Raw genomic sequence first — 111737 nt, forward strand, 5'->3', positions numbered from 1 at the left:
CCGGTAGACGACCGGGTTGATAGGCCGGAGGTGGAAGCACGGTAACGTGTGGAGCTGACCGGTACTAATAGGCCGAGGACTTGACCACAAAGCATCATGCTTTGGTGTGTGCTGCGCTCTGTTACTCTTCGCCGGGTCCAGAGCTGCGCCACACTGAAGATCTTGCTCGCGTCCACTAGGCAATTCTGAGACAGCAAGCAGTGCTTGTGTGTTTCAGAGGGTTACGGCGGTTATGGCGGGAAGGAAACACCCGGTTACATTCCGAACCCGGAAGTTAAGCTTCCCAGCGCCGATGGTACTGCACTCGGGAGGGTGTGGGAGAGTAGGTCACCGCCGGACAATCTTTGATGGGGGTCCATGCGGGTCTGGCATTCGTGCCGGGCCTGTGTGGGCCCCTTTCGCATGCCCGGAATCGACTGGGCTCAGGTCTGGTCCCTGCTCGGGACGGACATCTGGGTACGGGTATGCGTCGGCGTGTGCCGGTGGCCTGGTTATGTGCCTGCTGCCTTCAGGACGGTGCCAGGTCGGCAGGTCGTGAATCTGCATGTGCCAGCTCGCATGTCGTGACCTCACGCGGGTGCGGACCAGGTGGTGTCCTCAAGTCGGCGGACCAGCGTGGTCTCTTCAAGCCGTCCGTGTGCCTGAGATGCACGAAGCCGGCCGCTACGGCATGCGGCGTGGGGCTGGGCGCCGTACCGGCCAAGCTCGTGCGCTCATGTTCTTCCGGTCCGGTCCGGTGCTGCTGGGGTTTTGTGTGAGATGGCGGGGGCTCGGGGCTGTGTTGTGACCGACGGGCGGTCGGGTGTCACGCTCTGAGGTCAAGTAAGTTCGGTGAGTTGATGGAAATCGACACCGTGGCGGACGAGGAGACGGCACACTGATGTTCGGCGGCCATCGCGGGGTTCCCCTTCAGTCCAGGTCATGCACTCGAAGGATCGTGCGGTGGCCGTCTTCGTGTCTCCGGACAGCCGAGACCGTCAGCGTTCGGCCGCTTCCTGGGCTTGGAGGAGAGGCTCGATGCGGTAGGGGATCTGCGTGGAGAGAGCGATCGTGCTGTCCGTGCGTTGTACCGCCGGTGAGGCGAGCACGGCGGCGATGATCTCTTGAAGGTGCTCCGTGCTCCTCGCCACCACTCGGCAGAGCAGGTCGTGCTGCCCGCTTGTTCCGTGCACCTCCAGGATCTGCGGCACGCTGCGCAACGCATGGACGGCCTCCGTCAGCCGGCCCTGCGCGATCTGCAGCCAGACGAACGCCAGGATCGGGTATCCCGCCAGAGCGGGTGACACTGTGGGGCCGAAGTCTTCGATGACGCCCCGCGCCATCAGCTTCTCCACCCGCGCCTGTACGGTGCCCCGGGCGACGCCCAGGAGGCGTGCGGTCTCGGTGAGGCCGATACGGGGATGGGCCCGCATGGTCACCAGCAGCCTGGCATCCAGCTCGTCCACGGAAGCCTCCTCGACGGCTGTGCGATTCGTCCAGTTGATGCACGTTCGGCCGTGCGGTACTTAGCGTATCGACCAGTCAGATGCAGCGCTCTTGCCAGACTTTCGTGGAGTTGCTGTCATCTGGTGCATGTTCGAGGAAGCGCAGTATTTCGCCCCGGTCGCGGAGCAGGATGACGGTTCGGTCGTGGTCGAGCTGGCGTCCTCCCATCCCGGCTTCGCCGACCCGGTGTACCGGGCCAGGCGCAATGCCATCGCGCAGCTGGCTGTGAACCACCGCAAGGGCACGCCGATCCCCGCCGCCGAGTACACCGAGCAGGAGCACGGCATCTGGGCGCTGGTCACCAGGGAGCTGGCGGTCAAGCACGCCAAGTACGCCACCGCCGAGTACCTCGAAGGGGCGGAGCGGCTCGGCCTGCCCGACGATCGGATCCCGCAGCTCGAGGAGGTCAGCGGGCTGCTGTCGCCGCTGACCGGGTTCCGCTACCTGCCGGCTGCCGGGCTCGTCCCGTTGCGTGACTTCTACGGCGTACTCGCGGACGGGTACTTCCACTCCACCCAGTACATCCGCCACCATTCCGTGCCGTTCTACACGCCGGAGCCGGACATCATCCACGAGGTCATCGGGCACGCCAACGCGCTGGCTCACGACCGGTACGCGGCCCTCTACCGGCTCGCCGGCGCCGCGGCTCGGCGGGTGGAGGGCGAGGAGGCGTTGGAGTTCGTGTCGAAGGTGTTCTGGTTCACGCTGGAGTTCGGCGTGATGAGTGAGGGGCCGGAGCTCAAGGCGTACGGGGCGGGCATCCTGTCCTCGTACGGGGAGATCGAGGAGTTCCGCGGCATGGACATCCGGCCGCTGGACCTTCGGGTGATGGGCACGACGCAGTACGACATCACGAAATATCAGGATGTTCTGTTCCGGGCGGACTCGCTCCAGCACCTGGAGGACGTCGTGGGCGGATTCTGGGAGACCTGCGACGACGATTCGATCGCCGGGTTGCTGGCCGGGGAGCGGGGTTAGGGGCACGACGACGGGCCGGCGGTTGTGACGGGGGCAAGGGTGTGGTGGCCATCGCGGGAGATCCTGCGATGGCCATCGTGCCGTATGGCGCGGTCCGACGAGGGCTTGGTCGCCCCCAGTCGTGAAGTGCCCCCAGCCGTGAAGTTCGGTGTGGGCCTGGAGGTGTCGGCGGAGGGTCGCGCTTGGGGATGAGCGGGATGGCGGCCGGCCCTGCGGTTTGCGCGGCGGTGGGTGTTTTCGGTGGTGTGTGGTGGTGGCTAGCGACGGGGCGTGGTTTGTCGGGATAATCTGGTAATGATCGTCGGCAGGGTGGCGCGCCGGGTCGCGGTGCTCGCCCTTCTGGTGGCGCCGCTGGCTGTGCCCGCGCCGCCGGCCCTTGTGCCGCCCCTTCCCGCCCTCGCCGCCGCCGACAGGCTTGACGGCAGACCCGACGGCACACCCGAGAGCGAGTTCGTGGGCATGTCTGCGGACGAGCTCGACAGCGGCGCCACGGCCCGGACCGCGCGTGAGGGCCAGAGAAGAAGCGAGAGCGCAGGGTTCAGAGGCACCGGTGGTGAGGTCGAACGTGCCGGCACTGTCCCCCTGCGCGACGCCCGCGAGGCCGCGACCAAGCCTTCGCGGCGGGAGAAGGTCGTGCCCGTTCCCGCCAAGAGCGTGACGCGGCGGCTCGACCGTTACCTCGCCGCTCGTCCCGGGCCCGTGACCGCCATGGTGCGGGACCTCACCGACGGCCGCCTGTACCGCTACCACCGTGGCGAGCGCCTGATCACCGCCAGCTCCGCCAAGGTGCAGATCCTCATGGCGCTCCTCCTTCGTACCCCGTGGCGCGAGCTGCCCAAGGCCGTGCGCCGCGACGCCGATCTGATGATCCGCTACAGCGACAACCACGCGGCCGACCGGCTCTGGGTGCGGATCGGCGGTCCGGACGGGTTCACCAGGGCGGGGCGCAGGCTGGGGCTGCGTCACACCGTGGGTGTGCCGGGCAAGTGCGTGGATCTGTACTGCTGGGGCATCACGCCCACCTCGGCCGAGGACCAGGTGCGGCTGGTGCGGGCTCTGGTGTCGGACCGGAGCCCGTTGCCCGCGAAGGATCGGCAGCAGGTGCTGCGGTTGATGGGGCGGGTGGTCGCCGGGCAGAACTGGGGGATCAGCGCCGCCGCCTGCGAGGGTGACCGCGTGGCTCTGAAGAACGGCTGGCTGAAGCGGGTCTCCACCAAGCGTTGGGCCGTGGTCACGGTCGGGCTGATCCGCGGGCACGGCAAGGGCGCCGTGGGCCACGATTATGCGGTCGCGGTGCTCAGTGAGGGCGCCGCCGAGGTGGGGCACGGCATCACGACGGTCGAGGGTGTGGCCACGCGGGTCATGCAGGCGTTCCGAACCTGCCGGGCCTGACAACTGCCCCGAACCTGCCCCTCCTGCGCACCTGTCCGGCGTGACCACCTACGGGAGACCACTGCCAGTCGCGGCCGGCGGGTGGCGCTTCTGGGCATGACGCGGCGAGCACCCCGGGCCAAGGGGATCGCCGCCGGCTCCACCGCAACTCGCCCCACACCGCCGCCGCCCCCAGCCCCTCAGGCGCTCCGACCCCGTCGACGGTCAATCACGTCAGGAAGGTGAGCCCGGGGTGACGAGGCGGTAGCCGACCCCGCGTACCGTCTGGATGAGCTGGTCGTCGTCGTCGCCGAGGCGGGCGCGCAGTCGCTTGACGTGGACCGCGATCGTGTTCGTGGACGTGCCGGCCCCCGCATGCCACACGTGCCTCATGATCTGCTCCCGCGTCACCGTGCGGTCGGCGTTGCGCATCAGGTACAGCAGCAGCTCGAACTCCCGCAGCGGCAGGTGGACGACCCGCCCGTCCACGCGTACCCGGTAGGCCCGTACGTCGAGCTCGACCGCCCCGGCGGCGAGCACGTCGCGCTGTTCGGGGGAGGCGGCGTGGATGAACGGCAGCAGCTCGGGCACCCGGTACGGCCGGGCGACGCAGGCGGCGGCCCCGGCGGCGAGCGCCTGGAGGGCCTGGTCGGCGTTGCCCTCTCCGACCCCGAGCAGGACGGGCACGGCCCGGGCGACCCGGACCGCGCGCACGAAGTCGACGGCGTTGATGACCGGCAGCGTGGCGGACACGAGCACCACGTCCGGCTGGAGCGCCCCGGCCTGCAGGAGGCCCTGGGCGCCGTCGGGCGCGCCTGTGACGGCCACGCCCTCGCGTTCGAGGGCGTCGGCGAGCTCTCCGACGACCTCCTCGTCGGGGTCGGCGATGAGCAGTACGGGCCTGGTCCGTGTGTCCCTGTGCACCGTGGATGCCGCCTGCTGGTGGGTCATCAGCCGAAGCGCCCGGTGATGTAGTCCTCGGTCGCCTTCTGCGAGGGGTTGGTGAACATCCGGGAAGTTTCGTCCATTTCCACCACCTTGCCCGGCTTGCCCTGCTCGGACAGGTTGAAGAAGGCCGTCCGGTCGCTGACCCGGGCCGCCTGCTGCATGTTGTGGGTGACGATGACGATCGTGTACTGGTCCTTGAGCTTGACCATGAGGTCCTCGATCGCCAGCGTGGAGATCGGGTCGAGCGCTGAGCACGGCTCGTCCATCAGCAGCACCTGCGGCTTGACCGCGATCGCGCGGGCGATGCACAGCCGCTGCTGCTGTCCGCCCGACAGGCCCGCGCCGGGCTTGTTGAGCCGGTCCTTGACCTCGTTCCAGAGGTTGGCGCCCTTGAGCGACTCCTCGACGACGCCGTCGGTCTCCGACTTGGAGACGCGGCCGTTGAGCCGCAGGCCCGCCGCCACGTTCTCGTAGATGGACATCGTGGGGAACGGGTTCGGACGCTGGAAGACCATGCCGATCAGCCTGCGCACCGACACCGGCTCGACGGAGGTCGCGTAGAGGTCCTCGCCGTCGAGCAGCACCTTGCCCTCCACCCGCGCGCCGGGGATGACCTCGTGCATGCGGTTGAGCGTGCGCAGGAACGTCGACTTGCCGCACCCTGACGGGCCGATGAACGCCGTGATCGAGCGCGGCTCGATCGTCATCGAGACGTCTTCGATGGCCTTGTGCGACCCGTAGTACGCGTCGAGACCGGAGACCTGGATCTGCTTGGACATTGCGCTGATACCCCCTATCGGCCCCTGGCGGGAGAGCGCCACCAGGCGATGAGGCGCGCCACCAGATTGAGCAGCATGACGATCAGGATGAGCGTGAGGGCTCCGGTCCAGGCCCGGTCGATGGCGGTGTCGTTCGGACGTGCCGCCTGGTCGAAGACATAGAGGGGGAGCCCCATCTGCGGCCCGTTGAACGGGTCGTTGTTGATGGAGTCGGTGAAGAACACGGTCAGCAGCAGCGGCGCCGTCTCGCCGGCGACGCGGGCGACGGCCAGCATGACGCCCGTGACGATGCCGGTGAACGCGGTCGGCAGCACGACCTTCACGATCGTGCGCCACTTGGCCACGCCCAGCGCGTACGAGGCCTCGCGCAGGTCGTTCGGCACGAGGCGGAGCATCTCCTCGGCCGACCTGACCACCGTCGGCATCATGAGGATCGACAGGGCGAGCGCCCCGGCCAGGCCGGAGAACGGCATGCCGAGGAACAGGACCCAGAACGCCAGGATGAACAGGCCGGTGACGACGGACGGGACGCCGGTCATGACGTCCACGAAGAAGCTGATGGCCCGGCTCAGCCGGCCGCCGTTGCCGTACTCGGTGAGGTAGATCGCCGTGAGCAGGCCGATCGGCACCGAGATGGCGGAGGCGAGCAGCACCTGCTCCAGCGTGCCGATGATCGCGTGGTACGCGCCGCCGCCGGCGTCGCGCGCGCCGATGTTGCGCATGGAGTGGGTGAGGAACTCCATGTCGAACCGGGCCAGGCCCTTGCTGATCACCAGCCAGAGCACCGAGACGAGCGGCACGACGGCCAGGGCGAACGCCAGATAGACCAGCCCCTGCGCCAGGCGGTCCTTGACGCGGCGGCCGGTCGAGATGTGCTGGACGGTGGTCATGCGCCGCTCCTCGCGTATTCCTTGCGGCGGTTGATGATCATGCGGGCGGCCGTGTTGACGAGCAGCGTGATGACGAACAGCACCAGGCCGGAGGCGATCAACGCGCCGCGGCCGATCGGGGTGGCCTCGCCGAAGCCGTTGGCGATGTTGGCCGCGATGCTGTTGCCGTGCGGGGTGAGGATCTCGAACGTGATGTCGAACGTGGCGGGGAAGATGAGCGCGACCGCGATCGTCTCGCCCATGGCCCGGCCGAGGCCGAGCATCGAGGCGCTGACCACGCCGGGGCGGCCGAACGGCAGGACCGCCATCCGGATCATCTCCCAGCGGGTGGCCCCGAGGGCCAGCGCGGCCTCCTCGTTCATCTTCGGGGTCTGGAGGAAGACTTCGCGGGAGATCGCGGCGATGATCGGCAGGATCATGATGGCCAGCACGACACCGCCGGCCAGCATGGTCTTGCCGCCGATCGCGCCCTCGCCGGAGAACAGCGGGAACCAGCCGAGGTGCGCGTTCAGCCACTCCGAAGGCGTCTTGAGCAGCGGCACCAGGAACGTCACGCCCCACAGGCCGTAGACGACGCTGGGGACGGCGGCGAGCAGGTCGACCAGGTAGCCGAGCGGCCCGGCCAGGCGGCGGGGGGCGTAGTGGGAGATGAACAGCGCCACGCCCATGGCCACCGGGGTGGCGATGACCAGCGCGATGGCGGAGCTGAGGACGGTGCCGAAGGCCAGGGCGGCGATGCCGAAGACCTGGCTGCCGTTCGGTTCCCAGGTCAGGTCGGTGAAGAAGCCGCCCTTGTTGGCCCGCAGCGCGGGAACCGCCTCGCTGATGAGGAACACGGCGATGGCGGCCATGATCCCGAGCAGGAGGATGCCCGCGCCGGTGGCTGCGTAGCGGAAGGGCGTCTCACCGTGGCTGCGCCGCGAGGCGGGCCGGCCCGTGGCCGGCCCGCCCCCGCGGGTACGGACGTCAGTCGTCATCGGCGATCAGGAGATGGCCTCGACGGCGGAACGGACCTTGGTCAGCAGCTCGCCCGACAGGGGAGCGTAACCGAGGTCCTTCAGCGCGGTCTGGCCCTCGTCGCTGGCGGTGTAGGTGAGGAAGGACTTGACCAGCTTGGCCTCCTCGGGGGCCAGGCCCTTCTCACAGGTGATCTCGTACGTCACGAGGACGATGGGGTAGGCGCCCGCCGTCTTGGTGCCGTAGTCGATCTTCAGCTTGAGGTCGTTGCCGGTGCCCTCGACGGTGGCGGTCTCGACGGTCTTGGCCGCGCTCTCGGCGGTCAGCTCGACGAACTCGCCCGTGCCGTTGGCGACCTTGGCCTTCTGGAGCTGGGAGTTCTCGGCGAAGGACAGCTCGACGTAGCTGATGGCGCCCTCGGTGCCCTTGACCGAGGAGGCGATGCCGTCGGAGCCCTTGGCACCCTGGCCCTTGGCCTCGGCGGGCCAGGCCTTGGCCGGCTCGTACGGCCACTCGGCGGTGGCCTTGAGGAACTTGGTGAAGTTGTCGCTGGTGCCGGACTCGTCGGCCCGGTGGAAGGCCTGGATCGGGGTGGCGGGCAGCTTCGCCTGCGGGTTGTCGGCCTTGATGGCCGCGTCGTCCCACTTGGTGATCTTGCCGCTGAAGATGGCGCCGATCGTCTTGGGAGAAAGCTGCAGGCCGTCCACGCCCGGGAGGTTGTAGACGACGGCGACCGGGCCGGTGACCATCGGGATGTTGATGGCCTTGCCGGTCTTGCAGCGGGCGTCGGCCTGCGCCGGCTCGCCCTTGTCCTCCTTGAGGGCCGAGTCGGAACCCGCGAAGGCGACCGTGCCCTGGATGAACGCCTGCACGCCCGCGCCCGAGCCGCTCGGCTGGTAGTTCACGCTGACGCCGGAGTTCTTGGACTGGAAGTCCTTCTTCCACTGGTCGATCGCGTTGGCCTGGGCCGAGGAACCGGCGGCGTTGATGGTGCCGCTCAGCCCGCCTTCGGCGGCGCCGGTGGCCGCGGCGGAGCTCGTGCCCGCGTTGCTGCCCGAGCTGTTGTTGTCTGTGCCGCACGCAGCGAGCGAGAGCGCGCCGACTACGGCGACGGCGGCGAGCCGGCCTGCATACTTCACGGTTGGGTTCCTCCCACTTGGTCCTTAGTCGCCCTTGAAGTTATGCAGGCAAAGTGACTCGGAACCCCTGACGAGGGTGAACGTTCGGTGAACGGGCCCGGTCGCCCTCATGATGGGGTTTATGACGTATCGCGTATGCCTCGTGTGCATGGGGAACATCTGCCGGTCACCCATGGCGGAGGTCGTCCTCCGTCGCGTGCTGGAGGACCATGGGCTGGCCCGGCGGGTGACCGTGGAGAGCGCGGGCACGGGCGGCTGGCACGCCGGCGACCCGATGGACGACCGCGCCCTGCGCACGCTGTCCGACCACGGGTACGACGGCGCGGCGCACCGCGCCCGGCAGTTCACCCGCGACTGGTTCGACCGCTACGACCTGGTCCTCGCCATGGACCGCGACAACCTGGCCGTCCTGCGCGGGATGGCGCCGGACGGCGTCGAGGTGAGCCTGTTCCGCTCGTTCGACCCGGCGGCGCCCGAGGGGGCCGAGGTGCCCGACCCGTACTACGGCGGCCCCGAGGGTTTCGAGGAGGTGCTGGAGCTCGTCGAGGCGGCGGCCGAGGGCGTGGCGAAGCACATCACCGATGAGATCGGCTGAGGACCTCGGCGCCTCGCACGGCTGGCGGCTGCGGCGGGGCGTACTGGACGACGGGCGGCAGGTCTTCGCCAAGGAGGGGGCCGCCTCGCCGGTGTTCGCCTCGGAGGCGGCGGGACTGCGGTGGCTGGGCGATGTGATCGCCGTCCCCGAGGTCGTCGAGGTGGCCGAGGACCGGCTGGTGCTGTCGTGGGTGGACACGGAACCGCCCGCCCCGGCCGCCGCCGAGCGGTTCGGACGGGAGCTCGCGCGCATGCACGCCGCCGGGGCGCCCGCCTTCGGCGCGCCCTGGCCGGGCTTCATCGCGGACCTGCCGATGGACAACTCGCCCGCCGACGACTGGCCGTCGTTCTACGCCACCCGCCGCGTGCTGCCCTTCGTACGGCGGGCCGGCCTGCCCGCGGAGGACGTACGGCTGATCGAGCAGGCCGTGGAGCGCTTCCCGCAGGCAGCCGGGCCGCCGGAGCCGCCGGCCCGCATCCACGGCGACCTGTGGAGCGGCAACGTGCTGTGGTCCGGCGGCACCGGGGTGCTCGTCGACCCGGCGGCGCACGGCGGGCACAGGGAGACGGACCTGGCCATGCTGGCGCTGTTCGGCGTGCCGTACGAGGACCGGATCCTCGCGGCGTACCAGGAGGAGAGCCCGCTGGCGGACGGCTGGCGGGATCGGGTGCCGCTGCACCAGCTCCACCCGCTGCTGGTCCACGTGGTCCTGTTCGGGGGGTCGTACCGGGACAGCCTCATGCGAGCGGTGGCCCGAGTGGCGGCCCTCGGCCGGTGAACGGTCAGGTGCGCGGCTCGCGGCCCTCGTTCAGGCGCTTGAGGACCTCGTCGTGCAGGAGGCCGTTGGTGCAGACCATGCTGCCGCCCTCCAGGCTCGCCACGCCCTCGACGTCGGTCCAGACGCCGCCGGCCTCCTCGACGATCACCGTGAGGGCCGCCATGTCCCAGGGCGACAGCTCCGGCTCGGCCGAGATGTCGACCGAGCCCTCGGCGACCATCATGTGCGACCAGAAGTCGCCGTAGGCGCGGGTGCGCCAGCAGGCGCGGCCGAGGTCGAGGAACGGGCCGAGGCGGCCGGTCTCCTCCCAGCCGCCGAAGCTGGAGTAGGAGAACGACGCGTCGCCCAGGTCGGCGACCTGCGAGACCTGCATGCGGGTGGCCCTGGCCAGGCTCTTGCCGGTCCACGCGCCGCCCTCGGTGGCGGCCCACCAACGGCGGCCGAGCGCCGGGGCCGACACCAGGCCGACGACGACCTTGCCGTACTCCATCAGCGCGATCAGCGTCGCCCACACGGGCACGCCGCGTACGTAGTTCTTCGTGCCGTCGATGGGATCGACGATCCAGGACCGGGCGCCCCAGCCGGTCCGGCCGAACTCCTCGCCCACGACCGCGTCGCGCGGGCGCGCGCGGCGCAGCGTGCCGCGGATGATCTCCTCGACCGCCCGGTCCGCGTCGCTGACCGGGGTGAGGTCCGGCTTGGTCTCGACCTTGAGGTCCACGGCCTTGAACCGGCGCATGGTCAGGTCGTCCGCGGCGTCCGCCATGACGTGCGCCAGACGCAGATCGTCGTTGTAACCCTGCACGGTCAGCCACGCTACCGTGCCGGGCGGCCCGCGCATCAGGGGCCCGCCTCGCCTTTCCCGACGCCGGTGGCGACGGGGGCTTGACGCTCGCGCAGCCGGGGAGGAGCCGCCGCCGAGGTCAGGAGGCCGGTTGGTCGTCCGGGGCGCCGTCGCGGCTGGACAGCAGGCGGCGCAGCGACTCCAGCCGGACCGGGTCGGCGTGCCCCGCCGCCACCCACGCGTCCAGGGCACACCCCTCGCCCAGGTGGGTACAGCCCTTGGGGCAGCCGACCGTGCCCTCCACCAGGTCAGGGAAGCCCGCGAGCACCGTCTCGACCGACACGTGGGCCAGGCCGAAGCTGCGCACCCCGGGCGTGTCGATGATCCAGCCGCCCTCCGGCAGCTCCAGGGCCACGGCCGACGTCGAGGTGTGGCGTCCCCGGCCGGTCACCGCGTTGACCTGGGACACCGCCCGGTTGGCGTCGGGCACGAGCGCGTTGACCAGCGTCGACTTGCCCACCCCCGAGTGGCCTACGAGCACGCTGATGCGGCCCGCCAGGTGCTCGCGCAGCTCGTCCAGCGAGCCGCCCTTGCGCACCACGACGTGCGGCACGCCGAGCGGCTGGTAGAGGCCGACCAGGTCGTCGGGCGGCGCGAGGTCGGACTTGGTGAGGCACAGCAGCGGGTCGATCTCGGCGTCGAACGCGGCGACCAGGATCCGGTCGATCATGCGGGGCCGCGGCGGCGGGTCGGCCAGCGCGGTGACGATGACGAGCTGGTCGGCGTTGGCCACGACCGGCCGCTCGATGCCGTCGGTGTCGTCGGTGTCGTCGGCCGAGCGCCGCAGCATCGAGGTGCGCGGCTCCACCCGGACGACCCGGGCCAGCGCGTCGGGCCGGCCGGACACGTCGCCGACCAGCGCCACCCGGTCGCCCACCACGATGCCCTTGCGGCCCAGCTCCCGGGCCTTCATCGCGACGACCAGGTGGGAGCGCGGGCGCCCGGCGCGCTTGGCGGCCGAGCCCTTGGGCCGCTCCGCCTCCACCAGCGTGGTGTAGCGGCCCCGGTCGACCGCCACCACGAACCCCTCGACGGCGTCCTCGTGCGCAGGCCGGATGCGGGTCCGCGGCCGCGAGCCCTTGCCCGGCCTGACCCTTACGTCGTCCTCGTCGTACTCCCGCTTCCTCAGCGGTCTTCACCCCTGTGATCGCTCTGATACGGCCTCAGCACCCCGGACGGCTCCGTCCGCCTCGGCGCCTGCACCTGCTCCGTCGGCCCCGGTGCCTGCACCTGCTCCGTCCGCCTCGGCGCCTGCACCTGCTCCGTCAGCTTCGGCGCCCGCGCCTGCTCCTTCCACCGCGGCGGCCGCGCTTGCTTCGTCGGCCCCGGCGGCCGCGACGGCTTGGGGGCGCTCATCGCCTGCCCAGCATCGACGCCCACATGTCCGTGAACTCCGGGAGGGTCTTACCCGTCGTCGCGATGTTCTCCACCTCGACACCCGGGACGGCGAGCCCGATCACCGCGCCGGCGGTGGCCATGCGGTGGTCGTCGTAGCTGTGGAAGACGCCGCCGCGCAGCGGGCGCGGACGAATGACCAGGCCGTCGTCGGTCTCCTCGACGTCGCCGCCCAGCCGGTTGATCTCGGTGGCGAGCGCCACGAGCCGGTCGGTCTCGTGGCCCCGCAGATGGGCGACGCCGCGCACGCGGCTCGGGGAGGAGGCCAGCGCGGCCAGGGCGGCGATCGTGGGCGTCAGCTCGCCCACCTCGCGCAGGTTGGCGTCGATGCCGTCGATCCGGCCCGATCCGGTGACCGTCAGATCGCCGTCCTCGCTCAGGCGGACGGTGGCGCCCATGCCGGTGAGCAGGCCGCGCAGCGCGTCGCCCGGCTGGGTCGTGCGGGCCGGCCAGCCGGAGATCGTGACCGTGCCGCCGGTGACCATGGCCGCCGCCAGGAACGGCGCCGCGTTGGACAGGTCGGGCTCGACCGTCAGGTCACGCGGCGTGATGGGGCCGGGCTCCACGCGCCACACGTCGCGCTCGGAGTCGTCGACCCGCACGCCCACCTCGCGCAGCATCTGGACGGTCATGTCGATGTGCGGCTGCGACGGCACCGGCGGGCCGGCGTGGCGGATCGTCACGCCCTTCTCGAAGCGCGCCGCCGTGAGCAGCAGCCCCGAGACGAACTGGGAGGAGGCCGACGCGTCGATCGTCACCTCGCCGCCCGCGATGGGCCCGCTGACGGTGAACGGCAGCGCGTCGCCCTCCACGCGGGCGCCCAGGGCGCGCAGCGCGTCGAGGATCGGGCCCATGGGACGCTTGCGGGCGTGCGGGTCACCGTCGAACGAGACGGGGCCGTCGGCCAGCGCGGCCACCGGCGGGACGAACCGCATGACCGTGCCGGCCAGGCCGGCGTCGACGTGCGCGCCGCCGCGCACCGGGCCGGGCGTCACCCGCCAGTCGACCGAGGCCGAGGTCTCGGCCACCGGCTCCAGCGTCGCGCCGAGGGCGCGCAGGGCCGTGGCCATGAGGTCGGCGTCGCGGCTGCGCAGCGCCCGGCGCACGGTGCCCGGCCCGTCGGCGAGGGCGGCGAGCACGAGGGCGCGGTTGGTGACCGACTTGGAGCCGGGCAGCTCGACGGACGCGGTCACGGGGCCGGTGGCGGCGGGAGCGGGCCAGTGCTGAGCGGGCATGGGCCAAGACTATCGGGCCAGGGCCGGACCGACCGTCGTCCCCGTCGAGACCCTGTGGACGAACGCCGCCCGACGGATCGGCCTGTGGACGAACGCCGGTCGCCGCGTGTGGACACGCGGGCGGAGGCCGTACGTGGCAATGTGGGGGCATGTGCGGTAGATACGCGTCGGCGCGCAAGAAGCACGAGCTGCTGGAGGAGTTCCAGGTCGAGCTCGACGGCGATCCCGAGCAGGAGCTGGGCCCCGACTACAACGTCGCGCCCACCAAGAACGTCTACGCCGTGCTGAGCCGGGTGCCCAAGGAGGCCGAGCGGGCGGTGCGGCAGCTCAGGGTCGTGCGATGGGGCCTGGTGCCCGCCTGGGCCAAGGACCCGTCCATCGGCTCGCGCATGATCAACGCCCGGGCCGAGACCCTGGCGGAGAAGCCGTCGTTCCGGCAGGCGTTCGCCAAGCGCAGGTGCCTGCTGCCCGCAGACGGCTACTTCGAGTGGATGCCGGTCGAGGGCGACGACGGCAAGAAGCGCAAGCAGCCGTACTTCATCCGTCCCGACGACGGCGGGCTGCTCGCGATGGCAGGTCTGTACGAGTTCTGGAAGGACCCCTCGCGCGAGGACGACGACCCCCTCAAGTGGCTCGTCACCTGCACGGTCATCACCACGGACGCCGAGGACGAGCTCGGCCGCATCCACGACAGGATGCCCATGATGGTCGAGCCCGACCGCTGGGCCGAGTGGCTCGACCCCAAGCTCACCGACACGGAGACCGTCTCCGGGCTGCTGGTGCCCGCCACCCCGGGCCGGCTCGCCGCGGTCCCCGTCTCCACCGCCGTCAACAACGTCCGCAACAACGGCCCGGAGCTCGTCGAACCGCTCCCTCCCGAAGAGGCGCCCGCGCTCTTCTGAAGGTGTAAAAGGACGGCCAAGTGGGCATTCGGTGAGGAAAGCGGTGCATTCGCTTACGAGGAGTCACCGCCACCACATTGCCCCCCATGCGCCGCGCGGGACAACCGGGGAGTCCCGCCGCGGGTTGCCGTCATTCACCCGGAGGTGCGGATCCGTGGAGGACACGTCCGCTCGCCAGAGGCTGCAGAAGATGCTCGCCGACCTCGACCGCTCGATCGGGGTATTACGGGGAGACCCCGCCGCCGTCAACGACCGCTCGCCGGCCGACGCCGGGTCCGACCTCAGCGACGCCGACCGCGCCCAGGCCATGCTGACCGTCGCGACGACGCAGCGGCGGGCCGTGCTGGACGCGCTCAAGCGCCTCGACGACGGCACCTACGGCAGGTGCGTCGACTGTGCCAAGCCGGTGCCGGAGGGCCGCCTGGAGGCCCGCCCCGAGGCGGCCCGGTGCGTGCAGTGCCAGGGCAAGCGGGAACGCCGTCGCTGACGAGCGGCGCACACAGACCGGCACAGGCAGCCAGCACAGACAGGCACAGGCCGCACAGACCGGTGCCGGGTGTCAGGGCTTGCGGGCGCTGGCCACCAGGTGGATGCCGACCGTGTCGTCGTCGTCGAAATGCGTCTCCAGCTCCGTGCGCACCAGCCAGTTCATCGCCCTGGTGCCGGAGCCGAGGACGTGGTCGACCGTCGAGGGCGACAACACCGTGCGCGGGCGCACCCACTCGACCTCCAGGCCCGCGCCCATCAGCAGCTCGCGCAGCTGGGAGCCGCTGAAGCAGCGCGTGATGCTGCCGTCGGGCCAGGGCACCAGCATGACCTCGCCGGTCTGGCGCAGGTGCTGCCACTGCCCCTGCTCGGCCAGGATCGCCATGCCGAGCACCAGCGAGTCGACGCAGACCAGCGCGCGCCCGCCCGGCTTCAGCACCCGTGTCACGTCGCTCATCGCCGACTCGGCCATCAGCTCGATCGACATGGCCCGCTCCTCGGCGACCACCGCGTCGACGCTCGCGTCGGGCAGGAACGACAGGTCGTCGGCGCGGACCTGGCGCACCTCGCCGCCGTCATGGCCGGGGGAGTCGGCCTCGCGCAGCCACGGCGGGCCGTCCACGGGCCGCAGCCTGGACTGGGCGTCGGCCACGCGCCGGAAGTCGAGCACCTCGACCACGCGGTGCCCCGCCCTCGACAGCTGGCCGGACCAGCGTCCACGCCCGCCGGACAGGTCGAGCACCACGGAAGGCTCGGCGGGTAGCCACCGGCTCAACTGCTCGGCCACGACGGCACGGTAGAAGGTCCAGTACGGTCCGAGCGTCCCTGAGCCGTTCAGTTCCTCGGCCGGAATGGGCAGCACACGCGACTCCTGGGTTCCGGAAAATGGCTACCAGCCGGTACGTATGGTTTTCCCCGCACCGGGTCGTTCGTCACCTTCCATCTTGCGGGAACAGACGCGGGCACGGGCGTGTTGCGACGAGCATGCTCGCTGTTGTCGATGGACGCGACCGTCTCGGCGCTCGTTGGCTCGTACCTCGCTCTCTCCCGCCGAGCTCTGCCTCGCTGGGCCCTGCCACTCGGAAGGTGGACCCGATCCCCGGTGACCGGGCGCCACTTGACGAGCGGGTATTCTCCCCTGAGTACGGTGTCCCGGCACAACCGGCCACCGGTGATCTTAGGGGGGTGGGCCTGGTGCCCGCGACAGGCGCGGAGACTCTCGAACAGCGGAGCGAGCGGTTCGAGCGCGAAGCGATGCCCTATCTCGAGCAGCTCTACTCCGCGGCGCTCCGGATGACCCGCAACCCGTCCGACGCCGAGGACCTGCTCCAGGAGACCTTCGCCAAGGCGTTCGCGTCCTTCCACCAGTTCCAGGAGGGCACGAACCTCAAGGCCTGGCTGTACCGGATCCTGACGAACACCTTCATCAACAGCTACCGCAAGAAGCAGCGCGAGCCGAAGCAGTCGGGCACCGAGGAGATCGAGGACTGGCAGCTGGCCCGCGCGGAGTCGCACTCGTCGAGCGGTCTGAAGTCCGCCGAGGTGGAGGCGCTGGAGCACCTGCCCGACGGCGACATCAAGGAGGCGCTCGCGGCGCTTCCCGAGGAGTTCAGGATCGCCGTCTACCTCGCCGACGTCGAGGGCTTTCCGTACAAGGAGATCGCCGACATCATGGGCACTCCGATCGGCACCGTCATGTCGCGGCTCCACCGCGGCCGCAGGCAGCTGCGGACGCACCTGGAGGACTACGCCCGCGAGCGCGGCCTCGTCCCCGCGGAGGGTTCCAAATGAGCTGTGGAAACCCGCACGAGACCGACTGTCGTGAGGTGCTCGACAAGGTCTACGCCTACCTCGACGGCGAGCTCGCCGAGGGCGACTGCGTCGACATCCGGGTGCACCTCGACGAGTGCGGGCCGTGCCTGCAGGAGTACGACCTCGACAAGGTCGTCAAGCAGCTCGTCGCCAAGCACTGCGGGTGCGACCCGCTGCCCGGCGACCTCCGGTCCAAGGTGCTGGCGCGCATCGCACAGGTGAGAGCCGACCTGTCCGACTAGGATTCCCCCATGCGCGTGCTCGTCACCGGGGGTGCCGGCTTCATCGGATCCAACCTCGTCGACCGGTTGCTGGCCGACGGCCACGAGGTCGTCGCCGTGGACGACCTGTCGTCCGGTGACCGCGACAACCTCGCGGGCGCCCTGGGCGGTGACCGGTTCCGGCTCCACGTTCTCGACGTGCGCGATCCCGCGCTGGCCGAGCTGACCGCCGAGGCCAGGCCCGAGGTGGTCTGCCACCTGGCCGCGCAGATCAGTGTGCGCCGCAGCGTGGCCGACCCCGTCCACGACGCCATGGTCAACGTCGTCGGCACCGCGTCGGTGCTCGCCGCCGCCCACGCGGGCGGCGCGCGCAAGGTGGTCTTCGCCTCCTCCGTCGCCGTCTACGGCCGTCCCGGCACGATCCCGGTGCCCGGCGACGCGCCGGCCGACCCGCGCTCGCCGTACGCGGCCTCCAAGCTCAGCGGCGAGACCTACCTCGCCACCTTCCGCGCCCTGCACGGCATCGAGTACACGACCCTCGTGCTGTCCAACGTGTACGGCCCGCGCCAGTCGCCCGAGGGCGAGGCCGGGGTGGTCGCCATCTTCACCGACGGCCTGCTCAGCGGCGTCCCCACGGTCGTCTACGGCGACGGCACGCAGACCCGCGACTACGTGTACGTCGACGACGTGGTCGACGGGTTCGTCCGGGCGTGCGGCCAGGCCGGCGACGGCCGCCGGTTCAACCTCGGCACCGGCATCCAGACGACCGACCGCAGGCTCCACGCCCTGATCGCCGACGCCGCGGGCCGCCCCGACAAGCCGGGGTTCGCGCCGCCCCGCCAGGGCGACCTGCCCGCCATGGCGGTCGATCCCGTGCCCGCCTACGACGGCCTCGGCTGGGAGCCGCGCACCGACCTCGCCACCGGGCTGAAGAACACGGTCGAGTGGGCCAGGAGTCGCCGGGGGTAGCCGGTTGATTACGCTTTGCTTGCGATTCGTGACTCGGCGGGTGCGGTGACCCCGTCTTCTGTACCGTGAGCCCCAGGACCTCAAGGGGGAGGACGCGGATGTCGAAGCCATGGATTGCCCGCCTGATCACGGGCATCTCGTTGATCGCACCGGTGGCGCTGCTGATCGCGGGCGGGGGCCTTTTCCCGCCCGGGGTCTCGTGGACCTGATCCGGCCGTGAGGGGCCGCTATGCGTGATCTGTCGTGGCCTGCGAGGGTCTACCTCGTCGCCGTCATCGCCGTCGCGGCAGGGGTCATCGCCCACAGCCTGACCGTCATCGGGCAGTCGATGACCCCCGGGCACCTGGGAGCCGAGGGGCTGGGCACGCTGCTCGTGCTCGCGCTGCTGTTCCTCGTGTGCGAGTCGATGCCGACGCTGCTCAACGTGGAGCAGTTCGCGGTGTCGGTCAGCTTCTCGGCGGCGCTGGCGGCCGTGGTGCTGATCGGGCCCGACGGCACGGCGCTCGTGGGGTTCACCGCGGTGTTCAGCGTGCGCCCCGGGCTGCCGCTGGTCAAGCGGCTCTTCAACGGCGCGCAGTTCGCCATCTGCGGTCACGCGGCCGGCTGGGTGTACGAGCGGCTGGGGGGCCGGATCGGGGTGCCGGAGGTGCACGCCTTCGACGACCTGATCGGCCCCTACATGGCGGCCACGGCCGTCTTCGTGCCGCTGAACATCGTGCTCACGCTCACGATGATCCGCCTGGCGACCGGAGTGCGGGCCATGGAGGTCCCGATGCGGGGCCTGGCCCAGTTCCTGCTGTCGTACCTCGGCTACGCCACGTTCGGACTGCTCGTGGCGGGGCTGTGGGCCACCGTGCAGTCGATCTCGGCGGTGCTGGTGCTGCTGCCGCTGTTCGTCGCGCGCTGGGCGTTCGGCCAGTACCACGCGCAGCAGCGCTCGTACGACGCCACCATCGCGGCCCTGTGCCAGGCCGTGGAGACCAAGGACTACTACACCCGGGGACACTGCACCCGCGTGTCGGCCGCGTCCAGCATGATCGCCCAGGAGATCGGCATGGGGCAGGAGCGGCTGCGGGCCATCCGCTACGCGGGCATGCTGCACGACGTGGGCAAGCTGGGCGTGCCCACCAAGGTGCTGCAGAAGGAGGGGCCGCTGACCGAGGAGGAGTTCGCCGCGATCCAGCTCCACCCGATGCGCGGGCTGGAGATCGTGCGCGGCATCGACTTCCTCGACGAGGCGTACGCCGGGATCATGCACCATCACGAGCGCCATGACGGCAGGGGCTACCCGATGGGGCTGGCCGGCGACGAGATCCCGGAGTTCGCCCGGATCATCGCGGTGGCCGACGCGTTCGACTCGATGACCTCCGACCGCTCCTACCGGGGCGCGCGGCCGGTCGAGGTGGCCGTGCAGGAGCTGCGCAAGAACTCCGGCACCCAGTTCGACCCCGTCATGGTCACCGCCTTCGTCAAGGCGCTCGAGGACCGGCCGTGGGAGCCGCCCCGCCGGGTCGAGCCGCCGCCCCCCGAGGCCGACGAGGCGCCGGTCAAGGACCACGACGACCCCACGATGCCCATCGAAGTGGTGAGCGGGCCTTGAGCCGGGCCTTCCAGGGCCTGGACTCCGGTCAGCTCCTGCTGATCTGCGCGGCCGGGCTGGTCGCCGTCGCCGGGGTCGCGCACACGGCCGCGACCGGGCTCGACCATCCCGAGATCGCGGTCGGTTTCGGCGCGCTCATCGCGGTGGGGGAGCTGGCCCGGCTCACGATGCCGGGCAACAGGGAGGTCGCGCCGATCGGGGCCGCCGCCGCCCTGGGCTACACGCTGCTGCTCGACCTGAGCCAGGACCAGCTCCGCCACTCGGCGCTCCAGGTCGTGGCGGTGATCGCCGTCGGGATGATCGCCGGCGCGCTGCCGCACCTCGCGGTCGGCCGCCCGCCGCGGCTCGACGCGATGGCCCGGCGGCTGCTCACCGGCGCGCTGCTCGCCTTCGCGTTCCGGCCGCTGGCCGACCCGCTGTTCAAGCTCACCCAGGGGCCCGCCCCGACGTGGTGGCCGGCGCTGGCCGTGATGGTCGTGCTCATCGCCGTCACCCTGCTCGTGGACGTGCTGATCGCCGCGCTGCTGCGGGCCGAGCAGGTGCGCACCGCCTTCCGCGTGGCGGTGCGCGACGAGCTGAACATGGCGTTCCCGCTGGGCGCCGCCGTGGCCGCCTCCGGCGTGCTGCTCGCCCTGGCCACGCACAGCATGGACCTCGTCGCCCTGCTGGTGTTCGCCGCGCCGCTGCTGGTCACGCAGGTGGCCTTCCGCAAGTACGCGGGCATCCGCGCCACCTACCTGCAGACCGTACGGGCGCTGTCGCGCGTCACCGAGGTCGGCGGGTACGTCGAGCCGGGCCACTCGCGCCGGGTGAGCCGCCTGGCCGTGGCCATCGGCCGGGAGCTGGGGATGGCCGAGCCGGAGCTGCTGGAGCTGGAGTACGCCGCGCTCATGCACGACATCGGCCAGCTCTCGCTGCGCGACCCCATCCCGGGCGGTGCGACCGTGCTCGCCGACCCTGAGCAGGCGCGCCGCATCGCGGAGCTGGGCGCCGAGGTCATCAAGCAGACGGGCGTGCTGGACCGGGTGGCCGACGTGGTGCGCCGCCAGTGCGACTCCATCGGCGACGACCCGCCGCTGTCCAGCCGCATCATCAAGGTGGCCAACGCCTACGACGACCTGGTGGGCGGCTCCACCGACCGTGACCGGGCGGGGGCGGCGCTCGAACGCATCCGCCTGGCGGCCGGCTCGGCCTACGACCCGGCCGCCATCGAGGCGCTGTCGCGCGTCATCGACCGCCTGGCCGCCGTCCACCGCCTCTGAGACGTTCCAGCCGCCCCGGGAGGCGGTCGATCGCCGGCTTCACCGTCGAGGGGCGGGCGCGCATGCCATCCTTGGATTCCGTTTGGAAGAGGGGAGTCCCGGTGGCTGAGGTACGCGCCGAGATGGTGGCGAACGTGTGGCAGGTCGTCGTCAGCGAGGGCGACACGGTGTCCGACGGCGACACCCTGGTCATCCTCGAGTCGATGAAGATGGAGATCCCGGTCATCAGCGAGGACGACGGCGTGGTGACGCAGCTCAAGGTGAACGAGGGCGACGTGATCCAGGAGGGCGACCTGATCGCCGTCATCGAGTAGTCGCGCGCTCGACGAACCGGGCCCGGTCCACCACCACGCGCTCGATCGTGCCGCGGCCGACCACCGTGGTCCTGTCGTGCGCCTCGAAGGCGAAGACCAGCCGCTTGCCGTCGACCTCGGTGAGCTCGGCGGTGAACTGGACGTGGGTGCCCCGCGGGCTCGCCGCCAGGTGCTCCAGCTCGACCCGGGTGCCGACCGTGGTCTGGCCGGGCTCCAGGTGGGGACGCACGGCCTGGACGGTGGCCATCTCGGCGAAGGCGAGCAGCCGGGGCGTGGCGAGCACCGGGACGTCGCCGCTGCCGACCTTCTGCGCCGTATCCTCACGCTCGACCATGATGAGCAGCTGGGAGCGGAGACCGGGAGCGAGCGTCATGACGTCAGCGTACTGTGATCACTGTGGCGGGCCCGCGCGCGAGGGTGATCACGCGCGATGCGCCGCCGCGCGCGAGCTGGAGCCCCCGCGTTACTGCGGAACCTGCCGCCGCCGGCTGGTGGTGCAGGTGAGGCCGACCGGATGGACGGCCCGGTGCTCCGAACACGGCATGCTGATCTCATGAATCCCCGGACAAGTACGGCCGCCAGGCCGCAGGATAGGGTTTGTACGGCTTGTGTCATTTAAGTGGCGTGTGGGATTTCTGAGTCGTACACTCTCGGAATTCCGTGACCTCTGTGTTATCTCACCGCGACACAAGTCCGCTTTGTTGGAGAGCCCCGGGGTGGGAGAGGTCGCAGAGACAGAGGGGTACGGGGGAAGTCATGGTGGCCCAAGGGACGACGCTGGCGGGGCGGTATCGCCTGGATACCCGCATCGGCGCCGGCGGCATGGGCGAGGTGTGGCGGGGCGAGGACGTCGTGCTGGCCCGCACCGTCGCCGTCAAGGTGCTGCTCCCCGGCCGCATGGACGATCCAGGCTTCGTCGCCCGCTTCCAGGGGGAGGCGCGGGCGATGGCCACGATCAACCACTCGGGCGTGGTCGACGTCTACGACTACGGCGTCAGTGGCGACACCGTCTACCTCGTGATGAAGTTCGTGGACGGCGAGCCCCTCGACCGGCTGCTGGCCCGGCTGGGCCGGATACCGCCCCAGGCCGCGATGGAGCTCATCGCGCAGGCCGCGGCCGCCCTGCAGGCCGTGCACGAGCAGGGCATCGTGCACCGCGACGTCAAGCCCGGCAACCTGCTCGTGCAGCGCGACGGCACGCTGGTGCTCACCGACTTCGGCATCGCCCGCTCCGACCTCGCCAACCGCCTCACCGACGCGGGCATGGTGCTCGGCACCGCCGCCTACTGCGCTCCTGAGCAGGCCGAGGGCGCCCCTGTGACACCGGCCGTCGACATCTACGCGCTCGGCGTGGTCGCCTACGAGTGCCTGGCCGGGCAGCGCCCGTTCGACGGTGACAGCGCGGTCACCATCGCGCTCAAGCACATCCGCGAGGCGCCGCCCCAGCTGCCCGCCGACATCCCGCCGGCGGTACGGGCGCTGGTGGAACGTGCCCTGTCCAAGGACCCGGCCCGGCGTTTCCCGTCGGCCAAGGCCATGAGCGAGACGGCCCGCCAGATCGCGGCCGGGCAGACGCCCCTGTCCGCCCCGATGCCGCACGCCACCGGGGCCACGATGGCCGCGCCGGGCCAGCCGGGCGCGCCCGCGAACGGCGGTCACCTCACCGGGGCCCACCCCCATGACGCGTACCAGACGGGCGCCCACCAGGGCGGCCACCAGACGGCGCAGCAGGGGGGCTACCAGACCGGAGCCCACCAGCAGAGCGGCTACCAGACCGGGGCTCACCAGACAGGCCATCAGACGGGCCCGCAGGCCGGCTACCAGACGGGCGCGCACCAGGCCGAGGGATACCCGCAGACGGGCTCACACCAGGCGGCCGGCGGCCGGCCGGGCGACGGTCAGCGGACGGGCGCCTTCCCGGCCTCCGAGGACGCCACGACCATGGCCGGACCGAGGCAGGGAGGCAGGCGCGGCGGCAAGGGTCCGCGCAGGGGCGGCCTGATCGCGGGCATAGCGGCCGCGGTGGTGCTCGGCGTGGGCGCCGGCGCGGTCGCCCTGACGGGGATCGAAACCGAGGACCCCCCGGTCCCCACGGTCACCACGACCGACGCCGGCTCCGACACCTCCGAGACGCCCAAGCCGCCCAAGACCAAGTCCAGGAGCCCCAAGCCCACGCACACGACCGAGCAGCCCGTCGCGAGGCCCACCGAGACCGAGGAGGAGCCCGCGACCGAGAAGCCCACCCGGGAGCCCAGCAAGTCGCCGTCGCCCACGCCGTCGGTCACGAAGTCGCCCTCGGCCACGCCCACCCCGACGGTGCCCAAGGTGCGGGTGCCGGCCGTGGTGGAGATGCCCTATCTCCAGGCGAGGACGGCCATCCAGAACGCCGGGTTGGTCGTCAAATACGACGACCAGACCCGGGGCGCGGTGCCGCTGGCGTGCCTCAGGGTCGGCGAGTCGATCCCGGAGGCCGGCACGACGCTTCCCGCGAAGAAGGCCGTCACGCTGGTCCTCATCGAGGGCGGCACCTGCCCCACCGGCAGCGCCACGCCAACCGCCACCGGGGCGCCGTTGAAGCAGTAGCGGGCCTCACACCCCGGTCGTGCTGCGCGGGTAGGCGATCTGCGGGTCGGTGGCGATGTTCACCATGTACGGCACGCCGGAGTCGAACGCGCGGCGCAGCGCGGGCCCGATCTCCGAGGGCCTGGTGACCAGCTCGCCGCCGCCGCCGAGCGCCGTGACCACCTGGTCGTAGCGGCAGTTCGGCTGGAGCTCGGCCGCCACGTCGTAGCCGTACAGCATCTGCATGGGGTGCTTCTCCAGGCCCCAGATGCCGTTGTTGCCGCAGATCATGACGACGGGCAGGCGGTGGCGCACGAGCGTGTCGACGTCCATGAGCGAGAAGCCGGCCGCGCCGTCGCCCAGCAGCAGCACCACCTGGGAGGAGGGCCGGGCCAGGCGGGCCGCGATGGCGTAGCCGAGGCCGGTGCCGAGGCACCCGTAGGGGCCGGGGTCGAGCCAGTTGCCGGGGCGGCGCGGCTCGACGTACTTGCCGGCGTAGGAGACGAAGTCGCCGCCGTCGCCGATGACCACGGCGTCGTCGGCCAGCACCTTGTTCAGCTCGCCGTAGATCCGCATCGGGTGGATGGGGTCGGAGTCGGCCGCGAGCAGGTCGGCGTCGCCGGCGACGGCCGCGGCCGACGCCTCGGCGAGACGGGACACCCAGGCGGCGTGGCGGTCGGGCTTGACCCCGGCCTCGCCGCAGGCGGCCGTGAGGCCCCAGAAGACCACGGACAGGTCTCCGGCGGCCGAGGCGGCCGGCTGCATGTGGGTGGCGAGCTGCGACGGCGCGTCGGCGATGTGGACGACCTTGGCCAGCGGGGCGTCCTCCTTGCCGCCGAACCAGCCGTAGCCCAGGCGGAAGTCGAGCGGCGTGCCGACGACCACGACGAGGTCGGCCTGGCCGAAGGCGAGACCGCGGGCGCGGGTGGCGAGCAGCTCGTGCCCGGCGGGCAGGACGCCGCGGCCCTGCCCGTTGGGGATGACCGGCAGCCGCCAGGTCTCTGCGAAGTCGCGGGCGGCCTCCTCGGCGCGCTCCATCCACACGTCCGAGCCGTATACCAGGACGGGGCGCTCGGCCTCGGCGATCAGCCGGGCGATGGCGGCCAGGGAGTCGGGGTCGGGCTCCAGCGGCGACGGGGTCTGCGTCTCGGTCTCGTGGACGGTCGAGGGGGAGAACAGGTCGTCCATGTAGATGTCGAGGAAGACCGGGCCGCGGTGCGGGGCGACGGCGGTGCGGAAGGCCACCTCGACGTCCTGGCCGAGGGACTCGGCGTCGCTCGCGGTGAAGGCCAGCTTGGTGATCGGGGCGAGCAGCGGCGGGTGGTCCATCTCCTGCAGGGCGCCGCTGCCCCAGCGGGAGCGCGGCGCCCTGCCCCCCAGGACGACCACGGGGGAGCCGTTGAAGTGGGCCGTGGCCACGCCGCTGACGCCGTTGGTGATGCCGGGGCCCGCGGTGAGCACGGCCAGGCCGGGTTTGCGGGTCAGGCGGGCCGTGGCCTCGGCGGCGAACACCGCGCTCTGCTCGTGGCGCACGTCGAGGATGCGCATGCCCTCGTGGACGGCCCCGTCGTACAACGGGAAGACGTGCCCTCCGGACAGGGTGAACATGGTCTCGACGCCATAGGCCTTGGACACGGCGACGGCGGCGTCACCGGCGTGCTTCGCAGACTCCATGCCGGGAACTTACCAACCAGTCACACGAGTAAACAGGAAGCAACGACGTCGGTGGTCAATCGCAGCAGATGTCGACCAGGCCGTCGGCCACCGAGGCGGTGATCCGGCGCGCCGCCGCACTGTCGCGGCGGACGTCCAGGTCCACCTGCGGCGCTTCGGCGCTCACGTTGTAGGCGACCTCTCGCGGCACCTCGACCGACACCGATCCGGTCGTCCGCACGACCGCCCGCACGTCGGCCGGCGATTTCTGGAACACCAGGCGGACGCGGCCGGTGCCGATCTCCACATCGGCGCGCTCTCCGCCGATCGCCATGGCGTCGACGTCGCCCGAGCCGCTCCTGACGTACAGGTCGCCGGGCGTGCCGTTCACCCTCACGTCGCCGGAGACGGACCTCACCCGGACACCGCCGTGGATGCGCGCCAGCTCCAGGGCCGCGCTCGCCGTGTCGGCCTCCAGGGACGCCTCGGGCGGCACCTGGATGATGTAGTTCACCGAGCAGGACGTCCTCCGGAGCCGGTCGGTCATGGGGCAGTCCGTGCCGAGCCGTAGGGTGCCGGCGCCCCACTCCTCGGTCACCTCGGGCTTCTCCAGCGTCCAGCGCACCAGCCGCTCCACGACGACCGCTCCGGCCTCCCCGCTCTGGACGAGCACGGTGGAGACGCCCTCCCCGACGAACAGCCGCACCTGGGAGCCCCGGAAGGGGTAGGAGCCGCGCGACAGCTCGCTGGGCGGCTCGGCGTTCGCGAACCCGTCCCAGAGCAGCGCCGTGGCGACGAACACGGCGGCGACGGTGATGACCGTGCCGGCGGTCAGCCAGAGGGCTCTCACGGCAGGCTCCTGACGTTGAGGAAGCGCAGGACCGCCAGCACGCGCCGGTGGTCACCCTCGGCGAGGGGCAGGTCGAGCTTGGTGAAGATGTTGCCGATGTGCTTGCCCACGGCCCCCTCGCTGAGGACCAGCTCCTGGCCGATGCCGGCGTTGGAGCGGCCCTCCGCCATCAGCTTGAGCACCTCCCGCTCGCGGGGGGTGAGCCGGTCCAGGGGGTCGCTGTGGCCGCGCAGCAGGAGCTGGGAGACCACCTCGGGGTCGAGCGCGGTGCCGCCCGCCGCGACCCGGCGCAGCGCGTCGATGAACTCGGCCACGTCCGCCACCCGGTCCTTGAGCAGGTAGCCGACGCCGCCGGTCGCGGACCCGAGGAGCTGGGCCGCGTAGCGCTCCTCGACGTACTGCGACAGCACCAGCACGGCCAGGTCCGGCCGCTGGCGGCGCAGCACCAGAGCGGCCCGCAGGCCCTCGTCGGTGTGCGTGGGCGGCATCCGCACGTCGGTGACCACCAGGTCCGGCCGGTGCTCCTCGGCGGCGCGCAGCAGCGCCTCCGCCTCGGCGACCGCGGCCACCACCCGCATGCCGGCCGCGTCGAGCAGCCGGACCAGCCCCTCGCGCAGCAGCACCGAGTCCTCCGCGAGCACTACTCGCACGGCAGCTCCACCTCGATCGTCGTCGGCCCGCCGGGCGGGCTGGTCAGCCTGAACACGCCGTCCACCGCTCCCACGCGCTGCGCGAGGCCGCGCAGGCCGCTGCCGCCGTCCAGGGAGGCGCCGCCCGGCCCGTCGTCGTGGACGCGTACGCGCAGGTCCTCGCCGTCGCATGCCACGGTGATCTCCGCCCGCGCCGCGGCGGCGTGCTTGGCGATGTTCGTCAGTGCCTCGGACACCACGAAGAACGCCACGGCCTCGATCGTCGGCGACGGGCGCCGGTCGATGCGGACGCGCAGTCGTACGGGGAAGGGGGCGCGGGCGGCCACGCCGGACAGGGCCGCGTCGAGGCCCTGGTCGTTGAGCACGGCCGGGTGCAGGCCGCGGACGAAGTCGCGCAACTCCTTGAGCGCCTGCTTGGCCTCCTCGTGCGCCTGCGCGATGGCCTCGCGGGCCGGCTCGGGCAGGTCGGTGAGGGTGGCGCGGGCCAGGCCGAGGTTCATGGCGAGGGACACGAGCCGCTGCTGGGCGCCGTCGTGCAGGTCCCGCTCGATGCGGCGCCGCTCGGCGTCGGCGGCGTCGATCACCCCGGCCCGGGTCTCGGTGAGCGTCTCGATGCGCCGGTCGAGCTCCGAGCGGCTGGGGCCGAGCAGCATGCGGGCCACGGCCAGGTCCAGCGCCGCCATGCCGCGCGCCAGCATCGGCGCCGCCAGCAGGAGCAGCACGCCCGCGGCCGTGTAGGCCCCGGCGACGACCGGGTCGCGCAGGTCGATCCTGAACACCTGCGGGGGCGGCTGCAACCGCGGCTGCGCGTACGCCGTCAGCCCCACCACGGCCCCGCCCCACCCCAACCCGACGAGCACGGCCCCGGCGCCGCTGACCACGGGGGAGAGCAGGTGGTAGCCGAGCTGCCGCCACGTCGCGCGGCTGCGCCAGCGGACCGGCGCGTCGGTGGGCGGGATGTGCGCGCCCTGGAACGCCGCGAACCTGGAGCGCTGCACCCGGGTGAACGCCGGCAGGCCGCGGCGCAGCCCGGACGGCACGGCGGCCAGCACGAGCGTGAGCAGGGCGAGGACCGCGGAGACCGGCAGACCGACCATCACGTGGGCCGTGTCGAGCCAGGCCCGCGCCGACCACGGCCGGGGGACTGTCATGCCCCCACGGTATTGACCCCGGCGGCCCGGGGGACAGGGGCCTGGTGTGCGCTCCGATGGTGGGGCTGGCCCCACCCCCCGGCGGCTCTCACCGTGCTGTCACAGGGGCGGCACCGAGTCGACGTCGGGCCAGTTGACTTCCGCCCCACAGCTGAAGCCGTGGGATTCCAGCCCTCACGGGTCGGGTTTCCTGCTTCGCCGCCGGTTGCCCGCCGGGCTTACGCCCTTGGGGTCTTACACCGGCTCCACAGGCGTTTCACCTCTCCGCCAGCCCGGCGGCGAGGATGTTGATCGCGGCGTTGACGTCACGGTCGTGGAGTGCTCCGCAAGCGCAATGCCACGCCCGGACAGCCAGCGGCATCTTCTCTTGGAGGGTGCCGCAGGTCGAGCACATCTTCGAGGAGGGGAACCATCGGTCGATCACGACCAGTTCCCGTCCGTACCAGACGGTCTTGTACTCCAGCATGGCCCGCATCTGGCGCCAGGAGGCGTCGCAGACGGCGCGGGCCAGGCTGTGGTTCTTCACCATGTTGCGGACGGTGAGGTCCTCGATCACGACCGTTTGGTTCTCGCGGACGAGCCGAGTGGTGAGCTTGTGCAGGAAGTCCCGCCGCCGGTCGGTGATCCGGGCGTGAATGCGGGCGAGCTTGAGTCTGGCCTTCTGTCGGTTGGCCGAGCCTTTCGCCTTGCGGGCGAGATCCCGCTGGGCCCGGGCGAGCTTGCGACGGTCGGCCCGTTCGTGCTTCGGGTTGGCGATCGTCTCGCCGGTGGAGAGGGTGGCCAGCGCGGTGATCCCGGCGTCAACGCCGACCCTCTTCTCGGCCGGGCCAAGCGGGCGGATCGTCTCCTCGACCAGGATGGACACGAACCAGCGCCCAGAAGCGTCTTTGCAGACAGTCACCGTGGACGGCTCCGCGCCCTCGGGCAGGGGCCGCGACCACACGATGTCCAGCGGTTCGCGCAATTGGCGAAGCCAGACCGCGCGCACCGGCGAGGAGAACTGGCCGGGCTGCGAGCAGAAGTGGCAGTCCTCGGGGCAGCCGCCGGTCTTGACCGAGACGATGCCCTCCACCTCGACCTCCGGCCCGCACCACTTCATGCGCACCTCGTGGGCCGGCGCGAGCAGCTCGCCCAGCCGCTCGCCCGGGAGGCGCAGGCACTCCAGCGCCTGCTCCCGGTCCAGACCTACGCCTTCGTCCAGCACCTGCGCGCGGGCGATCGTGAGAATGTCGGTCACGGGAGCAGCCCAAGCCTCCGCTTGAACGCCGCCGGGTCGAAGCCGCCGCCGAGCGTCATGGCCAGCCCGCTGCGCGCCTCCTCCGCGAACTCCTCCGGACCGAGCGCCCCCAGCCCCGCCCGCAGCACCCCCGCCAGCGGCCGGGCGGCCAGCATCTCCAGGTCCGCCACGTTGCTCAGCTCGGCCACGCCCGGCTCCTCCGGCCAGGACCCGACCACCACGCCCGCCAGGCCCAGCCCGCGATGGGCCAGCGCCTCCAGCGTGAGCGCCGTGTGGTTGAGCGTGCCCAGCCCCGCCCGGGTCACGACCAGCACCTGCGCGCCGAGCATCCGCGCCAGGTCGGCGATCGTGCCGCCGTCCTCGTCGAAGCGCACCAGCAGCCCGCCGGCCCCCTCGACCAGCACGAGCCGGTGGGTCTCGGCCAGCTCGCCGATCCGCTCGGCCGCGCCCGCCAGCGACACGGGCGCCGCGCCGGCGGCCCGCGCGGCCGCGGCGGGCGACAGGGCGGCCGGGTAGCGGGCCAGCTCGAACGTCGTCGTCACCCCGGACAACCGGATGACCTCGTCCAGGTCACCGGGCTCATCAGGAGCCACGCCGGTCTGGGCCGGCTTCACCACGGCCACACTGGAACCCCGCAACCGGGCCAGGGCGGCCACGGCCGCGGTCACGACGGTCTTGCCGACCCCGGTGTCGGTCCCGCTGACGATGAGCACACTCACGGCCCAAGCCTAGAGGCCGTCGCACGGTCAGGCAGGGACCCCGGCGACGGCCCGGAGGACGCCGTGACGGCGCCCGGCCCGGTGCGGGTCAGAGGCCGTCTCCCTGGAGGCCCTCAGCCCTGTGCGGCGACTGGGCCCGGCCTGGCTGTGCCGTGACAGATCCGGGAAACGGTCAGGGACGACGCAGCCGGGTGACGAACTTGTACCGGTCGCCGCGATAGAGGGACTGCGCCCACTCCACCGGGTTGCCGTCGGCGTCGAAGGCGTGGCGGGTCAGGAGGAGCATCGGCAGGCCCACGTCCACGCCGAGCGCCTTGGCGTCGTACGGGGTCGCCAGGACCGTCTCGATGATCTCCTCGGCGTCCGTGAGCCGCACGTTGTAGGCGTTGTGCAGCGTCTCGTACAGCGACGAGTGGACCTCCAGCTCCCGTCGCAGCCGCGGGAAGCGGCGGGCCGACAGGTGGGTCGTGTCGATCGACACCGGCTCGCCGTTGGCCAGGCGCAGCCGGTGGATGCGCAGCACCCGTCCGCCCGGGTTGATCGCCAGGCGGCGGGCCAGCGCCTCGTCCGCGGTGATGTAGCCGATCTCCAGTATCTTCGTGTCCGGCTCCAGCCCGGCGGTGCGCAGGTCGCCGATGTACGACGTGAGCTGGAGCACCTGGGCCACCTTGGGCTGGGCGACGAACGTGCCCTTGCCCTGGATGCGCAGCAGCCGTCCCTCGACCACCAGCTCGGTCAGCGCCTGCCGCACGGTCGTGCGCGACGTCTCGAACCGTACGGCCAGCGTCCGCTCCGGAGGCAGCGCCGTGCCGGCCGGGAGGCTCTTGGTGAGCTCGAGCAGGCTCCGCTTCACGTCGTAGTACTTCGGTACGCGAGGGCCGTCGTCCGTCACGCTCTCACCTTCACTTCTGCCACGGCGGTGAGGGCGTGTCGGATCACCGCTAGATCATCGGAACTCAGATTGGCCCGAGCGGTCAACCGCAGGCAAGACCGCCCGTCCGGCACCGAGGGCGGGCGGAGACATCCCACGCGCACCCCCAGCTCCGCACAGGCGGCGGCGGCCAGCACGGCGGTTCCCGGCGCTCCGAGGACCACGGGCACGACCGCGCCCGCCGGCTCGCTCGTCTCCAGGCCGAGCTCACGGACCGCACGGGCCAGCTCGCCTGCCCTGAGACGCGCGCGTCGAGGCAGCTCGGGCTGATGGAGAAGGATATCCACGGCGGCGGAGGCGGCCGCAACCGAGGCCGGTGCGAGGCCGGTGTCGAAGATGAACGACCTGCCCGTGTCGACCAACGTCTCGATCACCTCCGGCTCTCCCAGCACCGCTCCGCCCTGGGACCCGAGCGCCTTCGACAGTGTGACGGTTCTCACAATGTGAGATTCCCGGAAAAGGCCGGTTGAGTGCACCACTCCGCGGCCATGTTCGCCGACGACGCCGAGCGAATGGGCCTCGTCCACGACCAGCAGCGCCCCGTGCCGCGCCGCCACCTCCGACAGCTCGGCGACGGGCGCCAGGTCTCCCTCGACGGAGAACAGCGCGTCCGTGACCACGACCGCCCGCTCCTCCTCGCGGCCCGCCAGCGCCTTCTCCACGGCCGCCAGGTCGGCCAGGTAGCCCGAGGAGAACACCAGGGCCCCGGCCGCCCCGCAGAAGGCCGCCAGCTTGCCCTCCAGCTCCTGGTGGAGCAGCGTGGAGCCGGTGACGAGGCGGGAGCCCGTCGAGCCGGCCGCCGTCGTCAGGGGTGCGGGGGCGCAGCCTGCGTCCCAGCCCGGCGGCGCGCCGTGCGGCCGTGGCCGCGCGAAGTCCTGCCAGGGGATTCATGTGGGCATTCAATCAGGGGGCCGGTTTGGCCGTTCGGCGGGAAAGCACGCATGATGCAGTGTGCCCACTCTCAGCGACCTCGTCGTCCGCCACACCGCTCTGGACGCGGCGGACCTCGACTGGCTGCACTCGCTGGTCTCCGACTGGCAACTGCTCGCCGACCTGTCCTTCGCCGACCTCATCCTGTGGGCGCCGCTGCTTCCGTCCGCCGACCGCCTGCCCGTCCCGGACGGCGTGCTCGCGGAGAACGGGCGCGGCGCGAACGGGCACGGCGAGCGGTACGAGTGCGGCTGGATCGCGATCGCGCAGATGCGCCCGACGACCGGCCCGACCGTCTACCACGACGACGTCGTGGGCACGGTCGTGGCCAGGGGTGAGCGCCATCTCATCGACACGGCCTGGAACGAGCGGCGCATCTGCCGCGAGGGCGACCCCGACTGGTCCACGGGCGTCCCCGTGCGCGAGGAGACGATCCCCGTGCGCCGGGTGCTGCCCGACGGGCAGGGCCGCTTCCTCGCGGTGATCCAGCGCTCCACCAACCTGTCGTCGGCGCGCACCCCGTCGCGTCTGGAGCTGACGTACCTCCAGAGCGCCTCCGACCTTGCGCAGATGGTGGCGGAGGGGCGCTTCCCGTTCTCCGGCGAGGAGCCGATCCTGGTCCGCTCCCCGCGGGTGGGCGACGGGCTGCTGCGGCTCGACCGGGGCGGCCGGGTGACGTACGCCTCGCCGAACGCGCTGTCGGCCTACCGGCGGCTCGGCCTGCACGCCGACCTCGTGGGCGCCGAGCTGGGCCGGGTGACCGCCACCCTGTGCTACTCCGACGAGCCGATCAACGAAGACCTGATGATCGTGGCCAGCGGGCGGGCCGCCAAGGAGACCGAGGTCGAGTCCGGCGGCACGATCGTGCAGCTGCGCGCCATCCCGCTGATCGTCGGGGGCGGCCGCATCGGCGCGCTGGTACTCATCCGCGACGTGACCGAGCTGCGGCGGCGCGAGCGCGAGCTGATGACCAAGGACGCCACGATCCGCGAGATCCACCACCGCGTCAAGAACAACCTGCAGACCGTCGCCGCGCTGCTGCGGCTGCAGGCCAGACGGCTTCAGGTGCCCGAGGGGCGTGAGGCGCTGGAGGAGGCGGTGCGCAGGGTCGGCTCCATCGCGATCGTGCACGAGACGCTCTCCCACGCGCCGGAGGAGTTCGTCGACTTCGACGACATCGCCGACCGGGTCATCGCGATGGCGGGGGAGGTGTCGGCGCCGGAGTCCGCGGTCACGCCGCGCCGGGTCGGCGGGTTCGGCGTGCTGCCGTCGCTGATCGCCACGCCGCTGGCGATGGCGATGACCGAGCTGCTGCAGAACGCGCTCCAGCACGGCCGGCCCGAGCGGCTCCAGGTCGTCGTCCAGCCGAGCGCCGAGCGGCTCAACGTGACCGTCTGGGACGACGGTCAGGGCGTGCCGGAGGGGTTCGACCTCGACAGCTCGACGAGCCTCGGGCTGCAGATCGTGCGGACGCTGGTGGAGGGCGAGCTGTCGGGCAGGCTCTCGATCGGGCCCCGTGAGGGTGGGGGCACCGAGGTCACGCTGTCGATCCCGCTGCCCGCCGGGTGACGCGGGGCGCGGTGGCAGAGGGCCGGCCCGCCGCGGCTGACGCGGCGGGGGACTGCCGGCCGTACGGATCGCTCCGGGATGAGACGGCCTGCCGGGGGCAGGGGCTCAGGGGAACGGGGTGTTCGGGTGGGTGCTTCGGGTCAGGCGGTGGCGCGGGCGCGGGCACGAGCGGTGCGGCGCTTGAGCGCGCGACGCTCGTCCTCGCTCAGGCCGCCCCAGACACCGGCGTCCTGGCCGGACTCCAGGGCCCACTTCAGGCACGCGTCCACGGCAGGACAGGATCGGCAGACCTGCTTGGCCTCCTCGATCTGCATGAGTGCCGGGCCGGTGTTGCCGATCGGGAAGAACAGCTCGGGGTCCACGTCACGGCAGGCAGCTCGGTGGCGCCAGTCCATGCGTCCACTCCTTAGTAGATGGAGCCTCTGGTCGGCTCCGTGCGGCTACTTTGTGAAGAGTTTCACTAGGGCGCGCGAACAACAACCCGGATCGCGAAGAACCGGGAACTGCTCGCCGGACAACCGGAACGACCTCGGGGTCGTGGTTAAACGTCCTACGTTCCGACGTCAGTCTTGAGCCTGTCAGCCACGGAGAGTGCACGCAAGGGGGTCACGGCGAAGTTTTGGCCGTAATGGATGTCGGATGCGTCACACAATGACCGAATGTAACCGGCTAGACCAGGACTTGTAACGCGTTCGGGATAGACCGGAACGTTACGGATTCACGTTCGCCCAGGTAGTCCCCGTCCAGTTGGAAGGCCACCGGGCGGTCGGCGGTCAGGGTGAACTCGGGCTCGTCGTGGAGCTGGACGAGGTGCCGGCCGGACGGCAGGGCGTCACTCTCCGTGAGAATGTGCTGGATGAGCGGAACGAGCGAGGTCAGGCCCAGGCGCTGGAGCCCCAGCATGTCCAGGCCCGTCTCGAAGGCGGCCCACGGCGTGGGGCGGACGGGCCGCGTGCCGACGTACGTCCAGGGGGAGGTGTTGGAGATGATCGCCATGTAGATCCCTCCCGCCGTGGGGATGCCCGGACCGGTCAGCGTCATCGCGGGGTGCCGCTTGTCGGTCGCGACGTAGTGCCGTAGCGCGGTGTTCACGTAACGGGTGGGCGTCGCCTTGCGGCCGGAGCCGCGGAGGCCCTCGACGGCCCGGACCACCTCGGCGTCGTACCCCATCCCTGCGCAGAAGGTGAAATATCGGCTTTCGTGGCTCCAGAGGGCCCGGCCCAACCCGACGGTCCTGCGCCGGTCCTCGCGCAGCGCCTCCAGCACCGCGCCGGTGGCCTCGACGGGGTCGTTCGGCAGGCCGAGCCCGCGGGCGAACACGTTGGCGCTGCCGCCCGGGATGACGATGAGCGCCGGCCTCCCCGCGCTCGGGTCGGCGCCGGCCGCGGAGCCCTCGGGCAGGAGGGTGCCGTCCGCGGCGACGGCGGGCGGGGTGACGCCGTCGACGGGGTTGAGCAGGCCGTTGACCGTCTCGTTGATGGTGCCGTCGCCGCCGAGCACGGCCACCACGTCGTAGCCCTTGGCGCGGGCGGTGGCGGCCAGTGTCGCCGCGTGTCCCCGGTAGCCGGTCTCCTCGACCGTCAGCTCCACGGCCGCGCCGAGCGCCCGGATCAGGACGTTCCGGGTGCGGGCGTTCGTGGTCGTCGCCTTGGGGTTGACCAGCAGCATCGCGCGCATACGGCCAGCGTATCCATGATGGATGTCTGTCTTGTCGCGAAGATCCCTATTTGTTGGGTCAACGTCCGGGCGGAGACCGGACCGGAGGCGGGAGTGGATAGGGTGCCCGTGTGTCCAAGCATCCCGTGACCCTGCTCGTCGCCGCCGTCGTCGTCGCCCTGGAAGGCCTGGTGACACTGGGTCTGGGTGGCTATGTGGCGGTCGAGACCCTGCGCGGCCTGGCCGGTGACGTCACCAGCGCCATCGCCGAGGCGGCCTTCGGAATGCTGATCGGCGCGGGGCTGCTCTGGGTGGCGTGGGGCGGCCTGCTGAGGGGCGAGCGGTGGGGGAGGACCCCCAGCGTGCTCGCCCAGGTCTTCCTGCTGCCCGTCGCGGTGACGCTCATCGACTCGAGCCGGCCGGACCTCGGGGTCCCGCTGGTCGTGGTGGCCGTGGTCGGCCTGGCCGCCCTGCTCGCACCCCCCACCACCAAGGCGTTGTACGGCGACGGCCAGGAGACCGGTTGACAGGAGCGGGCGTCAGTCGTCGGCGGTCAGACCCTCGCGCAGCTGGGCCAGCGTGCGGGCCAGCAGGCGTGAGACGTGCATCTGCGAGATGCCCAGCTCGGTGGCGATCTGCGACTGCGTCATGTTGCCGAAGAAACGCAGCAGCAGGATGCGCTTCTCGCGCGGTGGCAGGCGTTCGAGCAGCGGCTTGAGCGACTCGCGGTACTCGACGCCTTCGAGCGACTCGTCCACGATGCCGAGCGAGTCGGACACGGCGGGCGCGTCGTCGTCGCCGGAGTCGGGCGCGTCGAGGGAGACCGTCGAGTAGGCGTTGGCCGACTCCAGGCCCTCCAGCACCTCCTCCTCGGTCATCTTGAGGTAGGCGGCCAGCTCGGCCACGGTGGGAGCGCGCCCCTCGCGCTGCGAAAGGTCACTGATGGCCTTCGTCAGCGAGAGCTTGAGCTCCTGCAGGCGGCGCGGCACCCGGACCGCCCAGCCCTTGTCGCGGAAGTGCCTCTTGATCTCGCCGACGATGGTCGGCGTCGCGTAGGTGGAGAACTCCACGCCGCGGGCGAGGTCGAACCGGTCGATCGACTTGATCAGCCCGATCGTGGCGACCTGGGTGAGGTCGTCGAGCCACTCGCCGCGGTTGCGGAAGCGCCGCGCGAGGTACTCGACCAGCGGAAGGTGGAGCTCCACCAGTTCGTCCCTGATGCGCTGACGGCGCGGCTCCTCGGGCCCCAGCTCGGCCAGTTCGGCGAACAGCATGCGGGCACGGACCCGGTCGGGCACGGCGTGATCGCTGGTGGCCATGGCTCCAGTCCTTTCCGTCACGCCGGCCTCGCAGCGCCTCGGCGCTTACGCAGGACGATCGCCATGCGGTCAGGAGAGTCGGTAGCAGCCTCCACATCGTCGGCCAGGGCGGTCAGGACCATCCAGGCGAAGTCGTCGCGCTTGGGAGCGGAGCTGCCGACCGTCGCGACCTCGACCCTGACCTGCATCTCCTGGCCGCTCAGCTCGAACTCGGCCGTCAGATCGGTTCCGGGCACGGCCTCGTTCAGCAGCATGGCGCACGCCTCGTCGACCGCGATCCGCAGATCCTCGATCTCGTCGAGCGTGAAGTCGAGCCGGGCAGCCAACCCGGCCGTGGCCGTACGCAGCACGGACAGGTAGGCGCTCGCCGCAGGGAGCCTGATGCTCACCACGTCACGGATACCGGTCTCGCCCTCCATGCGCGTCTCGGTTTCCTCGGTCACGTTCCTCCTCGCGTATACGACGCTGACTGCAACTTACCGCCCCCGAGCGGTGCTTGGACGAATCAGACGCGCCATCAACGGAAAAGGCTCTGTGTAGCGAGTCACCACACAGAGCCTTTGCGCCGTTCTACGCGGCCTTGGTCTCCCAGAAGATCTTGGAGATCTCGTCGATCTTGCCGAGCAGGTCCTCGGCCTTGGCGACGTCGACCGTGCCCTTGGCGCCCGCCGCGCCCGCCAGCTTCGTGGCGTCCCAGAAGAGCTGGTGGAGCTGGGGGTACTGCTCCAGGTGCGGGGGCTTGAAGTAGTCGGTCCACAGCACCCACAGGTGGTGCTTGACCAGCTCGGCCCGCTCCTCCTTGATGGTCAGCGCGCGAGCGCGGAAGACCGGGTCCTCGTTGGCGCCGTACTTCTCCATGATCGCCTTGACCGACTCGGCCTCGATCCGGGCCTGGGCGGGGTCGTAAACGCCGCAGGGCAGGTCGCAGTGAGCGGAAGCGACATGCTTGGGTCGTAGCAGTCGTGCGAGCATCAGAAAATCCTTCCTTGATGCTGTGTCAGCTTGGTCCACTTACCGACCTTACTCGGGTCGCAGGGCCCGTGCCGGAGGGGGTCTCGGCGTATGAGAGTGCGTGTCGAGGGGGACTCGATGCGTCCCGGTCTGCTGCCCGGGGACTGGCTGCTGGTACGGCGATCCGTCCCGATCCGGCCCGGGGACGTCGTGGTCGCGCGGCTGCCCGGTGACCCCTCCCGGCTGATCGTCAAGCGGGCCGCCTGGCGCGGCGAGGACGGGTGGTGGCTGGAGAGCGACAACCAGCGGGCGTCCGGCCGGCGCGACAGCTGGGACTTCGGGCCCGTCACCGACGTGGTCGGGCGGGTCGTCCTGCGTTACTGGCCGCCGCGCCGTCACTCACCACGGCGGCGCGCGCGGTAGGCGGCCACGTTGGCGCGGCTGGCGCAGCGGGCCGAGCAGTAGCGGCGCGAGCGGTTGGAGGAGGTGTCGAGGAACGCCCGGCCGCAGCGGGGGTCCTGGCAGCGGCCCAGCCGCTGCGCGCCGTGCTCGGCGACCACCGCGGCCAGGCCCATCACGGCGCCGGCGGCGGGGTTCCCGGCGGGGTCATCGGCGAGGTGCAGATGCCAGTGGCTGCCGTCGTGGGCGGTGAGCTGCGGCCGTACGGGATGGAGCGCGAGAAGCGCGTTGAGCAGCGCCACGACCGTCTCCTCGTCCTCGGCGGCGAAGACGGCTGCCAGCTCGTCACGCAGCTCCCGCAGCGCGGGCGGCGGATCGGGATCGTTGACCAGGCGGACCGCCCACTCGGCGTAAGAGGTCAAGTCCATGCCGGAGTATTACACGGTGAGGGCCCGGGTGGGCGCCCTGGACGGGCGCCCAGCGGGGCGAACCTCAGCCCTCGGGGTGCAGGACGCGCCGCAGGAACGTGCGGGTCCGCTCCTCGCGGGGCTCGCCGATGACCTGGGCGGGCGGCCCGTCCTCGACGATGACGCCGCCGTCCATGAACACGACCCGGTCCGCGACCTCGCGGGCGAAGGCCATCTCGTGGGTCACCACGAGCATGGTCATGCCCTCCTCGGCCAGCTTGCGCATGACCGCGAGCACATCGCCGACCAGCTCGGGGTCGAGCGCCGAGGTCGGCTCGTCGAACAGCATCAGGTCGGGGCCCATGGCCAGCGCCCTGGCGATGGCCACGCGCTGCTGCTGGCCGCCGGAGAGCTGGGCGGGGTAGGAGCCCGCCTTCTCGCCGACGCCCACCCGGTCGAGGTTGGCCCGGGCGACCTCCTGGGCCTCCTTCTTGCCGCGCCTGAGCACCCGCTGCTGGGCGATCATGACGTTCTGCAGGGCGGTCATGTGCGGGAAGAGGTTGAACTGCTGGAACACCATGCCGATGCGGCGCCTGACCGCGTCGATGTCCACGTCGGGATCGGTGACCTCGACGCCCTCCACCAGCACCTTGCCCCTGGTCGGCTGCTCCAGCAGGTTCACGCAGCGCAGCAGCGTGGACTTCCCCGAGCCCGACGGTCCGATCACGCACACCACCTGACCGGCCTCGACGGTGCAGTTGATGCCCTGCAGCACCTCGTTCCTGCCGAAGTGCTTGTGCAGGTCCCTGATCTCGATGGCGGGCGTCATCGGGCCCTCACCTTCCGCTTCTCCAGCCGGCTCGAGAGGTGGCCCAGCGGGATCGTGACCAGCAGGTACGTCAGGCCCGACACCATGATGGGCGTGGCGTTGGCGTACTGCGAGGCCAGGTCGTTGCCGAACTTGGCCAGCTCGACGTACTGACCGGACACGCCCAGGAAGAGGACCAGCGACGAGTCCTTGAGCAGCGACACGAACTGGTTGGTGGTCGGCGGGATGACGATCCGGATGGCCTGCGGGATGACCACGGTGACCTGCGACCTGAAGGCGGACATACCGAGCGACCTGGCGGCCTCGGTCTGGCCCTTCGGCACGGCCTGCAGGCCGGCCCGGAACACCTCCGCCTGGTAGGCCGCGCCGACCAGGCCGAGGCCCAGGATGCCCTGGCCGTACGTGCCGCCGGGCACCGCGAAGCCGGGCAGGGCCAGCGGCAGGAAGGTGATCAGCAGGAAGATGAGCAGAGCCGGCAGACCGCGGAAGATCTCGATGTAGAGCCCCGAGATCCAGCGGTACGGCCGGACGGTGGACAGCCGCATGAGCGCGAGCACCAGCCCGACCACGAAGGAGAAGAGGAACCCGCCCACCGAGTAGATGATCGTGTTCCTCAGTGCGATCGTGAACAGCTCGGGCAGGGCCTTCTCCGCCACGTCCAGCTTGGCGAAGTTCTGCGCCAGGCTGGGCCAGTCGGCGTACAGGATGACGCCGACGAGGATGGCGAGCAGGACGACGTACTGGACCGCGCGGCTGATCCGCTGCTTCTTGCGCGGGCTGAGCCGGGCCTTCGCGCCCGGCTCAGCCGTCACCGGCGGTGGTAGGTGGTCCGTCATGGATCAGCTCAGCTCGCCCGGCTTCTTGCCGAACCACTTCACGAAGATCTGCTCGTACGTGCCGTCGGCCTTGGCCTGGGTGATCGTGTCGTTGATGGTCTTGAGCAGCACCGGGTCGGCGTTCTTCTTCAGGCCGATGCCGTACTGCTCGCCCGTGTCGAGGCTGGCGATCAGCTCGAACTTGTCGGCGATCTCCGGCTTCTTCAGCCAGGTGAGCACCACCGGGAGGTCCTGCACGATCACGTCGGCCTGGCCGGCCTGCAGCGCCAGCAGCTCCTTGGAGGAGTCGGCGTACTCGGTCGGGTCGAACCCCTGCTTCTTGACGTAGTCGAGGCCGGTCGTGCTGGCCTGCGCGCCGAGCTTGAGGCCCTTGGCCTTGACGTCCTCCAGCGACTTGGCGCCCGTGCCCTTCTTGGCCAGCAGGGCCTGCGTGGCGTCGAAGTACGGCTCGGAGAACGTGATGTTCTGCTTGCGCTCGGGCGTGATCGTCATGCCGGCCGCGGCGACGTCGCACTTGCCGGTGGCCATGGCCGCGCCGCTCTTGATGACCGCGAAGTCGATGTCCACGATCTGCTGCTGGACGCCGAGCTTCTTGGCGACCAGGTCGACGATGTCCACGTCGAATCCGACGATCTTGCCGTCCTTGTCCTTGAACTGGAACGGCTCGTACGGGATGTTCGTGCAGGTGGTGAGCTTGCCCGGGGTGACGAGCTTGGCTCCGCCCGCGGCCGTGCCGCCTCCGGTGGTGGCGGAGGTGGAGCCGCTCCCCGAGCCACCGCCACAGCCGGACAGCGCCAGGACGGCGGTAAGGGCGAGCGCGCCGATGGCTTGGCCACGGCTGCTCCTGGGCCAGAGGGCCATGTCAGGCCTCCTCGTGAGATATACCAAAAAGTCGGATTTGGTGAAGTTTAAGTGGCAGGTTGCCCGGGTCCGTCATCGGACATTTAACAATGTGTCAACGGAACGGCGTCGGCAGGGATACCTGTGGTCGTGTCGGCGTGTGGCACTATGAGGCGACGGGTGACCCCCGTAACCCCTCACGAGACGATCGGGAGGGGACCCTGGCGGCTACCGAAGCCAGGCCTCTCGCGCCGTCTGCCGAAGGTCCTTCGTCCGTCCGATGAGTACTGGGGTCTCTCTGTGACTGCCTCTTCTGCTTCGTCAGCATCCTCCCCCCTCGATTCACTCGACCTCGATCCTGTCTTCGCCCTGCACCGCGGCGGCAAGCTGGAGGTCCGCTCCACCATTCCCGTCCGCGACGCCGACGACCTGTCACTGGCCTACACCCCCGGTGTCGCTCGGGTCTGCACCGCCATCGCCGACACGCCGTCCCTCGTCAACGACTACACGTGGGTCTCCAACGTGGTGGCCGTCGTCTCCGACGGCACCGCCGTCCTCGGCCTCGGCGACATCGGCCCGGCCGCCGCCATGCCGGTCATGGAGGGCAAGGCGCTGCTGTTCAAGGAGTTCGGCGGCGTCGACGCGGTCCCGATCTGCCTCGACTGCACCGACGTGGACGCGCTGGTCGAGACCGTCGTCCGGCTCGCGCCCTCGTTCGGCGGCATCAACCTCGAGGACATCAGCGCCCCCCGCTGCTTCGAGGTCGAGGACCGCCTGCGCGAGCTGCTCGACATCCCCGTCTTCCACGACGACCAGCACGGCACCGCCATCGTCGCCCTGGCCGCCCTCACCAACGCCGCCCGCCTCACCGGCCGCACGCTCGGCGACCTGCGTGTCGTCGTCGCCGGGGCCGGGGCCTCCGGCGTCGCCGTCACCCGCATCCTGCTGGAGGCCGGCATCGGCGACATCGCCGTGGCCGACTCCAAGGGCATGATCCACCCCGGCCGCGACGGCCTCAACCCGGTCAAGGCGGCCCTGGCCCGCGACACCAACCGGGCCGGCCACCAGGGCTCCACCGAGGAGGCGCTGGCCGGGGCCGACGTGTTCCTCGGCCTGTCCGGCTCCACCGTGTCGGAGGAGGCCATCGCGTCCATGGCGCCCGAGTCGATCGTGTTCGCGCTGTCCAACCCGACTCCCGAGGTGTCCCCGGCCGTGGCCGCGCGGCATGCCCGGGTGGTCGCCACCGGCCGCTCCGACTTCCCCAACCAGATCAACAACGTCCTCGCCTTCCCCGGAGTCTTCCGCGGGGCGCTCGACGTCCGCGCCACCACCATCACCGAGAACATGAAGGTCGCCGCCGCCGCCGCGCTCGCTGCCGTGGTGGGCGACGACCTCGCGGCCGGCTACGTCATCCCCAGCCCCTTCGACAAGCGGGTCGCCCCCGCCGTCACCGCCGCTGTGGCCGAGCAGGCCAGGAGGGACGGGGTCGCCCGCGTCGAAGGGTGACGGGTACAGCATCTGCCGGGCCGGCGTCCGGGTAGTTCGCGCGAGCATCGGGAAAGCGCAAAACTTCCTTTACTCAGCGTGCTATAACAGGAGCCCTCTGTAAGGACGCCGGCTCCGCCTCCCTCGGTGAGGAGGCCACGACGTGGCCGGCTCCACTCCCGCGGTGAGGAGAGCGATGACACGCGAGCCCAACAGACTGCTGCGGCAGCTCATCGCGGAGTCGGGTTTCTCCCACAAAGGGCTGGCCAGGCGCCTCAACGAGCTGGGCGCGACGCGCGGCACCCCGGGCCTGAAGTACGACCACAGCTCCGTCCTGCGATGGATCGGTGGTCAGCGGCCCAGGGAGCCCGTGCCGGCGCTGCTCGGCGAGATCTTCGCGCTCCGGCTCGGCAGGCCCGTCAGACCCGAAGACCTGGGCATGCCGACGATCATCACCCCCCTCGACCTCGGGCAAGAGTTCACGCACACGTGGCAGGAGGGGGTCGCGACCGTGACGGCGCTGTGGAAGGCCGACGTGGAGAGACGGAGATTCCTGATCGACTCCACGTTCGCGATAGGAGCGGGCTCCGTGGGAGCCGTACGCTGGCTGACGTCCCCACCGGAAGACCGTCTCGACGGCGGCGGCCCACGGCGTGTGGGCCGGGCCGACATCGCGGCCATCCACGAGGTGACCCGCTCCTTCGGCGAGCTGGACAACCGGTTCGGCAGCGGGCGCGTGCGCGCGTCCGTGGTCAAGTACCTCGACACCGCCGTCGCGCCGCTCCTCAGGGACGGCACGTACGGCGAGAGCACCGGCAAGCAGCTCGCCGCCGCCGCGGCCGAGCTGACCCGGCTGGCCGGCTGGATGGCCTACGACCTGGAGCAGCACGGCCTCGCCCAGCGCTACCTCATCCAGGCGCTCCGCCTGGCCAGGGGAGCCGGCGACGACGCGCTCGGCAGCGAGATCCTGGCCGGGATGGCCCACCAGTCCATCTACATGGGGCAGCCCGCCCACGCTCTCGACCTCGCCAGGGCCGCCCAGCTCGCGGCGCAGCGGTCGGGCATCCAGACCCTGATGGCCTCCTGCCACGTCCTGGAGGCCCACGCCCACGCCGGTCTCGGCGACGCCCAGGCCTGCGCCGCCAGCCTGCACCAGGCCGAGCTGGCCTTCGACCGCCGCTCGCCGGGGCGTGAGCCGGCGTGGCTGAGCTACTTCGACGAGGCGTACCTCGCGGCCAAGTTCGCCCACTGCTTCCGCGACCTCGGCGACGGGGAGCGGGCCGTGCGCCAGGCCCGCCGCTCGCTCGACATGGACGGCCGCTACGTGCGGGGCCGCATGTTCAACCTGTCGCTCCTGGCCGCCGGGCTGCTGCAGTGCGGCGAGCTGGAGGAGGCGTGCGGGGTGGCGGCGGGCGCGCTGGACCTCGCCGGGGAGCTCCAGTCGGTCCGGTCCCGGTCCTACGCCACGGACCTGCGCCGGCGGCTGGAGCCGTACCGGCGCGAGCCCGCGGTGACGTCCCTGTACGAACGCACCCGGGCCCTCGCGCCGGTCTGACCCCGTTACTGGCCGATCAGCTCGCCGTTCGGGCCGACGACCGTCTTCGTCGCGGCGTAGTTCGCCTTGTTGTAGACGTCGGCGACCTCGCCGTCGAAGTAGGCGGAGCTGATGAAGTCGATCCGGTCGTTGCCGTCCTGGTCGTGGAACAGGCTCGTGATGCCGTTGAGGTAACCGGTGCGCTTGTTGTTGTCGTACCGGAGCAGCCACGGCGCGCCGTCGGACCCGCCGGTCATCGAGCACTTCAGCACCTGGTGCGTCTCGACCTTGAACATGTTGACCTGGTAGGTCTTGGTGCCGGTCTTGCCGGAGCACACCTTGGGGGTCAGACCGGTGAAGGGGCGGTCGCCGTCGGGGTGCGGGGCCGACGGGTAGCCGAAGACGGTGACCTTCTGGCCCATGGGCTGGTTCCAGGCCACACCCTGGCCGCCCACGACGTCCCCGAGCCGCCCGGCGTCCTTGGCCAGGCCGATGGTGAAGACCGTCCTGAAGTAGTCGGTCTTGGCGGTCTCCTTGACCCAGTAACCGACGAAGTAGTGGGTGACGGTGAAGTTGCCCCCGTCGTCGATCCTCCGGTAACCCGGGCCCTTGTAAGCGGTGTACTCGCTCTGAGTCACATAGTCGACGACCGTCTTGGTCGGCTCCTGCGCCCCGTTGGCCTCACCGGTCGGAGCCTTGTCGAAGTCCTCCTTGGCGACTTCCTTGAAGGCCCGCTTCTTGTTCGGGTACAACGGGCCGACGACGTCGGTGAGTGTGGACAGCTTCGCCCAGCAGTCGGACGTCTCGCCGCCGTGCAGGTCGACGCACTTCTTGTATGTGGCCGCGTCGATGGGCTCGTCCTTGGCCCACTTGTCGCCCGCCCACTTGTCGTACTCCGCCTTCGTCACCGTCTTCTCACCAGAGAGCGTGAAGCCGTTGTGCACGGCCACGAACGCGAAGTCGCCGTCGTAGTCGTCGTAGGTGTCGAGGTCGTAGGCGGTGAAGGCGTACGCGCCCGCGTAGACGCCGAAGGGGGCCTTGCCCTGGTAGTAGCCGGGCACGAACACCCACTTGCTGAAGACGTCCTTGCCCTGCTCGTAGACGCAGTGGCCGGCGGTGGCGACCAGGTTGCGGTTCCTGGACTGGATCGAGGTGGCGGAGCACCAGCGGTAGTCGCCGCCGCGGTCGAGGAAGAACACCTTGCCGGTCGTCTTCGGCAGGTTCACGTTCCTGGTCTTGGGGGCCGCGCCGGTGGTGCCCGTGGGAGCCGCCATGCCCGGCTTGCCGTCAGCCGAGGTGGTCGAGGGGCGGACGAGCTTGGGCACGTCCTTGGCGTCGACACGGAACTCGGTGGCCTTCTTCAGCGCGGCGCCGTTGGCGTCCAGCCAGAAGTACGCGGCGCGGTAGGCGTCGGCGGGCTTGGGGGAGAGGGGGTCACTCGCCCAGGTCGGCGTGGCGGTGGCGGGGGCGGCGAGGACGGCGGCGCCGAGACCGGCGACGGCAAGGGGGACGAGCAGGCGCTTCACTGGGGGGCTCCACAAAATTGTCAAGAGGTTGGTAAAGACCCTATCGACACATACGTCACTTCGGTAAGCCCCCGTACCAAAAGAGATGTACTGCACCCGGGAAAGGCCGAAGGGCCCGGCAGAAGCCGAGCCCTTCGGGTCAAGCTGGTGAACGATGACCTAGGGCCGCCGTTCGGTACCGCGCTGAACTACTTGACGAGCTTGCCGGACCACACGGCCGCAGCGGCCTTGTAGATCGCGGCGGTCTCGCCGTCGAAGATCGGCGAGGTGATCGTCTCGTAGCGGTTGTTGCTGTCCACGTCCACGATGAGGCTGGTCACACCGGTGACGTAGCCGAGACGCTTGGCGTTGCTGTACTTGGCCAGCCAGGGGCCACCGTCGTAGCCGGCGGTCACCGGGCAACGGAGCGACTGGTGCTCCTCGACCTTCTTGGCCGGAACCTGAAGGACCTTGGAAGCGGTCTTGCCGTAGCACCACTTCGGCGTGACACCCGTGTAGGGCTTGTTGCCGTCGGGGTGCGGGCCCGCCGGGTAACCGAAGGTACGGACGACGGCACCAGCAGGCTGGTTCCACGCCACACCCTGGCCACCGACGTTGTCGCCGAGGCGACCGACGTCCTTGAGAACGCCGTCCACGATGTAGAACTCGGTGCGGAAGAACTTGACCGTCTTGGACTCGTCCTTGACGCGGTAGTTCACGAAGTAGTGCGTGATCGTGAAGTTACCCTTGTCGTCAATCTTCTTGTAGCCCGGGCCGGAGTACGCCTTGTACACGCTCTCCGGGACGTTCTCTTCCTGCTTCTCACCCTGAGTGAAGATGGAGTTCTTCGCGGGAGTCTTGGCGTACTCCTCGGCCGTGACCTCCTTGATGCCAGGGATCGTCTTGCCCGTGTAGTCGGGGCCGACGATGTCGCTGGAGTCGGTGGACTTGGCCCAGCAGTCCGCGGTCTCCTTGCCGTTGAGGTCCTTGCACTTCCTGTACTCGGCCTCGGAGATCTCGACAGCCTTCGTGAACTTCTGGCCGCCGAACTTGTCGAACTCCTCGCCCGTGACCTTCTTCGGCGTGGCGGCGTTGGGGCCACCGATGCCGTTGTAGACGGTCACGAACGCGTAGTCGCGGTCGAAGTCCTCGTACACGTCCAGGTCGTAGTGGGTGAAGGCCTGCTTGCCCACGTAGACACCGAACGGAGTCTTGCCCTGGTAGTAGCCCGGGACGAAGACCCAGCGGCTCACGACCTCGTTGTTGGCAGCCATGTCGTAGACGCAGTGCCCGGCCGTGGCGACCAGGTTGCGGTACTGCGACTGGATGGAGGTGCCGGAGCACCAGTACAGCTTGCCGTCGCGGCCCTCGAAGAAGACCTTGCCGATGGTCTTCGGCAGGTTGACGTTCTGCGTCTTGACCGCGGTCTTCTTCTCCTCGCCGATCGGCAGGGCCGAGCCCGGCTTGGTGTCGGCGGAGTAGCCGCCGCCGCTCTTGATCTTCTTGACCTCGAGCGAGTCGGGGTTGAAGGCGACGGCCTGCGTCAGAGCGGCGTTGTTGGACTTGGTCCAGAAGTCAACGACCTCGGCGGCCTGCGCCTCGGTCTTGGCCAGAGCGTCGCTCGCGACGTCGCCCTGGGCCTGAGCAGTGCCGGCCAGACCAGCAGCCAGCAGACCGGTGGCCAGAATGGCGCCACCGGCGGGGAGGAGGATGCGCTTCAAGGTAACTCCTTGGGCTGTCGTGGAACGCTTCTTGCGTCCCATGCGTCAGTAAAGGGATAGCCAGAACATACAGGCGTGATCTTGATGGCGGGAAGCCACTTTGGAAGGAAAAGAGGGGGCTTGTCGCCCGTGATCGTTCTGTGATGTTTGGGCCAGCTATCGCCGCGACTTGGCCGAAGTGCCTGACGCGCCCGTTTTCCCTGATCAACATAAGGGAGTTGTCAGTGTGGCTTCTGAGGGCAGCGTGCCGATGATCCGCTCCGACTCTGGCCAATGTGACGCAGATCACAGAGCTTTGATGGCACCGTCTGCGCGCCCGATGCGTCCAAACGACCCGCACTTTCCCCGGGAACGCCGAAGGGCCCGGCGAAAGCCGGGCCCTTGACGAGTGACGCGGGGTGGATCGGCCTCATGCCGATCACGGTGCGTTACTTAGAGGATCTTGCCGGACCACACGTTCGAGGCGGACTTGTAGATCGCCGCGGTCTCGCCGTCGAAGTACGGCGAGGAGATGTAGTCGACACGACCGTTGGCGTCCTGGTCGTTGAAGGTGCTGGTGACACCGTTCACGTAGCCGAGACGCTTGCTGTTGCTGTAGTTGACCAGCCACGGACCACCGTCGGCGCCCTCGGTCATCGAGCACTTGAGGGCCACGTGCTCCTCGATCTTCTTGGCGGCGGAGCCGACAAGCTTCTTCGAGGTCTTCCCGTAGCACCACTTCGGCGTGATGCCCGTGAAGTTCTTGTTGCCGTCGGGGTGCGCGGCGGCCGGGTAGCCGAACACGCGGACGTACTTGCCGGTGGGCTGGTTCCAGGCGACACCCTGACCGCCGACGTTGTCACCGAGACGGCCGGCGTCCTTCGCGAAGCCCTCGATGATGTAGAAGACGGTCTTGTAGTAGCCCTTGATGTCGGTCTTCTTCACCCAGCTCTTGATGAAGTAGTGGGTGATGGTGAAGTTGCCGCGCTCGTCGATCTTGCGGTAGCCCGGGCCCTTGTAGCTCTCGTACTCGGACTTGGTGACGTTCTCCGTCTTGGTGGCGCGGGGAGCCTTGGTGCCGTTGACCTTCTTGCCCGTGGGCGCGGCGTCGTACTGCTCCTTGGTGACCTCGGTCAGAGCCTTGACCGCACCGGGGTAGTCCGGACCGACGTTCTCGACCTTGGTGTCGGTCTTGGCCCAGCAGTCCGGGGTCTCGCCGCCGTTGAGGTCCTTGCACTTCTGGTACTCGGCCTCAGTGATCGCCACGTCCTTGGCGTCCTTGATGCCCTGGTACTTGTCCCAGTCGGCCTTCGAGACCTGCTTGGCGGTGGCATTGCCCAGCTGGATGCCGTTGTACACGGTCACGAACGCGTAGTCGCGGTCGTAGTCCTCGTACACGTCGAAGTCGTAGTGCGTGAACGCCTGCTTACCGACGTAGATGCCCCACGGCGACTTGCCCTGGTAGTAGCCCGGGACGAAGACCCACTTGGACATGACGTCCGAGTTGCCGGCCGTGTCGTAGACGCAGTGACCGGCCGTGGAGACCAGGTTGCGGTACTTGGACTGAATGGAAGTGGCGGAGCACCACTTCTTCTCGCCCTTGCTGTTGACGAAGAAGACCTTGCCGATGGTCTTCGGCAGGTTCACGTTCTGAACCTTGACCGTGGTCTTCTTCTCCTGGCCGATCGGCGAGGCCGAGCCCGGCTTGGTGTCGGCGCTGTAGCCGCCCTTGCTCTGGAGCTTGGCGACATCGCCCTTGTCCCAGACGTTGGACTCGGTCGCGGCCTTGAGGGCCGCACCGTTGCTCTCGGCCCAGTACTGGGCGATGGCCTTGGCGTCGGCCGCGCTCTTCGCCATCGGGTCGGTGGCGACGTCTCCGGCGGCCGAGGCGGAACCGGCCAGGCCGGCAGCCAGAAGGCCGGTAGCCAGGATGGCTCCACCGGCGGGGATGAGGATGCGCTTCAAGGGAACTGCTCCTTGGTCTGTCGTGAGACGCAACATGCGTCCCATGCGTCAGTAAAGGGATAGCAAGGAACATAGCGCGGTGATCTCCGCAGGTGGAACCCGGTTTGACCGATTCGGTAGGCGCCCTTACCGCCGTGACCTTTCCGTGACCAGTCAGTGATCTTAGCGATCGGTGATCAAGGGGTCACGTTTTCGCTGGGTATCGCGGCGTTCCGTAAGGCCCGGGTAAAGCTGGATCAATCGGGCATGACGGAGAGTGGTCGCCCATATGTGACCTAGATCACAGGAACCAAAACAGGCTCCAACTCCGTCTAATCCTGCTCCACCGTCGGATGATCTTCGGAATCGGCGTCCGCAACGGGGTTCGCGACCCCTCCCCTCCTCTTCGCGTCCCAAACCGGAGACGCAAAAAGGGGCCCGGCCGAAGCCGGGCCCCTCTCTGCAGCGGGGTGTTACTTGTACAGCTCGCCGTTAGGGCCGACGATCTTGCCGGACCAGACGTTCTTGGCCGCGTTGTAGACCGACGCCGTCTCCCCGTCGAAGTACGGCGAGGTGATGTAGTCGATGCGGTCGTTGCCGTCCTGGTCGGCGAACGTGCTCGTCACGCCGTTGACGTAGCCGAGGCGCTTGCTGTTGCTGTAGTTGCTCAGCCAGGGGCCGCCGTCGAAGCCCGGGGTGACCGGGCACTTGAGGCCCACGTGCTCCTCGATCTTGAGCCAGGAGGCGCCCACGGCCTTGCCGGTGGTCTTGCCGTAGCACCACTTCGGCGTCACGCCGCTGTAGGGGCGGTTGCCGTCCGGGTGCGGGCCGGCCGGGTAGCCGAACGCGCGCACGTACTTGCCGGTGGCCTGGTTCCACGCCACACCCTGGCCGCCGACGTTGTCGCCCAGGCGTCCCGCGTCCTTCGACAGCAGGATGTAGTAGTGGCCGCCCCAGCTGCGCTTCGGGCCGCTGAACCGCTCGTAGTCCTTGCGGTCCACCTGCTTGACGCCCTCGAAGGCGATGCCGTTGAAGACGGTCACGAACGCGTAGTCGCGGTCGTAGTCCTCGTAGACGTCGAAGTCGGTGTGGGTGAACGCCTGCTTGCCGACGTAGATGCCGAACGGCGCCTTGCCCTGGTAGTAGCCGGGCACGAACACCCAGTTGCTCAGCACGTCCTTGTTGCTGTCCGTGTCGTACACGCAGTGACCGGCCGTGGCGACCAGGTTGCGGTAGTTGGACTGCACCGACGTGGCCGAGCACCAGCGGAACTTGCCGGACCCGTCGACGAAGAAGACCTTGCCGACCGTCTTGGGCAGGTTGACGTTCTGCACGCGGCCGACGGGCCTCTTCTCCTCGCCGATGGGCGAGGCGCTGCCGGGGTTGCCGTCCGCGGTGTAACCGCCCTTGGAGACGACCTTCCGGACCTCCTTGTCGTCCCAGGTGTACGCCGTGGCGGCGCGCAGCGCGGCGCCGTTGGAGGCGAGCCAGAACGACGCGACCGAGGAGGCCTGTGACGTGCTGCGGGCCATGGGGTCGGTGGCGATGTCGGCTCTGGCCTGCGCGGTGCCGGTCAGGCCGGCGGCCAGGAGGCCGGTGGCCAGGACGGCGCCACCGGCGGGGAGGAGGATTCGCTTCAAGGTAACTCCAGGCTTTGCCTTGTGCTGTCGTGGGGCTCCGTACATCCCCCGATGCAGCAAACGGACAGCCGGGAACCTATCGGGCTGACTGCGTGTCTGGGAATTTGCGGAAGATCATGTCAGGCCCGTGTGAAGCGGCCGTGATCATTCCGAGATCCGATCTTCGCTGATCACCGTGATGGTTGCCACGCTCTGTGTGCGTTACGTCACATTTGCGGGCGTGGTGACCGACGCCGCGTGCCGGTAGACCTCGCCGGTGGCGGTGGTGAAGTTGGGGGAGGAGACGGCGTCGTAGCCGTCCTTGGCGTCCCGGTTCCACGTGAGGCTGTTGATGCCGTTCAGCGCGCCGAGGCCCTGTCCGGCCTGGTAGTCGATCAGCCAGGGACCGCCGCTGGCGCCCGCGGTGAAGTTGCACGGCTGGATCTGCACGCCGTACTGCAGGTCGAGGCTGGGGGCGACGGTCCAGCGGGTGCTGCCCGCGCAGCTCATCAGCTTGCGCCCGTCGAACGGCCGGGTGCCGTCGGGCTGCGGGCCGGCCGGGTAGCCGAAGGTGGTGACGCGGTTGCCCACGCTCTTGGCTACCGCGAGGCCCTGGCCGCCGACGATGTCCTGGAGACGGCCGACGTCCTGCATGACGAGCTTGCCGCCCTTGGAGACCCAGGTGAAGCCGCGGTGCACGCTGACGAACGCGTAGTCGTAGTCGTAGTCGCCGCGGCCGGGCCAGTGCTCGTGCATGCTGATCGCCGCGCCGACGTAGATGCCGTCGGGCGTCTCGCCGTTGGGGCCGGGGTTGGGGACGAAGATCCAGGAGTCGGCGGGCTTGGCCTGGCGGGCGTCGTACGCGCAGTGCGCGGCGGTGGCGACGACGCTGCGGTTCTTGGCGGCGATCGAGCTGGCCGAGCACCAGTACTCCTTGTCGCCGAACCGGAAGAACACCTTGCCCATGGTCCGGGCGGTCGAGCCCTTCGACGGCAGCTCCGGTGACACGCTGAGCGGGATGTTGGCCGCCCGGGCCGCGGTGAGCTGCCGGCTGGGGACGGCGGTGGCGCCCGCCGCCGTGGAGGAGGCCTGGGTCGCCGGCGTGGCGGGGCTGTAGCTGTCGGCCCTCTTGAGACGGTCCGGCTTCCAGGTCTCGGCGACCTTCTGGACGTCCGCGGCCGTCCTGGCCAGGGTCACCGAGTAGACCCAGCTGCTGGTCCGCGCCGACGCGGTCCCCCCGAGCGAGGTCACCCCGAGCGCGAGCAGCGCGCTGAGCGCGACGGCTGCCAGTCGCCGGACCGGGGGGATCATGGAAATGCCTTTCCTTAGGGTGTTAAGGGTGGATTTTTCCAGATCAACTGACTGTATTGCAGCTCGGATAGAGATTCGTTATCTGATCAAGTGTGACTTGTGTCCCATAAGAACGGTGTCAAGGAGACCGTCCGGATAGGTGAGACTGCTCCCACGTGTCGGTCGTTGCCGCAGGTCAGAGGCCAGGGCAGGCTGCGAGCATGCGTCGACTTCTCTGTCTCGCCGTGCTTTCCTGTACGGCATTCGCCGCCTCGCCCGCCGTGGCCGAGACTCGCTCTCCTGACACGGACCGGAGGCTTTTCGTGATCATTGTTGGCGACAAGGGGGGCGTGCTGTCCTGCAAGGCACGTTCGTCGAAGCCCGCCTGCATCGCCCTCGAAAGGGCCGGCGGCGACCCCGCCCGGCTGCCCTCGCGTACCGACGCGGTCTGCACGATGGAGTACAACCCGGTGCGCGTCTCGGCGCTCGGCATCTGGGCGGGCCGGCCGGTCCGCTACGAACGCACGTTCTCCAACGGCTGTGAGATGTCGGCCGCGACGGGCTCGGTCTTCCAGCTGCCCTGACGGTCACACCGCGACGGGACCCCGGCCGACGGCCGGGGTCCCGTCGTCATGCGGTGGGGGAAGGTCAATGTGGCGATCAGGTGAATGCGCGGCACCCCGACACTGGTCTGGACTGAGGCGGAAGGCGAGAGCGCGCACGACATGAGGACGGCCGTGGCCGATCAGTTCGACGTCATCGAGGCCGGAGGGCAGGGCCGCCGCCGGCGGTGGACCGGTGTGGCGGTGCTCGTGGCGCTGCTCGCCATCCCGGTCGCCGGGCTGCTCGCCGGCCGCGACCCCGAACCCGACCCGCGGTCCCTCCCCCCAGGACACGGGACCACCCGCCCCGCCGCGCCCCTGACCACGACGAGGGCCGAGCCCAACCTCCTGCAGGTCACCCCCAGGGTGAAGGGCGGCGACGAGGTCCTTCGCGTCGTCTTCCCCGACGGCGCCCCCGCCGAGGTCCGCTACCCGTCGCGGGTCGGGCTCGCCGCACTCGGCTCGCGGCCGTTCCAGGGCGTCTGGGTGGCCGGCCAGTACCGCCGCATGTCCGCGCCGTACGGCGGCGAGGCCGAGGTGTCGAAGGGCGGCCCGCCGCTCCGGAGCCTCACGCCGAACGTCGACCTGTGGCCGCGCCAGCCGGGCAGCGGCTCGTACGGGCAGGTGCTGCTGTTCGCGTTCGGCCACTGGCGCCTCGCGCTGTACGACCGGCCCGACGGGCTGAGCTTCGAGCAGCGCATGGCGGCGGCCGGGCACATCCGCGGCCGGGTGACCAAGGGCGGCTACCTGGTGCTGACCGCCACGCCCCCGGTCCGCCTGGCCGCGCCGGGGGAGACCGTCCAGGGCGACCCGGTGGGGCCGCAGCTCTGGTTCGGCGGTGTGGCGGGCGACGTCGTGGGCCTCATCCCGGTGCCGGACTGCGGCCGTGCCTCCCAGCCGCCCATGATGATCGACCGCCGTGGCCGGTCGGCCAGGGTTGTCTGCCGCGACGGGGTGCAGATCGCCGCCGCCGGCTCGCCCGCGTTCGTCGAGCGGGCGGTCAAGGAGATCCGGATCACGCTGAAGTAGGGTGCGGCCATGTTCGCCGTAACCGCCACACAGACAGATCCCGACAACCCTCTGGCCGGGCTGACGCTCGGTGAGCGGCCCGAGCCCGAGACCCCGGACGGCTGGACCACCGTCACCGTACGGGCCGCCGCGCTCAACCACCACGACCTGTGGACGCTCAAGGGCGTCGGCATCCGCCAGGACCGGCTGCCGATCGTGCTCGGCTGCGACGCGGCCGGGGTCGACGAGGACGGCAACGAGGTCATCGTGCACGCGGTGATCGGCAGCGGCGCCGACGAGACGCTCGACCCGAAGCGCTCGCTGCTGTCGGAGGTCCACGACGGCACGTTCGCCGAGCGGGTCGCCGTGCCGCGCCGCAACCTCGTGCCCAAGCCGGCCGCGCTCACGTTCGAGCAGGCGGCGTGCCTGCCGACGGCCTGGCTGACCGCCTACCGGATGCTCTTCGACAAGGCGGGGCTCCAGCCGGGCTCGACGGTGCTCGTGCAGGGAGCGGGCGGCGGTGTCGCCACCGCGCTGATCGCGCTGGGCCGCGCCGGGGGCTTCCGTGTCTGGGCCACCAGCCGCTCGGCGGACAAGCGGGAGCGGGCCCTGGAGCTGGGAGCCGACCAGGTCTTCGAGACGGGCGCGCGGCTGCCCGAGCGGGTGGACGCGGTGATGGAGACCGTCGGCCAGGCCACCTGGGACCATTCGCTCAAGTCGCTCAGGCCGGGCGGCCGGATCGTGGTGTCGGGCGCGACCAGCGGCGCGGTGCCGCCGGCCGACCTGAACCGGGTCTTCTTTCTCCAGCTCTCCGTGGTGGGCACCACCATGGGCACCCGTGACCAGCTCCAGCGCCTGGCGGTCTTCCTGGAGCAGACGGGGGTGCGGCCGGTCGTCGACCGGACGCTGCCGCTGGCCGAGGCCCGCGACGGGTTCGCCGCGCTGGCCGCGGGCGACGTGTTCGGAAAGATCGTCTTCACCGCCTGACACGCCGCTCACCTGCCGCGCTCGCCGCGCCGCTCCGGGGCCCAGCGCCGTCGGCCGCGCCTGACCGTCACCGGAGCGCGTCGCGGATCCGTCCGGACGCCTCGTCCAGTGCGGCGCGCACGCGCTCCAGCCGCTCGCGGTCCAGCCGGGGGTCGGACGCCTGCTCGCGCACCTGGGCCACGAAGTCGGCCAGCATGCCGCCGAGCTCCGCGTCGAGCTGGGCCCGCGAGGCCGGAGCGCCGCCGAGCGTGGACCACACCTCGGCCCAGATCCGGCGCCACTCGGTCGTCAGCCGCTGGCTCTCGCCCTGCCAGTGCTGCGCGTGCTCCAGCCACTGCCGCTTCTGCTGCTGCTTGAGCCGCTCCATGTCGGCCTTCTGCCGGCGGAGGTCGGCCGGCGAGCCGACGCGCACGTCCTTGGCCATCCTGGTCAGCTCCTCGCGCAGCGACTTGACCGTGTCGCGCACGTCCTCCTTGACCTCGCGCGCGATGTCGCGCACGGAGGCGGAGATCTCCTGCTCCAGGTCGTCGAGCTCGTCGAGGCGGGCGTTCAGCTCCTCGCGGCCCTTGTCGGTGATCGAGAACACCTTCTTGCCGTCGACCACCTCGTGCGTGACCAGCCCCTCCTCCTCCAGGCGGGCCAGGCGCGGGTAGATGGTGCCGGGGGAGGGTGAGTACACGCCGAGGAATCGGTCCTGGAGCAGCCGGATCACCTCGTAGCCGTGGCGGGGGCTCTCGTCCAGCAGCTTCAGCAGGTACAGCCGCAGGCGGCCGTGACCGAACACAGGGCTCATTCTTTCTCCCCCTTGAGCAGCGCCACCTCGCCGGAGACCGTCGTCGCCGACAGCGAGGCCATGCCGCCACCGAGCCGACCCGACAGCGACTTCGCGCCGGGCCTGCTCTCGTTGGACAGTTTCTCGAACGTGCTGACCAGCCGTCCGGAGGTGGACCGCAGCCGCACGTCCGCCTCCACGTCCTCGGGCAGCCTGACCAGGATGTCACCCGAGACGCTGGCGAGCGTCACATGACCCGTCGGCCGCAGCTCCAGGTCTGCCGTGACACGGCCGGACACGCTGTTGGCGCGCAGCCGGCGCGGGACCCCCTGGGCGACGGTCAGGTCGCCGGACACGCTGGTGAACGACAGGTCGCCGGCCATGGCCCGGCTCTCGACGCTGCCGGACACGGTGCCGGCGCTCACCTCGCCGCTCACGCCGTCGAGCACGACGTCTCCGGAGACGCTCTTGACCGAGGTGAGGTTCTCGAACCCGGCGATCACCGCCGAGGCGTTGACCACACCCGCCTTGACCTGGCAGTCCTTCGGCACGGTCAGCGTGGCGACGGTGCGCCGCAGCTTGTTGCGTATCAAGTCGAGCATGCCGTCCCAGGTGAGGTCCTTGTAGGCGACGGACAGCTCGCCGGTCTCCTCGTCGTACGTCACGATCAGCGGCGCGCCGGTGATCTCGGCGATCTCGAGGGCGGGCGGGCCGTCGCTGGCGAGCACCGCGAGCCGGCCCCCTACGATCCGCACGTCAAGCGCCCGCACCGGCCCGAACGTCAGCTGTCCGGAGTCGTCGATGGTCCAGTGCTGCATGGTCCCCGCCCTTTCTGGCGACACGCTCTTCACGTAAGACACGATATGTCGCGTCCTACGGAAACTCAAGATGTATCGCGTTTACGCGGGCCGATGCGGCACCGGAAGGCGGACGGGTCCTCCCGCCGTCACTCGTCCTCGTCGTCGAGGCGGGCCAGCCAGGTGGCCAGCCGCTCGATCGGGGTCTCGAACTCGGGGTTGAGGTCCACGAACTCGCGCAGCCGCTCACCCAGCCAGAGGAGGCTGACCTCCTCCTCGCCGCGCCTGTCGACCAGCTCCTCGATCCCCCGGTCGGTGAAGTACATCGTGCTCCGTTTCGATCGCCGTGCTGCCGGGACACGGGGTCCCCGGCCTCAACTCTAGTAAGCCCGCCGCGCCGCCCGGTCCGGGCCGCTCAACGAGAAACCCCCGCCGGCGCGGGCCGGCGGGGGTCTCGGACGAGCCGATCAGCCGAAGATCTGGCTGAGCATCTCGTGCAGCTCGTTGTCGTGAGCGTTGTGCGAACCGGCCGCGGGCGAGCTGTTGGCCGGGCGGGACACGCGGCTGAGCGCGCGACCGCCGAACAGCTGCGGGTCCTCGGCCAGCTTGAGCGCGAGGTACGGCCACGGGCCCATGTTGATCGGCTCGTCCTGCGCCCAGACGAGCTGCGCCTGCTGGCCGTAGCGGCCCAGCTCGGCGGCCAGCTCGTCACCCGGGAACGGGTAGAGCCGCTCCAGCCGCACGATCGCGACGTCGTCGCGGCCGCTCTCGTCGCGCTTGGCCGCCAGGTCGTAGTAGACCCTGCCGGAGCAGAGGACCACCTTGGTGACCTTCGCCGGATCGACGGTCGTGTCGCTGAGAACCGGCTGGAACGTGCCCGAGGTGAAGTCGTCCGCCTTGGACGTGGCCCCCTTGTGGCGCAGCAACGACTTGGGCGTGAAGACCACCAGCGGCTTGTGCCGGCCGGACTCCACCTGCCAACGCAGCAGGTGGAAGTAGTTGGCCGGGGTGCTCGGCTGGGCGACCGTCATGTTGTCGAGCGCGCAGACCTGGAGGAAGCGCTCGATGCGGGCCGAGGAGTGGTCGGGACCCTGCCCCTCGTAGCCGTGCGGCAGCAGCAGCACGACCCCCGACTTCTGGCCCCACTTCTGCTCACCGGACGAGATGAACTCGTCGATGATCGTCTGAGCGCCGTTGACGAAGTCGCCGAACTGCGCCTCCCAGGCCACCAGGGCGTCCGGGCGCACGACGCTGTAGCCGTACTCGAAGCCGAGCGCCGCGAACTCGCTGAGCAGCGAGTCGTAGACGTAGAACTTCGTGGTGCCCTGGTTGAAGGTCTTCAGCGGGGTGTGCTCCTCGCCGGTCAGCCGGTCGACCAGCACGGCGTGGCGCTGGGTGAACGTGCCGCGGCGGGAGTCCTGGCCGACCAGACGCACCGGGTGGCCGTCGATGAGCAGCGACCCGAAGGCCAGCGTCTCACCCGTGCTCCAGTCGATGGCGTCCTGCTCGACCATCGTGCCGCGGCGCTGGATCACCGGCGCCAGGCGCGGGTGCGGCGTGAAGCCCTCGGGCAGGTTGAGCTGGGTGTCGATGATGCGCTTGAGCGTCTCGTCGCTGATGGCCGTCGGCGTGTCGTCGTGCGACCACTTGACCACCTCGGTGGGCGGCACCCGCATCGCGCCCGCCTCCAGCGGCTTCTTGGCCGCCTCGCGGGTCTCGGTGAACGCCTGCTCCAGCTTGGCCTGGTAGTCGCGCAGCGCCTGCTCGGCCTCCTCGACCGTGATGTCGCCCCGGCCGATCAGCGCCTCGGTGTAGAGCTTGCGGGTCGAGCGCTTGGCGTCGATCAGGTCGTACATCAGCGGCTGGGTGAAGGCCGGGTTGTCGCCCTCGTTGTGGCCGCGGCGGCGGTAGCAGATGAGGTCGATGACCACGTCCTTGCGGAACGTCTGGCGGTACTCGTAGGCGAGCTGCCCGACGCGGACCACGGCCTCGGGGTCGTCGCCGTTGACGTGGAAGATCGGCGCCTGGATCATCCGCGCGACGTCGGTCGCGTAGACGCTGGAGCGGGACGAGGCCGGCGAGGTGGTGAAGCCGACCTGGTTGTTGACCACCACGTGCACGGTGCCGCCGGTGCGGTAGCCGCGCAGCTGCGACAGGTTGAGCGTCTCGGCCACGACGCCCTGGCCGGCGAAGGCCGCGTCGCCGTGGATGAGCACCGGCAGGACCGTGAAGCCCTCCTCGCCGCGCTCCAGGAGGTCCTGCTTGGCGCGGACGACGCCCTCCAGGACGGGGTCCACCGCCTCCAGGTGCGACGGGTTGGCCACCACCGAGGCGGTGATGGTCTTGCCGCTCAGCGCGGTGAACTCGCCGGCCGCGCCCAGGTGGTACTTCACGTCGCCGGATCCGTGCGCCGTGCGCGGGTCGATGTTGCCCTCGAACTCGCCGAAGATCTGCGCGTACGACTTGCCGACGATGTTGGCCAGCACGTTGAGGCGGCCCCGGTGGGCCATGCCGATGACGACCTCGTCGAGGCCCTCGTCGGCGGCGTCACTGATCACCGAGTCGAGCAGCGGGATGAGCGACTCGCCGCCCTCCAGCGAGAAGCGCTTCTGGCCGACGAACTTCGTCTGCAGGAACGTCTCGAACGCCTCGGCGGTGTTGAGCCGCGACAGGATGTTGAGCTGCTCCTCGCGGTCGGGGGAGGTGTGCGGCTTCTCCACCCGCGCCTGGATCCAGGCCCGCTCCTCGGGGTTCTGGATGTGCATGTACTCGATGCCGACCGTGCGGCAGTAGGAGTCGCGCAGCACGCCCAGGATGTCGCGCAGCTTCATCAGCGGCTTGCCGCCGAAGCCGCCGGTGGCGAACTCCCGCTCCAGGTCCCACAGCGTCAGGCCGTGGGACTGGATGTCGAGGTCGGGGTGCTTGCGCTGCTTGTACTCCAGCGGGTCGGTCTCGGCCATGAGATGGCCGCGCACCCGGTAGGCGTGGATCAGCTCGATCACCCGGGCGGACTTGGCCACGTCGTCGTCGTGCGAGGCCGAGATGTCGCGCACCCAGCGGACCGGCTCGTACGGGATCCGCAGCGCCTCGAAGATCTCGTCGTAGAAGCCGTCCTCGCCGAGCAGCAGCCGGTGGATCTGGCGCAGGAAGTCGCCCGACTGGGCGCCCTGGATGATCCGGTGGTCGTAGGTGCTGGTCAGCGTCATGACCTTGGAGACGGCCAGGCGCGAGAGCGTCTCGGGGGAGGCGCCCTGGTACTCGGCCGGGTACTCCATCGCGCCCACGCCGATGATCGTGCCCTGGCCGGGCATCAGGCGGGGCACGGAGTGGACGGTGCCGATCGTGCCGGGGTTGGTCAGCGAGATCGTGGTGCCGGCGAAGTCGTCGACGCCGAGCTTGCCCGCCCGAGCCTTTCGGACGATCTCCTCGTACGCCATCCAGAACTGGCGGAAGTCCATCTGCTCGGCCGCCTTGATGGACGGCACGAGTAGCTGGCGCTCACCGTTGCTCTTCTGGACGTCGATGGCCAGGCCGAACCCGACATGCTCGGGCTTGACGAGCGTCGGCTTGCCGTCGACCTCGGCGAAGGAGTGGTTCATCTCCGGCATGGCCTTCAGCGCCTTGACGATCGCGAAGCCGATCAGGTGCGTGAAGGAGACCTTGCCGCCACGTCCCCGCTTGAGGTGATTGTTGATCACGATGCGGTTGTCGATGAGCAGCTTGGCCGGGATGGCGCGGACGCTGGTCGCGGTGGGGACCGACAGCGAGAGGTCCATGTTGGCGGCCGTGCGGGCCGCCGCCCCGCGCAGCCTTATCTCCTCGGCGCCCTTCGGCGCCGGTGCGACCGGCTGCGCCGGCTTGGCGGCCACCCCGTCAGGGGACGGTGCGGCCGGCTTTTCGATGGTCTTGGGGGCCGGAGGAGCCGCCGTCTTGGCGGGTGCCGGGGGAGGCGCGGTCGCTGTGCCGTTCGCCGCCTCCCTGGCCGGGCTCCGGCCCGGTCCGTAGTCAGGGTTGTAGTCAGCGAAGAAGTTCCACCAGGCCTTGTCAACCGACTCGGGGTCCTGGAGGTACTTCTGGTACAGCTCGTCGACAAGCCACTCGTTCTGACCAAAGCTTGCCAGCGGGTTTGTCCGCGACGACTCAGACGACACGGCGGAAATCGCCCTCTTCCGCAGATCGGCGTTGATGTTAGAGAACCTGTCCAAGGTTACTCGTCCCACCCGGCAACGCGCGCCCGGGTGGCCACGCCACCCCGTCGGATCCTTCCAGGACCGTGAACAGGGACCACGCACCCCTAGTCAAAGGGGGTGATGCAGTAAACATCACTGTTTGGTATCAACGCCGAGGGAAGAGGTTTATTTCCCGCCGGACAGCAACCGGCTGGTGATGCGGACGCCCGGGGACAGCTCGGAAAGAAGATCGGCCAGCTCCTCGCCCGCGGCCTTCAGCTCCTCCAGCGACATCGGCTCCAGCCGCTCCAGGAGGAACAGCGCGTTGACCGTCTCCTCGGTGAGCCGCGTGCGCGCCACCTGGCGCCAGTTCCACCTGCGGCAGGTGACGCCCGTGTCGTCGCGCCAGATCACCTCGCCGGCGTCGGGCGTGCCGAGCGCCTCCTCCGACGCCTCGTCGCCGGCCGCCGTGACCAGCCGCGCCGGGCCGTCGTAGCGGTCGAGGTCCTCGCCGCCGATGGGCAGCGCGTGCTTCACGCTGATCGAGTTGTACGCGTCGACGACCTGGTTGATCTCGGGCAGCGGCAGGCGGCGGGTGAGCGCGTCGACCGAGGGCCGGGTGCGCGACGGCTTGGCCCCGAAGGCGCGGTACGCGTCGCGCCACGCCTCGATCTTGGCGGCCCGCGCCTCGCGCTGCTGCTCGCCCTCGGCGGCCAGGTCGGCGGAGGCGGCCTCCAGCCAGCCGCGCGAGCGGTCGTCCGTCGGGCCGTTGCGCAGCCCGTGGGCGGTCATGACCAGGACGGCGAAGTCGGGGCACAGGGCGAGGACGGAGTCGTCCACCCGGATGTCGTCGAGCATGCGAACCAGTTTATGGAGTGGAAAACCGCAAAGAACACTTTGCAAAATTGTCTTTGCGGTCTAGGGTCGAGGCGTGGAGGAGAAGTACGAGATCGGCGACCCGCGGGTGCTGAAGGTGGTGGCCCACCCGCTGCGGGTGCGGCTGCTCGGGCTGCTGCGCATCGACGGGCCCGCGACGGCCAGCGAGCTGGGGCGGGTGGTGGGGGAGAGCTCCGGCTCCACCAGCTACCACCTGCGCGTCCTGGCCCGGTACGGGTTCATCGAGGAGGACGACGACCGGCGCGACGGCAGGGAGCGCCGCTGGCGCGCCCGCCACTTCTACACCTCCTGGGACAACGCCCGCATGGCCGCCACGCCCGAGGGCTGGGAGGCCGTCCGCATCATGCAGGCGCGCCAGGTGGAGGCGCTGGTACGGGCGATGCGGGCGTTCGAGGAGTCCCCGGACCCGGAGTGGGTGCCCACGGCCGGCATGAGCGACCATCTGGCCGTGCTGCCGCCGGAGGCCGTGCGCGAGTTCTACCGGCGGGCGGCCGAGCTGGTCCGCGAGCTGGAAGCACGCCACGCCGGCCACCCCGAGGCGCGGAAGGTCCACCTGTGGGCCGCTGCCTTCCCCAGCGAGACCCGCGACCCCGACCAGCCGACCGAGAGGTTCCCGGAGCCCGAGAGATCCCCGGAGGAGGACACATGACCCCCCGTTCGGCGTTACGCCGCTACCTGCTCGTCTGCTTCCTGACCTGGCTGCCCAGCGGCCTCATGATGACCACGATGATCCTGCTGATGACCGAGCGCGGCCTGAGCCTGGCGCAGATCGGCGTGGCCTTCACCGTGTTCTCCGTCGTCACTCTCTCGCTGGAGCTGCCCACGGGCGGCCTGGCCGACGTCGTGGGCCGCCGCGTGGTGCTGGCCGTGTCGGCCGCGTTCACGGTCGTGTCGCTCACCTTGATGGCGGTGTCCACGACCTTCTGGATGTTCGTGCTGACCGGCGTGCTCAAGGGGGTGGCGCGGGCGCTGTCCAGCGGCCCCGCCACCTCCTGGTACGTCGACACGCTGCACGACCTGGAGGGCCGCGACGCCGACCTCCGGCCGGGGCTGTCGCGCGGCGGCGCGATGGAGTCGGCGGCGCTGTGCCTCGGCGTGCTCGCCGGCGGCTTCGTGCCGCTCGTGGTGCCGCCGGCCGTGCTGCTGCCGCTGGCCGCGCCGCCGCTGCTCGGCGCCGCCGCGGCGGCGATGCTGCTGGCCGTGGTGCTGCTCGCGCTGCCCGAGCCGTCGCACCGGCGGGCGTCGCTGGGGGAGACGCTGCGCGCCGTGCCCGCGACCGTGCTGTCGAGCCTGCGGCTGGCGACCCGTCACGCCGTGCTGCGCCGCCTGATGGTGTACGCCGTGGTGACGGGCGTCGCGCTGACCGCCGTGGAGCTGCTGACGCCCGGCCGGCTGGCCCGGCTGGCCGGGTCGGCGGAGCTGGGCGGGACGGCGTACGCGCTGGTCGCGGCCCTGGGCTTCGCGGGGAGCTCCGTAGGAAACACGGTCGCGCCCCGGGCGGCACGGCTGGCCGGCGGGCCGGTGCGGGGCGCGGCCCTGGGCGTCGTGCTGGCCGCGCTGTCGCTCGGCGCGCTCGCCGCCACCGCCGAGCTGTCCGGGGCGTCCGGGCTGGCGACGGCGGGTACGGCCTACGTCGTCATGTTCGTCGGGTTGTCGATCACGAGCATGCTGTGCCTGGAGATGACCCACCACGCCGTCACCGCGGCGGAGCGCACCACGGTCGCCTCCACGAGCTCACTGGCGCTGCAGGCAGGCGGCGCGCTGTCGAACGTGGGCCTCGGCGTGCTCGCCACCGGATGGGGAACGGGCGTCGCGTGGGGGCTGGCCGCCGTCCTGATGGCCGCCTCGGCGCTGCTGTTCGCCCGGATGCCCGCGCCGGCCCCGGCGGGAGGGCCGCTCGCGGCCGCCTCGCAGCGGCTCGGCTCGGCCTGACGCCGTCACAGGCTCCAGTCGATCGCGGGACCGACCGGGACGATCCGGCTCGGGTTGATGTTCGTCTGCGTCATGTAGTAGTGGCGCTTGATGTGGTCGAAGTCCGTCGTCTCGCCGAAGGCCGGGACGGCGTACAGCCTGCGGGCGTACGCCCACAGCGCGGGGTAGTCGACCAGCCGCCGCACCGAGCACTTGAAGTGCCCGTGGTAGACGGCGTCGAACCTGGCCAGCGTCGGGTAGAGCCGTACGTCGCTCTCGGTCAGCGCGTCGCCGAACAGGTACGGCGAGCCCTTCGCGAGCCGTTCCTCCAGCTCGTCGAGCGTCGTGAAGACGCGGGCCACGGCCTCCTCGTAGGCGTCCTGCGACCGGGCGAAGCCCGCCTCGTAGACCGCGTTGTTGAGGCCGTGGTAGATCCGGTCGTTGAGCGCGTCGATGTCCGGGCGCAGCCGCTCGGGGTACAGGTCCGGCGTGGTGGACCAGGACGTCTCCAGGTCGAGCGTGATCTGGGGGAAGTCGTTGGTGACGATGCGCCGCTCCACGGTGTCCCAGACGGCCGGGACGGTGTAGCGGCCCGTGTAGTCCGGGTCGGTGGCCAGGTACAGCTCCGACAGGTACTCGGGGTCGCCGCCCGGGACGCGCCAGCCCTTCTCGTCGCGGATCGGGTCGACGATCGTCACGTCGAGCAGGTCCTCCAAATGGAGGAGCCGGCGGACGACGAGCACCCGCTGGGCCCACGGGCAGGCGTAGGAGGCGTAGAGCCGGTACCTGCCGGGCTCCGGCGGGCCGAGGCGGTCGGTGAAGCGGTTCGGCTGGCGGGCGAAGCGTCCGTCGCCGGTGGTCTCGCGTTCCAGCTTCATCTCCCCAGTAGAACATAGTTCGGAAATACCTGGACAATCAGTGTCATGGCGAAGTTCGTGGTGACTCCATCCAGTCCGGCCCAGCGCGACGCGTGGCTGCGCGGCGCGCTCCCGGAGGTCGAGCGCGTGCGGCCCGGGCTGTGGTCCGTGCCGGTTCCGATCCCGGTCAACCCCCTGCGGTACGTGCTGGTCTACGTCCTTGAGCTGCCCGACGGCGTCGCCATCGTGGACGCGGGCTGGAACACCGACGAGGCGTACGAGGCGCTGGTCGCGGGGCTCGGCGTGGCCGGCTACGCGATCACGGACGTGAAGGCGGTGCTCGTCACCCACATCCATCCCGACCACTACGGCCTGGCCGGGCGGGTCAGGGAGGCGTCGGGCGCGTGGATCGGGCTGCACCCTGCCGACGCCGCCCTCATCCACGAGCGCTACGACGACGAGGCCGTCGACTCGCTCGTGCGCCGCGAGCGGGAGATGCTCGCCCGCTGCGGCGTGCCCGGCGAGACCGTGGACGAGCTGGCCGGCGCGTCGATGTCCATCAGGCACCTGGTGTCGGCGGTGCGCCCGGACCGGCTGGTGGAGGACGGCGACCGGCTGGACCTGCCCGGCTGGGACCTGCGCGCGCTGTGGACCCCCGGGCACTCGCCCGGCCACCTGTGCTTCGTCTCGCCGTCGCGCGGGGTGCTGTTCTCCGGGGACCACGTACTGGCCAAGATCACCCCGATCGTCGCCGTGCACCCGCAGTCGCGGCCGAACCCGCTGGCCGACTACCTCGACTCGCTGGCCGCCGTGCGCAAGCTGGAGGTGGAGGAGGTGCTGCCGGCGCACGAGTACCGCTTCCGCGACCTGACCGGGCGGGTGGACCACGTGACGGCGCACCACGAGGAGCGGCTGGAGGAGGTCGAGCGGGTCGTCGGCGGGGCCACCGGCGGGATCACGTGCTGGGAGGTGGCCACCCGGCTGACCTGGTCGCGGGCGTGGGAGACGTTCCAGGCGTTCTCTCGTCGCGCGGCCACCAACGAGACGCTCGCGCACCTGGTCTGGCTGGCCGAGCGGGGGAGGATCACCCGCGTTCCCGGCGAACCGGACCGCTGGCACCCGGCCGGCCCGTGAATTTCCTTTAAATCAAGTAGGAATAGTTGCTATGGGGGATGGGCCTGTGTAGCGTCGCACGCATGCGGCAGGCTCCCCCTGTCCTCCCGGCGGCCCTCTGGAGGACCACGTGATCGTCACCGTCGTCGGCAACCCGCGTGCCGCGTCCAGGACGTACGGCGCGGCGGTCGCCGCCGCCGAGGCCGTCGCCGCCCGGCTCGGGCACGACGGGCCCGGAGAGGTCGTCGACCTGGCGGCCCTGGCGCCCCACCTGCTCGGCCCCGGCGCGCACGCCGGCGTGGAGGAGGCCGTCGAGCTGCTGAGCCGGGCGCCGGTCGCGGTGCTGGCCAGCCCGACCTACAAGGCGACGTACACGGGGCTGCTCAAGGCGTTCCTCGACCGGTTGCCGCCGGGCGCGCTGGCGGGCACGGCCGCGCTGCCCGTGCTCGTCATGGGGCACCCCAAGCACGCGCTGGCGGTGGAGGTCCACTTCCGGCCGCTGCTGGTGGAGCTGGGGGCGTTCGTCCCGACGCCGGGGCTCGCGCTGCTGGAGCCGGAGCTGCCCGGCGAGGAGCCGATCGGCCGCTGGGCCGACCAGGTGGCGCCCCAGATCGCCGCCTGGGAGCGCGGACGCCTCCAGCCCCGCTCCTGAACCGGCCCCGCTCCTGAACCGGCCCGCTCCTGAACCGGCCCGCTCCTGAGCGGCGCCCCTCGACACCCGGCGCCCGTACGGCCCTCCCCGTACGGGCGCACGGGTACCGCCGCACGGGTACGGCCGTACCCGTGCGGTCAGCGCAGGCGGACCCGGCCGCGGCCGGTCGCGAACGGCAGGTCGAGCAGGGTGCGGATGCCCGGAGGGGCGGCGCAGACCGCCGGGATGGCGTTGATGGCGTGCGCCGCGGCGGCGGCCGGGCCGTGGGAGACCTCGTCCACCGAGAGCGTCATGTGCGGCACCCCCTCGATGTGCAGCACGAACCCCGGGTCCGGCCAGCGTGGCACCTGCGCCGCGTCGGCCTTGTAGACCACCTCGATCGTCATGAACGGCCGCCCCCGTACCAGCCCGGAGAAGACCCAGCGCGAGGCGCACACCGTGCCCTCCCTGACCGTGCCGGCCGCGATCTCGAACTCGCTCGTCGCCAGCTCGAAGTCGTCGCTCTCCTCGACCTCGTCCAGCCGCACGTCCAGTGCGTCGGCGACGAGCTGGACGCTCTCCGCGAACAGCGAGCGCTGGAACGCCCGGTACGGCCGGACCGCGGCCGTGTAGTCCTTGGCCGAGCGGGTGAACCCGACCAGGTCCACGACGACCTGCCGCGACGGATGGCCCCGGAAGTCGGACGACTCCCGCACGTAGACGTGGTCCACCCGGTCGGACAACCCGGTCAGCGCCAGCGGCAGGAAGTCGCTCATGAAGCCCGGGTTGATGCCGGTGCCGTGCAGGGTGGTGCCGCCGGCGGCGCAGGCCGCCTCGACGCGCTCGACGACGCCCCGGCCGTACGACTTGGGGTAGACGAAGCCCGTGGTGGTGATGACGTTCTTGCCCGAGGCGAGCAGGGCGCAGATGGTCTCGACGTCGGAGGTCTGGTCGGTGCCGAAGTAGAACGCCGGCAGCGGCATGTGGAGCACGCAGTCGGCGTCGAGGGCCAGCACCCGGTCGACGTCGTCGGTGCAGGTGACGCCGGTGGGCGGCAGCCCGACCAGCTCGCCCGCGTCCTTGCCGATCTTGTCCGGGTCGTACACGAGGACACCCGCGAGTTCGAGTCCCGGCCGGCCGAGCACGCTGCGTAACGCGTAGCGGCCGATGGAACCGGTGGCCCACTGGACCACGCGGATGGGCGCGTTCACCGGCATGTCCGGCCTCCCAGGCCCGATGGAGGGGTGGCGAGGCTGAACCCCTCGCCCTTGGGAGCCCGCAACTCTAGCAGAGAACCGGCTCGCCGATCACTATCCGCGACGATCGTCCCTGCTGTGCCGGCTCGGGTTATCGTACTCGTACTAGAAGTTTGTTCTCCTGCGCTGGAGGTCCGATGCTTCGGTTCGATGACAAGGTGGCGATCGTCACGGGGGCCGGGCACGGCCTCGGCAGGTCGCACGCGCTCCTCCTGGCCGAGCGGGGCGCCAAGGTCGTCGTCAACGACCTCGGCGGCGCGCTCGACGGCAGCGGCGCCTCCGCCGGCCCCGCCGCCGACGTGGCCGAGCTCATCGCGAAGAACGGCGGCCAGGCCCTCGCCAACGCCGACAACGTCGCCACCCCCGAAGGCGCCGGCGCGATCGTCCAGGCGGCGATCGACGCCTACGGCAAGGTCGACATCGTCGTCAACAACGCGGGCATCCTGCGTGACCGCTCGTTCGGCAAGATGTCGGTCGAGGAGTTCGACGCGGTGCTCGCCGTCCACGTCCGCGGCTCGTACCTCGTCACCCGCGCGGCCTACCCGTACATGAAGGAGGCCGGCTACGGCCGGGTCGTCAACACCTCCAGCCCCGCCGGTCTGTTCGGCAACTTCGGCCAGGCCAACTACTCGACCGCCAAGATGGGCCTCGTCGGCCTGACCAAGACCGTCGGCATCGAGGGCGCCCGCAACGGCATCAAGGCCAACGCCATCGCCCCGGTCGCCTGGACGCGGATGACCGAGTCGCTGCTGCCGGCCGAGTTCGAGGCCAAGTTCACGCCCGAGCGGGTCAGCGCGCTCGTCGCCTACCTCGTCCATGACTCGTGCGAGGTCAGCGGCGAGGTGTTCACGGTCGGGGGCGGCCGGGTGTCGCGGGTGATCGTGGCCGAGGGGCCGGGCTGGCGCTCGGACGAGATCACGCCGGAGGCGGTCGCGGACAACTGGGGGGCGATCATGGCCGAGCAGCCGTACGTCCTCACGGCCGCCGACTCCATGAAGGCCATGCTCTGACGGCTCGCCCCGCCCGTTCCGTACATCCAAGGACCCCTCCGCAAGGAGGGGTTTTTTCGTTATGTACGGACGGGCTTTGTTCGATGATCGACGGAAGCTATCCGACTTAGGACGAAATTCCCTCTTGATTCGTACGGCAGACGCTCCTAAGGTCGCGGCATGACCCCCGCTCCGGGCTCGCCCGGGGACGTGCTGACCCTCATCAGCGCGGGCTCCGCGACGACCCGATCCGACCTGGCCAGGCTCACCGGCCTGGCCCGCTCCACGATCTCCCAGCGCGTCGACGCCCTCATCGAGAGCGGCCTCGTCGAGGAGACCGAGAGCGGCGAGTCCACCGGCGGCCGGCCACCCCGCCAGCTCCGGCTGCACACCGACGGTCACGCCTTCGCCGGCGTCGACGTGGGCGCCACCCACTGCCGCGTCGCGCTGATGGACATCTCCGGCGAGGTGCTCGCCGAGTGCGAGGACCCGCTGCTCGTCACCGAGGGCCCCGAGACCGTCCTGGCCCACGTCGACGGGCGCCTCGACCGGCTGCTCGCCGAGGCCGGCCGGCCCAGGTCGGCGCTGCGGGCGCTGGGCATGGGCGTGCCGGGACCGGTCGAGTTCGCCACCGGCCGGCCGAACAACCCGCCGATCATGCCCGGCTGGAACGACTACCCCATTCCCGAGCACTTCCAGGGCTGCGAGGTCCTGGTCGACAACGACGTCAACGTGATGGCCCTCGGCGAGCACCGCAACGCCTTCCCCGGCACCGGCCACCTGCTGTTCGTCAAGGTCGGCACCGGCATCGGCTGCGGCATCGTGGCCGAGGGCCGGCTGCACCGCGGCGCCCAGGGCTCGGCCGGCGACATCGGCCACATCCGCGTGTCCGGCCACGACGACGCGGGCTGCCGCTGCGGCAACAGCGCCTGCCTGGAGGCCGTGGCCGGCGGCGCGGCACTCGCCCGCAGGCTCACGGAGCAGGGCGTGCCCGCCACGACCGGCGCCGACGTGGTGACGCTCGTCCAGGCGGGCGACACGCGGGCGCTGCGCCTGGTCAGGGAGGCGGGCCGGCACATCGGGGAGGTGCTGGCCGGCCTGGTCAACTTCTTCAACCCCGAGGTCATCGTCATCGGCGGCGTCCTGTCCCGGGTCCACGAGCACCTGCTCGCCGGCATCAGGGAGACCGTCTACCGGCGGTCGCTGCCGCTGGCCACCCACCACCTGTCGATCGTGCCGAGCCGCACCGGGGAGGACGCCGCCGCGCTCGGCGCCGGCCTCCTGGCGATCGAGCACTACCTGTCACCCGACAACATCAACAAGATCGTCAACGCCTGACAGGAGAGACCCCCGATGCTGGTCATGAGGGGAATCGTCAAGCAGTTCCCGGGCGTCCGCGCGCTCGACGGCGTCGACCTGGACGTGCGGGCCGGGGAGGTCCACTGCCTGCTCGGCCAGAACGGCGCCGGCAAGTCCACCCTGATCAAGGTCCTCGCCGGCGCCCACCGGCCCGACGAGGGCACGATCGAGCTCAACGGCGTCCCGGCCAGCCCCGCCGGCCCCGTGGACGCCATCCGGCTCGGCATCGCCACCATCTACCAGGAGCTCGACCTCGTCGACGGGCTCAGCGTCGCCGAGAACATCTTCCTCGGCCACGAGCACACCCGCCTCGGCTTCACCGACCGCCGAGGCGCCGACCGGGCGGCCGGCGAGGTGCTGGCCCGGCTCGGCCACCCCGAGATCCGGCCGTCCATCGAGGTCGGGCGGCTCGCCCCGGCGGCCAAGCAGATCGTGTCCATGGCGCGGGCGCTCTCGCGCGAGGCCCGGCTCATCGTCATGGACGAGCCGTCCGCCGCGCTCGCCCACGACGAGGTGGCCAACCTGTTCCGCATCATCCGCGACCTCACCGCCCGCGGCGTCGCCGTCGTCTACATCTCCCACCGGATGGAGGAGATCCGCGAGATCGGCGACCGCGTCACCGTCCTCAAGGACGGCCGCACGATCGCGGTCGGCCTGCCCGCCCGCGACACGCCCACCTCCGAGATCGTCTCCCTGATGACCGGCCGCGACGTCGAGTACGTCTTCCCGCCCCGCGCCGCCCGGCCACCCGGCGAGGAGGTGCTGCGGGTGGAGGACCTGTCCTCGCCCGGCGCCTTCGCGGGCGTGTCGTTCTCGGTGCGCGCGGGCGAGATCGTCGGCCTGGCGGGCCTGGTCGGCTCCGGCCGCTCGGAGATCCTGGAGGCCGTCTACGGCGCGCGCCGCGCCACCGGCCAGGTGCTGGTGGGCGGCCGCCCGGTCCGCCGCGCCGGCATCCTCCAGTCCGTACGGCAGGACGGCCCGCTGCGGGCGCTGCGGCGCGGCGGCGTCGTCGAGTCCGTACGGCTCGGCATGGGTCTGGCGCCCGAGGAGCGCAAGGCGCAGGCCCTGCTCCTCGACCAGAGCGTCACCGCCAACATCACGCTGGGCGGGTTATCCGGGTTCGCCCGGCTCGGCTGGCTCGACCGGGCCCGCGAGCGCGCCGAGGCCGCCCGGCTGGCCGAGGCGCTCGACATCCGGCCGCGCGACCCGGAGCGCCCGGTCAAGACGTTGTCCGGCGGCAACCAGCAGAAGGCCGTGCTCGCCCGCTGGCTGCTCGGCGGGCGCCGGCTGCTGCTGCTCGACGAGCCCACCAGGGGCGTGGACGTGGGCGCCAGGGCCGAGCTGTACACGGTCATCCGCCGCCTGGCCGAGGAGGGCATCGGCGTGCTGCTGGTCTCCAGCGAGGTGCCGGAGGTGCTCGGCCTGGCCGACCGCGTCCTCGTGCTGCGCGAGGGGACGGTCATCCACCAGGGCGACGCCCGCGACCTCGACGAGCACCGCGTCCTCGACATGATCATGAACGGGAGGGCCGCCTGATGGCGAAAACAGGAAGAGCAGACGCGGGAGGAACGGTCGCGGAGGCTCCCGCGACGGCGGCCCCCCGCTCCTTCGAGTTGCGGCACCTGGGCCTGTTCGTGGCGCTCGCGCTGCTCGTGGCCGTCGGCCTCGTCACCCGGCCGGCCGCCTTCGCCACCGCCGACAACCTGGTCAGCATCCTGTCGCTGGCCGCCACGATCGGCGTCATCACCGTCGGCGCCACGTTCGTCATCATCGGCGGCGGCATCGACCTGTCGGTGGGCGCCGTCATGGCGCTGGCCTCCGTCTGGGCCACGACCCTGGCCACGCAGGAGTTCGGGCCGGTCGTCATGGCGATCTGCGCGATCCTCGTCGGCACGGGCGCCGGGCTGGTCAGCGGGCTGCTCGTCGCGTACGGGCGGCTGGTGCCGTTCATCGCCACGCTCGCCATGCTGGTCGCCGCGCGCGGCCTCGCGCAGCGCATGTCCGACCGCAGGACCCAGCTCGTCAGCGCCGACAACCACGCCATCGTGGACCTCGCCACCACCAGGGTGCTCGGCGTGCCGCTGCTCGTCTACGTCTTCGCCCTGGTCGTCGTCCTCGGCTGGATCGTGCTCAACCGCACGACGTTCGGGCGGCGGACGTACGCGGTGGGCGGCAACCCCGAGGCCGCCCGGCTGGCCGGCATCGACGTGCGGCGGCACACCATGCTCCTGTACGCCCTGTCCGGGCTGTGCTGCGGCATCGCCGCCATCCTCATCATGGCCCGCACCACCACCGGCTCCTCCACCCACGGCGACCTGTACGAACTGGACGCCATCGCCGCCGTGATCATCGGCGGCACCCTCCTCACCGGCGGTCGCGGCACGATCGTGGGCTCGATCCTCGGCCTGCTGATCTTCACGATCATCACCAACCTGTTCATCCTCAACGGCCTGAACACCAGCGACCAGCTCATCGCCAAGGGCCTGATCATCGTCGTCGCCGTCCTGCTCCAGCGGCGGAACCTGAAGGAGAGAACACAATGACCGACAAAGTCGCGCGCCGGGGATTCCTCGTCGGCGGAGCCGCCCTGTTAGCGACCGCCGGCTGCACCAGCAACGAGCCGTCGGCCGCGCCCGCCAGCGCCGCCGCGCCCGTCCCCTCGCCGGGCTCCAGCGGCAACGACCAGCCCGGCACCAAGGTGACCATCGGCTTCTCCGCCCCCGCCGCCGACCACGGCTGGATCGCCGCCATCGCGAAGAACGCCGAGGCCGCCGCCAAGCAGTACACCGACGTCGACTTCAAGCCGGTCGAGCCCACCAACGACATCAACCAGCAGATCTCCGCCGTCGAGTCGCTCATCGCGGCCAAGGTCGCCGCGCTGGTGATCCTGCCCAACGACGGTCAGCAGCTCAACCAGGTCGCCCTCCAGGCCACCCAGGCCGGCATCCCCGTCATCAACCTCGACCGCGTCTTCCCGGACAAGCTCGCCTACCGCACCTGGATCGGCGGCGACAACTACGGGATGGGCGTCGCCGCCGGCCACTACATCGGCAAGAAGCTCAAGGACAAGGGCGTCTCCAACCCGGTCATCGTCGAGATCCAGGGGATCGCCACCCTCCCGCTGACCCAGGACCGCAGCAAGGGCTTCGCCGACGCGCTCAAGACGTACGGCTTCAGCGTGACCGCCAAGCAGGACGCCAAGTTCACCGTCGAGACCGGCAACCAGGTGGCGACCAGCCTCCTCCAGGCGCACAAGAAGATCGACGCCCTGTGGAACCACGACGACGACCAGGGCATCGGCGTGCTCGCCGCCATCAAGGAGGCGGGACGCAAGGAGTTCTTCATGGTCGGCGGCGCCGGCTCGCTCAACGCCATGAAGGAGATCCAGTCCGGCTCCTCCGTGCTGGAGGCCACGGTCACGTACAGCCCCACGATGGCCTCCTCGGCGATCAAACTCGCCCGGCTCATCGCCCAGGGGAAGGGCATGAGTGACCTCGTGGAGAACCAAGTTCCGCAGTCCATCACGCTCGCATCGGAGACCATTACCAAGGAGAACGTCGAGAAGTACCTGCCGCTCGGCTTCGAGTCCTGATCGGGGGCTGCATGTCAGAAAAGATCAGCATCGGCGTGGGCATGGTGGGCCACGCCTTCATGGGCCGCGTCCACTCCCAGGCCTGGCGCAGCGTGGGAGCCTTCTTCGACCTGCCGCTGGCGCCCCGCATGGCGGTGCTCGCGGGCAGGTCGAAGGAGCGCACGTCGGCCGCCGCGGCCCAGCTCGGCTGGGCCGACGTCGAGACCGACTGGAGGGAGCTGGTACGGCGCGACGACGTGCAGATCGTCGACATCTGCACGCCCGGCGACTCCCACGCCGAGATCGCCATCGCCGCGCTGGAGGCCGGCAAGCACGTCATCTGCGAGAAGCCGCTGGCCAACACCGTCGCCGAGGCCGAGGCCATGGTGCGCGCCGCCGCCTCGGCGCCCGGGAAGAACATGGTCGCCTTCAACTACCGCCGGGTGCCGGCCATCGCCCTGGCCCGGCGGTACGTCGAGGAGGGCCGGATCGGCGAGATCCGGCACGTCCGCGCCCAGTACCTTCAGGACTGGATCGTGGACCCGGAGTTCCCGCTGGTGTGGCGGCTGCAGAAGGACAAGGCGGGCTCGGGCGCGCTCGGCGACATCGGCGCGCACATCATCGACACCGCCGAGTTCGTCACCGGGCAGCGCGTGGTGGGCGTCTCGGCGCTCACCGAGACGTTCGTCAAGGAGCGTCCCCTGGCGGAGGACTCGGCCGGGCTGGCCGCCACCGGCGGGACGGCCACCGGGCAGGTCACGGTGGACGACGCCGCGCTGTTCATCGGGCGGCTCTCGGGCGGCGCCGTCGCCTCGTTCGAGGCCACCCGCTTCGCCACCGGGCGCAAGAACGCGCTGCGCATCGAGCTCAACGGCTCGCTCGGCAGCCTCGCCTTCGACTTCGAGGCCATGAACGAGCTCTGGGTCAGCGAAGGGGACGCCGGCTTCACCCGGATCCTCGTCACCGAGCCCGGCCACCCGTACGCCGGCGCCTGGTGGCCGCCCGGCCACGGCCTCGGCTACGAGCACACCTTCACCCATGAGATCAAGGACTTCCTGGAGGCGATCGCCGACGGCCGCGATCCCGCCCCGTCGTTCGCCGACGGGCTGCGGGTGCAGCGCGTCCTCGCGGCGGTCGAGCGGAGCGCGGCCGACTCCAGCCGCTACACAGTCGTGGAGGACGCATGAGACCGGTCACGTTGTTCACGGGCCAGTGGGCCGACCTGCCGTTCGAGGAGGTGTGCCGGCTCGCCGCCGAATGGGGGTACGACGGCCTGGAGATCGCCTGCTCGGGCGACCACTTCGACGTCGCCCAGGCGGTGTCCGACCCGTCGTACGTCGAGCAGAAACGCGCCCAGCTCGACAAGCACGGCCTCAAGGTGTGGACCATCTCCAACCACCTCGTCGGCCAGGCCGTCTGCGACCACCCCATCGACGAGCGCCACAAGGCCATCCTGCCCGCCCGGATCTGGGGCTCCGGCGACCCGGAGTCGGTGCGGCAGGCCGCCGCCGAGGACCTGAAGAACACCGCGCGGGCCGCCGCCCTGCTCGGCGTCGACACGGTCGTGGGCTTCACCGGCTCGTCGATCTGGCACACGGTCGCCATGTTCCCGCCGGTGCCCGCGTCCATGATCGACGCGGGCTACCAGGACTTCGCCGACCGCTGGAACCCCATCCTCGACGTCTTCGACGAGGTGGGCGTACGGTTCGCGCACGAGATCCATCCGAGCGAGATCGCCTACGACTACGTGACGACGCAGCGCACCTTGGAGGCCATCGGCCACCGGCCCGCGTTCGGCCTCAACTGGGACCCGTCGCACATGGTCTGGCAGGACCTCGACCCGGTGGCGTTCATCCTGGACTTCGCCGACCGGATCTACCATGTGGACTGCAAGGACACCCGGGTCCGGGTCGGCGACGGCCGGCGCGGGCGCCTGTCCTCCCACCTGCCGTGGGCGGACCTGCGGCGCGGCTGGGACTTCGTCTCGACGGGCCGCGGCGACGTGCCGTGGGAGGACTGCTTCCGGGCGCTCAACTCGATCGGCTACACCGGGCCCATCTCGATCGAGTGGGAGGACGCGGGCATGGACCGCCTGGACGGGGCCAAGGAGGCGCTGGGCTACATCCGCCGCCTCAACGCCATCACCCCGCCGGCCACCTCCTTCGACGCCGCCTTCTCCACCACCTGAGCCCCGGCCTTTTCCGGGACTCTTCTCGCGAGGAGGGCGCGCCACGCGCGTTTCGGCGCTCGGGCGCGCCCCCTTCGACCCCTCAAAGGCATGGTCCTCGCTGACGCTCGGGCGCTCTTGCTCCGGGGCTTCGCCCCGGAGGCGAGGGGCTCCCGCCCCTCGCGCACCCCGGCCTTGATCGGAGACCCGACCATGAGCGTGATGCCCGAAGAACCCCTGCGATTTCCGCTGCACCCAATACGCAACGTGGAAGCCCGGTATGTCAAGCAGACCGTGTGCAGAGTGTTCGCCGTCGTCACGGTCGACTTCGAGCCAGGCCACGGTGCCGGCAACGGCATCGAGCTCGCCGTACCAACCGATGTGTGGGCGGCGCCGTCCGACGGGTCGGTGGCGGTGCCGCTGTCCGTGCCTGGTGACCAACTGTGTGAGTCAGGGCTGCCGCGCGTCGACGCCCAGAGGAAAGGGCCTTCATGGCCAGGCGGCCTGCCGGATGCATATGAAGCAGAGGAATGCCGAGCCGTGGCAGTATTACTGGGGTACCGTTTTGGTATGACCGAGAAGAGGGCCATCAGCCTTCCCGACGAAGATGCCGCCTGGCTCGACGAGAAGGTGCGTGCCGGCGAAGTTCAGTCGTTCTCCGCGGGCCTGGCCGAGCTCATTGCGACCGCCCGCCGACGTGAGGCATGGCTTACCCGCGAGGCAGAAGCTTTCGGAGAGCCGATGCCCGACGATCCCGACCGTGAGAACTACTGGGCGGCTCGGTTGCGCCGCTCCACCGCCGAAGTCCTCAGCGACAACGCACACGACTCCGCGTGACGCGGGGCCGTATTCTCCACACCCCCGCGGTGGCCGGCTATCTCGGCGGGGACAGGGACCTGCGCCTGCTGCTCTCGGCTGCCGCCCGGGAGATGGTCACGCTCGTCCTGCCCTCCACCGTGCTCGCCACGGCCACCAGCGGCCATCCAGAGCTGTACCTCCAACAGTTGGCTGCCCGAGTCGACGCCCTGCTCACGAACCCGGCCGTGGTGGTGGACCATCTCGTCGGCCGAGGCGGCGACGGAGAAAGGGCGATCCGCTCGGGCTTTCTCATGGGAGCTCTCGGCCTCACGGTCGAGGACGCCCAGACCGCCGACCTCGCACTCAACCGGTCGTCACCCGTGCTGACCACGCGAGCCGGTGCTTCGCGGCTCGCCAAGATCGAGCCGCGGCTACCGTTCGATCTGGTCGGTTGATCACCGGAACGGCGGTAGAGCGCTGAGAGCCCATGGCCGGCGCGGCTTCGCGCTTGGTTCGAGGGTCTCCGGTCACGGCGGCGGGTGCGGGGCGTCGGCTGCGGGAGACTGGGGGAGTGACCACCGAGAGCGCCCGCCCGGGCCCGCCCGCGACGAGCCCCTCCATCGTGCTGCTCACGCTGGCGCACCGGATCGAGTCGGAGCTGGGCGCCGCGCTCTCGCCCCTCGGGCTGACGGTCAGCAGGCTCGGGCTGCTCGGGCACATCGCGGGCGTGCCCGGCGCGTCGTTCAGCGACCTGGCGCGCATGTCCGGCATCACCGTGCAGAGCGTCCACACGGCGGTGAAGGCGCTGGCCGGGGCGGGGCTCGTCCGTGACGGGAAGGCCAGGGCCGGGTCGGCCTCGACGCTGGAGCTCACGCCCGAGGGAGCGCGGCTCATGCGTGAGGCGATGAACGCCGTGGCGGCGGTGGACGAGGCGCTGTTCGGGCCGGAGGCGGACCCGGTCCAGCGCCAGGTCGCCGACGCCGTACGGGCGGCGTTCGGGGCCGGGGCGACGGAGTGACGCGCGGGCGCGGTCGAGGACGCCACGGTGCCGCGAAGAGCGGCGGTGACACCATGGGGGGATGGACGCCGAACTGGCGCGCCGGCTCTTCGGTGGGCAACGCGTCGCCCGGCTCGGCACCGTGGCCGGCGACGGGGCGCCCCACCTGGTGCCCGTCACGTTCGCGCTGACCGGAGACCGGGTCGTCCTGGCGGTCGACCACAAGCCCAAGACGACGACCGACCTGAAGCGGCTCCGCAACATCCGGGCGAACCCCCGGGTGTCCCTCCTTGCCGATCACTACGAGGACGACTGGACCCGCCTGTGGTGGGTGCGCGCCGACGGCACAGCCCGTGTGCTCGCCCTCGGCTCCCCTGAGGCGGGCGCGGCGATCGGGGCGCTGGCCGGGAAGTACGAGCAGTACCGCCGGAACCCGCCGGACGGGCCGGTCGTCCTCGTGGACGTGGCCCGCTGGTCCGGCTGGGCCGCTTCACCGAGTGCGTACGAATGATGACTTTAGGTGAGCTAGCCTTGGCGGGTGGCTTACGAACCCCCCGCCGGCCCGCTCACGCCGGGCGGCTTCGACACCCCACGAGACGTCGCCGCCGGCCTGCCGCTGTCCCTCGTCGAACAGTGGCGCGCAAGCGCGGGCACCGCCCATGACGCGCGGCGCCTGCTGGCGCCCCACGAGATCCGCGGATACTCCGTCGTGTCCGACTCGGCCGGGCTCACCCGGCTCAGCCAGCGGCTCGGCCTGCTGGAGGTGCTGGCGCTCATCGACCGGCCCAAGCGCATCCTGCACGCCTGCGCCCAGGCCGCCGGCGGGCGCGCGGTGGGTGTGTGGGCGGCCGACAACGCCCAGCTGTTCCACCCGGAGGGTGCGGACCCGTCCACGCTGCTGTCCGCCCTGCTGACGGCGCAGGACGAGATCCGGCGCCACTGCCTGGTCAGCATCGGGATCGGCGTGCACCTGGGGTCGTTCTACGAGCTGTCGGGCGGGCTGTACGGTGCGGAGGCCGACGCCGCCGAGGAGTTCGCGGAGAACGACACCGAGGGCGGCGAGATCGCGGTGACACAGGCCGTGGTCGACCGGCTGCCGGAGGGCCACCCGTTCGTACTGCGGCGCAAGGACGGCCCCGACGGCCTCGTCGGCCCCGTCCACCAGGTGGTCGACGGTCCCCGGCTGGAGGTGCCCCGGCTCGGCGAGGCGTGGTCGGGCGAGGGATGGCCGGGCGCGTCCGGATCGGCCGGGCAGGAGCACTATCCCATCCCGTACTCCGCGCCCTTCTACGCCGACCTGCTGTTGCTGGACGCCCGTCCCGGGGACGCCGAGCTGGCCGAACGGCTGGCGGCCGGGCACCTGCGCGGCCGGACCGTGGTCCTCGTGGAGCGGAGCGCCGCCCCTGCCGACACGCCGGAGATGGAGCTGCTCAGAGGGCTGTCGCTGTCGGCGGCGATGCGGGAGGCCGGTCTTCGTCTCCTGCCGTCCGAGGGCGCCGTGGAGATCAAGGTCGCCGGGCCGCTGGGCATCTACCTGTTCGAGGAGCCGGCACCGGCCGTGCGCTTCGCGCTGAGGCTGCGCACGGGGCTCGCCGAGCGGGAGATCGTGGCCCGGATCGGGGTGGCAGCCGGGCCCGTGCTGGCGGGGCGGACACCCGGCGGTGGCTGGGACGTCGCCGGGGCCCCGGTCAACCTGGCGTCCAAGATGGCCCAGGACCTCGGCAGCCCCGGCCGCGTCCACCTGAGCGAGGCCGTGCGCGACGCCGTGGCCGGCCACGACGATCATGCTGACCTGGTGGGGTTCGAGCCTGTCCGGCGCACGGTGTCGGGGGTCGAGATGACGTACTACCAGGGCTGACCCGTCGCGGGCTGACGCCCCGGCGTGTCCGGGTGCTGGGCCGTCAGGCTCTCTGCCGCCACCTCTCCATGACCTGCCGGAACGCCTCGCTCACGAGGAGAAGGAGCTCGGCGGAGGACTGGAAGCGGGCGCCCGCCGGGGTCGTGGCCCCGAGAATCTCGGCTCCGCGCTGCGACGCGGCCGTCAGGGCGTCGTTCATCTGCTGGGATGCGAGGATCGACCGGAGCCAGATCTCGTCGTCGATGACATAGCGTTCGCGCCGCGCGCCGGGAACCCGTTCCCGCCTGAGCATTCCCTGCTGTTCGAGGAAGGCGACGGCGTGCGAGACCGACGCCGGGCTGACGCGAAGCCGCTGGACCAGGTCGGCGGCGGTGAGAGCGCCGGAGTCGGTGATGTACAGGCAGACCAGCACCCTGGCCTCCATCCGGGGCAGCCCCTGCTGAACGAGGAGAGCGGTGAAGGACTCCACGAAGTCCTGCACCGCCTGCGGGTCACGCCCGTGGCCGCTGTCGGAGATCGGTGGCACCGGAGGCGGCGCCTGCTTGTGCCGGCGCGCCCGATGCCGGGTGGCCTCCTGCGCCTGGTCCGCTCGGTAGTCGTCGGGTCCGCCGTTGCGGGTGACCTCGCGCATGATGGTCGAGGCGGGCCGCTCCAGACGCCGGCCGATCTCGGCGTATCCGAGTCCCTCGGCCAGCCACGCGGCGATGTGCTGTCGATCCTGGCCGGTCAGTCTGCCTCCGGGCATCGGTGCTCGGCTCCTATCCGTCGACATGCGCGAAGCGCGGCGCCCCGGCGCCCTCCGCTGCACAGTATGCATTCACTCGCAGCCCATTGCAATGTCTCATGGCGATCCATCCTTTGCATTCACTGTCATTCTCATTGCAAAGACAGCTCTAGGAACCGAATGTAGCAGGCGATAAGCATCATCTTTGCTTGTTGACGGACTTATGAACGCAATGTACTGTCGCGGTCGTTCAGAGATTCCCGAACGATTGCGAGTGCCCGGTGGCGCCGCAGCGGGAGTCCCGTGGCCGAGCTCCGGCTCGCCGAACGCCCGTCACACAAGATCGAGCACTGTAGGCAAGGGGATTCAGGATGGGACAGGGCAACAACGGCCTCTCCGAGGCGGGGCTGCGCAGGCTGCGTGAGGTGCTGGCGCGGCATGTCGGGTCGGGGAGGATTCCCGGGCTGGTCGCGCTGGTCGGCCGGGGTGATGAGGCGCATGTCGAGGTGGTCGGGACGATGCGTCATGGCGGTGGCGCGCCGATGCGTCGGGACACGATCTTCCGGATGGCTTCGACGTCCAAGCCGGTCGCGATGGCGGCGGCGATGGTGCTGCTGGATGAGTGCCGGCTGCGGCTGGATGATGTGGTGGATGGGTGGCTGCCGGAGTTGGCTGACCGTCGGGTGCTGAAGCGGATCGACGGTCCGCTGGAGGACACCGTGCCGGCGCGGCGGCCGATCACCGTGCGGGACCTGTTGAGCTCCACGTTCGGGCTCGGCATGGACATGACGGCGTTGGGCAGCCCGATCATGGGCGCGATCTTCGAGCAGGGGCTCACGCCTGATCTGCCGGAGCCGATGCCCGAGCCGGATGAGTGGATGCGCCGCCTTGGCACGCTCCCGCTGATGTATCAGCCCGGACAGCGCTGGCAGTACCAGATCAGCCACGATGTGCTCGCCGTGCTGGTGGCCAGGGTCACCGGCCAGTCGTTCGAGGCGTTCCTGCGCGAACGCATCTTCGAGCCGCTGGGCATGAAGGACACCGGCTTCCACGTCCCCGCCGAGAAGATCGACCGGCTGCCCGACCTCTACGCCCCCGACCCGCAGACCGGTGAGTTCCACGTGTGGGACGAGGCGAAGGGCGGACGGTGGAGCCGGCCGCCGGCGTTCCAGGGCGGCGGCGGCGGGCTGGTCTCCACCGCCGACGACTTCCACGCCTACTTCCGGATGCTGCTGAATGGCGGGATGCACGGGAGCGAGCGGATCCTGTCCCGGCCCGCCGTCGAGCTGATGACCACCAACCGTCTCACGCCCGAGCAGCAGGCCGCCCGGCACGCCATGGCCACCGACAACGTCCACCTGTCGTACGGCCAGGGCCAGCACGGCGGCTGGGGGTTCGGGATGGCGGTGCGCACCTACCGCGGCGACTACGCCCCCGTCGGCCAGTTCGGCTGGGACGGCGGCAGCGGCACCTCGACCTACGCCGACCCGGCCAACCAGCTCACCGGCATCCTGCTCACCCAGGTCGGGATGTCCACCCCGGACTCGGCGCGGCTCATCCACGACTTCTGGACCACGCTCTACCAGACGCTCGACGACTGACACCGAGCCCGCGCCCGGCCGACCCGCCCTCAGCCCATCCGTCCGTCACCTCGCATGCGCAACAGACCTGAAGGAGCACGCCACCATGTCCGTCACCCTGACCGACCAGGACAAGATCACCCTGCGCACCGCCGCCTACGGCGCCGTCTCGCTGCTGGCCGCCGCGGATGCCGCCGGCAGGCCCCACAAGGTCGCCACCCAGGGCTCCATCGCCCTGGCCTCCGCGACCGGCCTGGTCGGGCACGTGCTCGCCGACAAGTCGACGGGCGTCAACCTGAGCGGCAAGTCCGTGGCCGCGCTCGCCGACAACGTCCTGCCGGCCCTGACGGAAGCCATGAGCCTGCTCAGGCAGCAGGACCCGGCGGAGGCCGACAACTTCCGCAGCACCGTCCTCGTCGCCATCGAAGCAGCCGCCCGGACCCACCAGGGCGAGCCCAGCCCCACCATGGCCGACATGGCGCGCAAGATCACCGGAGCCCTCGACGCCGCGTGACGGCATGCCGACCCGCGAACCCCTCACCCGCGGCGCCGGAGGCACTCAGGGCGTCGGCGAGGTCGTTCACCGCCGGCCCCCGGCCAGGCGTCGCCGCGGGTGCCCTGACAAGGGCACCGGTGCGGTCACGTCACTGCTCTGACGGGGCGCCTGCCGCCCGGTGAGCGTGCGGTAGTGGGCGAGGCGCAGGACCGCCGTCACGAGCCCCGCCGCGGCCGCCGCCACGAGAGCGATCGTCAGCGGCGCCGCGAAGTACGTGAGCTGCGCCCACGTGACCGTCCGGCCGTTCATCAGGAACGAGATCAGGTCGGGATACGCCGCCAGCAGCGCCGCGGGCAGCAGCGCCGGCACCAGGCGGAGCCCGACCCGCCACCTCTTCGGCGTCCTCTTGGCGAGTCGTCGGGCGGCCCAGCGGCGGGAGCGTACGGCCCCCAGGGTCCCGAGCGCCGCCGCCGCCAGCGTGACCACCCCCAGGAGCAGCTCGAACTGCTGCCTGTCGCCCCCCGGCACCTCCGGCGTCCTGCCCTCGCTCAGGTCCGCCAGCCCGCTCGCGATGGTGAACGTGTCGTCCGTCAGGCCCGCGCTGTTCGTCATGACCGCGAAGCCGTACCCCGTCTCCGGGACGATCGTCTCGACGGCGGTGTAGGTGAACAGGTTGCCCGAGTGCGTGAGCCGCCTGGTCTCGTCGTCGATGCCCCAGCCCATGCCGTACTCGTGCACGCTGCCCGGTGCGTGCATGGCGGTCAGGCCGGCCGGACTGACGAGGCGGTGGCCCCGGCCGTTCTGGGTGATCAGCCAGCGACCCATGTCGGCGGCCGTGGTGATGACGCCGCCGCTGCCGCTGCCGTCGAGGAACGCGGGCAGTTCGGGGCGCGGCAGCCACAGGCCGAACACGGAGTTGTACCCGTCGGCCGGCCGGACCGTCCGCTCGCTGACGCCGCTGGAGCGCATGCCGAGCGGCCCGAAGACCCGCTCCCGCATGAAGTCGCCGAAGCTCCGGCCGCCGGCCACCTCCACCAGCCTGGCGGCCAGGTTGTAGTTGACGTTGCAGTACTCCCAGTGCGTGCCGGGTGCGGCCCGCAACGTGGCGGTGCCCAGCTTGGCGGCGTACTCCTCGAGTGAGGCGGCCGTGTTCAGGTCGCCGATGTCGGTCGTGGTGTCGGACAGCCCGGACGTCTGGTTCAGCAGGTGCCGCAGGGTGATCGCCTCGGCGCGCGGGTCGGCCATGCGGAAACCGGGAAGCTGCTCGGCCACGGGCTTGTCCAGGGACAGCTTGCCCTCCTCCACGAGGATCATCACGGCCATGGCGGTGAACGACTTGGTCACCGAGGCGACCCGCATGGGCGTGCCGGCGGTGACCGGCTCGCCTTCGGAGTCGTGGCCGTAGCCGGCGGCGTGGACGATCCGGTCGCCGTGGGTCACGACGACGGACAGTCCGGGCAGGCCGGTCTTGTCGAGGGCGCGGCCGACGTACGTGTCGATGGCGGCCGGGGTGAGCTCGGCGGTGCGCGCGGGCGCGGCGGCCCATGCGGCCGGCGTGCACGTCACGGCCAGGCCGGTCGCCAGGGCGAGGGCGGTGAGGAAGGTTTTCACAGGTGCTCCGTTCAAGGTGGACCTGCGAAAACCTAGGGACAGGGGCGTGCCCGGGACATCGGCCTTCCGTCCAGCCGTACACCTGACGAAAGTCAACTCCGCCCGCCCACCACGGGGCCACGCCCATGACTCAGCAGATTGACTCGATAACGCATTGTTCTGTGATAAACGTCATATCCTGAAAAGTCTGTCGCGTGCGGATATGTCGCGTGATACTTCTGTGACCTACGAGCGATCATGCTCGTATTCGTGGAACGGGGAACCATGCACGCGTTCACATACGGGGCCGCCTGACACAGGGGAAGCGCCGGCGTCGCCGCCGGTATCACGGGGTCAACGGGGCTGAAGGGCCGCGCTCGCGAAGCGCCGCCCGTCGATGCCGCCTGCCCGACTAACGCCGACTTATCCGCACTTAAGTCGAAAGTCGGACAAAAAGGATTATCAGCAATATTCACATTACTTAGGATGAGACTTGCGTAGTTCGCTTACGGGGAAGCTCGCTCTCGGTCTGCTCACCGCCACCGTCCTCGCCGGAGGCACCGCGATGGAGGCCAACGCCGCCACGCCGACGCCACCGGCCGAGACGGCACAGAGCAGTGACACGGCGGCCGTCGAGGCGGCCATGGACGCCGCCTCGGCGCAGGCGGCCAAGAGCGGTCAGGCCGTGTCCGTGCCGACCCTGACCAACGAGAACAGCACCACCGTCGCCAACCCCGACGGCACCTTCACCGAGACCATCAGCTCCGGCGTCGCCCAGGTCAAGCGGGGAGGCCAGTGGCTGCCGGTCGACACCTCCCTCGTCCAGGACGGCGCGGTGCTCAAGCCGCGCGTCTCCCGGGCCAACGTCGAGGTCTCCGGCGGCGGCGAGGGCCCGCTCGCCAAGATCGTGGATGACGCCGGCCGGGTGTTCGCCGTGCGGTGGCCGACCGCGCTGCCCAAGCCCGCGATCAAGGACAACGTCGCCACCTTCGCCAACGCCGCAGGCCCCGGCGCCGACCTGGTCGTCACCGTCCTGCCCACGGGCTTCCGCCACGACGTGGTGCTGCGCGAGAAGCCGTCCGGCCCGCTGGAGCTGCGCATCCCCGTCCAGACCGAGGGCGTCGACCTCACCGAGGACGAGAGCGGCCGGCTTCTGCTGAAGAGCACGGCCGGTGACGGCAAGATCGTCGCCTCCGGTGCGCGGCCGGTCATGTGGGACGCCAGCGGGCACGGCAAGCCGCGTGGCGACGCGCTGAAGGAAGTCGACTCCAGCGTCGAGACCCAGAACGGCGTCCAGGTGCTCGTGCTCAAGCCCGACGCGGGCTTCCTGGCCGACCCCAAGCGGAAGTACCCGGTCACGGTCTTCCCGTCGATCACGCTTCCGCAGGTCGAGACGGACACGGACGTGGCCTCCACCTGGGCCTCGCACCCCGGCGACCCGATGATCATCGCGGGCACCATGCCCTGGGAGAACGGCCAGGGCGGTGACGTCATGCGCAGCCTGGTCAAGTTCAACACGGCCAAGGTCAAGGGCAAGAAGGTCATCCTGGCCACTCTCGGCATGTGGAACCTGGAGACCAACGGCTGCGGCCTCGTCGTCGGCTCCGGCCTCACCGCCGAGCGGGTCACCAGCGCCTGGGACGAGAACGACCTGAACTGGGACAACAAGCCCACGACGACCGGCGAGGGCGCCTCCACCACGCGCGCCGGCCGCGGCCGTACCTGGACCGCGCCGTGCGCCACGGGCGCCGGCTTCCTGGCGTGGCCGGTGACGAACATCGTCAAGGCGTGGGCGTCGGGCGCCCCCGACTACGGCATCCAGCTCCGCGGCGCGAACGAGAAGGAGGCCACCAACTGGCGGGCCTTCGCCGCGTCGGAGAACAAGGAGCAGGGCGTCAAGCCGCCGACCCTGGCGGTCGTCTACACCCGCTGACGGACCCGGTGAGTGAGGGGCCGGGGAGCGCGCTTCCCGGCCCCTGCCGTTACCGGTCGGTCCGGCGGAGAAGATCGGTCCGGCGGAGAAGAAGGGTGACGAAGCCGAGCGCGTCGCGGTAGCCGTTGAGCCACATGTCGCGGTGGGTGTCGGCGGCGGCCATGGCCTCGTCGCCGTCCGGGCCGGGATGGTCGAGGGCCCAGCGGGCGAGCGTGCCGGTCCACGACCACTCGTAGTCGTCCCACTCGTCGCGGGTGCTGGTGTGGGCGTAGACGGTGGCGTAGCCGGCGTCGTGGGCACGCGCCACGGTCCCGGCCAGGTCGGCGTAGTCGTCCGGGCCCGTGCCGAGCAGGTCGTGCAGCTCCTTGGACGGGTCCCGCTCCCAGAAGCTCTCGCCGATCAGCGCGAGCCCGCCCGGACGCAGGTGCCGGCGCACGGCGTCTAGGGTCTCGGCCAGCGTGCCGAACGCGTGAGTCGCTCCCACGCACAGCACCAGCTCGTACGGCTCGGCGGCGGCGAAGGCGTCCGCGGGCATCTGGTGCAGCCGGAGCCGGTCGCCCAGGCCGAGGCGGGTGCCGGCCTCGGCGGCGGACGTGAGCGCCTCCTCCGAGATGTCCACCCCGTCCGCCGTCGCCTCGGGGTAGAGGTTCAGCGCCCGGATGAGCCACGCGCCCTCCCCGCAGCCGAGGTCCAGGACACGGGCGCCGGAGCGCAGCTTGGCGCGGGTGAGCAGGCGGATGAGGCTCGACTCGCTGACGGGCGCCGCGATGGGATGGTCGGCGTGGGCGAGGTGGCTGATGAGCTGACGGTGCATCCTCAGGACTATGCCGAAAGCGGGTTCCGGCCCGCTATGGGATATCGGCGGGCGCGTGCACAGGACAGCCTCGCTCAGGCACGGCCGGCAAGGCTCTCGTAGTCGCGCAGGGTGATGTTCTCGGCGGCCTTGCGGGCCATGTTGGCGGCCATGTTCTTGCCCGGCAGGTACGGCACGATCTTGTAGTAGCGGTTGAGGAACGAGGCCAGGAGCCGGCTGTCGGGCACCATGAGCTTGGCCACGCCGTCACCCATCTTCTGGCAGCCCGTGGCGTATTCGCGCATCTCCTCCTCGTAGCGGGCGAACGCCACGCGGTGGTCGCCGCGCGCCGCGGCCAGCTCGCCCGCCAGTACGTACGCGCCCACCAGGGCGAGTCCCGAACCCATGCCCGACAGGGACGAGGGGCAGTAGGCGGCGTCGCCGACCAGGGCGACCCGCCCGCGCGACCAGGCGTCCATGCGGACCTGACCGACCGAGTCGAAGTAGAAGTCGGTCGCCTGCCGCATGTCGCGCAGCAGCCGCTCGCTCTGCCAGCCGTTGCCGGCGAAGCTCTCGGCGAGCACGGCCTGCTGCCGCGCCACGTCGCGACGGTTCAGGTCGAGGACCGGCGAGGCGAAGTAGAAGACGGCCCTGGCCTGCGTGTTGTGCCGGGCGCTGTGCAGCGCGACGAGCCTGCCCGCGGTGCGGTAGGCGTGGCCGGTGTGGTCCAGGCCGAGGTGGTTGGCCGTGGTGAAGATCGCGCAGTAGAGGCCGAGGTGCTTGACGAACCGCTCCTCCGGCCCGAACGTCAGGCGGCGGGTGTTGGAGTGCAGCCCGTCGGCGCCGATCACCAGGTCGAACCGGCGCGGCGCGCCGCGCTCGAAGGTGACGGTCACACCGTCGGCGTCCTCGGTGAGCGAGGCGATGGAGTCGCCGAAGACGTACTCGGTGTAGTCCTCGGTGGCGCCGTAGAGGATGCGCCCCAGGTCGCCCCGGAGGATCTCGACGTCGCCCGCGAACAGGTCGGCGGGCATCGTCGACTGCGTCTTGCCCGCCGCGTTGACGTACGACATGGAGCCCATGCCGGTTCTGGCGCGCTCGATGTCGCCGAGGATGCCCATACGGCGCAGGACCGACAGATGGACCTCGCCGCGGAAGTCGACCGCGTAGCCGCCGTCGCGCAGGGCGGGGGCGCGCTCCACGATCGTGGGGGTGAAGCCGTGGCGGTGCAGCCAGTAAGCGAGCGCGGGGCCGGCGACGGAGGCGCCGGAGATCAGGACGTTGGTGTTCCTCATGCCGTTTCTCATGACCCCGAGCCTGCCGGGGAGGGCTCACCGCGGGCTCACCGCCGGCTCACCGCCTCCGTCTCACCGCCGGGTGATCATCTCCACGACGGTCTCGGGCAGCCCCATCAAGCGGAGGACCTCGGGGGTGGAGACCCCCATCACGGACGCCGTTTCGCCGGCCTCCCGGTATCGCTGACGGGCCGCGGCGTGGTCACCGTGCGCCTCGGCGACGCGGCCGAGCCCGGCGAGCGTGCGCACCCGGTCGCCGAGGCTCTTGACCCAGTGCGGGTCGAGGCGTTCGAGGGCCTCGACGTACAGCCGTTCGGCCTCGGCCAGGTCCTGCTCCAGCAGCGCGATGTCGCCGAGCCCGCGCAGGGCCGCCGCCAGGTAGGTGGAGCTGCCGGCGCGGCGGGCCAGGGCGGCGGCCCTCAGGTAGTCGGCGCGGGCCGCCGCCGCGTCCTCGCCGGCGAGGTGGTCCCCCCGGTTGACCAGCAGGTCGGCGCTGTCCTCCAGGGCGCCGAGCTGCTCGGTCAGGGTGAGCGCCTCGTCGGTCAGCTCGACGGCCCTCGCCCGGTCGCCGCGCGTTCCGGCCAGGCCGGCGAGCGAGTCCAGGGCCAGCGCGGTGCCCCAGCGGTCGCCGAGCGAGCGGAACTCTTCCGCCGCCACGTGGAATTGCGCCTCGGCCGCCGCGGCGTCCCCCTCGCCGAGCGCCCCGAACGCCGACACGTAACGGGCGGTCGCCCGCGCCCACGGCTCGGGGCACGCGAGCTGGGCCCGGACGAGCTCGAACGCGCCCCGCATGTCGCCCCCGACCACGTTGCGCATCATCCACAGGAGCAGGGCCACCGGGTAGCGGCCCGCCCGGTCACCCGGCCACGCGGCGGCCAGCGCCTGCCCGGCCCGCGCGAGGTGCCGCTGCCAGACCGGATGCCCGGCGGCATCCGACGCGGCCAGCAGCACGCACGTCGCATACTCCTCACCGAGCTCATCACCGAGCTCATCACCGGGCGGCCCTTCAGGAAGTACGTCGTCCAGCAGCGTGCCCGCGTAGGGCGCGGCGGAGGCGGACAGGCCGCTCAGCCACAGGTAGTTCGAGGCCGAGGCCAGCAGTCGCAGGGCCGTCTCCACGTCGCGGGCCTCGACGGCCCAGCGCAGGGCCGCCAGCAGGTCGGCGTGCTCGGCCGCGAGGATCGGCAGCCACTCCAGTTGCCGGGCCCGCCGCAGGTGCGGGTCGGCGGTCCGCGCGAGCTCCAGGAAGCGCAGGGCGTGGGCGCGTCGCACCGGCTCGGCCTCGTCCGCCGCTTCGAGCCGTTCGGCGCCGTAGGCGCGGATCGTCTCCAGCATCCGGTAGCGGCCGCCCGCCGCCTCCAGCAGGGACTTGTCGGCCAACGACTCCAGCGTCTCGCCGTCGGCGCCGCACACCCGCAGAGCGGACTCGGCCGTCGCCCCACCGGCGAAGACCGTGAACCGCCGCGCGGCCCGCTGCTCCTCCTCCGACAGCAGGTCCCAGCTCCACGCGACCACCGAGCGCAGTGTCCGGTGCCGCTCGGCGGCCGTCCGGGCGCCTCGGGCCGCGATCCCGAGCCGGTCGTCCAGCCGTCCCGCCAGATCGTCGATGTCCAGCGTGCGCAGGCGCGCCGCCGCCAGCTCGATGGCCAGCGGCAGGTCGTCCAGGGCCGCGCAGATCCGCCGCACCACCTCCGGGTCGGCGGCGAAACCGCGGCGTGCGGCCCTGGCCCGGTCGGTGAAGAGCCGTGCGGCCGCGTCGCCGTCCAGCGGCCGCACCTGCCAGAGGTTCTCGCCGATGACACCCAGCGGCTCCCGGCTGGTGGCCAGCACCCGTAGCCGCGGGCAGGCGGCCAGCAGCCGCGTCGCCAGCGTGGCGGCCTCTTCGACGAGATGCTCGCAGTTGTCGAGGACGAGCAGGAGCACGCGGTCCGACAAGGCGGAGATCAGGCGGTCGACGGGCTCCTGCTGCCCGGCGCCCTTCCCGAGGAGCCCGTTCTCGCGCAGGCCGAGCGCGCTCAGCAGCGCCCGCGGCAGGTCGGCGCCGTCGCGCAGCGCGGCCAGCTCCACGAAGCAGACGGCGTCGCCCGCCGCCCCGGCGACCTCGACGGACAGCCGGGTCTTGCCGACGCCGCCGGGGCCGATCAGCGTGACCAGCCGGGCCACGCGCAGCAGGGCGGCGACCTCGGTCACCTCTGCGGCACGGCCGACGAACGACGTGAGCTGGGCGGGCGGCGCGGCGGGCGACGGCGATGGATCGGCGCTCAGCACCTCCAGGTGCAAGGCGGCGAGCTCGGCCGAGGGATCGGCGCCCAACTCCTGGGCCAGGCGCCGCCTGGTCTCCTCGAACGCCTCCAGCGCCGCCGCCTGCCCGCCCTCGGCGAACAGCGCCCGCATCAGCAGCGCCGCCGGCCGTTCCCGGAGGGGATGACGGCCGACCAGCTCGCGCAGCTCGGGTACGGCCCCGCGGTGCTCGCCCAGGCGCAGCTCGCCCTCGATCCGGTCCTCGAGTGCTCCGAGCCGCTGCTCCTCCAGCCGTACGGCGGCGGCCCGCGCCGTCGCGCTCTCGGGGAGGTCGGCCAGAGCCGGCCCCCGCCACAGCTCCAGCGCCTCGCGCAGCAGCGGGACGGCCCGCCCGGTGTCGCCGTCGCGCAGCGCGGCCCGGCCCTGCCCGGTCAGCCGCTCGAACCGGCAGGCGTCCACGTCGTCGTCATGCGCGACCACGATCCGGTAGCCGGCTCCCGCCCGCTCGATCGCCGCCCCGCCGCCCAGGGCCGCGCGCAGCCTCGACACCTGGGAGTGCAGCGCGTGCGCCGACGTCCCCCCTGCCGGGTCGATCTCGTCGGCCAGCCGGTCGACCGGGACGACCTCGCCGGGGCGGAGCAGCAGCAGCGCCAGCAGCGCCCGCCGCGCCGGCCCGCCCAGCGGGACCTCGGTCCCGTCGTCGCGCCAAGCCCGGGTCTGGCCGAGGATTGCGAACCGCATGCGGGCGATTATGCCGGGGCTTCGATGGCGGTGCCTTGCGCGGAGACGAGCCGCCAGACGCCGGGGGAGACGGCGACGTAGACGTGGGTGTAGCGGCTGCCGGCGCTGAAGGCCGTACCGTCGGGATGGGTGAAGTTCATGCCGGTACGCCCCACGACGATCCCGACGTCCCCGACGCGGCGGACGACGGCCTCATCCGGGAACGACTCGATCGCCGGGAACCGTACGGCGCCGGTGGCGATGGCGTCGAGGAGGACGTCCCGGCCCACGACGGCCCCGTCCTCCACGCTCACCAGGACGAAGTCGTCCGCGAGGAGGTCGTCGAGGACCTTGGGCTCAGCGGCCGTCAGCGCCTCGAAGAAGCGCTGGTCGTGGCCGAGCAGGGATCGGCGGTCTGCGCTCATGGGGGTTCCGTTCCTCGGCGTCCAGGGGGCCCGAGCGTAAACGTTGTCGCCGGTGTCAAGGTCAAGGCGGAGCCGGGACGGCCCCCCGATCGGCGAGCGCCGGCCCCCTCCTGACCGGTCTCGCCCAGGCCGCCCCGACCGTGGCCGCCTGGTGGCGGCGGAAGGGAATCAGTCGTGCGCCGTGGACCTGGTCGTCGTGAGGTGGCGGTCGATGATCTGGTCGAGCTGCGCGACCGCGGGCTCCCAGTCACGCGGCACCGTGTGGCAGCGGACGGCGCGGTGGCCCCGGTAGCGCAGGGTGTAGGTGAAGTGATCCGCGACGTCGCAGCCGTCCGTGGAGGGGCTCCACGTGGAGACGTTGCCGAGCCTGCGCCGCAGGAGGCTGAGCTCCGCGGCGGTGAGCTGGAAGGCGGCGGTGGCCGCGGCGGAGGCGGCCCGCGCCCGGCCGTGCCGGTCTATCGAAATGCTGCGCTGAATTCCGGCGAACCCGCCCGTTTTTTCATAGCCGATCATTTCTGGTGAATGACCGGTCGCGGGCCGCGTCTGCGTTTCGGCCCGTGCGGTCGTGGCCGGCAGGGCCGCGATCGCCGCGAGAACGGCCGCGAAAGCCAGGTGTTTGAACACGAATATATCCTTCCCTCGTTCGGAAAGCGTTTCGGAGTCCGGTGGCGGGATTGCGGGCAGCCCTGTCCCGGGGCACCACGGAAGGGCCCATTCTCGCAGGCACGTCCTCATCTGCCGTTCATGTGACGGCCATGTGAGAGTGGGGACCGGGATGCCCCGGTTTCGGGAAAGGCCGCTGATCAGGAGGCGAAGAGGACGCCTCCGGTGGCACGCACCGCCGTGCAGAGGTTCGGATACGTCCGCGTGAATTCGCGGAACTGCCTGTTCCAGGCCCCGGTGGCGGTCACGTGCACCGGGGCGTATTCCTTGGTGCACATGCCGGGGTCCTCCGGGATGCGCTCCACCACGCCGTTCGCGCGCCGGAGCTGGTCGCAGGCCTGCGCCGGGCTGGCGTGCGCGCCTCCGTCCGGGCCGCACAGCAGGGTGCCGGCCGAAACGGGCGCGGGATCGCCGCTGGTGGCGGGGGTGACCCTGAGAACGTAGACGCCGACAGGGTCGGGCGCGGCCGAGCCGGCCGACGTGGTCGCCAGGGCGGGCGCGGCGGGGAACAGCGGCACCAGACCGGCCAGGGCGGCCGTGGTGAGCCACGCCCCGTGACGGTTGAAGTTTCGCTGCGATCGCATGGGATACCTCCTTGTATCTCTGCCGCGATCAGCGGCATTCGGTGTGGTGAGGCGCAATTGTTGGGCGCCTCGTCGTGCGGAGGAAAATCGCGGGGATCCGATGCCGGTAGGCGCTCCTGAATCCCTGCGCCACGCGATGTTAGAACGATGACAACTGCGGGGCAAGCCGCCGATCGCGCGCCGCCCGAGGTTCGTTGACCATTCAAAGAAAACCTGGGCTTCGTGAATCCCGCCGGCTGACCGTAAACAGTGAAGGATGCGTGAGTGGGCGCCGCGCGCTACCGCTCGCCGAGCAGGCGATCTTCACGCGGCGGCGCCGAAGAGGGTCGTCCGTATTGCACGGCTTTTTCCGGTGGGCCTTTTTATTTTCAGTGACAAAGCTCACATTGTGGCCTTATTGCGGCCCGCATTCCGGCAGGCGGTGGGCGAAGCCCGTGGCACCCGAGGTGGGGTGGTGCACGTCACCTGGCCAGAGTGGTGTGGTCGAACTGCCCGGAGCGGAGCGCGGCGAGAGCCGGGTGCGGTGGCCACGAAGGCGCGCACAGCGTCGAAGCCCTCAATGACACAACAGACGGTTGTTCATCGCGAGCGGATCGGTTGTTTGATCTCGGCGTCCACCAGCCGCTTGGATGCACTTGGTCAACATGATGTTGTTCTTCGGAACAACCACCGGCCACGCCACGAGACACCACTGGAAAGGTATGCGCACTCGCGTGGGTTCACGAGCGCCTGACTCCCCAGGAGGGCGACATCACGGTCCGTAAGATCCGCTCCGGCGGCCTCTCCACCACCGACCTCCACCAGCGGCTGCGCGAACGCGGCATCGACACTCTGGTGCTCTCCGGTATCAGTACCAGCGGCGCGGTCCTGTCCGCCGTCGTCGACGCGGCCGACCGCGACTATCGGCTCTACGTCCTGTCCGACGGCGTCGCCGACCCGGACACCGAAGTCCACGACATGCTGCTCCGCCGCGTCTTTCCGGCACGAGCCCACATCATCGAGGCAGCCGAGTTGCACGCCCTGCTGCCGGCCGGCTGACCCGGACCGCCGACGGTCCCGGCAGTGCTGGCGCCGGAGGCCGCTCAGTTGTCACGGGCCGTCGCCGGGAGGGCCGCGGCGATGCAGTCGAGGACGCGCTGGAGCCCGTACCGGAACTGGTCGTCGCGGCTCAGGTGCGGCTGGCGCGCCTCCATCACGATCTTGGTGAAGATCGGGTACTTCCCGCTCTTCACCAGCCCGTCGATGTACGGGTAGCTCCGCGCCATCCACTCCGGCTCGCTGAGCCCGCTGCGGCGGAACTCCTCGGCCGAGCTGATCTCCTCGCGGACGGTGCCCTCGATGTAGCCGTTCAGCATGGCCATGAGGCCGAGGTTCTCGTCGATGGAGACGAAGACGTCGAGCACTCCCATCAGCCGTTCGATCAGGAGCAGCTGGTTGGGGCCGAAGCTGGGAAGTGACCGCTGCACGGTGGCGATCCACGGGTGCCTCAGCCACATGGCCCGCAGTCCGTCGGCGTAGCGGGTCAGGTCGGCGCGCCAGTCGCCCGAGGGCAGGCCCGTGACGTCGATCTCGCCCATCAGCCGGTCGGCCATGAGCTCGACCAGGTTGTCGCGGCTCGGGACGTAGCGGTAGAGGGACATCGCGCCGGCGCCGATCTCGGCGGCGATCCGCCGCATGGTGGCGGCCTCCAGCCCTTCGGCGTCGGCGATCCGGATCGCCGCCTCGGTGATCTGCGCGCGGCTGTAGACCGGCTTCGGCCCGCGGGCGGGGCGCTCGGGCCGCATCCAGATGTTCACGTACTCGGCGTCGGCCACCGTCTCCTCCTCCCCAGTTGCGTACATGGTACCCAGTAACCTAACCTGACCCGCAACCGCGTACAACGTACCCAGTGGAGGGGTCATGTCTGATCCGATCGTGGTCGCCGAAGGGCTGCACAAGTCCTTCGGCGACACCCACGCCCTGCGGGGCCTGAACCTGAGCGTCCCGCCGGGCACGGTCTGCGGCGTGCTGGGGCCCAACGGCGCGGGCAAGACGACCGCGGTGCGCATCCTGGCGACCTTGTCCGACCCCGATGCCGGGCACGCCCGCATCGCCGGGTACGACGTCGTCCGCGACGCCGGCGAGGTGCGCGCCAGAATCGGGCTCGCCGGCCAGTACGCCGCCGTGGACGAGAAGCTCACCGGCCGCGGCAACCTGCGCATGTTCGGGCGCCTGTCCCACCTGTCCCGGAGGCAGGCGCACCAGCGGGCCGACGAGCTGCTCGAACGCTTCGGCCTGATGGACGCCGCCGACCGGCCGGTTCTCGGCTACTCCGGCGGCATGCGCCGCCGCCTCGACCTGATCACCAGCCTCATCCTGCGCCCCCAGGTGCTCTTCCTGGACGAGCCCACCACCGGCCTGGACCCGCGCAGCCGCGGCGAGATCTGGGACAGCGTGCGTGAGCTGGTGGCCCACGGCACCACCGTGCTGCTCACCACGCAGTACCTGGACGAGGCCGACCAGCTCGCCGACGACATCGCCGTCGTCGACCACGGGCGGGTGATCGCCGCCGGCACGCCCGACGAGCTGAAGGCCACGATCGGCGACCGCCTCGACGTCGTCCTCGAAGACCCCGCCGCACTGCCTGCGGCGATGACCGTCCTGAACGCCCTCACCGGCGCCGATCCCACGACGCCGGGCGCCGACCGGCTCAGCGTCGCGCTGCCCGGCGGCCGCCTCCGGCTCGCCGACATCGTGCGCGAGCTCGACCGCGCCGGAGTCGACGCCGCCGACGTGAGACTGCGCCGCCCCACCCTCGACGAGGTGTTCCTGCGCCTCACCGACCGCAAGGAGACCGTGCGATGACCGCACTCACCCCACCACTGGGCCGCCTGCGCTGGACGATCACCGACGGGCTGACCCTGGTCGGCCGCGAGCTGAGCCGGCTGCGGCAGGAGCCCGGGCAGATCGTCGCCGCGCTGATCTTCCCGGCCGTCATGGTGGTGCTGTTCGGCTACGTCTTCGGCAGCGCGATCCCGGTGCCGGACGGCGGCGACTACCGCGAGTACCTCATGCCCGGACTGTTCGCGATGGTGACCTTCTCCGCGTGGATGGGGGTCATGACGCGGATGGTCGGCGACGCCTCCCGCGGTGTGATGGACCGGTTCCGCTCCATGCCGATGGCGCGCTCGGCGGTGCCGTTCGGGCAGACCGGCGCCGACCTGCTGATCGGCCTGCTGATGCTGGCCATCATGGTGGGCGCGGGCCTGCTGGTGGGCTGGCAGCCGCACCGCGGCCTGATCCCCACGGCCCAGGCGTTCCTGCTGATGATCGTGCTGCGGTACGCGCTGAGCTGGGTGGGCGTCTATGTGGGCCTGGCGGTGAAGAACGAGCAGGTCGCCGACGCGATGGTGCCGCTGAGCCTGCCGTTCACGATGCTGTCGAACGCGTTCGTCCCGACCGGCGGCATGCCGGGCTGGCTGCGCTTCCTGGCCGACTGGAACCCGGTGAGCGCGCTCACCGCCGCCTCGCGGGAGCTGTTCGGCAACCCGGGCGCCCCGTCCGGGAACGTGGCCTGGCCACTCGCGCATCCGGTGGCCACGGTCCTGCTCTGGTCGGCCGCGCTGCTGGTGATCTTCGTCCCGCTGTCGCTCCGCGCCTACATGCGCCGAGGGCGCTGAAACCCCGGGGGTACCCGAACGGCCGATCAGAGAGCGATCAGCGTCCAGGGGAGTCGAGCGTCCAGGTCAGTCCAGGATGACGACCTGGCGGAGGACCTCGCCGCCCTTCAACGCCGCCACCGCGTCGTTCAGGTCCGCCAGGCGGATACGGGCGCTGATCATGGAGTCGAGGTCGAGCTGTCCCGCCTTGTAAAGGTCGGCGAAGTACGGGAAGTCGTGCCGGACGTCCGCCTCGCCGTACACGCTGGACAGCAGCCTCTTGCCCTCGAACAGCAGACTGAACGCGGAGATCGACACCATGTCGTCCACCGCGCCCGCGCCCACCACGACCACGTCGCCGCCCTGCCGGGCGAGCTGCCAGGTGGCCTGGATGGTGGCGCCCTTGCCGACCGCCTCGAAGGCGTGGTCGAAGCCCTGGCCGCCGGTCAGCTCGCCGAGGGCGCCCGCGACGCCGTCGGGGGTGACGGTGTGGGTGGCGCCGACCTTCCTGGCCAGCTCGTGCTTGGACTCCAGCGGGTCGACGGCGAGAATCACCCTGGCCCCGGAGAGGCGGGCGCCCTGGATGACCGACAGGCCGACGCCGCCGCAGCCCACGACCGCGACCGTGGAGCCGGGGCGGACCCGGGCGGTGTTGACGGCGGCGCCGACGCCGGTGGTGATGCCGCAGCCGATGAGCGCCGCCGCCTCCCACGGCACGTCCGCGTCGATCTTGATCGCGCCCTGCCAGGGGATGACGACCTCCTCGGCCCAGGTGCCGCAGCCGGCCATGCCGAAGGCCATGGTGTCGCCGCCGAAGCGGAAGTTGCCCTTGCTGAACGCCTCCACCGTGTACTTCATGCACAGGTACGGCTGACCCCCCACGCACAGCCGGCACTCCTGGCAGGCCGGGCGCCAGCTGATGATGACGTGGTCGCCCGGCTGGACGGAGGTGACGTGGTCGCCGACCTCCACCACCTCGCCCGCGCCCTCGTGCCCGGGGACGAGCGGCACGGGCTGCGGCAGCACGCCGGACATGGCCGACAGGTCCGAGTGGCAGACGCCGGTGGCCCTGACCCGGACCCGTACCTCGGTGGGGCCGACGGGAGCCAGTGTGACGTCGTCACGGATGTCGAGCTTGTCGTCGCCTACGGCGTGCAGAAGCGCGGCGCGCATGGGGGTTCCTCCTCCGGGCTGGTCCTGTGGGGACGGCTATTCCTCTAGGGAGAGTGCGGCTTTCGGGCAGGACCGGACCGCGTGGCGTACGCGGTCGTGCATCTCGGGTGGCGGGTCCGGGAGCAGGATGTGGAGCTGGTCGTCGTCGTCCACATCGAACACCTCGGGAGCGAGTCCCATGCACACGGCATTGGCCTCGCAGACCAGTTCGTCGACCTTGACTTTCACGTGAGCCTCCTGTGATCCCATGAGACCACCTTGGTGCGCTCGACGACGAATCCGACCCGTTTGCGGCCGGTCTGCTCGACATACGGCAGCAGGTGCTCGTCGGCCACGCCCGGGGTCATGGCGCGCGCCACGCGCAGGCCGATGTCGAGAACGCGCTCCGGGTCCTCCACGCGCTCGGCCTTGCCGTACACCAGGACCCCGCGCAGCTCGCCGTAGTCCTCGCCGGTCTCCACCAGGCAGGTCACCCGCGGGTCGCGCCCCAGGTTGCGGGTCTTCTGGGCCTTGGCGTAGGTCCAGAAGACGATCCGCCCGCGCTCGTCGAGCGCGTAGAACATGGTGACGAGGTGCGGCGTGCCGTCCGGGTTGATCGTCGCGAGCTGCAGCTTGCGGGCGGACGCGAGGAACGCGTCGGCCTCGTCGCCGGACATCGCGATGCGAGCGCGCTGATTCACGTGCCAAGTAGAACAGGTTGCATAATGCCGGGCAAGAGGTCTCCGGAACCTTGTTCGGTCTCGGAGGGGGATGTCGAATAGGGTGCGGTTCATGATGATGCCGCCCGATCTTCTGGACGCCGCCGAGCACGCCAAGGGCTTCATGCCGCCGGACGAGGGACTCGCCCTGTTCGAGACGGCCCTGCGGTACGGCAAGCGGGGCCCCATCTGCGAGATCGGTACGTACTGCGGCAAGTCCGCCATCTACCTCGGGGCGGCGGCCCGGCAGGCCGGGACCGTGGTCGTCACCGTGGACCACCACCGCGGCTCGGAGGAGATCCAGCCCGGCTGGGAGCACCACGACCCCACGCTGGTGGACCCCAGGCTCGGCAAGATGGACTCGCTGCCGGTCTTCCGGGCCACGATCGCCGCGGCCGGGCTGGAGGACGAGGTCATCGCCGTCGTGGGCCGGTCGGAGCGGGTGGCCGCGCTGTGGCGTACCCCGCTCGGCATGCTGTTCATCGACGGCGGCCACTCCGAGGAGCCGGTGACGCGCGACTACGAGGGGTGGGCGCCGCACGTCATGGAGGGCGGGGCGCTGGTCTTCCACGACATCTATCCCGATCCGGCCGACGGCGGGCAGGCGCCGTACCGGGTGTACCTGCGGGCGCTGGAGTCCGGGGCGTTCGAGGAGGTCACGGTCCGGGGGTCGCTGCGGGTGCTGGAACGGGTCCGTCCCGGCGTCTGACGCGTGCCGGGGCCGGAATCGCGGCGGCGCGTCAGCGGGTGACGAGGTGGTGGCGGCGGGACCAGGCGCGGCGGGTCTCCCCCTGCCAGGCGAGGTAGTCGTCGTGCGTGCGGACGTCGTGGCCGAGGGCCAGGAGCGACCGGTCCGCCCAGGACGCCGCCTCCTCCGGCTCGGCCCCCGCCAGGATCGGCACGGCCAGCATGGCCGGCCCCAGCAGCGCCCCCTCGCGCACCACGGCCATCGACGCGAACGCGCACCCCTGAGCCAGGGAGGACCGGTACCCGTCGGCCCCCGCCCGCTCGGTCAGCAGCGCCAGCTCATCACCGGTGGCGCCGCCGGTGCGGGTGGCGGCGAAGGCGGCCCCGGCCCACAGGTCGGCCCGCCGCCCCACGGGGAACCCGGCGATCCGGTCCGCCACGGCCACGGCCGAGGCCCGCTCGTGGTGCCACAGCAGCCGGCCGAGCCCCTGGTCGAACGTCGCGCAGCGGGCCCGCGTCAGCAGCCCCGGCATGGCCCGCTCGTCCAGCATGCGGGCGTTCGACTCCTGGCTCCGCTGGAATCCGTACCCGTCGACCGCCAGCCAGCGCAGCAGCGGATGCCCCCGGCGCGCCCCGCGTACCGGAGGCAGGCGCAGCAGCGCGTACCCACGCCCGGCGCCGAGGTGGACGGCGTGGTGATGGCGCGCGGCCGGTCCGGACAGCAGCTCGCGCAGGCGCCGGCCCCGCGCCAGGGTGAGCAGGTCGAGCACCGCGCTCGCCGCCCCCGCGCCCTCGCAGGCGAACGTCCACCGCTCGTGCGGCAGCCCGTCGAGCAGTTCCTGGAACACGGCGGGATCACGGGACAGAGCGGCGTTGAAACCGGAGACGTAGGAGCTCTCGGCCTCCTCGACGGCGCGCCGGGCGGGTCCGGCGGCCCAGGGGCCGGCGACCACCTCGTCGGCGTCGCGGGCCAGCAGCCTGCGCCAGCCGGCGGCCGGGGGCGCAGAGGCCGGATCGATCCCGTCATGATGCAAAAAAGCAGTCGTGCCCGTGTCGCCCACGCTTCCCCCGAAGACGCCTCGTACGGCCACTCCCGACGCTAGTGACCCGCTTGCGCCTGCCCAGGGTGCCGCTCCGGCTTTTACGGCAAAGAAACCGCAAAAGCCCTTGCGGAGTCAGGGCAGGGCAAGATCAGGCGCGGGCCGGCGTGCAGCCGCACAGGTCCGGGTCCGACGGTGGGACGGGTGGCGCGCTCACGTCGCGGAACAGCCCGGCGCCCCCCGACAGCCCCTCCAGCGCGTCGGCGGCCAGCACCACGGCGGCCGCCGTGTACCCGGACCGCTCGTGCGGGAAGTGCTTGCGGTTGGCGAACTGCCAGCCCGTCCAGTACGACCCGTCCTCGTGCCGCAGGTGCTGGATGTCGGTGAACAGCCGCTCCGCCCGCTCACGCTGACCCAGCGCGTCCAGCGCCAGGGTCAGCTCGCACGTCTCGGCCCCCGTCACCCACGGCTGGTCCGACACGCACCGGATACCGAGGCCGGGCACCACGAACGTGCCCCACTCGCGCTCCAGCAGCTCCACCGCCTGCGCCCCGCGCACGGCCCCGCCGAGGACCGGGTAGTACCAGTCCATCGAGAAGCGGCTCTTGTCGGCGAACGCCTCCGGGTGGGCCGACAGCACGTGCGCGAGCCGGTCGGCGGCCAGCTCCCAGTGCGGCTGCGGGTCGCCGAGGCGCTCGGCCAGCAGCACGCCGCAGCGCAGCGCCTGGTGGATCGACGAGCAGCCGGTGAGCAGCGCGTACGTCGAGGGCCGCCCCTGCGCGTCGCGCTCCCAGACGATCTCGCCGCGCGCGGTCTGCAGCCCGGCGACGTAGTCCAGGGCGGCCTTGACCATCGGCCAGCGCCGCTCGGTGACCTGCTGGTCGCCGGTCACGAGGTGGTGGTGCCACAGCCCGGCGGCCACGTACGCCGCGTGGTTGGTCTCGCCGCCCCGCTCGGCGGCGACGCCGTCGACCAGCTTCATCGGCCAGGAGCCGTCGTCGCGCTGGTGCCGTTCCAGCCAGTCGTAGCCGCGCCGCACGGGCTCGTCCAGCCCGGCGACGGTCATGGCCATCAGGCATTCGACGTGGTTCCAGGCGTCGACGTGCCCCTCGGGCCACGGCACGCCGCCGTCGTCCTGCTGGATCGCCGCGATGCTCAAGGCCGTACGGACGACCTCCTCGCGGCCGATCACGCCGCGGGCTTCCTGACGTAGAGCACCACGCTCTTGCCGATGAGCGGGTTGAGCAGGGCCTCGGCGAGGCGGGTGGCGGCGGGGCGCTTCATGATGTCCCACACCAGCAGCTCGTGGTACGCCTTGGCCAGCGGGTGCTCGGCGTTGTTGACGCCGACCGCGCACTTGATCCACCAGTACGGCGCGTGCAGGCCGTGGGCGTGGTGGTGGGGGCCGATGACGAAGCCGGTGGACTTGAGCTTGGCCGACAGCTCGGCCAGCGTGTAGATGCGCACGTGCCCGCCGGGGGCGGTGTGGTAGTCCTCGTCGAGCGCCCAGCAGATCCGCTCGGGCAGGAAGCTCGGAACGGTGATCGCGGCCGTGCCGCCGGGCCTGAGCACCCGGAAGATCTCCCGCATGGCGGCCATGTCGTCGGGGATGTGCTCCAGCACCTCGGCGGCGATGACCCGGTCGAAGCTCCCGTCCTCGAACGGCATCTCCAGCGCGGTGCCCTGAACGGTCTCGCCGGTCGCCTCCGGCGGCACCTCGCCGGCCTTGTCCATCGCCGCGAACATGGCGGCCACGCCGTCCAGCTCGGCCTGGTCCATGTCGAAGGCGACCACGTCCGCGCCGCGGCGCAGCACCTCGAAGGCGTGCCGGCCCCCGCCGCAGCCCAGGTCGAGCACGCGTGTGCCGGGCCCGACGGGCAGCCGGGCGAAGTCCACGGTCAGCACTTGATCCGTCTCCTTGTGGTCAGGGGAAAAGGGTCTCTCGGCTGGGGTGGGTCAGCGGGTACGGCCGTGGGCGGCGATGGCCTCGTGGTACGCCTCGACGGTCCGCTTGGCGACGACGTGCCAGGTGTAGCGCTCCATGACCCGCTCGTATCCGGCGCGGCCGACCCGCTCGCGCTCCTCGGGGGAGTCGTGCAGCCGCCGCAGCACCGCGGCCAGCTCCTCCGCGTCGCCGGGCGCGACCTGGATCGCCGCGTCGCCGACCACCTCGGGCAGCGCCCCGGTACGGCTGGCGACCAGCGGCGTGGCGCAGGCCATGTGCTCGACGGCCGGCAGCGAGAAGCCCTCGTACAGGGACGGGACGACCGAGATCTCGGAGGTGGCGATCAGCTCGCCCAGCTCGTCGTCGGAGATGCCGTGGACGAAGCGGACGCGCTCCTGCAGTGACAGCTCCTGGACGAGCTGCTCGGTGGGACCGCCCGGCGTGGGCTTGCTGACGACGGTGAGGTTGACGTCGCGCTCGGTGGCGAGCTTGGCCACGGCGCGCAGCAGCGTGGCGACGCCCTTCATGGGGGAGTCGGCGCTGGCCACGGCGACGATCGAGCCCTTGCGCCGGGGCTTGTCCGGGCGCGGGTGGAAGTAGCGGGTGTCGACGCCGAGGGGGATCAGGCGCATGTTGGCCTGGGGGACGTTGAAGTCGCGGTGGATGTCGGCCAGCGACGACTCGCTGACCGTGAGGATGGGGCTGAGCCGGGGCGCGACGCGGGCCTGCATCTTGACGAACCCGTACCAGCGGCGCAGCGACAGCCGCTTGGAGCCCTGCGCGGCCTCCAGCTCGATGCGCCGGTCCACGCTGATCGGGTGGTGGATGGTGCCGACCACGGGGAACAGCTTCTGGATGCCCAGCAGGCCGTAGCCGAGGGTCTGGTTGTCCTGGACGACGTCGAAGTCGCCGACGCGCTTCTTCAGCTCGCGGTGGGCGCGCAGGGTGAACGTCAACGGCTCGGGGAAGCCGGCCGTCCACATGGTGCCGACCTCGAGCAGGTCGATCCAGTCGCGGTACTCGTGCAGCTTGGGGGTCCTGAACGGGTCCTCGTCGCGGTAGAGGTCCAGGCTCGGCACCTCGTTGAGGATCACGCCCTCGTCGAGCTCCGGGTACGGCTGTCCGGAGAACACCTCCACGTGGTGCCCGAGCGCCACGAGTTCGCGGCTCAGGTGGCGCAGGTAGACGCCCTGCCCCCCACAGGTCGGCTTGCTGCGGTAGGACAGCAGCGCGATCCGCAACGGACACCCCTTTCTCTGCCGGTAGGCACGCTGAGTCCGGCGTGTACCGTGAAAGATGACCTTAGTCCGAAAAGGCTACCATTCGGTAGGTCGCCTGGAATTGTTCCTCATCTCTTCCGCACGGCGTGCGAACTGCGACATTGGCATGCCCGAGCGGGATTCGGTGGAACGTGTTCTAGGCGAGTTGGTGCTGTGACATTGCCTTAGCTGTACATTCCCGTCCCAAGCAGACGCGGTAGTGATAGGGGAGGACCCGTTGGCCAGGCGCGCTTTGATCACCGGCATCACCGGCCAGGACGGCTCCTATCTGGCGGAGCACCTGCTCCGCGAGGGCTACGAGGTCTGGGGGCTGGTCCGCGGCCAGGCCAACCCGCGCGTGTCGCGCATGCGCAGGCTGCTCGCCGACGTCCAGGTGGTGCGCGGCGACCTCCTCGACCAGGGATCGCTCATCTCGGCCGTGGAACGCGTTCAGCCCGACGAGGTCTACAACCTGGGCGCCATCTCGTTCGTGCCCATGTCGTGGGAGCAGGCCGAGCTGACCGCCGAGGTCACCGGGATGGGCGTGCTGCGCATGCTGGAGGCGATCAGGGTCTGCTCCGGCGTGTCGCGCGGCGGCACGGCCGGTGGCCAGATCCGCTTCTACCAGGCGTCGTCGTCGGAGATGTTCGGCCAGGTCAGCGAGACGCCGCAGAACGAGCGCACCGCCTTCCACCCGCGCTCGCCGTACGGGGTGGCCAAGGCGTACGGGCACTTCCTCACCCAGAACTACCGCGAGTCGTACGGCATGTTCGCAGTGTCGGGAATCCTGTTCAACCACGAGTCGCCGCGGCGCGGCGCCGAGTTCGTCACCCGCAAGGTGTCGCTCGGAGTGGCCCGCATCAAGCTCGGGCTGGCCGACGAGCTGCGCCTGGGCAACCTGGAGGCGCGGCGCGACTGGGGGTTCGCCGGCGACTACGTGCGGGCCATGCACCTCATGCTCCAGGCCGGCGTGCCCGAGGACTACGTGATCGGCACCGGCCACATGAAGTCGGTCAGGGAGCTGGCCGAGGCCGCCTTCGCCGCGGCCGGGCTCGACTGGGAGCGGTACGTCGTCACCGACCAGTCCCTGCACCGCCCCGCCGAGGTGGACCTGCTCTGCGCCGACCCGAAGAAGGCCCGGGTGCAGCTCGGCTGGGAGCCCACCGTGCCGTTCGACGAGCTGGTCGCGATGATGGTCGAGTCGGACGTCCGCCTGCTCTCCGAGGGCGGCGACCACGACCAGGACAGCTCCTGGCCCTGATCCTCCCCGTGCTCGCGGGCTCCTTCGCTGCGTCCTATTGACAAAATTGCTTTTTACGTAAAAGCTTGTTTTTGCGATGAGAGACGTCCTGTACCTGGAAGAGATGGAGCAGGCCGAGGCCCTGCTGAAGCCCCAGCGCGTCGAGGTGCTGCGGCAGCTCGCCGAGCCGCGGACCTGCACCGAGGTCGCCGAGCGGCTCGGCCAGACGCCGCAGCGGGTCTACTACCACGTCAAACGGCTCGTCGAGGCGGGGCTCGTCGACCTGGTCTCGGAGCGCAAGGTGCGCGGCATCAGCGAGGGCATCTACCGGGCCGGCGCCCGCGCGTACTGGCTGTCGCCGCGCCTGGTGGGCCGGATCGGGCTGCGCAGGGCGCGCGACGAGCTGAGCCTCGGCTACCTGCTGGACCTCATGGAGGAGGTCCAGGCCGACGTCGCGGCCCTCGACCGCACCGCTCCCGAGCTGCCGTCGATCGGCGTGTCGGGGGAGATCCGCGTACGGCCGGAGGACCGCCAGCGGTTCCTGAGCGACCTGCAGACCACGCTGCAGGAGCTGTTCACGAGGTACGGCGGGGCAGAGGGCGACGCCTTCAAGCTCGCCGTCGCCTGTTACCCGGTGCAACCGAAGGAGGAGCACGATGAGTGACCCGATGACCCTGCGCGCCCGCGTCCAGGCCCCCGCCAAGGAGGTCCGGAACGCGCTGACCGACCCCGCCGCCATGCGGATCTGGCTGGCCGAGCACGCGGAGGCCGGCCCGGACGGCTCCTTCGCCTTCTGGGGCCGGCACACGCCCGAGGGCGACGCGCCGCACCAGCGGCTCCTGCACGCCGACGACCGCACGGTCCGCTTCGCCTGGACGCTCGACGGCGTCGAGACGACCGCCGAGTTCGGGGTCGAGGAGGAGGGCGCCGACGCCACGATCGTGACGATCACGCAGAGCCACTACGACCACCAGGAGGCCCTGGCCAACACCAACATCCGCGGGGTCCTGCAGACGTACTGGTGCCTGGCCCTGGCGAACCTGGCCGAGCACCTGGAGGGCCGCGAGCTGACCCCGAAGATCGACTTCACCTCGCGGGACATGAGCGCCGGCGTGGTCATCGACGCGGCGCCGGAGACGGTGTTCGACTCGCTGGTCGACTCGGAGAAGGTCACGCGCTGGTTCGGGTACCCCATCGGGATCGAGCCGTACGTGGGCGGGCGCTACGCCATGGGCGGGTTCGACAACCCCCAGCCCGCCAAGATCCTCGAACTGGAGCCGGGGAGGCGGCTCTCCGTGGACTGGGGCTCCACCGGCGTCGGCACGTGGGAGCTGGAGGGCTCCGGCGGGCGGACGCGCCTGACGCTGGTGCAGAGCGGCTTCGAGGGCGAGCGCCCGCCGTACGCGGCCTGGGGCGGCATCCTGGCGGGGCTGTCGGAGCTGCGCCGCTTCCACGAGATCCCGGACTGGCGGCCCATCTGGGTCGAGTAGGAGCCCCTACCTCCCGAGCTCCTCGCCCGGGGCCAGGCGGGCGAGGACCGTCTCGGCGATCCCGCCGAGGGCCTGGATCTGCTCGGAGGTGAGCAGGTCGACGAAGTGCCGGCGGACGGACTCCACGTGCCGGGGAGCGGCCTCCTGGATGGTGCGCAGGCCGTGCTCGGTGAGCGCGACCACCGAGCCGCGGGCGTCGCTCTCGCACTCCTCGCGGCTGACGAGCCCCCGCTGCTCCATCCGGCCGATGTGCCGGGAGAGCCGGCTCTTGGACCAGAGCATCCGGTCGGCCAGCTCCGTCAGCCGCCGCCGGTGCCCCTCGGAGGAGGTCAGCGCCGACAGCACGTCGTAGTCGGGCGCCGACAGGCCCGACTCGCGCAGCAGGTCCTGGCTGACCTGGGCGTCGAGCAGCAGCCGCATCCGCCGGTAACCGATCCAGGCCCGGAACTCGTCGTCGTCCAGCCATCGTGGCTCCGCCATGCCCACACCTTAGACCATGTTGTTGACGTGTAAACGACTGCCGATTAGGTTTACATGTAAACCTTTTGGGAGGGGTGAGTGGCATGTTCGGACTCGGGATCTCCACCTCCGCGGCGGCGGGCGCGGATCCGGTGGGCGACGCGCGGACGGCGGAGGAGCTGGGATTCGACTTCGTCTCGGCCTCCGACCATCCGTGTGGCAGCGAGCCGACGTACGAGGTGTGGACACTGCTGACCTGGGTCGCGGCGGCCACGTCACGCGTCCGGGTCGCCACGCGGGTGCTGGGAGTGCCGTACCGGTCGCCGGCGATGGTCGCCAAGATGGCCGAGACCCTGCACCGGCTGTCCGGCGGCCGGCTCATCCTGGGGCTCGGCGGCGGCTACTCCGACGAGGAGTTCCGGGCGTTCGGGCTGGGCGTGCCGTCGCCTCGGGAGAAGGTCGACGGGATGGAGGAGGCCATCCGGATCATCCGGGGGCTGTGGTCGCAACCGTCCTTCACGTTCGAGGGCGGCCGCTACCGGACGCTCCGGGCCGACCTGGAGCCCAAGCCGGAGGGGCCGATCCCGATCTGGCTGGGGACGTACGGCAAGCGGGCGCTGGAGGTCACGGGGCGGCTGGCCGACGGCTGGATCCCGTCGTACGGGTTCGCGCCGCCGGAGCAGGCGTCGGCCATGAGGGAGCGCGTCCTGGCCTCGGCCGCCTCCGCCGGGCGGGAGGTGTCGTGCGTCTACAACGTCCCCGTGCGGGTGGAGGCCGGTGGCTCCCGGGAGGGGGCCGTCGCTGGAAGTGGCGTCTCTGCGGGTGCCGTCTCCGGGAGTGCGGAGGAGGTGGTGGAGCGGCTGACGGCGCTGTGCGGTCGCGGGTTCACGTCCATGAACCTGCTGCCGGTGGGTCCGGACTTCCGCGACCAGGCCGAGCTCCTGGCCCACGCGGTGCTTCCCCACCTCCGCGCCGCCGCCTCCTAGCCGGCCCCTCTGGACGGCCCCCTTCTGTGGACGGGCATGCGTCATCCACAGAACGCCGTTCGGCGCGTGGGGGCGGCCTTGTCCCCGTCATCCTGAGCGGGTGAAACCGCCTCCTCCCTCACGTGCCACGGGCCCCGTGCCGCCGGTGTCCGTGTCCCCGGCTTCCGTGTCCCCGGAGGCCGTATCCTCGGCATCGGCGTACTCGGCATCCGCGTCGTCGGCGCCCGTGTTGTCGGTGTCCGTGCCCTTGGAGTCCGTGCCGCGTCGTCGTGCCACGCTGCTCGACCGGGCGCGGAGCGTCACCCGGGCTGTGCCGCAGGCCGTCGCCTGCCGTCAGACCGCCGCGCACGTGTGGGGCCTGCGCGTGCTCAGCCCTGGCACGGCCGACGCCGACTGGCCGGTCGAGCTGGCCGCCTCCGGCCACCTGACACTCCCCGGCTGCGTGACCCACGTCTGCCCGCTGCGGCCGGAGGAGGTGACCGAGCACAAGGGGGTGCGCGTCACCACCCCCGGCCGCACGGCACTCGACTGCGCCCGCTGGCTGCCGCGCCTGGAGGCGGTGGCCGCCCTCGACCAGTTCGCCCGGCGCGGGGTGGACCTGGAGGAGCTGTGGCGTCGCGCCCCCTCGTGGGAGGTACGCGACACGCTCGCCCTGGCCGACCGGGGCGCGGGCTCACCCCGGGAGAGCTGGCTGCGCGTCATCCTCGTGGACGGCGGCCTGCCCCGCCCCGCCACCCAGATCCGCGTCACCCTGGCCGGCGATCGCCACGCCTACCTAGACCTCGGCTGGAGACCATACCGGCTGGCGGTCGAGTACGACGGCCAGGAGCACCACACCTCCACGGCCGACCAGCACCGCGACGACACCCGCAGGGAGGAGCTGCGGCTGCGGGGGTGGCGCGTCATCCCGGTGCGCAAGGATGTGATCCCCGGCCAGACGGCGGCCTTGCTGGAGCACGTCGCCAACGCCCTCATCGAATGCGGCTGGCGCCCCACACCGCGCCAGACAACCCGCATCCTCGCCCGCATCCGGGCCGCCCGCCACCACCGCCACCGCTACCGTTGACCAGACCTGCACTCTGCACCCAGCTCCTCGAGCGTTCATCGTCGGCAGGCCGGCTCCTCATGTCGTGGCTGAATGCACCGCCAGGCTGGTCAGGGCGCAGTGCCACAGAACGGGAAACGTTGGACACCCATGAATTGCCCGCCGCCCTTCTTTGCGACTTCACCGACGTCGCCGGGCCTGACCACATCTCGTTCACCGATGACCTGGTCCTGCACAAGGTGTTCGTGAACGGGGTGGAGCGGTGACGAGGTCGTCACGGTGCCAGGGTCAATGCGGCGCCCAGGGCGACGGGCCATACGACCAGCAGGTACGACTCGCTCGGCCGGTTCGACAGCCGGTCGCCGTCACGGCCGCGGCCGTGGACTCGCAGCCCGTAACGGCCCGCGCCCTGGGGCGTCAGGTTCGTCTCGCCGCCGCCATCGCCCTCGGCCGTCAGGCCCTGTACGCGCATCACGCCGGTCGTGGTGACGAACTCGATCTCCTCGTACTGCTCCCAGCCCCGCCCGGTCGTCCGGGGCGCGGCGGGCTGCCAGCTCACGTGCATGCCGACGACGCCCCTGCGCTTCTCCGTACGGATGAGCAGCGAGTCGGCGGCGGCGGCGACGAGCCCGTCCGGCAGCGGCGGCGGGGCGGCGACGTCCTGGAAGGGATTGACGATCCGGACGCGGTGCCCCACCACGGGCGCCATGCCCCGCACGGCGGTGGGCAGGTGGGGCCGCGCGATCCGGGCCGGGTCACCCTGACCCGCCGGCCGGCCCCGTTCCGACTGCGGCAACCCGTGCTCGCGGGCCCATCGCCGGATTTCGGAGGACTTGTCCGGCAAGCCCAGCTCCTCGGCGACCCCCACCCCCAGCCGGGCGGCGGCCTCGGCCCCCACGTCCAGCGGCCACACCGTCACCAGGTAGAACTCGAACGGCACCTTCGGCACCCCCGTGGGGTCGAGGTCGCGGCCGCGGGCCTGCACGCGCATGCCGTACCGCCCCGGTCCCTGCGGCGTCAGGACCGGGAGGGCCGCGGGAGGCTCCGACATCAGGCCGCCCACGCAGATCTCGCCGGTGAAGGTGATGAGCTCGACCTCCTCCGTCTCGTCCCAGCCCGTATCGACGGGCGGCCGGGCCGAGGCCAGACGCACCGTGACGTCCACGACGCCGGTGTGGATGCCCGTCAGGATCACGGCGGCGCCGGGGGCGGAGGCGGTCAGCCCGTTGGGGACGCTGCCGGGATGATCGCGCCCCGGCTCGGTGACCAGGAGCTGATGGTGGGAGACGTGGATGTCGGCTCTCGCGGTGGTGGGCGGGGCGGGGGAGGCGGTCATGCCGATCAGGCTAGGCAGCCGGTCCGCCGCCCGCCACGCAAATGGTGATCTTGGTGCTCAGCTCACCGAGACGGGGAGCTCCTTGATGCCGTTGATGAAGAACGAGCGCAGCCGCCGGGCCTCACCCGTGCGGCGCAGGCGCGGGTAGCGGCGGGCCAGCTGCTCGAACAGGACCTTGAGCTCCAGCTTGGCCAGGTGGTTGCCCAGGCAGAAGTGGGCGCCGCCGCCGCCGAAGCCGATGTGCGGGTTCGGGTCGCGGCCGATGTCGAAGACCTCCGGGTCGGGGAAGACGGAGGCGTCCCGGTTGGCCGAGGAGTAGAACACGACGACCTTGTCGTTCTCCTTGATCTGCTTGTCGCCGAGCGTCACGTCCTGCGTGGCCGTGCGGCGGAACAGGTTGACCGGCGACACCCATCGGACGATCTCGTCGGCGGCCGTGCGCGCCAGCGACGGGTCCGCGACGAGGCGCTCCCACTGCTCCGGGTGGTCGAACAGGGCCACCATGCCGCCCGAGGCGGCGTTGCGGGTGGTCTCGTTGCCCGCCACGACCAGCAGCAGCACGAACAGGTCGAACTCGTTCTCGTCGAGGGTCTGGCCGTGCTCGTCGGGCTGGATGAGCCTGGTGACGATGTCGTCGCGCGGGTTCTCCCGGCGCTGGGCGGCGAGCTGGTTGGCGTACGCGTAGAGCTCCATGGCCGCGTCGCCACCCCCGCCGGGCGCGTCCGCGTAGTCCGGGTCCTGGGCGCCGATCATGCGGTTGGACCAGGAGAAGAGCTTGTCACGGTCGGACACGGGCGCGCCGAGCAGCTCGCAGATGACGTACAGCGGCAGCGGGGCGGCGACCTCGGTGACGAAGTCCACCTCGCCCGAGCAGTTGTCGAGCAGGTCGTCGCAGATCTCACGGATGTGCTGCTCAAGGGCGCCGATCGTGCGCGGGGTGAAGCCCCGGTTGACCAGCGAGCGCCGCCGCGTGTGCTCCGGAGGGTCCTGGTTGAGCATCATCATCCGCTGGAACGCCCGCTGCTCCTCCGGCATCTCGTCGAACAGCGCGAGCCGGCGCTCCGAGGAGAACACGTCGGAGCGCCGCGACACCTGCACGACGTCGTCGTAGCGCGTGACCGCCCAGAACGCCGGGTCGCCTTCGTGGCGGTAGACCGGTTCGTTCTCGCGCAGCCGGCGGAGCTGGTCGAGGGGTGGTCCGGATTGCGCGTACAGGTCCTGGTCGACGAGATCGATCCGCACGGTGACTCACCTCAAGGGGGATGGTTCCCAACTATCTGGAACGTGTTCTATTACGGCGTGCTCCCCAGTCAAGCGCACCCGATCCCGCATGGCCACCCGCGCTTCACAGCTTCCCCCGGCGGGTATGAGACATCGGGTGTTTGGCCGTCTCGATCTGTCCGCTCGGCGGCGGGGAACGCCGTGGCGAGGGGCGACAAGGCGCGGGCCCTCCCGTGGACTCCTTGGCGGGAGGGCGCATCGGAGAAGCCATCCGATGACCGGGCCGCACGGATACGCCGTGCAGGCCGGGCTCGGGGCCCGTCCTCCTCCGATGTCTCAGCCGTCCGGTCGGGCGATCTTCCGGGGTACTCCGATCTCGTCCTGGGGGACTTCGGGTGCTACGTCGGCATATTTCGCGCCACGGATCCGATGTATCGCGCCAGGAAGGCTTGACATCTCCCCACCCTGCCCAGCAGCATCAGAGCTATAGACATCCGATGTATGGACGAAGGATGCGGTGTGAAGCTGCTGCGAGTAGGACCTGTCGGGCAGGAGCGGCCGGTGGTGATGGACGACGCCGGCAACCTGCGTGACATCGGAGAGCCCGACATCGACGGTGCTTTCCTCGCTTCCGGGGGAGTGGCCCGCGTCCGCGAGGCGCTGGAGCGCGACGAGCTGCCCGTCGTCGTCGGTGAGGGGTTGCGGGTGGGGCCGCCGATCGCGCGTCCGGGGAAGATCGTTTGCATCGGCCTCAACTACAGCGACCACGCCGCCGAGTCGGGCGCCGACGTGCCGGCCGAGCCCGTCGTGTTCATGAAGGCGTCCAACACCATGGTGGGGCCGTACGACGAGGTGCTGGTGCCGCGCGGCAGCGTGAAGACCGACTGGGAGGTGGAGCTCGCGGTCGTCATCGGCAAGCGGGCCCGCTACCTGGACGGCCGCGAGGAGGCGCTCGACGTCGTCGCCGGGTACGCGGTGGCCAACGACGTCTCCGAGAGGGAGTTCCAGCTTGAGCGCGGCGGCCAGTGGGACAAGGGCAAGTCGTGCGAGACGTTCAACCCCCTAGGGCCGTGGCTGGTGACCGCCGACGAGATCCCCGACCCGCAGAGCCTGGCGCTGCGGCTGTGGGTGAACGACGAGCTGCGCCAGGACGGCGACACCAAGAACATGATCTTCGATGTGGCCGAGATCGTGCGCTACCTGAGCCGGTTCATGGTGCTCGAACCCGGTGACGTCATCAACACCGGCACTCCGGCCGGCGTCGCCATGGGCATGCCCGGCCAGCCGTACCTGAGGGCCGGCGACGTCATGGAGCTGGAGATCGAGGGGCTCGGCCGGCAGCGGCAGACGGTGGGGCAGGCATGACGGGGGACGTCACGGGGGCCACGGGCGCGGTGGCGCGGCCGTACCGGATCGTGGAGATGGAGACGCACGACATCCGCTTCCCCACCTCGCGCGAGCTGGACGGCTCCGACGCGATGAACCCCGACCCCGACTACTCCGCCGCCTACGTCGTGCTCAGGACCGACGACGGCTTCTCCGGCCACGGGTTCGCGTTCACGATCGGGCGCGGCAACGACGTGCAGACCACCGCGATCACCGCGCTGAGGTCGTACGTCATCGGCAGGGACGCCGAGGACCTCGGCGCGCTCTACAAGGAGATGGTCAACGACTCGCAGCTGCGCTGGCTGGGCCCCGAGAAGGGCGTCATGCACATGGCGATCTCCGCCGTGGTCAACGCCCTGTGGGACCTCAAGGCCAAGCGCGCGGGCAAGCCGGTCTGGCTGCTGCTGTCCGAGATGACCCCCGAGGAGATCGTCGACCTGGTCGACTTCCGCTACCTCAGCGACGCGCTGACGCCGGAGCAGGCCCTGGAGATCCTCAGGCGGGCCGAGGCCGGCAAGCGTGAGCGCATCGAGACGCTCCGGCGCGACGGTTTCCCCGCCTACACCACCTCGCCCGGCTGGCTCGGCTACGACGACGACAAGCTGCGGCGGCTCTGCAAGGAGGCGCTCGACCAGGGCTTCCGGCAGATCAAGCTCAAGGTGGGCGCCGACCTGGCCGACGACGTGCGCCGCTTCCGCGTGGCCCGCGAGGTGTGCGGGCCGGACTACCCGATCGCGATCGACGCCAACCAGCGCTGGGACGTCGCCTCCGCCATCGCCTGGGTGAAGGCGCTCGGCGAGTTCAACCCCCACTGGGTGGAGGAGC

The 111737-nt window shown here is 71.0% G+C and carries 111 protein-coding genes and 2 rRNA genes (1 of these 113 running past the window's edge); 54 read left to right on the forward strand and 59 right to left on the reverse strand.

The features are described 5' to 3' along the window. Nucleotides 1–88: ribosomal RNA gene (locus AB0H64_RS03645) — 23S ribosomal RNA — on the forward strand; the annotation flags it as partial. A gap of 134 nt (nt 89–222) precedes the next feature. Next, a 5S ribosomal RNA gene (gene rrf, locus AB0H64_RS03650) occupies nt 223–339 on the forward strand. A gap of 638 nt (nt 340–977) precedes the next feature. On the opposite strand, the gene AB0H64_RS03655 is transcribed toward rrf, so the two are convergent. After that, entirely contained in the window at nt 978–1445 is a 468-nt protein-coding gene (locus AB0H64_RS03655; protein ID WP_357619726.1) for an Lrp/AsnC family transcriptional regulator, read from the reverse strand. Between the two features lie 127 nt (nt 1446–1572). On the opposite strand from AB0H64_RS03655, the gene AB0H64_RS03660 reads away from it, so the two are divergent. Further along, complete coding sequence (locus AB0H64_RS03660; RefSeq protein ID WP_357619728.1) at nt 1573–2463, forward strand: phenylalanine 4-monooxygenase; 891 nt, start codon at nt 1573–1575, stop codon at nt 2461–2463. Between the two features lie 294 nt (nt 2464–2757). Next, nucleotides 2758–3855, forward strand: a complete 1098-nt coding sequence (locus AB0H64_RS03665; protein WP_357619730.1) for a serine hydrolase — start codon at nt 2758–2760, stop codon at nt 3853–3855. Between the two features lie 213 nt (nt 3856–4068). Here AB0H64_RS03665 and AB0H64_RS03670 read toward each other — a convergent pair whose 3' ends face one another. From AB0H64_RS03670 to pstS, 5 genes are read right to left on the reverse strand one after another with little or no spacing between them, the layout of a single operon-like run. Next, a complete protein-coding gene (locus AB0H64_RS03670; RefSeq protein ID WP_357619732.1) occupies nt 4069–4758 on the reverse strand; it encodes a response regulator transcription factor in 690 nt (229 codons plus the stop codon). Nucleotides 4759–4784: 26 nt separating this feature from the next. Then, a complete protein-coding gene (pstB, locus tag AB0H64_RS03675; RefSeq protein ID WP_357619734.1) occupies nt 4785–5561 on the reverse strand; it encodes a phosphate ABC transporter ATP-binding protein PstB in 777 nt (258 codons plus the stop codon). Between the two features lie 14 nt (nt 5562–5575). Beyond that, a complete protein-coding gene (pstA, locus tag AB0H64_RS03680) occupies nt 5576–6451 on the reverse strand; it encodes a phosphate ABC transporter permease PstA (RefSeq protein WP_357619736.1) in 876 nt (291 codons plus the stop codon). After that, complete coding sequence (gene pstC, locus AB0H64_RS03685; protein ID WP_310708564.1) at nt 6448–7428, reverse strand: phosphate ABC transporter permease subunit PstC; 981 nt, start codon at nt 7426–7428, stop codon at nt 6448–6450. Before pstC ends, pstA begins: the two co-directional genes overlap by 4 nt. Before the next feature lie 6 nt (nt 7429–7434). Then, a complete protein-coding gene (pstS, locus tag AB0H64_RS03690) occupies nt 7435–8547 on the reverse strand; it encodes a phosphate ABC transporter substrate-binding protein PstS (RefSeq protein WP_310708565.1) in 1113 nt (370 codons plus the stop codon). Between the two features lie 121 nt (nt 8548–8668). Between pstS and AB0H64_RS03695 the strand changes: the two genes are divergently transcribed. After that, complete coding sequence (locus tag AB0H64_RS03695) at nt 8669–9142, forward strand: low molecular weight protein-tyrosine-phosphatase (protein ID WP_357619738.1); 474 nt, start codon at nt 8669–8671, stop codon at nt 9140–9142. Then, a complete protein-coding gene (locus tag AB0H64_RS03700) occupies nt 9129–9920 on the forward strand; it encodes a fructosamine kinase family protein (RefSeq protein ID WP_357619740.1) in 792 nt (263 codons plus the stop codon). The genes AB0H64_RS03695 and AB0H64_RS03700 overlap by 14 nt, the downstream gene beginning before the upstream one ends. 4 nt (nt 9921–9924) lie before the next feature. Here the strand turns inward: AB0H64_RS03700 and hisN are convergent, their stop codons facing one another. The 3 genes from hisN to aroA form a co-directional block, all read right to left on the reverse strand. Beyond that, on the reverse strand, nt 9925–10725 hold the full coding sequence (hisN, locus tag AB0H64_RS03705; protein ID WP_357619742.1) for a histidinol-phosphatase: 801 nt from the start codon (nt 10723–10725) through the stop codon (nt 9925–9927). A gap of 118 nt (nt 10726–10843) precedes the next feature. Next, nucleotides 10844–11893 carry a ribosome small subunit-dependent GTPase A gene (gene rsgA / locus AB0H64_RS03710; protein WP_357620775.1) on the reverse strand — a complete coding sequence of 350 codons (1050 nt, stop codon included), beginning with the start codon at nt 11891–11893 and terminating at the stop codon, nt 10844–10846. Between the two features lie 223 nt (nt 11894–12116). Next, nucleotides 12117–13394, reverse strand: coding sequence for a 3-phosphoshikimate 1-carboxyvinyltransferase (aroA, locus tag AB0H64_RS03715; protein ID WP_357619744.1), 1278 nt, complete (start codon nt 13392–13394; stop codon nt 12117–12119). 149 nt (nt 13395–13543) lie between these two features. Between aroA and AB0H64_RS03720 the strand changes: the two genes are divergently transcribed. Together AB0H64_RS03720 and AB0H64_RS03725 are read left to right on the forward strand one after the other, a co-directional pair. Next, nucleotides 13544–14296 carry an SOS response-associated peptidase gene (locus tag AB0H64_RS03720; RefSeq protein ID WP_357619746.1) on the forward strand — a complete coding sequence of 251 codons (753 nt, stop codon included), beginning with the start codon at nt 13544–13546 and terminating at the stop codon, nt 14294–14296. 154 nt (nt 14297–14450) lie between these two features. Continuing rightward, nucleotides 14451–14783 (forward strand): TraR/DksA C4-type zinc finger protein, encoded by a 333-nt coding sequence (locus AB0H64_RS03725; RefSeq protein ID WP_357619748.1) that lies wholly within the window; start codon nt 14451–14453, stop codon nt 14781–14783. 72 nt (nt 14784–14855) lie between these two features. Here the strand turns inward: AB0H64_RS03725 and AB0H64_RS03730 are convergent, their stop codons facing one another. Further along, nucleotides 14856–15644, reverse strand: coding sequence for a methyltransferase domain-containing protein (locus tag AB0H64_RS03730; RefSeq protein WP_357619750.1), 789 nt, complete (start codon nt 15642–15644; stop codon nt 14856–14858). Between the two features lie 323 nt (nt 15645–15967). On the opposite strand from AB0H64_RS03730, the gene AB0H64_RS03735 reads away from it, so the two are divergent. From AB0H64_RS03735 to AB0H64_RS03760, 6 genes are all read left to right on the forward strand, one after another. Next, nucleotides 15968–16573: a sigma-70 family RNA polymerase sigma factor gene (locus AB0H64_RS03735; RefSeq protein WP_357619752.1), complete on the forward strand. Its 606-nt coding sequence runs from the start codon at nt 15968–15970 to the stop codon at nt 16571–16573. After that, nucleotides 16570–16836 carry a mycothiol system anti-sigma-R factor gene (gene rsrA, locus AB0H64_RS03740; RefSeq protein WP_355443872.1) on the forward strand — a complete coding sequence of 89 codons (267 nt, stop codon included), beginning with the start codon at nt 16570–16572 and terminating at the stop codon, nt 16834–16836. Before AB0H64_RS03735 ends, rsrA begins: the two co-directional genes overlap by 4 nt. Nucleotides 16837–16845: 9 nt before the next feature. Next, complete coding sequence (locus tag AB0H64_RS03745; protein ID WP_357619754.1) at nt 16846–17784, forward strand: NAD-dependent epimerase/dehydratase family protein; 939 nt, start codon at nt 16846–16848, stop codon at nt 17782–17784. Nucleotides 17785–18013: 229 nt separating this feature from the next. Then, nucleotides 18014–19384 carry an HD-GYP domain-containing protein gene (locus AB0H64_RS03750; protein ID WP_357619756.1) on the forward strand — a complete coding sequence of 457 codons (1371 nt, stop codon included), beginning with the start codon at nt 18014–18016 and terminating at the stop codon, nt 19382–19384. Continuing rightward, nucleotides 19381–20646, forward strand: coding sequence for an HD domain-containing phosphohydrolase (locus tag AB0H64_RS03755; RefSeq protein ID WP_357619758.1), 1266 nt, complete (start codon nt 19381–19383; stop codon nt 20644–20646). The genes AB0H64_RS03750 and AB0H64_RS03755 overlap by 4 nt, the downstream gene beginning before the upstream one ends. A 101-nt stretch (nt 20647–20747) precedes the next feature. Then, on the forward strand, nt 20748–20960 hold the full coding sequence (locus tag AB0H64_RS03760; protein ID WP_357619760.1) for a biotin/lipoyl-binding carrier protein: 213 nt from the start codon (nt 20748–20750) through the stop codon (nt 20958–20960). Here the strand turns inward: AB0H64_RS03760 and AB0H64_RS03765 are convergent. Beyond that, nucleotides 20950–21333, reverse strand: a complete 384-nt coding sequence (locus AB0H64_RS03765; RefSeq protein WP_357619762.1) for a thioesterase family protein — start codon at nt 21331–21333, stop codon at nt 20950–20952. The genes AB0H64_RS03760 and AB0H64_RS03765 overlap by 11 nt on opposite strands. 383 nt (nt 21334–21716) lie before the next feature. On the opposite strand from AB0H64_RS03765, the gene AB0H64_RS03770 reads away from it, so the two are divergent. Beyond that, nucleotides 21717–23543, forward strand: coding sequence for a serine/threonine-protein kinase (locus AB0H64_RS03770; RefSeq protein ID WP_357619764.1), 1827 nt, complete (start codon nt 21717–21719; stop codon nt 23541–23543). Between the two features lie 6 nt (nt 23544–23549). Here the strand turns inward: AB0H64_RS03770 and AB0H64_RS03775 are convergent, their stop codons facing one another. The 8 genes from AB0H64_RS03775 to AB0H64_RS03810 all read right to left on the reverse strand — a co-directional run bounded on the left by AB0H64_RS03775 (nt 23550) and on the right by AB0H64_RS03810 (nt 31375). Then, complete coding sequence (locus AB0H64_RS03775) at nt 23550–25196, reverse strand: acetolactate synthase (RefSeq protein WP_357619766.1); 1647 nt, start codon at nt 25194–25196, stop codon at nt 23550–23552. A 55-nt stretch (nt 25197–25251) separates the two neighbouring features. After that, entirely contained in the window at nt 25252–26025 is a 774-nt protein-coding gene (locus tag AB0H64_RS03780; protein ID WP_357619768.1) for a hypothetical protein, read from the reverse strand. Then, nucleotides 26022–26675: a response regulator transcription factor gene (locus AB0H64_RS03785; RefSeq protein ID WP_357619770.1), complete on the reverse strand. Its 654-nt coding sequence runs from the start codon at nt 26673–26675 to the stop codon at nt 26022–26024. Before AB0H64_RS03785 ends, AB0H64_RS03780 begins: the two co-directional genes overlap by 4 nt. Continuing rightward, nucleotides 26666–27826: a histidine kinase gene (locus AB0H64_RS03790; protein WP_357619772.1), complete on the reverse strand. Its 1161-nt coding sequence runs from the start codon at nt 27824–27826 to the stop codon at nt 26666–26668. The genes AB0H64_RS03785 and AB0H64_RS03790 overlap by 10 nt, the downstream gene beginning before the upstream one ends. Before the next feature lie 256 nt (nt 27827–28082). Next, nucleotides 28083–29063 (reverse strand): RNA-guided endonuclease TnpB family protein, encoded by a 981-nt coding sequence (locus AB0H64_RS03795; RefSeq protein ID WP_357619774.1) that lies wholly within the window; start codon nt 29061–29063, stop codon nt 28083–28085. Next, a complete protein-coding gene (gene bioD / locus AB0H64_RS03800; protein WP_357619776.1) occupies nt 29060–29782 on the reverse strand; it encodes a dethiobiotin synthase in 723 nt (240 codons plus the stop codon). The genes AB0H64_RS03795 and bioD overlap by 4 nt, the downstream gene beginning before the upstream one ends. A gap of 172 nt (nt 29783–29954) precedes the next feature. Further along, nucleotides 29955–30674, reverse strand: coding sequence for a GntR family transcriptional regulator (locus AB0H64_RS03805; RefSeq protein WP_175604581.1), 720 nt, complete (start codon nt 30672–30674; stop codon nt 29955–29957). Continuing rightward, nucleotides 30671–31375: an aminotransferase class I/II-fold pyridoxal phosphate-dependent enzyme gene (locus AB0H64_RS03810; RefSeq protein ID WP_357619780.1), complete on the reverse strand. Its 705-nt coding sequence runs from the start codon at nt 31373–31375 to the stop codon at nt 30671–30673. The genes AB0H64_RS03805 and AB0H64_RS03810 overlap by 4 nt, the downstream gene beginning before the upstream one ends. Before the next feature lie 289 nt (nt 31376–31664). Here AB0H64_RS03810 and AB0H64_RS03815 point away from each other — a divergent pair, with 289 nt between their 5' ends. Beyond that, nucleotides 31665–33212 (forward strand): histidine kinase N-terminal domain-containing protein, encoded by a 1548-nt coding sequence (locus AB0H64_RS03815; protein ID WP_357619782.1) that lies wholly within the window; start codon nt 31665–31667, stop codon nt 33210–33212. A gap of 140 nt (nt 33213–33352) precedes the next feature. On the opposite strand, the gene AB0H64_RS03820 is transcribed toward AB0H64_RS03815, so the two are convergent. Together AB0H64_RS03820 and AB0H64_RS03825 are read right to left on the reverse strand one after the other, a co-directional pair. Continuing rightward, nucleotides 33353–33607, reverse strand: a complete 255-nt coding sequence (locus tag AB0H64_RS03820; protein ID WP_345389576.1) for a WhiB family transcriptional regulator — start codon at nt 33605–33607, stop codon at nt 33353–33355. A gap of 274 nt (nt 33608–33881) precedes the next feature. Next, nucleotides 33882–34889 (reverse strand): diacylglycerol kinase family protein, encoded by a 1008-nt coding sequence (locus tag AB0H64_RS03825; RefSeq protein WP_357619784.1) that lies wholly within the window; start codon nt 34887–34889, stop codon nt 33882–33884. A 110-nt stretch (nt 34890–34999) separates the two neighbouring features. On the opposite strand from AB0H64_RS03825, the gene AB0H64_RS03830 reads away from it, so the two are divergent. Then, nucleotides 35000–35395: a hypothetical protein gene (locus AB0H64_RS03830; protein ID WP_357619786.1), complete on the forward strand. Its 396-nt coding sequence runs from the start codon at nt 35000–35002 to the stop codon at nt 35393–35395. 12 nt (nt 35396–35407) lie between these two features. On the opposite strand, the gene AB0H64_RS03835 is transcribed toward AB0H64_RS03830, so the two are convergent. From AB0H64_RS03835 to sodN, 3 genes are all read right to left on the reverse strand, one after another. Next, the gene (locus AB0H64_RS03835) at nt 35408–36187 is read right to left on the reverse strand and encodes an RNA polymerase sigma factor SigF (protein ID WP_310708595.1); all 780 of its coding nucleotides are present in this window, start codon (nt 36185–36187) and stop codon (nt 35408–35410) included. 17 nt (nt 36188–36204) lie between these two features. Then, a complete protein-coding gene (locus AB0H64_RS03840) occupies nt 36205–36630 on the reverse strand; it encodes an anti-sigma factor (RefSeq protein WP_357619788.1) in 426 nt (141 codons plus the stop codon). A 127-nt stretch (nt 36631–36757) separates the two neighbouring features. Further along, nucleotides 36758–37159: a superoxide dismutase, Ni gene (gene sodN / locus AB0H64_RS03845; RefSeq protein WP_310708597.1), complete on the reverse strand. Its 402-nt coding sequence runs from the start codon at nt 37157–37159 to the stop codon at nt 36758–36760. A gap of 90 nt (nt 37160–37249) precedes the next feature. Between sodN and AB0H64_RS03850 the strand changes: the two genes are divergently transcribed. Next, on the forward strand, nt 37250–37561 hold the full coding sequence (locus AB0H64_RS03850; RefSeq protein ID WP_357619790.1) for a S24 family peptidase: 312 nt from the start codon (nt 37250–37252) through the stop codon (nt 37559–37561). Here AB0H64_RS03850 and AB0H64_RS03855 read toward each other — a convergent pair. The 4 genes from AB0H64_RS03855 to AB0H64_RS03870 form a co-directional block, all read right to left on the reverse strand. Next, nucleotides 37534–37965, reverse strand: coding sequence for a CGNR zinc finger domain-containing protein (locus AB0H64_RS03855; RefSeq protein WP_357619792.1), 432 nt, complete (start codon nt 37963–37965; stop codon nt 37534–37536). The two genes, AB0H64_RS03850 and AB0H64_RS03855, sit on opposite strands and share 28 nt — an antisense overlap. Nucleotides 37966–38029: 64 nt before the next feature. Continuing rightward, on the reverse strand, nt 38030–38773 hold the full coding sequence (locus AB0H64_RS03860) for an amino acid ABC transporter ATP-binding protein (RefSeq protein ID WP_357619794.1): 744 nt from the start codon (nt 38771–38773) through the stop codon (nt 38030–38032). Continuing rightward, nucleotides 38770–39609 carry an amino acid ABC transporter permease gene (locus tag AB0H64_RS03865; RefSeq protein WP_357619796.1) on the reverse strand — a complete coding sequence of 280 codons (840 nt, stop codon included), beginning with the start codon at nt 39607–39609 and terminating at the stop codon, nt 38770–38772. The genes AB0H64_RS03860 and AB0H64_RS03865 overlap by 4 nt, the downstream gene beginning before the upstream one ends. A 3-nt stretch (nt 39610–39612) precedes the next feature. Continuing rightward, on the reverse strand, nt 39613–40470 hold the full coding sequence (locus tag AB0H64_RS03870) for an ABC transporter substrate-binding protein (RefSeq protein WP_357619799.1): 858 nt from the start codon (nt 40468–40470) through the stop codon (nt 39613–39615). Nucleotides 40471–40749: 279 nt separating this feature from the next. Between AB0H64_RS03870 and AB0H64_RS03875 the strand changes: the two genes are divergently transcribed. Both AB0H64_RS03875 and AB0H64_RS03880 read left to right on the forward strand, forming a co-directional pair. Beyond that, a complete protein-coding gene (locus AB0H64_RS03875) occupies nt 40750–41955 on the forward strand; it encodes an NADP-dependent malic enzyme (RefSeq protein WP_357619801.1) in 1206 nt (401 codons plus the stop codon). Nucleotides 41956–42130: 175 nt separating this feature from the next. Beyond that, a complete protein-coding gene (locus AB0H64_RS03880) occupies nt 42131–43489 on the forward strand; it encodes a hypothetical protein (protein WP_357619803.1) in 1359 nt (452 codons plus the stop codon). Nucleotides 43490–43494: 5 nt separating this feature from the next. Here the strand turns inward: AB0H64_RS03880 and AB0H64_RS03885 are convergent, their stop codons facing one another. The 5 genes from AB0H64_RS03885 to AB0H64_RS03905 all read right to left on the reverse strand — a co-directional run bounded on the left by AB0H64_RS03885 (nt 43495) and on the right by AB0H64_RS03905 (nt 51547). Further along, on the reverse strand, nt 43495–44994 hold the full coding sequence (locus tag AB0H64_RS03885) for a hypothetical protein (RefSeq protein WP_357619805.1): 1500 nt from the start codon (nt 44992–44994) through the stop codon (nt 43495–43497). Between the two features lie 188 nt (nt 44995–45182). After that, nucleotides 45183–46694 (reverse strand): hypothetical protein, encoded by a 1512-nt coding sequence (locus tag AB0H64_RS03890; RefSeq protein WP_357619807.1) that lies wholly within the window; start codon nt 46692–46694, stop codon nt 45183–45185. A gap of 432 nt (nt 46695–47126) precedes the next feature. Further along, nucleotides 47127–48638 carry a hypothetical protein gene (locus AB0H64_RS03895; RefSeq protein WP_357619809.1) on the reverse strand — a complete coding sequence of 504 codons (1512 nt, stop codon included), beginning with the start codon at nt 48636–48638 and terminating at the stop codon, nt 47127–47129. 452 nt (nt 48639–49090) lie between these two features. Then, a complete protein-coding gene (locus AB0H64_RS03900) occupies nt 49091–50257 on the reverse strand; it encodes a hypothetical protein (RefSeq protein ID WP_357619811.1) in 1167 nt (388 codons plus the stop codon). Between the two features lie 201 nt (nt 50258–50458). After that, on the reverse strand, nt 50459–51547 hold the full coding sequence (locus AB0H64_RS03905; protein ID WP_357619813.1) for a hypothetical protein: 1089 nt from the start codon (nt 51545–51547) through the stop codon (nt 50459–50461). A gap of 302 nt (nt 51548–51849) precedes the next feature. Between AB0H64_RS03905 and AB0H64_RS03910 the strand changes: the two genes are divergently transcribed. The 3 genes from AB0H64_RS03910 (at nt 51850) to AB0H64_RS03920 (ending at nt 54123) form a co-directional block, all read left to right on the forward strand. Next, entirely contained in the window at nt 51850–52110 is a 261-nt protein-coding gene (locus AB0H64_RS03910; RefSeq protein WP_357619815.1) for an SSI family serine proteinase inhibitor, read from the forward strand. A 153-nt stretch (nt 52111–52263) separates the two neighbouring features. Continuing rightward, the gene (locus tag AB0H64_RS03915; protein ID WP_357619817.1) at nt 52264–53157 is read left to right on the forward strand and encodes a hypothetical protein; all 894 of its coding nucleotides are present in this window, start codon (nt 52264–52266) and stop codon (nt 53155–53157) included. A 9-nt stretch (nt 53158–53166) separates the two neighbouring features. Beyond that, nucleotides 53167–54123, forward strand: coding sequence for a zinc-binding dehydrogenase (locus AB0H64_RS03920; protein ID WP_357619820.1), 957 nt, complete (start codon nt 53167–53169; stop codon nt 54121–54123). Between the two features lie 67 nt (nt 54124–54190). On the opposite strand, the gene AB0H64_RS03925 is transcribed toward AB0H64_RS03920, so the two are convergent. The 5 genes from AB0H64_RS03925 to AB0H64_RS03945 all read right to left on the reverse strand — a co-directional run bounded on the left by AB0H64_RS03925 (nt 54191) and on the right by AB0H64_RS03945 (nt 60719). Beyond that, nucleotides 54191–54916, reverse strand: coding sequence for a PadR family transcriptional regulator (locus AB0H64_RS03925; protein ID WP_357619822.1), 726 nt, complete (start codon nt 54914–54916; stop codon nt 54191–54193). Beyond that, entirely contained in the window at nt 54913–55746 is an 834-nt protein-coding gene (locus tag AB0H64_RS03930; protein ID WP_357619824.1) for a DUF4097 family beta strand repeat-containing protein, read from the reverse strand. The genes AB0H64_RS03925 and AB0H64_RS03930 overlap by 4 nt, the downstream gene beginning before the upstream one ends. Before the next feature lie 95 nt (nt 55747–55841). Then, the gene (locus AB0H64_RS03935; protein WP_310708615.1) at nt 55842–56018 is read right to left on the reverse strand and encodes a DUF6104 family protein; all 177 of its coding nucleotides are present in this window, start codon (nt 56016–56018) and stop codon (nt 55842–55844) included. A gap of 141 nt (nt 56019–56159) precedes the next feature. Further along, nucleotides 56160–59843, reverse strand: coding sequence for a multifunctional oxoglutarate decarboxylase/oxoglutarate dehydrogenase thiamine pyrophosphate-binding subunit/dihydrolipoyllysine-residue succinyltransferase subunit (locus AB0H64_RS03940; protein WP_357619826.1), 3684 nt, complete (start codon nt 59841–59843; stop codon nt 56160–56162). Between the two features lie 204 nt (nt 59844–60047). Beyond that, nucleotides 60048–60719 (reverse strand): phenylalanine--tRNA ligase beta subunit-related protein, encoded by a 672-nt coding sequence (locus AB0H64_RS03945; RefSeq protein WP_357619828.1) that lies wholly within the window; start codon nt 60717–60719, stop codon nt 60048–60050. Between the two features lie 73 nt (nt 60720–60792). On the opposite strand from AB0H64_RS03945, the gene AB0H64_RS03950 reads away from it, so the two are divergent. Together AB0H64_RS03950 and AB0H64_RS03955 are read left to right on the forward strand one after the other, a co-directional pair. Further along, the gene (locus AB0H64_RS03950; protein ID WP_357619830.1) at nt 60793–61407 is read left to right on the forward strand and encodes a helix-turn-helix domain-containing protein; all 615 of its coding nucleotides are present in this window, start codon (nt 60793–60795) and stop codon (nt 61405–61407) included. Further along, nucleotides 61404–62690: an MFS transporter gene (locus AB0H64_RS03955; RefSeq protein ID WP_357619832.1), complete on the forward strand. Its 1287-nt coding sequence runs from the start codon at nt 61404–61406 to the stop codon at nt 62688–62690. Before AB0H64_RS03950 ends, AB0H64_RS03955 begins: the two co-directional genes overlap by 4 nt. Before the next feature lie 5 nt (nt 62691–62695). On the opposite strand, the gene AB0H64_RS03960 is transcribed toward AB0H64_RS03955, so the two are convergent. Further along, entirely contained in the window at nt 62696–63547 is an 852-nt protein-coding gene (locus AB0H64_RS03960; protein WP_357619835.1) for a glutathione S-transferase C-terminal domain-containing protein, read from the reverse strand. Nucleotides 63548–63592: 45 nt separating this feature from the next. Between AB0H64_RS03960 and AB0H64_RS03965 the strand changes: the two genes are divergently transcribed. Next, nucleotides 63593–64660 (forward strand): MBL fold metallo-hydrolase, encoded by a 1068-nt coding sequence (locus tag AB0H64_RS03965; protein WP_357619837.1) that lies wholly within the window; start codon nt 63593–63595, stop codon nt 64658–64660. A 109-nt stretch (nt 64661–64769) separates the two neighbouring features. Further along, a complete protein-coding gene (locus AB0H64_RS03970; RefSeq protein WP_357619839.1) occupies nt 64770–65291 on the forward strand; it encodes an NAD(P)H-dependent oxidoreductase in 522 nt (173 codons plus the stop codon). 137 nt (nt 65292–65428) lie between these two features. On the opposite strand, the gene AB0H64_RS03975 is transcribed toward AB0H64_RS03970, so the two are convergent. Continuing rightward, entirely contained in the window at nt 65429–66487 is a 1059-nt protein-coding gene (locus AB0H64_RS03975; protein WP_357619841.1) for a dihydrodipicolinate reductase, read from the reverse strand. Nucleotides 66488–66663: 176 nt separating this feature from the next. On the opposite strand from AB0H64_RS03975, the gene AB0H64_RS03980 reads away from it, so the two are divergent. The 12 genes from AB0H64_RS03980 (at nt 66664) to AB0H64_RS04035 (ending at nt 78265) form a co-directional block, all read left to right on the forward strand. Further along, entirely contained in the window at nt 66664–67536 is an 873-nt protein-coding gene (locus AB0H64_RS03980) for an SDR family oxidoreductase (RefSeq protein WP_357619843.1), read from the forward strand. Nucleotides 67537–67695: 159 nt separating this feature from the next. Beyond that, entirely contained in the window at nt 67696–68853 is a 1158-nt protein-coding gene (locus tag AB0H64_RS03985) for an ROK family transcriptional regulator (protein ID WP_357619845.1), read from the forward strand. Between the two features lie 15 nt (nt 68854–68868). Continuing rightward, the gene (locus tag AB0H64_RS03990) at nt 68869–70410 is read left to right on the forward strand and encodes a sugar ABC transporter ATP-binding protein (RefSeq protein WP_357619847.1); all 1542 of its coding nucleotides are present in this window, start codon (nt 68869–68871) and stop codon (nt 70408–70410) included. After that, complete coding sequence (locus AB0H64_RS03995; RefSeq protein ID WP_357619849.1) at nt 70410–71417, forward strand: ABC transporter permease; 1008 nt, start codon at nt 70410–70412, stop codon at nt 71415–71417. Before AB0H64_RS03990 ends, AB0H64_RS03995 begins: the two co-directional genes overlap by 1 nt. Continuing rightward, a complete protein-coding gene (locus AB0H64_RS04000) occupies nt 71414–72466 on the forward strand; it encodes a substrate-binding domain-containing protein (protein ID WP_357619851.1) in 1053 nt (350 codons plus the stop codon). Before AB0H64_RS03995 ends, AB0H64_RS04000 begins: the two co-directional genes overlap by 4 nt. Before the next feature lie 11 nt (nt 72467–72477). After that, nucleotides 72478–73632, forward strand: a complete 1155-nt coding sequence (locus AB0H64_RS04005; protein WP_357619853.1) for a Gfo/Idh/MocA family oxidoreductase — start codon at nt 72478–72480, stop codon at nt 73630–73632. Next, nucleotides 73629–74633 carry a sugar phosphate isomerase/epimerase family protein gene (locus AB0H64_RS04010; RefSeq protein ID WP_357619855.1) on the forward strand — a complete coding sequence of 335 codons (1005 nt, stop codon included), beginning with the start codon at nt 73629–73631 and terminating at the stop codon, nt 74631–74633. Before AB0H64_RS04005 ends, AB0H64_RS04010 begins: the two co-directional genes overlap by 4 nt. Before the next feature lie 192 nt (nt 74634–74825). Then, entirely contained in the window at nt 74826–75449 is a 624-nt protein-coding gene (locus tag AB0H64_RS04015) for a hypothetical protein (RefSeq protein ID WP_357619857.1), read from the forward strand. Beyond that, the gene (locus tag AB0H64_RS04020; protein ID WP_357619859.1) at nt 75446–75865 is read left to right on the forward strand and encodes a hypothetical protein; all 420 of its coding nucleotides are present in this window, start codon (nt 75446–75448) and stop codon (nt 75863–75865) included. Before AB0H64_RS04015 ends, AB0H64_RS04020 begins: the two co-directional genes overlap by 4 nt. A 116-nt stretch (nt 75866–75981) precedes the next feature. After that, on the forward strand, nt 75982–76428 hold the full coding sequence (locus AB0H64_RS04025; RefSeq protein ID WP_357619861.1) for a MarR family winged helix-turn-helix transcriptional regulator: 447 nt from the start codon (nt 75982–75984) through the stop codon (nt 76426–76428). 61 nt (nt 76429–76489) lie between these two features. Continuing rightward, the gene (locus AB0H64_RS04030) at nt 76490–76918 is read left to right on the forward strand and encodes a TIGR03668 family PPOX class F420-dependent oxidoreductase (RefSeq protein WP_357619863.1); all 429 of its coding nucleotides are present in this window, start codon (nt 76490–76492) and stop codon (nt 76916–76918) included. Between the two features lie 27 nt (nt 76919–76945). After that, a complete protein-coding gene (locus AB0H64_RS04035; protein WP_357619865.1) occupies nt 76946–78265 on the forward strand; it encodes an adenylate/guanylate cyclase domain-containing protein in 1320 nt (439 codons plus the stop codon). Nucleotides 78266–78308: 43 nt separating this feature from the next. On the opposite strand, the gene AB0H64_RS04040 is transcribed toward AB0H64_RS04035, so the two are convergent. Beyond that, nucleotides 78309–79010, reverse strand: a complete 702-nt coding sequence (locus AB0H64_RS04040) for a helix-turn-helix domain-containing protein (RefSeq protein ID WP_357619867.1) — start codon at nt 79008–79010, stop codon at nt 78309–78311. A 350-nt stretch (nt 79011–79360) separates the two neighbouring features. Here AB0H64_RS04040 and AB0H64_RS04045 point away from each other — a divergent pair, with 350 nt between their 5' ends. Together AB0H64_RS04045 and AB0H64_RS04050 are read left to right on the forward strand one after the other, a co-directional pair. Continuing rightward, nucleotides 79361–80590 carry a serine hydrolase domain-containing protein gene (locus AB0H64_RS04045; protein WP_357619869.1) on the forward strand — a complete coding sequence of 410 codons (1230 nt, stop codon included), beginning with the start codon at nt 79361–79363 and terminating at the stop codon, nt 80588–80590. 85 nt (nt 80591–80675) lie between these two features. Beyond that, complete coding sequence (locus tag AB0H64_RS04050; RefSeq protein WP_357619871.1) at nt 80676–81083, forward strand: hypothetical protein; 408 nt, start codon at nt 80676–80678, stop codon at nt 81081–81083. Between the two features lie 66 nt (nt 81084–81149). Here the strand turns inward: AB0H64_RS04050 and AB0H64_RS04055 are convergent, their stop codons facing one another. After that, nucleotides 81150–82676 (reverse strand): serine hydrolase domain-containing protein, encoded by a 1527-nt coding sequence (locus tag AB0H64_RS04055; protein WP_357619873.1) that lies wholly within the window; start codon nt 82674–82676, stop codon nt 81150–81152. Between the two features lie 472 nt (nt 82677–83148). Here AB0H64_RS04055 and AB0H64_RS04060 point away from each other — a divergent pair, with 472 nt between their 5' ends. Further along, nucleotides 83149–84588: a DNRLRE domain-containing protein gene (locus AB0H64_RS04060; RefSeq protein WP_357619875.1), complete on the forward strand. Its 1440-nt coding sequence runs from the start codon at nt 83149–83151 to the stop codon at nt 84586–84588. A gap of 49 nt (nt 84589–84637) precedes the next feature. Here AB0H64_RS04060 and AB0H64_RS04065 read toward each other — a convergent pair whose 3' ends face one another. The 6 genes from AB0H64_RS04065 to AB0H64_RS04090 all read right to left on the reverse strand — a co-directional run bounded on the left by AB0H64_RS04065 (nt 84638) and on the right by AB0H64_RS04090 (nt 91309). Then, on the reverse strand, nt 84638–85402 hold the full coding sequence (locus AB0H64_RS04065) for a class I SAM-dependent methyltransferase (RefSeq protein ID WP_357619877.1): 765 nt from the start codon (nt 85400–85402) through the stop codon (nt 84638–84640). A 74-nt stretch (nt 85403–85476) separates the two neighbouring features. Then, nucleotides 85477–86688: an FAD-dependent monooxygenase gene (locus tag AB0H64_RS04070; protein WP_357619879.1), complete on the reverse strand. Its 1212-nt coding sequence runs from the start codon at nt 86686–86688 to the stop codon at nt 85477–85479. Between the two features lie 60 nt (nt 86689–86748). Continuing rightward, a complete protein-coding gene (locus AB0H64_RS04075) occupies nt 86749–89658 on the reverse strand; it encodes a BTAD domain-containing putative transcriptional regulator (RefSeq protein WP_357619881.1) in 2910 nt (969 codons plus the stop codon). Nucleotides 89659–89666: 8 nt separating this feature from the next. Beyond that, nucleotides 89667–90062, reverse strand: a complete 396-nt coding sequence (locus AB0H64_RS04080; protein WP_357619883.1) for a nuclear transport factor 2 family protein — start codon at nt 90060–90062, stop codon at nt 89667–89669. 168 nt (nt 90063–90230) lie between these two features. Then, nucleotides 90231–90686 (reverse strand): hypothetical protein, encoded by a 456-nt coding sequence (locus AB0H64_RS04085; RefSeq protein ID WP_357619885.1) that lies wholly within the window; start codon nt 90684–90686, stop codon nt 90231–90233. Between the two features lie 179 nt (nt 90687–90865). Continuing rightward, nucleotides 90866–91309, reverse strand: a complete 444-nt coding sequence (locus tag AB0H64_RS04090; RefSeq protein WP_357619887.1) for an SSI family serine proteinase inhibitor — start codon at nt 91307–91309, stop codon at nt 90866–90868. A 729-nt stretch (nt 91310–92038) separates the two neighbouring features. On the opposite strand from AB0H64_RS04090, the gene AB0H64_RS04095 reads away from it, so the two are divergent. After that, the gene (locus AB0H64_RS04095; protein WP_357620778.1) at nt 92039–92347 is read left to right on the forward strand and encodes a cysteine hydrolase; all 309 of its coding nucleotides are present in this window, start codon (nt 92039–92041) and stop codon (nt 92345–92347) included. Nucleotides 92348–92391: 44 nt separating this feature from the next. On the opposite strand, the gene AB0H64_RS04100 is transcribed toward AB0H64_RS04095, so the two are convergent. Then, nucleotides 92392–93150 (reverse strand): TetR/AcrR family transcriptional regulator, encoded by a 759-nt coding sequence (locus AB0H64_RS04100; protein ID WP_357619889.1) that lies wholly within the window; start codon nt 93148–93150, stop codon nt 92392–92394. A gap of 58 nt (nt 93151–93208) precedes the next feature. On the opposite strand from AB0H64_RS04100, the gene AB0H64_RS04105 reads away from it, so the two are divergent. Together AB0H64_RS04105 and AB0H64_RS04110 are read left to right on the forward strand one after the other, a co-directional pair. Further along, nucleotides 93209–94153 (forward strand): ATP-binding cassette domain-containing protein, encoded by a 945-nt coding sequence (locus tag AB0H64_RS04105; RefSeq protein WP_357619891.1) that lies wholly within the window; start codon nt 93209–93211, stop codon nt 94151–94153. After that, complete coding sequence (locus AB0H64_RS04110) at nt 94150–94968, forward strand: ABC transporter permease (protein WP_357619893.1); 819 nt, start codon at nt 94150–94152, stop codon at nt 94966–94968. The genes AB0H64_RS04105 and AB0H64_RS04110 overlap by 4 nt, the downstream gene beginning before the upstream one ends. Before the next feature lie 66 nt (nt 94969–95034). Here the strand turns inward: AB0H64_RS04110 and AB0H64_RS04115 are convergent, their stop codons facing one another. From AB0H64_RS04115 to AB0H64_RS04125, 3 genes are read right to left on the reverse strand one after another with little or no spacing between them, the layout of a single operon-like run. Beyond that, a complete protein-coding gene (locus AB0H64_RS04115) occupies nt 95035–96120 on the reverse strand; it encodes a zinc-binding dehydrogenase (RefSeq protein ID WP_357619895.1) in 1086 nt (361 codons plus the stop codon). Between the two features lie 36 nt (nt 96121–96156). Then, entirely contained in the window at nt 96157–96348 is a 192-nt protein-coding gene (locus AB0H64_RS04120; RefSeq protein WP_310708648.1) for a ferredoxin, read from the reverse strand. Continuing rightward, nucleotides 96345–96800, reverse strand: a complete 456-nt coding sequence (locus tag AB0H64_RS04125; protein WP_357619897.1) for a pyridoxamine 5'-phosphate oxidase family protein — start codon at nt 96798–96800, stop codon at nt 96345–96347. Before AB0H64_RS04125 ends, AB0H64_RS04120 begins: the two co-directional genes overlap by 4 nt. Nucleotides 96801–96897: 97 nt before the next feature. On the opposite strand from AB0H64_RS04125, the gene AB0H64_RS04130 reads away from it, so the two are divergent. Continuing rightward, nucleotides 96898–97527, forward strand: coding sequence for a class I SAM-dependent methyltransferase (locus tag AB0H64_RS04130; protein WP_357620780.1), 630 nt, complete (start codon nt 96898–96900; stop codon nt 97525–97527). A gap of 31 nt (nt 97528–97558) precedes the next feature. Here the strand turns inward: AB0H64_RS04130 and AB0H64_RS04135 are convergent, their stop codons facing one another. The 4 genes from AB0H64_RS04135 to AB0H64_RS04150 form a co-directional block, all read right to left on the reverse strand. Next, complete coding sequence (locus tag AB0H64_RS04135; RefSeq protein WP_357619899.1) at nt 97559–98539, reverse strand: DUF1702 family protein; 981 nt, start codon at nt 98537–98539, stop codon at nt 97559–97561. Between the two features lie 157 nt (nt 98540–98696). Beyond that, nucleotides 98697–99737 (reverse strand): prenyltransferase, encoded by a 1041-nt coding sequence (locus tag AB0H64_RS04140; RefSeq protein ID WP_357619901.1) that lies wholly within the window; start codon nt 99735–99737, stop codon nt 98697–98699. Next, on the reverse strand, nt 99734–100450 hold the full coding sequence (locus AB0H64_RS04145; protein ID WP_310708652.1) for a methyltransferase domain-containing protein: 717 nt from the start codon (nt 100448–100450) through the stop codon (nt 99734–99736). The genes AB0H64_RS04140 and AB0H64_RS04145 overlap by 4 nt, the downstream gene beginning before the upstream one ends. 51 nt (nt 100451–100501) lie before the next feature. Beyond that, nucleotides 100502–101731, reverse strand: coding sequence for a glycosyltransferase family 4 protein (locus AB0H64_RS04150; RefSeq protein ID WP_357619904.1), 1230 nt, complete (start codon nt 101729–101731; stop codon nt 100502–100504). Between the two features lie 256 nt (nt 101732–101987). Here AB0H64_RS04150 and AB0H64_RS04155 point away from each other — a divergent pair, with 256 nt between their 5' ends. The 3 genes from AB0H64_RS04155 to AB0H64_RS04165 all read left to right on the forward strand — a co-directional run bounded on the left by AB0H64_RS04155 (nt 101988) and on the right by AB0H64_RS04165 (nt 104479). Continuing rightward, nucleotides 101988–103010 carry a GDP-mannose 4,6-dehydratase gene (locus tag AB0H64_RS04155; protein ID WP_357619906.1) on the forward strand — a complete coding sequence of 341 codons (1023 nt, stop codon included), beginning with the start codon at nt 101988–101990 and terminating at the stop codon, nt 103008–103010. Nucleotides 103011–103086: 76 nt separating this feature from the next. Next, nucleotides 103087–103653 (forward strand): helix-turn-helix domain-containing protein, encoded by a 567-nt coding sequence (locus AB0H64_RS04160; protein WP_357619908.1) that lies wholly within the window; start codon nt 103087–103089, stop codon nt 103651–103653. Beyond that, nucleotides 103646–104479, forward strand: a complete 834-nt coding sequence (locus tag AB0H64_RS04165; protein ID WP_357619910.1) for an SRPBCC family protein — start codon at nt 103646–103648, stop codon at nt 104477–104479. The genes AB0H64_RS04160 and AB0H64_RS04165 overlap by 8 nt, the downstream gene beginning before the upstream one ends. A gap of 6 nt (nt 104480–104485) precedes the next feature. Here AB0H64_RS04165 and AB0H64_RS04170 read toward each other — a convergent pair whose 3' ends face one another. Beyond that, a complete protein-coding gene (locus AB0H64_RS04170; protein ID WP_357619912.1) occupies nt 104486–104959 on the reverse strand; it encodes a MarR family winged helix-turn-helix transcriptional regulator in 474 nt (157 codons plus the stop codon). Nucleotides 104960–105042: 83 nt separating this feature from the next. On the opposite strand from AB0H64_RS04170, the gene AB0H64_RS04175 reads away from it, so the two are divergent. The 3 genes from AB0H64_RS04175 to AB0H64_RS04185 all read left to right on the forward strand — a co-directional run bounded on the left by AB0H64_RS04175 (nt 105043) and on the right by AB0H64_RS04185 (nt 107235). Continuing rightward, a complete protein-coding gene (locus AB0H64_RS04175; RefSeq protein ID WP_357619914.1) occupies nt 105043–105924 on the forward strand; it encodes an LLM class flavin-dependent oxidoreductase in 882 nt (293 codons plus the stop codon). A 256-nt stretch (nt 105925–106180) separates the two neighbouring features. Next, nucleotides 106181–106990, forward strand: a complete 810-nt coding sequence (locus AB0H64_RS04180; RefSeq protein ID WP_357619916.1) for a DUF559 domain-containing protein — start codon at nt 106181–106183, stop codon at nt 106988–106990. A gap of 119 nt (nt 106991–107109) precedes the next feature. Continuing rightward, nucleotides 107110–107235, forward strand: a complete 126-nt coding sequence (locus tag AB0H64_RS04185; RefSeq protein ID WP_357619918.1) for a hypothetical protein — start codon at nt 107110–107112, stop codon at nt 107233–107235. Nucleotides 107236–107243: 8 nt separating this feature from the next. Here the strand turns inward: AB0H64_RS04185 and AB0H64_RS04190 are convergent, their stop codons facing one another. Continuing rightward, nucleotides 107244–108305, reverse strand: a complete 1062-nt coding sequence (locus AB0H64_RS04190) for a hypothetical protein (RefSeq protein ID WP_357619920.1) — start codon at nt 108303–108305, stop codon at nt 107244–107246. A 57-nt stretch (nt 108306–108362) separates the two neighbouring features. After that, nucleotides 108363–109547 (reverse strand): cytochrome P450, encoded by a 1185-nt coding sequence (locus AB0H64_RS04195; RefSeq protein WP_357619922.1) that lies wholly within the window; start codon nt 109545–109547, stop codon nt 108363–108365. A gap of 498 nt (nt 109548–110045) precedes the next feature. On the opposite strand from AB0H64_RS04195, the gene AB0H64_RS04200 reads away from it, so the two are divergent. Continuing rightward, a complete protein-coding gene (locus AB0H64_RS04200) occupies nt 110046–110891 on the forward strand; it encodes a fumarylacetoacetate hydrolase family protein (protein WP_357619924.1) in 846 nt (281 codons plus the stop codon). Continuing rightward, nucleotides 110888–111737: the 5' portion of an L-fuconate dehydratase gene (locus AB0H64_RS04205; RefSeq protein ID WP_357619926.1), read on the forward strand. Its footprint extends 476 nt past the window's final position; the window shows 850 of its 1326 coding nt (coding positions 1–850); its start codon is at nt 110888–110890; its stop codon lies beyond the right edge, outside the window. The genes AB0H64_RS04200 and AB0H64_RS04205 overlap by 4 nt, the downstream gene beginning before the upstream one ends.

The organism is Nonomuraea sp. NPDC050733 (assembly GCF_040654215.1).
Classification (GTDB): Bacteria; Actinomycetota; Actinomycetes; order Streptosporangiales; family Streptosporangiaceae; genus Nonomuraea.

Coding starts and splice junctions, on each gene's coding strand:
- AB0H64_RS03695 (WP_357619738.1), top strand. CDS start 8,669: ATGACGTATCGCGTATGCCTCGTGTGCATGGGGAACATCTGCCGGTCA.
- AB0H64_RS03980 (WP_357619843.1), top strand. CDS start 66,664: ATGCTTCGGTTCGATGACAAGGTGGCGATCGTCACGGGGGCCGGGCAC.
- AB0H64_RS03835 (WP_310708595.1), bottom strand. CDS start 36,187: ATGGCCACCAGCGATCACGCCGTGCCCGACCGGGTCCGTGCCCGCATG.
- AB0H64_RS04080 (WP_357619883.1), bottom strand. CDS start 90,062: ATGAGCGCAGACCGCCGATCCCTGCTCGGCCACGACCAGCGCTTCTTC.
- AB0H64_RS04070 (WP_357619879.1), bottom strand. CDS start 86,688: ATGAGAAACGGCATGAGGAACACCAACGTCCTGATCTCCGGCGCCTCC.
- AB0H64_RS03925 (WP_357619822.1), bottom strand. CDS start 54,916: ATGAGCCCTGTGTTCGGTCACGGCCGCCTGCGGCTGTACCTGCTGAAG.
- AB0H64_RS04105 (WP_357619891.1), top strand. CDS start 93,209: ATGTCTGATCCGATCGTGGTCGCCGAAGGGCTGCACAAGTCCTTCGGC.
- AB0H64_RS03775 (WP_357619766.1), bottom strand. CDS start 25,196: ATGGAGTCTGCGAAGCACGCCGGTGACGCCGCCGTCGCCGTGTCCAAG.
- AB0H64_RS03945 (WP_357619828.1), bottom strand. CDS start 60,719: ATGCTCGACGACATCCGGGTGGACGACTCCGTCCTCGCCCTGTGCCCC.
- AB0H64_RS03820 (WP_345389576.1), bottom strand. CDS start 33,607: ATGGACTGGCGCCACCGAGCTGCCTGCCGTGACGTGGACCCCGAGCTG.
- AB0H64_RS03920 (WP_357619820.1), top strand. CDS start 53,167: ATGTTCGCCGTAACCGCCACACAGACAGATCCCGACAACCCTCTGGCC.
- AB0H64_RS03850 (WP_357619790.1), top strand. CDS start 37,250: ATGAGAGTGCGTGTCGAGGGGGACTCGATGCGTCCCGGTCTGCTGCCC.
- AB0H64_RS04090 (WP_357619887.1), bottom strand. CDS start 91,309: ATGCGATCGCAGCGAAACTTCAACCGTCACGGGGCGTGGCTCACCACG.
- AB0H64_RS04000 (WP_357619851.1), top strand. CDS start 71,414: ATGACCGACAAAGTCGCGCGCCGGGGATTCCTCGTCGGCGGAGCCGCC.
- AB0H64_RS03990 (WP_357619847.1), top strand. CDS start 68,869: ATGCTGGTCATGAGGGGAATCGTCAAGCAGTTCCCGGGCGTCCGCGCG.
- pstB (WP_357619734.1), bottom strand. CDS start 5,561: ATGTCCAAGCAGATCCAGGTCTCCGGTCTCGACGCGTACTACGGGTCG.
- AB0H64_RS03825 (WP_357619784.1), bottom strand. CDS start 34,889: ATGCGCGCGATGCTGCTGGTCAACCCCAAGGCGACGACCACGAACGCC.
- AB0H64_RS03935 (WP_310708615.1), bottom strand. CDS start 56,018: ATGTACTTCACCGACCGGGGGATCGAGGAGCTGGTCGACAGGCGCGGC.
- AB0H64_RS03665 (WP_357619730.1), top strand. CDS start 2,758: ATGATCGTCGGCAGGGTGGCGCGCCGGGTCGCGGTGCTCGCCCTTCTG.
- AB0H64_RS04030 (WP_357619863.1), top strand. CDS start 76,490: ATGGACGCCGAACTGGCGCGCCGGCTCTTCGGTGGGCAACGCGTCGCC.
- AB0H64_RS04175 (WP_357619914.1), top strand. CDS start 105,043: ATGTTCGGACTCGGGATCTCCACCTCCGCGGCGGCGGGCGCGGATCCG.
- AB0H64_RS03975 (WP_357619841.1), bottom strand. CDS start 66,487: ATGCCGGTGAACGCGCCCATCCGCGTGGTCCAGTGGGCCACCGGTTCC.
- AB0H64_RS03880 (WP_357619803.1), top strand. CDS start 42,131: ATGACACGCGAGCCCAACAGACTGCTGCGGCAGCTCATCGCGGAGTCG.
- AB0H64_RS03985 (WP_357619845.1), top strand. CDS start 67,696: ATGACCCCCGCTCCGGGCTCGCCCGGGGACGTGCTGACCCTCATCAGC.
- AB0H64_RS03750 (WP_357619756.1), top strand. CDS start 18,014: ATGCGTGATCTGTCGTGGCCTGCGAGGGTCTACCTCGTCGCCGTCATC.
- AB0H64_RS04075 (WP_357619881.1), bottom strand. CDS start 89,658: ATGCGGTTCGCAATCCTCGGCCAGACCCGGGCTTGGCGCGACGACGGG.
- AB0H64_RS04115 (WP_357619895.1), bottom strand. CDS start 96,120: ATGCGCGCCGCGCTTCTGCACGCCGTAGGCGACGACAAGCTCGACATC.
- pstC (WP_310708564.1), bottom strand. CDS start 7,428: ATGACGACTGACGTCCGTACCCGCGGGGGCGGGCCGGCCACGGGCCGG.
- AB0H64_RS04015 (WP_357619857.1), top strand. CDS start 74,826: ATGAGCGTGATGCCCGAAGAACCCCTGCGATTTCCGCTGCACCCAATA.
- AB0H64_RS04170 (WP_357619912.1), bottom strand. CDS start 104,959: ATGGCGGAGCCACGATGGCTGGACGACGACGAGTTCCGGGCCTGGATC.
- AB0H64_RS03870 (WP_357619799.1), bottom strand. CDS start 40,470: ATGGCCCTCTGGCCCAGGAGCAGCCGTGGCCAAGCCATCGGCGCGCTC.
- AB0H64_RS04040 (WP_357619867.1), bottom strand. CDS start 79,010: ATGCCCGGAGGCAGACTGACCGGCCAGGATCGACAGCACATCGCCGCG.
- AB0H64_RS03790 (WP_357619772.1), bottom strand. CDS start 27,826: ATGACAGTCCCCCGGCCGTGGTCGGCGCGGGCCTGGCTCGACACGGCC.
- AB0H64_RS03995 (WP_357619849.1), top strand. CDS start 70,410: ATGGCGAAAACAGGAAGAGCAGACGCGGGAGGAACGGTCGCGGAGGCT.
- AB0H64_RS03860 (WP_357619794.1), bottom strand. CDS start 38,773: ATGACGCCCGCCATCGAGATCAGGGACCTGCACAAGCACTTCGGCAGG.
- AB0H64_RS03865 (WP_357619796.1), bottom strand. CDS start 39,609: ATGACGGACCACCTACCACCGCCGGTGACGGCTGAGCCGGGCGCGAAG.
- AB0H64_RS04005 (WP_357619853.1), top strand. CDS start 72,478: ATGTCAGAAAAGATCAGCATCGGCGTGGGCATGGTGGGCCACGCCTTC.
- AB0H64_RS04110 (WP_357619893.1), top strand. CDS start 94,150: ATGACCGCACTCACCCCACCACTGGGCCGCCTGCGCTGGACGATCACC.
- AB0H64_RS04045 (WP_357619869.1), top strand. CDS start 79,361: ATGGGACAGGGCAACAACGGCCTCTCCGAGGCGGGGCTGCGCAGGCTG.
- AB0H64_RS04065 (WP_357619877.1), bottom strand. CDS start 85,402: ATGCACCGTCAGCTCATCAGCCACCTCGCCCACGCCGACCATCCCATC.
- aroA (WP_357619744.1), bottom strand. CDS start 13,394: ATGCCCGCTCAGCACTGGCCCGCTCCCGCCGCCACCGGCCCCGTGACC.
- pstA (WP_357619736.1), bottom strand. CDS start 6,451: ATGACCACCGTCCAGCACATCTCGACCGGCCGCCGCGTCAAGGACCGC.
- AB0H64_RS03720 (WP_357619746.1), top strand. CDS start 13,544: ATGTGCGGTAGATACGCGTCGGCGCGCAAGAAGCACGAGCTGCTGGAG.
- AB0H64_RS03660 (WP_357619728.1), top strand. CDS start 1,573: ATGTTCGAGGAAGCGCAGTATTTCGCCCCGGTCGCGGAGCAGGATGAC.
- AB0H64_RS03905 (WP_357619813.1), bottom strand. CDS start 51,547: ATGATCCCCCCGGTCCGGCGACTGGCAGCCGTCGCGCTCAGCGCGCTG.
- AB0H64_RS04050 (WP_357619871.1), top strand. CDS start 80,676: ATGTCCGTCACCCTGACCGACCAGGACAAGATCACCCTGCGCACCGCC.
- AB0H64_RS04010 (WP_357619855.1), top strand. CDS start 73,629: ATGAGACCGGTCACGTTGTTCACGGGCCAGTGGGCCGACCTGCCGTTC.
- AB0H64_RS04130 (WP_357620780.1), top strand. CDS start 96,898: ATGCCGCCCGATCTTCTGGACGCCGCCGAGCACGCCAAGGGCTTCATG.
- AB0H64_RS04160 (WP_357619908.1), top strand. CDS start 103,087: ATGAGAGACGTCCTGTACCTGGAAGAGATGGAGCAGGCCGAGGCCCTG.
- rsrA (WP_355443872.1), top strand. CDS start 16,570: ATGAGCTGTGGAAACCCGCACGAGACCGACTGTCGTGAGGTGCTCGAC.
- AB0H64_RS04190 (WP_357619920.1), bottom strand. CDS start 108,305: ATGACCGCCTCCCCCGCCCCGCCCACCACCGCGAGAGCCGACATCCAC.
- sodN (WP_310708597.1), bottom strand. CDS start 37,159: ATGCTCGCACGACTGCTACGACCCAAGCATGTCGCTTCCGCTCACTGC.
- AB0H64_RS03765 (WP_357619762.1), bottom strand. CDS start 21,333: ATGACGCTCGCTCCCGGTCTCCGCTCCCAGCTGCTCATCATGGTCGAG.
- AB0H64_RS03745 (WP_357619754.1), top strand. CDS start 16,846: ATGCGCGTGCTCGTCACCGGGGGTGCCGGCTTCATCGGATCCAACCTC.
- AB0H64_RS03855 (WP_357619792.1), bottom strand. CDS start 37,965: ATGGACTTGACCTCTTACGCCGAGTGGGCGGTCCGCCTGGTCAACGAT.
- AB0H64_RS03965 (WP_357619837.1), top strand. CDS start 63,593: ATGGCGAAGTTCGTGGTGACTCCATCCAGTCCGGCCCAGCGCGACGCG.
- AB0H64_RS04100 (WP_357619889.1), bottom strand. CDS start 93,150: ATGTACGCAACTGGGGAGGAGGAGACGGTGGCCGACGCCGAGTACGTG.
- AB0H64_RS03770 (WP_357619764.1), top strand. CDS start 21,717: ATGGTGGCCCAAGGGACGACGCTGGCGGGGCGGTATCGCCTGGATACC.
- AB0H64_RS03955 (WP_357619832.1), top strand. CDS start 61,404: ATGACCCCCCGTTCGGCGTTACGCCGCTACCTGCTCGTCTGCTTCCTG.
- AB0H64_RS04165 (WP_357619910.1), top strand. CDS start 103,646: ATGAGTGACCCGATGACCCTGCGCGCCCGCGTCCAGGCCCCCGCCAAG.
- AB0H64_RS03700 (WP_357619740.1), top strand. CDS start 9,129: ATGAGATCGGCTGAGGACCTCGGCGCCTCGCACGGCTGGCGGCTGCGG.
- AB0H64_RS03960 (WP_357619835.1), bottom strand. CDS start 63,547: ATGAAGCTGGAACGCGAGACCACCGGCGACGGACGCTTCGCCCGCCAG.